The organism is Pseudomonas sp. AM14(2022), assembly GCF_036346455.1.
Classification (GTDB): domain Bacteria; phylum Pseudomonadota; class Gammaproteobacteria; order Pseudomonadales; family Pseudomonadaceae; genus Aquipseudomonas; species Aquipseudomonas putida_A.
The window spans coordinates 57,099-172,441 of sequence record NZ_JAOTNY010000002.1; the positions used below are offsets into that span (position 1 = coordinate 57,099).

The window sequence follows — 115,343 nt, forward strand, 5'->3', positions numbered from 1 at the left end:
TCGCGCTGCGCAGGCTGTCCTGGGTCACGTGCGCAATGTTCTGGCCGTCGATACGAATCTCGCCGCTGTCGACGTCATAGAAACGCAGCAGCAAGTTGATCAGCGTCGATTTGCCCGCACCGGAGCGGCCCACCAGACCGATTTTTTCACCGGGACGAATGCTCAGGCTCAGGCCATCGAGCACCTGACGCTCGCCACCGTAGTTGAACTTGACCTTGTCGAACGTCACCTCGCCGCCAGAAGTGACCAGCACGCCGGCATCCGGCGCGTCTTGCACTTTGGTGCCTTGGGTCAGCGTCGCCATGCCATCCTGGACGGTACCGATGCTTTCGAACAGCGAGGTCATTTGCCACATGATCCAGTTCGACATGCCATTGATCCGCAACGCCATGGCGGTAATCGCCGCCACCGCACCGGCGCCGACGTCGCCCTGGTGCCACAGCCACAGGGCGTAGCCCCCGGCAGACATGATCAACGCCACCACCAAGGCCTGATTGACGATCTCGAACAGGCTGACCAGACGCATCTGGCGAAAGCCAGTCTGCTTGAAATCTTCCATCGCCGCCCGCGCAAAATGTGCTTCGCGGTTGGAGTGGGAGAACAACTTCACCGTGGTGATGTTGGTGTACGCGTCGGCGATACGCCCGGTCATCATCGACCGCGCGTTGGCCTGTTCCTGGCCGACCTTGCCCAGGCGCGGCACGAAGTACCACATGGCCAGACCGAACAGCACGACCCAAGCAAGAAACGGCAGCATCAGCTTCAGCGCAAAACCGCCAGCCAGGGCAATGATCGCGATGAAGTACACGCCAATCCCCGGCAGGATCTCGATCATGGTGAACAGCACGTCGCGCACGGCAAGCGCCGTCTGCATGACCTTGGTCGTGACCCGGCCGGAGAACTCGTCGGAGAAAAACGAAAGGCTCTGCCGCAGCATCAGCCGATGGAAATCCCAGCGCAGGCGCAGCGGCAGGTTAATCGCCAGAATCTGGTGCTGGACCATGGTGCGCAACGCCACCAGACCGACACTCAAGACCATGACAATGCCCATGCCCCACAACACGCGGCTCTCCTGCACCGCCGCTTCGCCGCCGGCCTGCCACGTCGAGAGCAGATCGACGACCTGGCCGAGGAAGGAAAACAGCCAGGCTTCATAGACCGATACGGCGGCGCTGAGCAACGCCAGTGCCAGAATGTAGCCGCGAGCGCCGCGAGTGCAGGCCCAGAGAAATTTAGCCAGACCGTTGGGTGGCGGTGGCACCTCGTCAGGCGGGAAAGGGTCGAGTCTTCGTTCAAACACACGAAGCATGATGTTCTCCTGAACGTTCAAGTCAGGGAGATTCTGCCACCGATTGGATCCCGGGAGGTCTTTGTGAAAAAGTGTGTGCTCCCGACCTGACGAGTGCCTGCCGTCTCTACCAGACTGCGATATGCGAATCCGCCCGCGGCTCAGTCCCGCCACACAGTACGCCCGTCACTGGATCACGCAGAATAATCTGCCCGCGTCCGTAATCCGTCAGGTCACTGGCGATTTGCACCTCGTGCCCGCGACGCGCCAACGCATTGGCCAGATCCCGTGAAGCGCCCTGTTCGATGCCGACCTTCATGCCGCCGAGCCATTGCCAGCGCGGCGCGTCCAGTGCCGACTGCGGGTTCAGGCCGAAATCCACCAGGTTCATCACCATCTGCACATGACCTTGCGGCTGCATGTAGCCGCCCATCACCCCGAACGGGCCCAGCGCCTGACCGTTCTTGGTGAGGAATCCAGGAATGATCGTGTGAAAGGTCTTTTTCCCCGGCGCCAACGCGTTGGCATGCTCGGGATCCAGGCTGAATTCCTGCCCACGGTTCTGCAGGGCGATGCCGCTGTCCGGCAGCACCACGCCTGAGCCGAAGCCGTGGTAATTGCTCTGGATGAACGAAACCATATTGCCTTGCCCATCCGCCGTGGCCAGATACACCGTGCCGCTGGCGTGAGGATCACCCGGCTTCGGCGGCTGCGCCTGTTCGCCGATCTGAGCGCGGCGGCGGGCGCTGTATTCGTCGCTCAACAGATCGGCCACGGCCACGCGCATGTGCAGCGGATCGGTGATGTAGTGCAGGCCATCGCTGTAGGCCAGTTTCATCGCCTCCAGTTGCCGGTGCCAGGTCTGCTGGCTGTCACGGTGATCGAAGTCGAACCCTTCAAGAATCTTCAGCGCCATCAGCGCCACCAGCCCCTGCCCGCTCGGCGGGATTTCCCAGACATCCACGCCACGGTAATTGACGTGAATCGGCTCGACCCATTGCGCGCGGTAATGCTCAAGATCCGTGGCGCGCAGATAGCCGCCCGTTGCCCGCGAATGCGCATCCAGGCGTTGTGCCAGTGCGCCGCGATACAAACTCTCGCAACGAGTGCTGGCCAACTCCTCAAGGGTTCGCGCCTGCGCCGGGTTCCGGAACAGCTCCCCGGCCTGGGGCGCGCGACCGTCAATCAGGAACGTATCGAACCAGGCCTGCAGCACTTCATTGCGATGGGGACTGAACTCATCCAGTGTGATCTGCCATTGATGGGCAACCACCGGCGACAGCGGAAAACCGTCTCTGGCCAGACCGATCGCCGGTTGCAGTAAATCGGCGAACGGCAACACGCCAAAGCGTTGCGACAGCTCGGCCCAGGCCGATGGGCAACCGGGCACCGTCACTGGCGTCCAGCCATACAGCGGCATCTGTTCATGGCCGGTCGCCTTGACCGCTTCGATACTTAGCGACGCCGGGGCATGGCCGTTGGCATTGAGGCCATGCAACTGATCCTTGAACCAGACCAGCGCAAACGCATCACCGCCCAGGCCGCAGCCCGTAGGTTCGACCACGGTCAGCGCCGCCGCCGTGGCGATGGCGGCGTCGATGGCATTGCCGCCCTTTTGCAGCATCTCGATACCGGCCTGCGCGGCCAAAGGCTGAGACGCTGCGACCATGCCACGACGGGCGAACACGCTTTGGCGTTGCGATGGATAGGGATATTCGTGAGCAGAGAATTTCAACATGGCAAAGGCTCTTCTAATCAGCAATTCATTGGCCGGACTTGATCCGGTTCCATTCACGGGTGATCAGGCGCTGGATGTTTTCCGACGGTCTTCTCGAAGATCTGCAACGTGTCGGGGCTGCGGCGCCGCGAACAAGCTCGATAAACGCATCGTCAATATCCTTGTGAAATTCACAGCACGCGGCTGAGAAAGGCCTGGGTACGGGGATGGGTGGGACGACTGAAAATCTGCTCCGGCGGGCCTTGTTCGATCAGCTCACCTTGATCGAGCACCACCACCCGGTCAGCCACTTCGCGGGCAAAACCCATTTCATGGGTGACCACGACCATGGTCATGCCCTCCTCGGCCAGCTCCTTCATGACCTGCAGAACCTCGCCGACGGTTTCCGGGTCGAGGGCGCTGGTGGGTTCGTCGAACAGCATCGCCTGGGGCTTCATCGCCAGTGCTCGGGCGATTGCCACCCGTTGCTGCTGACCGCCGGAAAGCATCGACGGGTAATGCCCGGCCTTGTCAGCCAGCCCGACTCGCTTGAGCAACGCGTGCGCCTGCTCCAGCGCAGCCTGGCGCGGCACGCCCAACACCTGAATCGGTGCTTCGATGATGTTTTCCAGCGCGGTCATGTGCGGGAACAGGTTGAAGCGCTGGAACACCATGCCAATGTCCCGGCGTTGGCGAGCGATGTTGCGTTCCGAATCGCGCACCAGACTGCCGTCCGCCCGGGTGCGATAACCCATGGGCCGGCCGTTGACCCGGATCTCTCCGCCCTGAATGTCTTCGAGCAGATTGATGCAGCGGATAAACGTGGTTTTGCCCGAACCCGAGGCGCCAATCAGCACCACCACTTCGCCACGGCGTACTTGCAGCGAGATGCCCTTGAGAATCTGCAGATCACCGAAGGCCTTGTGAATGTTCAGCGCCTCGATGATCAACTCGTCACTTTGCTGCGCCATGATTAACGCCCCCTCAGCAGTTTCAAAGTGCTGCGACCGAACATCCGGCTGGAGGCCGGCGGTGGCGCAGAAGGTCGGTCGGACTGGCCGAAACGGTTCTCCAGCCAGCGCTGAAAGAAGCCCCACAGCGTGGTGAGCAACAGGAAATAAATCGCCACCACCAGGTACAACTCGAACACCCGAAAAGTCGCCGAGGTGACCATCTGCGTGCTGAGCAACAACTCCTGCACGCCGATCACGCTGACCAGCGTGGTGTTTTTCAGCATCACGTTGAACTCGTTGCCCAGCGGCGGCACGATCACCCGGAACGCTTGCGGCAGCACGATGCGACGCATCAGTTTGGCAAAGGTCATGCCCAGCGAGCGCCCGGCCTCGTACTGGCCCTTGTCCACGGCGCCGATTCCGGCACGGATGATCTCGGCCATGTACGCGCCTTCGTTGAGGCCCAGAGCAATGATCGCCGCCTGAATGTTGCCGGGGATCACCAGCCCGAACAGCTCAATGTCTTCGAAGCGAAAAATCCCGCCCGCCGCCAGCGCGGTGTAGAGGAAAACGATCTGCACCAGCAACGGTGTGCCGCGCATCAGCCACACATAAAAACGCACCGGCAGATGCAGCAGAGGGTTCTTCGACAAGCGCAACAATGCGGCGGCCAGCCCCAGCACACAGCCCAGCAACATCGCCAGCACACTGATCAGGCACGTCAGCCACAGCCCGGTGAGGTATACGCCGCTTGGCTGCAACAGGTACTGCCAGAACACATCCCAATTGAAGTTCATCAACGCTTACCTCAATCGAGTGTGTCGCTGGAGACGTGCCACTTGTTCAAGAGCTGGTTGTAGCTGCCGTCGCTGCGCATGTCGGTGATGATCTGCTGCACGGCGGTGCTCAGTTGCGCATCATCCTTGCGAATGCCTAGCCCGGTCAGGATCCGGCTGAAGGCTGGCACACCTTCCTCGAACAGGTCTGGGGCCATCGCCGCGTAATAGCCGGCGGTTTCTACGGTGGTGCCGTAAGCGTCGACCTGATTGATGCGCAGGGCCTGGAAGGCATCGGTATCGGTGTTGTAGACCACCAGTTTCATCGGCGGCTTGCCGGCCTTGGTCAGGCTTTCATTTTCGGTGTCGAGCAAGGTCTTGATGGTCGAACCGTTGAGCACCGCGATCTTGTGCCCGCTGAGATCCGCAAGGGTTTTCAGCGCCTTCGGATTGCCCTTGGGCACCACCACCGCCTGGCTGGAATACATGTAGTTGACGATGTCGATCACCTCACGGCGCTCGGGCTTGTCGAACAACTGGTCGACGATCATGTCGCACTGTTTGGCGAGCAAGGCCGGGAGCAATCCGGAGAATGGAATCACCCGCCAATCGACCTTCTTGTCGTCTAGACGTTTGGCGATTTCCAGGCCGAGGTCGACGGTCAGCCCTTTGGGCTTTTGCGCTTCATCAAAAGACACCAGCGGCGGTGAATCCATGCCCGAGCAATAGGTGAGTTTGTCGACCTTGAACAGACGCTCCGGCACCGTGGGGGCGGCAAGCGCCCACTGCGAACAGAGGCCCAGGGAAATTGCAGCCAGTAACAGGCGAGACGTATGCATGACCAGACACTCCAGTTCGGTTAGTAACGGGGCAGTACTCAAAGTCAAAACATCGGCGGACTCGTGTTCCGCTCTGTGGTTATTTTTCCGATTGCAAAAATTTGATCAGTTCGGGGACGGTGCCTTCGATGTGCTCGCGCACCACGGCTTCGGCCTTGCTGGCGTCACCGGCGCGAATCGCATCGAGGATCATCTGGTGTTCCTGGCGCGCACTCAGGGGCTTTTCGATGTGCTGCAGCCACAGGCGCATCGGCGCTTCGATCAGCGAATAGAGGGCGCTTATCTGCTTCAGCAGTCGTGGGCGATCGCTGAGGCTGCACAGGTATTCATGGAACTTGCGATGGCGGCTGACCCACGCCGCACTCTCCTCGCGGTAGTCGTCCATTTCATCGAGCAGCCGCTCCAGCGCGGTCAACTGACGCTCGCTGATCTTGGGTACGGCGATGCGAATCGCCAGCCCTTCCAGGGCGCTGCGCATCTCGAACACTTCATGCATTTGCTCGACATCCAGACCGCTGACCACCGCGCCGCGATTGGGCCGCAGCGTCACCAGGCCCTGCGCATCGAGACGGCGAAAAGCTTCGCGCACCGGCATGCGGCTCATGCCGATTTCACTGGCGATGTCCTCGGCGATCAGCCGGTCGCCCTTGCGGTAACGACCACCGCAAATGCCTTCCAACAGAAAGTTGTAGGCCTCTTCCTCGGCGGTCATCGGTTGACGCTGATCGTAGGCGGGAGCGAATTGCATGGCAGCACCTTTTGTCTTTTTGTATCCAATTATCCACGGATACAAAAAAGCACGATGCATGCCAGATTTCACATGTGCAGCCCAAGCTTTTGATTTACATGATTTAAGCGGCAAAACGGCGATAAGACCCTGCCGTGCAAGACTCGAGCGGTGCTACCCGATCGCCCATGGCGAGCACCGCAAAGGTGCAGATTGGTAGCTGAGTAACACTCAACTGAATGGCAGCGCCGCTCCAGGAGCGACGCTTTTTTGTGGGCTGAAGGACAACTTCCCTTACAGGCCTGCCTATAGAAATAGGCAATCCTCCCAGACAAACCGGCATACCCTTGCCACGCCGCGCTGCCTACCATGTCGTTTCACCTATCCGTCGGAGCTTGCCATGCACAGCAGCAAAACCTTATTCATCACCGGGGTCAGCAGCGGCTTTGGCAGCGCGCTCGCGCAAGAAGCGATCAACGCCGGTCACCGGGTGATCGGTACCGTGCGCAACGAGGCCGATCTGAAGTCGTTCGAGGCCTTGTCAGCGGATCGGGCACACGGGGTGTTGCTCGACGTCACCGATTTCGAACGCATCGACGAGGTGATCGCCGACGTCGACGCCACACTGGGTCCGGTCGATGTGCTGGTGAACAACGCCGGTTACGGACATGAGGGCATTTTCGAGGAGTCACCGCTGGCGCAGATGCGGCGTCAGTTCGACGTCAACGTGTTTGGCGCGGCAGCGATGATCAAGGCGTTCGTGCCGTATTTCCGTCAACGGCGCGCCGGACACATTCTGAATATCACCTCGATGGGCGGCACCATCACCATGCCCGGGATTGCCTATTACTGCTCGAGCAAGTTTGCCCTCGAAGGGCTCTCCGGTACGCTGAGCAAGGAATTGCAGCCGTTCAACATTTTTGTCACGGCGGTAGCCCCCGGTTCGTTTCGCACCGATTGGGCCGGGCGTTCGATGCAGCGCACGGCGCGCAGCATTGCCGACTATGACGCCAGCTTCGACCCCGTGCGCAAGGCCCGCGAAGAGAAAAGCGGCAAGCAGTTGGGCGATCCGCGCAAGGCTGCACAGGCCATGTTGCAACTGATCGCCAGCGCCGCACCGCCCGCACACTTGCTATTGGGCAGCGATGCGCTGAATCTGGTGCGCGATAAACTGCAACGCAGCCTAAGCGAAATCGAGCAATGGGAAACCCTGACCCGCTCCACCGATGGCTGAGTCCCGGCACAGAGATCAATGCCCATGAGTCCATCCGATCCGTATACCGCGCGCATGGTGCAGTTGCTTGAACAGCTCGCGCCGCTGGAGGGTTACAACCTCAGTGCGCTGGAGGACGTGCGTTTTCTGCGCTCGAATCGGCCGCTGAGCAACACCCCGGTGCTGTATGACCCGGGCATCGTGATTATCTGTCAGGGGCGCAAGCGCGGCTTTCTGGGCGATGACGTCTACGTCTATGACGCACAGCATTATCTGGTGGTGTCGGTGCCGGTGCCGTTCACCATGGAAACCGAGGCCAGTGCGGCTGAGCCGATGCTGGCGGTGTATATGCGCCTCGACCTGCAGTTGGCCAGCGAATTGATGCTGCAGGTCGACGAGGTGTTCGGCCCCAGCGACGCTCCGCCCAAGGGCATGTACGCCTCGCCGATGGATGATCCATTGCGCGCCTCGACCCTGCGTTTTCTCGAAGCGATGAGCGATCCGGGCGACGCGCAGATCCTCGGGCCGGCGCTGGTCCGGGAGATCTACTACCGGATTCTGACCGGCGCCCAGGGCGGGTCGATGCGTGCGGCGCTCCAGCAGCAAGGGCATTTCGGCAAGGTCAGCCGGGCGATCCGGCGGATTCACAGCAGCTATGAACAGCGTCTGGACGTCGAGTCCCTCGCCGAGGAAGCCGGGATGAGCGTACCGAGCTTCCATGTGCATTTTCGCAACGTCACCGACTCATCGCCGATGCAATACCTCAAAGCCACGCGCCTGCATCAGGCGCGTTTGCTGATGCTGCGTGGCGCCATACCGGCCGCGACGGCAGCGTTCAACGTCGGTTATGAAAGCGCCTCGCAGTTCAGCCGCGAGTTCAAGCGTTTCTTCGGGCGCACGCCGCTGGCTGAGGTCGCGTGGATGAAAGCCACGTATGCCCTGCCCCAGTCCGCCACGCCCTCCCCGTATGTTTCTTCGCACTGAGCACCGTTCCCGGCCATCGCATGCCCGTCTCAAGGCAAAATCCCCGCGCATTCACTACGCTTGAGAAATCCGCCTCGGTGCAAGCCCGACAAACACATTGAACATTGCACGCAGGCCGCTGTTCCAGATGATTCAGACAGAGAATCAAGGACGAACATATGGATATCTTCGCTCCCGCTGCGCCGGTTCCGCCTCAGCAAAGCACAATCACCCGCCGCCTGGCGTTTGCGGTCGGCACGCTGTTTATCGTCGGGGTGATTGCCGCTATCGGCACCCTGCTCGGCATTGCCGCTCGCCTGGATCGCGAGGATGTCGAGCAGAACCGTTTCTACATGGCCCGCGCTCTGGAAAACCGCATCAGCACCTCAAAGAGCTACATCACCAGTTACGCCGACTGGACCACGGCTTACGAGCACTTGCACAACCAAGTCGATACCGACTGGGCCTACACCCAGCAGAACATTGGCAAGACGCTGTTCACCACTGACGGTTATGACGGCGTGTTCGTGCTGGATCGGCAGCGCACCAAATACGCCGTGGTGCAGGGGCAGCAGGAAGACGCGGACATCGCGCACTGGCTCGCGGTGCCTGCCGCGTCGTTGATTGATCAGGTGCAAAACCAGTCCGAGCTGACTGTACCTGTCAGCACCTACTCGCTGTTCGACGGCTGGCCGGCTCTGATCACGGCGGCGGCCATTCTGCCCAACGATGAGCGTCCGGTGGGCGATCCGCAACAGACCTCGGTGCTGGTATTCGTCGACAAGCTGACACCGGCCAAACTGCAGGCGCTTGGCGTGGCCTATGGCCTGAACAACTTGACGCTGATTCCGGATGAACAGCTCAGCGGGGAGCAACCACGCGTGCCGCTGGACAGTACCGGTTTCAGCTTGACGGCAGATCTGAAGCGCCCCGGGCAGCAATTGTTGTGGTCATTGCTGCCAACGCTTGGCGGCGTGCTGGCCGTGCTGATGCTGTTGACCGCCTATTTCCTGCGTCACGCCGTGCGATCGTCGACCTACGTCGATCAGAGTTTCAGCACGTTGAAGACCTCGAATCAGGCGCTGGAGGCGGCCAACCACGCACTGGAAGCCAGTGAAGAACGCTTTCGTGCCGTGGCCGAAGCCGCATCGGACTGGATCTGGGAAGTCGACAATCAGCTGCGCCTGACCTATCTCTCGGCGCGCTTCAGCGAGGTGACCGGTTACCCGCAAACCGAGTGGCTGGGGCAAGGCATCGGGCAACTGGTGTCCTGCGATACCACGCCGCTGGAGCTGTGGCTGAAAAAACTCACCGAAGACAGCAATGCCAGCGACCTGCGCTGCACCTACCGCGATCACGCCGGGCAGCAACGCCACTGTCGGCTCTCAGCGCGGCCGATCATCGAGAAACAAAGCGTGGTCGGCTATCGCGGCACCGCCAGTGACATCACCGACGAAGTCGCCGCCCATGCGCAGATCCAGCACCTGTCGATGCACGACGCCTTGACCGGCCTGCCCAATCGCAATCAGTTGTCGCGTTATCTGGATGACGCGCTGCTGCTCAAAGAGCATGCCCCGCCACTGTCGTTGCTGGTGATCGATCTGGACAACTTCAAGCCGATCAACGATTCCCTCGGCCATCCGGCCGGTGATGCGGTGTTGCAGGAAGTCGCCAGTCGCCTGCGCGAATGCACCCGTGAGCTCGACATCGTCGCGCGCCTGGGCGGTGACGAATTCGTCGTGGTGCTCAATGGCATGGACACTCGGCAGGAGGTCGACCGCTTTTGTACCCGGCTGGTCGAGAGCCTGCATCAGCCGATGGTCTTCGAACATCACCCGCTACACGTCGGCGCCAGCATCGGCATCGCCCTGAGCCGCCGTCAGGGCTTCGTACCCAGCGAGTTGATCCGTTGCGCCGACATCGCGCTGTATCAGGCCAAGTCCGAGGGCAAGAACACCTGGTGCTATTTCGAAGCGCACATGAACGACCAGATCCAGACCCGCCGGCAAATGGAAAGCGATTTGCGTGGCGCATTGAAGAACGACGAGTTCATCCTGCATTACCAGCCGCGCTACACCGTCGACGGCAAGCACATCGTTTCGGTCGAAGCGCTGGTACGCTGGCAACACCCAACCAAGGGCCTACTGGGGCCGAACGTGTTCATCGGCCTGGCGGAACAGACCGACCTGATCGTGGCGCTGGGGCGCTGGGTACTGCGCGAAGCCTGTGAAACCGCACTGAGCTGGCCGTCAGACATTCTGCTCTCGGTCAATCTGTCGCCGGCGCAGTTTGCCCTCAGCGATGTCGTCGAAGACGTGCGCGAAGCGCTGATCCAGACCCGTTTCCCGGCCAGTCGCCTGGAACTGGAAATCACCGAAAACGTGATGCTCGTCGACACCGACGGCGCGCTGGCCACGATGAATGCGCTGAAGCAACTCGGGGTGCGGCTGAACATGGATGACTTCGGCACCGGCTACTCGTCCCTCGGCTACCTGCGCGCCTACCCGTTTGACGGGATCAAGATCGACAAGCGCTTCATCGCCTCGATCAGCAACGGCGCCAACGATCGCGCCGTGGTTCAGGCGATCATCGGCCTGGGCAAAGCCATGGGCCTGACCGTCACCGCCGAAGGCGTGGAAACCGAGGAGCAACTGGAGATTCTCGGCAAGGATCAATGCAACGAGGTGCAGGGTTATTTCATGAGTCGACCGATCGACAAGAGCGCGTTTGCGCAGTTGTTGAAAAGCGCCAGGGCTGAACCGGCCGAGCATCCGTCGCCGAAGAAAGGGCGCGTCATTTAGCCGGCCTTGTATCACTGCCATTCAATCATTGAAATGCACAAAGCCCGTTTCGACACGCGTTGTTAATACGTTTTCCTGTTGACTTCAATTGGTTTTGTTCAGGGTGTGTTTAGGGCCGTCATGCTTGAATATTCCTCACCGCGGATCAGGCTCAACGTCAATCTCGCGCTACACACAAGTTCAATGCAGGCATCACCGGACTGTCAGGACTGCGGTCAAAAGAACAACGTCACCAAAGGGTTAACGATGGATCGATATGATGCCCCGCTTGTTGTAGGGCGCACTTCGCGGGCTGGAATGTTGACGGGGTTGATTACGAGAAATCCATGCCTGAGCATTTTTTTCATGACACTGGCCGTGTTCATGGCATTGCAGTACAAACCCGCTGTCCTGAACTACACAACACGTTTTGTCGACTTTGCCGAGTACATGTTGCTGCACGGCATCACACTGTTCCCGATTGCCGACGACCTCAAGCCTTATCCCGACTACACGGTCCTTAATACCTTGTTGGTCTATCTGGTTTCCCTGCCATTCGGCCGGATTTCCATTCTTTCCATGGGTATTCCGTCCTGCGTGGCCGCGTCGCTGATGCTGGTATTCATTTATCGGCTGGGCGCGCTGCACAGCAAAAAATGGGGCGCGTATGGCGTTCTTTTCAGCCTGCTCACCTGGGCTTTTCTTGACGGCGTCAACTCGCTGGCACTGGATGTCTATCCGGCGTTGATAACGGTGATGTGCTTCTACTTTGCCTATGCGGCCGATATAAAAAAGGACCCGCGTCGCCTTGCATTGCTGTACCTCGGGTTGGCACTGGGTTTCGCCTTTCGTGGGCCTATTGGCTTGATCGGGCCGGCGAGTGTCATTGGCGCTTATTACTTGCTGAGCCGGCAGTGGCGCATGTTGCTGCTGTTTTCATTGCTCTCGGGCGTAATTCTGACTGTTGGGGTTGCGCTGCTGGCATGGGCCGCCTACTTGCAAGGGGGGCAAGCGTTCCTTGAGGAAGTGCTGAACATGCAGGGCATCGGACGCTTCGGTTCCGACCACGCGCCACGCTATTACTTCTACTTCTCCGCAGGCTTGTTGACCTACGGCATCACGGTGTTTTACGCCATTAATGTAATTCTCAAGAAGTACAAACTGTTCTTCCGCTCGACCCGCGATAAAGACATCGACCTGCTGCTGTATCTGACCGGGTGGCTGTTGGTGCTGCTGGTGCTGTTCACTGTTCCCAGCTCGAAGAAAGCGCGCTACATCCTGGCAATCACCCCGGCCATTTCGCTGCTGGCCGCCTACCTTTTCGTCAGCAAGGAAGCCGCCTTGATCCGCGCCAAAGACGGCCTGCTGAACTTCTGCCTGAAGTTGCCCATGCTGGGGGTGGTGATGCTGGTGGCGGTGCTGGTCTACAACAACTTCGCCGATGTTCCGTTACAGCCCAACTACCTGGGCGTAGCCTTGGGATTGTCTGCGCTGCTGAGCTTCTACCATGGCAAACACCAGTACTTCGCCGAGCATCCCTATCGGGAGTTCATGACGCTGTCGATTGGCGTAGCGGCATTTCTGATACTGGATATGTTTTTCTTCAACCCGATCACCTACCACCTGGAACTCATGATCGAACCCACGCCGAAGTTTTTGCCGTATTGGTTTTGGTGAAGCTTCTTCCTGATTCATGAGTAAGCGACACGACTGTCCAGCATCCACATGTTGGTATCTGACAGGGTCATGACGCATTCAGGGTACTGAATCGGCGGCAGGGCCTGCACAAAAGCAGTCGTTTGCAGCAGGAAAAAAATAAAGGTGGCGCCCGCTTTCGCGAGCGACACCTTCATCCACTGCCCGCTAATCAAGCCTGCTTGTTCGCCTCTTCCAGCGCTTTTTCAGCGTTGAACCCGTCGAAGTTCTCGAATACGCCCAGAAAGCCCGGCACGGTCACTTCCCGCGCCCAGTCGCGCTGTAGTTCGCAGTACATTTGCACCCGACTGATGAGCTTCGCGCCCGCCTGTTCCATTCTGCGCAACGCCGCCTCGTGCGCGGCGAGCGATGTGCCGCCGACCGCATCGACAGGCACATAAACGTCATAACCTTCCTGGATCGCGTCGAGCACCGGGAATGTCAGGCACGCTTCGGTCCAGAGTGCAGTCATGATCAGCTTCTTGCGCCCGAGCGCCTTGACTGCCTGCTTGAATTGCGTGTCCTCCCAACTGTTTATCGATGTGCGGTCATAGGTCGGCAGATGGCCGAGCACCTTTTGCAGCTCCTGAATCGGCGGCTTGTTGCGGCCGGTCGCGACATTGACTGTAGAGTGGATGATCGGAAGGTTGTAGTTGACCGCCGCCTTCGCGACGCTGGTTATGTTGAAGACGAGTTCATCACGCGGCATCGAGCGGATCGAAGAAACCTGAACAGGTTGATAATCGATGATGATCAACGCCGAGTTTTCCGGGGTCAGTAGCTGATCGGTATGGGGGTTGCGGAGAGTCTCGCTTGCCATTGGTAAATCCTTTTCATGGGTGACGCACGTTTGTGAATCAGGCCGGAGCCTGTGCGGGTGATGGGTTCCGAGACACGTGCGAATGACGCCATGCCCGGAAAATCCATTGTGCTGTTCCCATGTTTGACGCAGTAGTAGCATTGCGCGACGTGCTGTGTCGCGAAAAGAGGAACGCAAGCGTGGATATCGAAGAACTGCAGACCTTCGTGGAAGTGGCTGATGCCGGGGGCATTTCGCAGGCAGCCCTGCGGCTTGGCGTGTCGAAATCGATCGTCAGCCGCCGCCTGGCTCGGCTTGAAACCGAATTGGGTGTGCAACTGCTGGCACGCTCCACGCGCGGGGCGGCGCTTACCGAGGCCGGTGCGACGTTCCGGGACTACGCCGCCAGGGTTTGCACCGAGATCGACATCGCCAAGGAAACGATCCTGCCCGCCGGCGCCCTCCGCGGCCGCTTGCGCGTGGCCGTGCCGCTGTCGTTCGGCCAGAGTCACTTCGCCCCGATGCTGGCGGAAATGGCGCGTCGGCATCCGCAGCTGCACATCCAGACCTGTTACAGCGATCGCTTCGTTGACCTCATTGCCGAGGGGTACGATTGCGCCATCCGGGTTGGCTATATGCAGGACTCCAATCTGATCGCCAGACGGATTGGCCCGGTCTACGGCAAGCTCGTCGCGAGCCCCGCCTACATCAACGCGCACGGCGCGCCCGAGACTCCGGATGAACTGCTTGCCCATCAGGCGCTCATGCAGGGCACCGAAGCCTGGCAATTCATGGATGGCGACAACGTCATCACGGTTCGTCCGCAAGGCCGCTTCAAGGCCGACAACGGCATCGCCCTGGTCGCCGCCGCGACCGCAGGCCTGGGTGTCGCCTACCTGCCCGACTGCCTCACCCATGAACACGTGGCATCCGGCGCACTGGTGCCGATCATGACAAACCATCCTCCCCCTCCGGCCGGTGCCTACATCATCCGCCCGCCGGGTCCGCACCCTGCACGCAAAATTCGTGTGCTCACTGAACTGCTGATCGAGTTCTTCGGCGAAACGCCACACCTGGCGGTGCAGCCGCTGTCACATCAGGATGATGCGCTGGTGTGAGGTTGGGCTAAACGAAAGAGACAGACATTCATCTTTATCCGCCGTTCGCGTCGGGCAGCGTCCGGTCAACGCGACTCGATAATTCCCAACCGAGCGTGCATCATCGCCAGGATCCCGTCGTGGTATCGAAGCCATCAGTGCAGAACCTGCCCGTCCGCAAAACGAGCCATTTGAAACGGAAGTCATCTCATGTTCGAACGTAACAAACTGTTCCGGAGTTAATGGTCACCAACCTGGATAGCAGCCTGGCATTCTGGGTTTTCGTCTGGGGTTCAAAGTCGCTTATCAACGCCCGGAAGATGGATTTGCATATCTTGATTTGAATGGTGCTCAAGTAATGCTTGAGCAGATTGATTCCGACGCGGGTCAATGGCTCACTGCGCCGTTGGCCAAGCCGTTTGGAAGAGGCATCAACTTACAGATTGACGTTGAGGCTGTCGCACCCATCATCCAGAAACTTGATGAGTCTGGATGTCCACTCTATCGAGAATGCAAAGACACTTGGTATCGGGCTGACAATGTAGAAATAGGCCAGCGTGAATTCATCGTCCAGGATCCCGACGGTTATCTCGTAAGGTTGGTAGAGCGGTTGGGTGAGAAACCGGCTTGCCCGTTCTGAAACCGAGCCAAGCCGTCCGTCAGCTTCGGGCCGGTGCAGCCCTTCACGACAGGCAGCAATCGGCCAGAAGCGGGCATCGGCAAGCGACCGCTGTTGCCTAATAGCGGCCGTTGTGGAATGCCAGGAAACGACCGATAACTGCCTTCGATACGCGACTTTCGCCCGACAGCGGCTCGATTGTAAGAATATGGCGGAGAGCTGCAAAACCGCCTACGCTTATAGAATGATTCCTCGAACACCTTGTCCATCTGGTGGTATAGAGCCGAGAGATCTGACTTCCTTTGACCGTCCACTTAACACCCACCCGGACCGACCCGCGCCTATAGCCAGCAACTGTCCCCTGAATCCGGTCCACACGACCAGCAGTACGGCGCAACGGGTAAAAGCCAGACCCAGTCCCCCCACCTGTCGTTCAAAAGCGACCGATGCCGCAGCACCTCTGGAAACGGGGGCGCTGTTCACGTTCTGCCATGAGGTCAATCCGTATGTATCGGCCGAGCACGATTCCTTACCAGCAGCATCTAGGGTTTAGCCGAACCTTCACTCAGGGGCATTTGAGCCTTGGATTATTCTTTCCCATGGAGGCGTTCGACGGGGACACTCCGAGCATGCTCAACCAGGTCACACTGGCTAAACAAGCCGAGGCGCTGGGCTTCTGCGCGCTCTGGTTTCGCGACGTGCCGCTTCGCGACCCTGGCTTCGGCGATGTCGGCCAAGTCTTCGACCCCTGGGTGTACCTGGGCTATATGGCTGCCCATACCTCGGAGATTGCGCTTGGCACCGCTTCCATTGCCATCCCTTTGCACCATCCCCTGCACACGGCCAAGGCGTCAGCCAGCGTCGATCAGTTGAGCACAGGTCGCTTGATTCTGGGGGTGGCTTCGGGAGATCGGCCGGTGGAGTTTTCGGCTTTTGGTGTCGATCCCGAAAGGCGTGGAGAAATCTTTCGAGAACACTACGAAGTGATTCGGCAAGCCCACAGCACCAGCTTTGAGCCCATCCACTGGAGCACTGGCGAAATGCACGGCGCAGACCTTATTCCGAAACCCACCACCCAATTCATTCCAATGCTCGTGACCGGCAACAGTCGCCAGTCACTGGATTGGATCGCGCGTGAGAGCAACGGATGGATCAACTATCCACGCATTCCGAACATGCAGCGGCTGGTCGTGGAAGATTGGCGGCTGGAGGTCACCAGGCAATGTGGCTCTGTGTACAAGCCCTTTACTCAGTCGCTGTACATCGATCTCGATGAGAATCCGTCCACGCCACCCACACGTATCCATTTGGGGTTCAAACTTGGACGTTACCATCTACGGTTTTTGCTGGAGTCGCTTGAGGAAATCGGCGTGGACCACGTCATTCTCAATCTCAAATATGGCCAGCGTCCTGCGGCGGAGGTTATTGAGGAATTGGGTACGCACATCGTTGCGCAGTTCGGAGTGCAGCCGCGTCCGGCAGCGCATTGAATATCGGTCACTGCTACGCCGACGGATGCTCACTTGACGAAGCCATCGTGAGCCTCCCCGAACTGAATGGAACTTCCTGTTGGATTTGCTTAACCGGGCAGCTTGGCCGCAAGGACGTCAACCTTCTCGATTGATGGCGGTTCGGCAAACAGCTCGGCAGCGTTTGCCATAAGCGCCGCCGCGACCTTGCCCGAAAGATGAGCCTGCCGGCCCGCTTCATCCGGGAATGCGTCAAAGATGCCAAAGGTGGACGGCCCCAAGCGGATTCCAAACCAGGCTGTAGTGGCTGGCTCGTCCTCCACTAAAGGAAGGCCGCTCAAGAGAAAGCGCTCCACCTCATTCTCTTTCCCAGGTTTTGCTTCCAGACGAACGAACAACGCTACTTTGACCATGACGTGGCTCCTGTTGTTACGGTGCGGCTGGTGCTATCTGGTCGCAATAGCTAAAAGGGGCATCCGGCAATTAACTATGGTCGACGACACCAGGATTACAAACCCAAAGAGACCAAGGGTAGCGTCGCATGTCGCTCGGACACTGAGAATGACGTAGTGGGCAACGTGCAAGCCGCAGACCAGCCGCTTGATCACTTTTCCCGAGCTGTGGCCTGATAATAAAGACTCAACGATATCTGAAATTCAGGAGAACATAACAGATCATGGTTACTGTCAGGCCGACCAATATGTACTCGACACGCGGTAGAAATATAACTAACCCACCTAAAGAAAGCACGATCAAGGTGTTTTGCAGTATGTATTTCCTTATTCGACTCACGGCTATGAAATAGCCATATTGCTTCCCCAGGAAAAACAATGCCATGCCGATGATCGACATGATCTGGAAATCGCGCATCGCAATGTCATTCAGGATCGCATGCCTGATCAAATTTGCCAGGAGTGCCAGCCCCATAAAAAGAAAAAGGTGCGAGTAGATCAAGGCGTGCCCACTCATACTGCTGTGATTTTTGCTCAGCAGGTAAAAGCTATCAAAATAGATCCACCAGATACTGCAAATCATGATGAATCCGGTGATGGCCGCCATCACATTGTAATAACCCCATTGAATGTTAGATAAGCCTCCGGAAAGGCTAATAATTGACTCCCCCAATAAGATTAGGGTGAGTAGGCCTATGCGCTCAACCAAGTGTTCTGTGTGTGCTGGCAACGGCTTTAGTTTAGTCCAGAAAAATACAGGAAACAGAATATCAAGAACAATCCCAATATAAGCAACTAGGTAACGCAAGGGCGGGTCAAAAATAACCGATGAGAGACTAATGACTGCGCTAATTAACAGGGCGAAGCCGAGCCTAGAGGAGAGCTCGCCGCGAGAATCGAATTTACTTATGGACGAAATGTACATGATGCTGATGATGGCACGTATGCCAAAATAGCAGACAATAATAAGCGGGTAGTTTACTTCCAGATCTTCCCCGATCCGTGCTGATAGCACAATGAGCAGGAGCATTATGAATAATGTTGCCAAACGGTGAAGATTGCTGTCTGTATCAAACCTGTTGGAGTAAATCGTGTGACTGGACCAGATCCACCACAACGGTACAAAAAGCAGCAAGAATATCCATAATTGCTTATGTTCAAAGTGGCCTTCATGAACATGTCCGAGAGTATGCGTAACCTGGCCTATCGTCACAACGAAAGTCAGGTCGAAAAACAACTCCAACCATGTGGCGTGTCGATTTTTTTCATAATACTTCAAAGATTTCATTAGCTGTCGGCTCCGTGTACACCTCTTTAATGTAGAAGGAAGCTAACGCTGGTTTGCCCTCGGCTCTGGTGTGGGTGATGCCAGGCCGATGTCGCAATCTAGCGATTTCGTCCGCGCACTAACAGAAGCTCAATCATCTGACTCATCTCGTTGAACTCTGGGACCCCGTCATAGCGAAGCCCGTCAAAGTAAAACGCCGGAGTACCGTTCACGCCGCTGCGTACACCGCCATTGAAGTCGGATTGTATTTTGGGGATGTAAGTGTCCTCTCGCATGGCAACGTCGAGTTCCTCGCTGGAAAGGCCGTGTTTTAGAACAATGGCGCGATACAGCGGCAGGCCCAATCGATCCTGATTTTCGTACAATTCGTCGTGGGCCTCCCAGAAGAACCCTCGACTACCGGCATGCTCCGCGGTGACCGCTGCACCCAGCGCATGCGGGTGAGCGGTGGTCAGAGGAAAGTTACGGAACACGAACAGCAAATCATCGCGAAAATGCTGTTGCAGATTCTTGACCATCCAATACGCTTCACCGCAATAGGGACATTCATAGTCACCAAATTCCACCAAGGTGACCTTGGCATGCGCACTTCCCTGGCGATGGTCGTTGGCACTTACCGGGACTTTGAGAGTGGCCATGTAATCACCTGTTAATTTTTGGTTGGCGTGCTTTGTGGTGAATTCGCCAGAGCATCCAGCGCATCCAGAATGCCGTCCGCCCCAGGGTTGATTGCCATTGGTGAGATGTAGCTCCAGGCGACCACCCCCTCCTTGTCAATCACGAACAGTGCCCTCTTACAAACTCCGAGCTGGGACTCGTACGCTCCATACTGTCGTGCCACCGCGCCTTTGGGCTCGAAATCGGCCAGCAGGCTGAAGTGGAAATTTCGATCTTTGGCAAAGGCCTGATGACACCAGGCGCTGTCAACCGAGATACCCAATAGCACCGCACCGTATTCTCTGAAGGTGGGTAACAACTGGTTGTACAAGGTCAGTTGGTCACCACACACCGAAGTCCAGTCAGCGGGATAAAACGCCAATATCACGGGATTTCCCTTTAGCTCACGCAGCGACAACTGTTGATCAGGGGTCGCGTGAAGAGTGAAGTCGGGAGCGACAGTGCCGGCCGGCAGCGGACCCTGAACCAGGTCGCCATTGGTTTTTTGTGCATCATCGAACTCTAAAGTATTCATTGCTTGAACCTTGATAGATGGGTGGTTGGGACGTGCTCAGTGGGATGCGACGTGCCCGGCGGGATAACTCCATCCACCATCAAGGGGTTCAAAAAAGACAACGCTGCCTCGAACTCAGCCTGAGCCTGAGTGATTTCGGCAGCGAAACGTTGACGTTCCGCATTAAGGAACACGAGAAGATCCGCCGTGTAATCGCGGAATTGGATTAGGCCATGTTGGCAGGGGAATGGTCGGATTCGCTCTGGCTCACCAATGACTATAGTCGTTGATGACGCTTACCGTAGTCGCTGAACGAATTTTCGATACCCTCACGTGCCAACAACACTCACGCGCTTATCTTGTTGCCATTTCAGGCGGCGTTTTAACACGATGATTTTGGCAGCTTTTTCGCCACTTCAGACAAATCTACATCTGCTTTCTGGACGACAACTGCTGCCCGTTACGACAAGCAGAAATCGACCAGAGGCAGACAATGAACCGCCTCCAGGTCGACAGAATGAAGGTTGATATGGGAAATGCTCTGGGCAAACGAGTCGTTGTCATTAGTGCCGGCATCGTGGGCGCTTCGCTGGCGTATCACTTGGCTGATAAAGGCGCAGATATCACCTTGGTTGAGGCTGAAGGTATCGCGTCGGGAGTGATTGGAGGTTGATCGATTCGTGCTGTTTTCTGCATCGACGGCAAGTGAGGAAGTGGTTGAGCATATCTACTGGGTCGAAGGCGATTGGTTCGATAACGGCCAAGCGGTGGATGCCGAGACTTACGTTCGACATTGTCCGGTGACTCGTCACCTTTTGAATGCTCGGCAATCCTTCTTTTGGCAGAAAGAGCAGGTTAAGGGAGAAGAGCGTTACCGGATGATTCGTTCTCCAGGTGGACCAGGAATTCAGGGGTTGCAGGTGCCAGTTTTTGGTCCACAGGGGCTTGAGGGCGCAATGAGCTTGGGGGGGGAGCCGGTGGATGGGAGCGCGCGGGTGCGCTTGGGACTCAGCCTGGTTGCGACGGCCGCTTTTTTCGCGGCTCGGCGGTTGCTTGAGGCGCCATTGGACGAAGCGTTAAGAACCCTTTCCCCGCGAGAGCGCGAAGTCATGGAATGGACGGCTGCCGGAAGACGGCAAGCGGATATTGCAGCGACTCTCGGTTTGTCGGAGCGTACAGTTGAAAATCACCTGCGCTCAGCACGCCGACGTCTGGGCGTGACAACGACAGCACAAGCCATCAGGATGGCCATTCGTAACGGCGAGATCGATGGGTAAGGACGCGGCAAGACGAGTGCTAGACGGTTTGGACTTCCGAGTAATTTCCTCATCAACTGATCTGAGTGTCCACTGTTGGCCGCAAGAAGCCACTCCCGACCGCCTGCTTCTGGCCGATAGCTGCCAGCCAAAGTCAACTATTTCCAACTCAGCGCAGACATTTCAAGGGATGGCGTTGGATTATCTCCAGACGTCATTCGAAGCCGTTCTTCCGCCATCCTCACGCCCGGTGTTCAAAATACCTCGTGGCTCGATCATCAATTTTGATGAGCGATGGAGTTCACCGGTACTGAATTCCATCCGGTCATCGCGGCCGCTGCACCTGACTCAAGTGTGGCGCTGAACCAGTGATCACAAATACCAGCGATACTCCCGCGCACTGATCTCCTGCATGAATGCCAGGTGATCCTGACGCTTGTTCTCGCAATACACGTCGACAAACTCGGCCCCCAATCCCGCACGCAGTTGTGGCTGATGCTGCAAGGCGCGCACCGCGTCGAGGATTTCCGTCGGGAAAGCGATGCCGCTGTTGCGATCGTCGTTAAGGGGCGGGATCGGCTCCTTGCCGGTTTCCAGACCATGTTCCAGGCCCACCAGAATCGCCGCCAGCACCAGATACGGGTTGGCGTCGGCGCCGGCCAGTCGGTATTCGATGCGCAGGTTTTTCGTGTCCGATTCGGGAATGCGCAGGCAGGCGTCGCGATCCTCGTAACCCCAGCTCGCCTGGGTCGCAGTGTTCACCGTGCCACTCAGGCGGCGCATGGCGTTCTGGTTCGGGGCGAAGATCGGCATGCTGTGCGGCAGCAGATCCAGGCAACCGGCCACCGCATGGCGCAGTGCTTGCTGGTGATTGGCGGCCAGCAGGTTATTGCCAGCGGCGTCATACAGGCTGACATGCACGTGCATGCCGCTGCCCGGATGCTCCACGTACGGCTTGGCCATGAAACTGGCGCGGTAGCCGTGCTTGAGCGCCACCCCGCGGGTGCTACGACAGAACAGCGCCGCCCAGTCCGCAGCGCGCAAGCCGTCGTCCAGATGGCCGAAATTGATTTCGAACTGCCCCGGTCCCAGTTCGGCGGTGATCACCGTGGCGTCGATGCCCTGAGCTCGCGTTGCTTCCACCATTTCGTCGAGCACTGGGGCGAAGCGCGACAGACGCTCGATGTGCATGTTCGGCTGATCATCGGCGTCGTCGGTCAGCTCGTCGCGAGGGAATTGTGGCAGGCCGTCGCGCAGTTTTTTGTCGAACAGATAGAACTCCAGTTCGAAGGCCACCACCGGGTGAATGCCTTTGCCCGCCAATCGATCCAGTACCTTCGCCAGCACTTCGCGGGGTTCGAATTCGATCGGTTTGGCGGTGCCGTCGGAGGTAATCAGCATCTGCCCCAGCGGTTGTGCTTCCCAAGTCACGGGCTTGAGTGTGCCGGGCACCAAGCGGCGCACGGCGTCCGGGTCGCCGTCGTTGAAACAGTAATCGCCAATCTTGAACAGACCGCCCTGCACGCCCAGCAACACGCAGTTCTGCGGCAGCTTCAGTGCGCTGCCCGCCGCGACTTTTTCGAGCATGTCCACCGGATAACGCTTGCCGTAAAAATGCCCCGGAATGTCCAGGGAAATCAGGTCGACATAACGCACCTCGGGGTAACGTTGGCGAAACGCCCGCACTTCGGCGAGCAGATCAGAGCAGACAGCGTCCATCGTGTTCATCCTTTGTTGTTATCAGGTGTAGACCCACAGCACGCGGGTGAGCTGCCCGGTGAGATTGCCGTAACGGCAATGGGTGTGACTGTCGAATTGAAAGCTGTCTCCGGCCCTCAAGGTGACCGGCTCGTCGTCGTTGCCCAGCCACAAGGTCAGTTCGCCTTCGAGCACATAACCGCCCTGCTCCGAGCTGTCGCTCATGTGGCGGTCGCCACTGCTTGCGCCGGGTTCCAGATGACTTTCGAGCATCGAGAACGAGGCGCGCATCTGCGGTGACACCAGAATGTCGGTGATGCCGTTGGCGTAATACAGCGTGCGTCGTTCGTCCGGACGGGTGACCCACGGCACTTGTTTGGCTTTGGGCAGGCTGTAGAAATAGGTGGTCGGCACGCCGAGGGTTTCGCTGATCGCGGTGAGGTCGGCCACGGTCGGGCGCGACAGCCCACGTTCGACCTGCGAGAGAAAACCCACCGAACGGCCGATCTTGTCGGCCAGCTCTTTGAGGGTGTATTTCTTGTGCTTGCGCAGGTCGTGGATCAGGATCGCCAGCGCGGCGATTTCTTCTTGCTTGTTCATGATCAAAATCTCATCAAATGCTGTCGCGCAGCCGATACCAGGCCTTGCCGATGGCCTCCAGCGGTGCGGCGAAGTGCTTGCCGCCGGGGAAACGGCCATTGCTCAGGCCCTGGTACAACGCCAACTCATCGTCCTTCCCGAGAATCGCATCGGACACCGCACGGGCGGCGGCCAGCGTCGGCAACACGCCGTGCCCCGAATAACCCTGAAGCCAATAACGATTGCCCTCGCCGCCGACATCCGGCGTACGGTTCATGGTCAGATCGATATGCCCGCCCCAAGCGAATTCCACCTCTACACCTTTAAGCTGCGGAAACACGCGTTCGAGAAACGGCCGAGTCGCCGCCGCAATGTCCTTGGGCATGCCGCCCAGATAGGTGCAGCCACCGCCGAACAACAAGCGGTTGTCCGGCGTGCGACGGAAGTAATCGAGAACAAACTGGTTGTCGGTCACGCAGACGTTACTCGGCAGCAGCGCGGTGGCTTGCTCCGGTGTCAGCGGCGCGGTGGCGACTTGATAAGTGCCGACCGGCAGGATGCAGCTGGAGAGTTGCGGGTCGAGCTCATCGAGATAGGCGTTGCAGGCCAACACCAGCACGTCGGCCTTCACCGCACCGCGCTCGGTATTGACCCGGAAACCGCTGCCCTCCTGCTGATAACTCAACGCTTTGCTTTGCTCATGAATACGCCCGCCGGCCCGCTCGATGGCGGCGGCCAGCCCGAGGGCGAGTTTCAGCGGATTGAGGTGTGCGCCTTCGGCGTCAAAGAGCCCCGCCTGATAACGATCGCTGGCGACCCACCGCGGCAAGTCTTCACGAGGAATGAACTGCAGACCGTCGTGGCCCCACTTGTGACTGGCTTCGTGTTGCCACTCAGTCAGCAGGCTGACCCGACGCGGCATCACCGACGTCCACAAATGGCCCGGGCGATAGTCGCAATCGAAACCATGCCGCCCGGGCAATTCACGCAGCTCCTGCGCAGCCCAACGCATGCCATCCCACAGACGCCTGGCGCGCTCATATCCAAGCGCAGCCTCCAGTGGCGGCATGTCGCACGACCAGCCCAAAATCGCCTGCCCGCCATTGCGTCCCGACGCGGCCCACGCCACGCGACTGGCTTCGAGTACGGTGACGCGCTTGCCGGCCAAGGCCAGACGCAACGCGGTGTGCAGCCCACTGAAACCGGCCCCGATGATCACCACCTCGGTGTCGTGCGCACCTTCCAGTGCCGGTCGTGTGCTGAGAATATCGGCGCAACTGTGGGCGTAATAACTGGCGACATGCTGCTGGGATTGCTGAAACATTCGGCGCCTCATGAAATTTATTTCTTATAATTTCATGAAAATCTACAGAACAAATTTCATATCGGCAACCGACAACTGTTTCACTCACACAGATCAATGCTCCAGCGCATAACGCCGGCAATGCTCCAGATAACCTTTCTCATGGCTGCCAACCAACTGCACAACACTGGACCACAGCCACGACGGTGCATCCAGCGTCTTCGAGCGACACGCCTGCAGTTCACGCATCCATGAAGCCCGGGTGCTCATGTCCATCTGCCGGGCATGGGCCAGCCCCACGACGCGGGCCAGATAGCCGGCGGCGAGCATCGCGTCGGTCTGGCTCAACTGATCCAGCTCCAGTTTCATGTCTTGAGGCAGCAGTTCGCGGATGAAGAAGCCATGGTCGAGCACCCGTGTGGCGATCATCCGATTGCCCAGGCCCGGCGAGAGAAAACGCGCGCCTTCAACCACACGTTTGCCGTTGTCGCGCGGCATCGCGGCTCGCGCCACCCGAGGTGCGGCGGCGGCAATCGCTTCCTTGATATCCAGCAGGCAATATTCCTGATCATCGCCCTCGCCCACACCGAGTAGCACCGCATAACGCTTGAGTCCCAGCGAGCTGCAGCCTTTGACCCAATAGGCCGAGTCGAGCATTTTCACCCGGTCGTCCTTGTTGCGGCCCTTCAATGAGGTCACCAGCGTGTGCAGGTCTGGCGTGGCGCAAAGGGTCTTCAGCGCACTGCGTTCTTCCCGTGACAGCGACCAGAAATGCTTGCCCAGCGGAATAGTTGGTTTGGTGCTCTCGATGCGCTCCTGGGCCAGATGCTTCCAGGTGCGCTGCACCGCGCTGCGCATGCCGGCCTTGACTTGCGCAGGTCTTGGCGGCTCTTTGTCGACGTCGTCTTCGAATGCTTGTTCATAGCCGCGCATCATCTCTTCAAGCATGCGGGCGGTGGCGACGCCGGGCAGGTCCGAACCTCGGGCGGCGGTGGCCAAGGACAGCGCCAGGCGTACCAGATCATGCGCGGGGTTGCCGATAACGGTTTGGTCGAGGTCGCGGATGTGGATGTCGATGCGCCCCTTCAGATCGCCGGTCGGCCCGAGATTGCCGGCATGACAATCGCCACAGATCCACACCGGCGGCCCTTTCGGCAGGCTGCGCCCGGGCTGGCTGTGCAGCCACTCATAAAACTGCACCGTACTGCCACGGACATAGGCGTGGGCGGAGCGGGCCATTTTCAGATTGCGCAGTTGCGACAGCGGTTCAAGACGTGCGGAGGGCCGTGGGGTTTTCATGGACGCTTCTTGCAGAGAATGTGTCCTGTTGACCGCCGGTCGCTCGCAAATGTTTCAAAGTATTACAAAGGCAACTCAACCCGCGCCAGCAAACCACCGCTGCTGCGATTGCTCAATGTCAGTTCCCCGCCCTGCTCGCGCACGATGGCCCGCGCCGCCGACAGCCCGAGCCCGACACCACCGGTATCCCGGTTGCGCGAGGTTTCCAGGCGGAAAAACGGGTCGAACACCCGCTGCAACGACGCTTCGGGAATCCCCGGCCCGTTGTCACTGACGTCGATGCACACGCTGTAACCGTCGCTGCTCAGGGCGATTGCCGGCTGCTGCGCGTACTTTTCGGCGTTTTCCAGCAGATTGACGATCACCCGTTTGATCCCCAGCGGCCGGCCCTCGTAGACCAGATGCGCCGGGCCGTGGAAATCGATGGCAATGTTCTGGTCGCGGTAGTCGTCGATGATCGTCTGCAGCAATTCCGAGAGGTCGAACGCGGTGCTTTGCTCCGGCTGAGTGTCTTCCCGAAAGAACGCCAGTGCCGCGTTGATCATCGACTGCATTTCTTCGATGTCGCGGATCAGTTTGCCCTGATGATCAAAGTCTTCCATGAACTCGCTGCGCAGGCGCATCCGGGTCAGCGGTGCGCGCAAGTCGTGGGAAATCGACGCAAGCATGTGCGTGCGTTCGCTGATGTAGTGCTGAATCTGCGCCTGCATGGTGTTGAAGGCGATGATCGCCTGGCGGATCTCGTCGGGGCCTTCGACTTTGATCGGCGGCGCACGCAGATCACCGCCAAAACGCCGGGCGGCGCTGGCAAAGCGTTGCAGCGGTTTGGCCAGTTGCTGCGTGGCCAGCCAGGCCACCAGCACGGTGGCAATCAGGCCCAGAGCGATGATGATCGCGATGCGCGTGCCGATGTCCAGGCCCCAGGAGCGCTCGGGCGAAGAGAACAACAGCCAACTGGAATCCGGCAGTTGAATCAGCGCCGCATAGCGCGCCAACGGACTGCCGCTCGGCCAGTCAGCGGGATTGAACACCCGAATGTCTCGCTCATCGCCCAACAACTGATGCAACCCCGACGTCTTGTTGGCGATGAGCTGCGTACCACCCGCTGGCAATCCGAGTTCGTCGCGTTGCGCACTCCACGTCACCTCCTGCGTCGGGCCGGTTGCCGCGTGCGCCAGTTTCGGACGTAAAGGCGCTGGTGCGGCCTCGATCACTTTGACGGTCGCGGCAATCTGCTCCAGCAACCCGGTACGTTCAATCGGTGGCCGCGCCCAGGTCCCGGCCACCTCCACGAACAGGAAATTGAGTGCCAGCGACGCGAGCATGGCCGCGACGATGGTCAGCGCGATCCGCCGACTCAGCGGATCACGGCGCAGGAATCGATGGATCATGAACGAGTGACCTTGGCGGTGAACATATAACCGCCGTTGCGCACGGTGCGGATCAGGTCCGGGCGCTTACTGTCCGGCTCGATCTTGCGCCGCAAGCGGCTGACCTGCACGTCGATGCTGCGATCGAAGGCGTCGTGGCCCTGACCACGAGACAGGTCGATCAATTGTTCGCGGGTAAGAATGCGCTGCGGGTGTTCGAGAAACACCACCAGCAGATCGAACTCGCCACCGGACAGCGGAATCATCACGTTTTCCGGGGAGCGCAGCTCGCGACAGGTGATGTCCAGATGCCAACCGGCGAAGGCGATCACCGGCCGCGAAGGTTCACTCGCAGGGCTGACCTGCTCACCGGCGCGACGCTGCACGGCGCGCAGGCGGGCCAGCAGTTCACGTGGGGCGAACGGTTTGGTGACATAGTCGTCGGCGCCCAGTTCGAGGCCGACAATCCGGTCGCTCAATTCGCCCATGGCGGTCAGCATGATGATCGGAATGCCCATCTGCGCGCGCACTTTCTGGCACAGGCTCAGGCCACCCTCGCCGGGCAGCATCAGGTCGAGAATGATCGTGTCCGGGCGCTGCTGCGCAATTGCCGCCCACATCGCTGCGCCGTCGGCAGCGACATCGACCTCGTAGGCGTGCTGGACGAAGAACTTCTTCAGCAGGGCGAGAATTTCCACGTCATCGTCGACGATCAGCAGTCTGCTCACGGGCACAGGATCCTCAGGCCAAAAAAGAACGCATCTAAAACTATTCTGGCGGGCGGGTCATATATTTCAATCGAGCAACATTCCGTCGTCCCGGACATCAAGCGGACATTCTGCGGCAAAAACCCTCAGGCACCCTGCACGCCATCGACAACCGGGGGGCTTTCAATGAGCGCATTGCACAACCGTTATACCGCCGAGGGCCACGACGCCCGCTATCCGTTGATTCTCAGCCAGCGCACCAGCGCGCCCGAGCAGGATACGCCGCTGTTGTTCCAGGAGTTCTGCCTGGGCCTGTCAGATGATCAAAGCCGTATCGTCCTGCGCCGCTATTTCGAGCAGTACGGCCCCGGCGATTCGCAATGGGTCGAGTACGTGCATTCGATTCCGACCGCCGACCTGATCCAATGGATCATGAGCCACGGCCAGCTGCACATCGAATGCTCGGACAACACCCCGCCGCTCTCCTCCCCAATCACTGCCCGCGCTTGAACGACGCGGGGCAACAGCCCAAAACAAGGATTCGCATGATCAGAAGCCATTGCTTGATGTCGGTGCTGTGTACGGCGTCCCTGAGCCTGTCGGCCTGCAGCAACAAAACCGTCGAACCGCAGAAGTACACGGGATTCCTGCACGATTACAGCGTGCTCAGCGAGCGCCAGTCGCCATCTGGGCAGACGGTGCTGGGTTGGGTCAGCCCGGCGCTGGCGCGGGGGCGTTACACCCAGGCCTATCTGGCGCCCAGCCAGTTCTACCCCAGCGCCGCGCCGACCGAGCGGATCCCGCTGAGCACGCTGTCCGGCGTCAACGACTACTACGACGCCGCGCTCAGGCTGGAACTGGGCAAGGTCATGCGCCTGGTGCCGCAACCCGGGCCGAACACCCTGACCATCAGACCGGCGATCACCCGCGTCGCCGCCAGCACCCAGGGCCTGCGCTTTTATGAATGGCTCCCGGTGACCTTGGTTGCCGCCGGCGTGAGCACCGCCACCGGCATCCGCGACCAGGACAGTGAAATCACCACCGAAGTCTCGTTCGAAGACGGCTCAACCGGCGAAGTGGTCGCCGAAGTCGTGCGCAAGGGCATCGGGCTGCCGCTGGAAAACGACCAACAGGTGCTGACCGCCGATGACGTCAAAGGCGTGCTGGATGGTTGGGCGAGTGATCTGGGCAAGTCGTACGCGGCGATTCGCAGGTGACGCAGCGCAAGCAGCGGCGGGCGGTTGATTGACCAGGCCAATGAAGAGCCGGTGCCTAGACAAAGCAAGTCATGAGGCCTCAAGGCCAGTGACCCCGGCTCACCCCTCCAGCATGCCGTGACACAACAGCTGCAACACCCCGCGCATGTGCGAGGCATGCGCAGTCCGATCCGGTACTTCCTGGGTGGCCAGCCGAATAAACGCCATATTCGCGTACTGGTTGAACAACGTCGCCGCCACGTCCAGATCTACCGTCGCCCGCACCTTGCCCTGCGCTTGAAAATGCCCGAGCAGCGCCTTGGTCTCTTCGATCACCGCCGCATTCCACGGGCTCAACGCCAGCGCCAACTCACCGGTCAGTAGAAACGGTGCCAATTCACGCCACAGCGAGGCCGGCATGGCTTGCAGTTGGTAGTCGGTCATCAAGCCTTCGAACTCGCACAACGCCTCCAGCGGATCGCTGTCGTCATCCAGATTGGCCCGCGCCTCGCGCATCGCCTGCTCGTCCGGCTGCTTGAGCAAGGCCAGCAGAATCTCCTGTTTGCCGCCGAAATAATTGACCACCGTCGGCGCCGAGACCCCGGCCTGATTGGCGATCTGCTCCAGCGTGGTCGCGCCGAAGCCGTTGCTGATGAACAGTTCCAGCGCTGCCTGCGCGATGACTTCCCTGCGCTGTTCCTTTTGCCGTTCTCTGAGCCCGCTCATGGTGCTGATGTCCTGTCTTGCTGATCGGCGTCAGCCTACGGATTTATTTTTTCATCGACAAATATTTTCTTTACAAAAATATTTTTAAGTGACAAATATTAGCCGTGCACCGCTGGAATGAACGCGCACCCACTTGCCCCATTGCTCTGGAGAACCGCCATGCCCGCCGAATTCGATCCGACCCGCAGCACCCGCGATTACCAGGCCGCCGACGCCGCCCACCACATTCACGCGTTCGTCGATCAAAAGGCTCTCAACGAGGAAGGCCCACGCGTGATGGTCAGCGGTGATCGCCTGGCGCTGTGGGACAACGACGGCAATCGGTATCTGGACGGCATGTCCGGCCTGTGGTGCACCAACCTCGGTTACGGGCGCAAGGACCTGGCCGCTGCCGCCACGGCGCAGCTGCAACAACTGCCCTACTACAACATGTTCTTCCACACCACACACCCGCAGGTGATCGAGCTCTCCGAGCTGTTGTTCAGCCTGCTGCCCCAGCACTACAGCCACGCGATCTACACCAACTCCGGCTCCGAAGCCAACGAGGTGTTGATCCGCACGGTGCGCAAGTTCTGGCAGGTGATGGGCCAGCCCGAGAAGAAAATCATGATTGGCCGGTGGAACGGCTACCACGGCTCGACCCTGGCTGCGACGGCGCTGGGCGGCATGAAATTCATGCACGAAATGGGCGGCACCATCCCTGACGTGGCGCACATCGACGAGCCGTACTGGTTCGCCCACGAAGGCAACCTCAGCCCGGAAGAATTCGGCCTGCGCGCCGCACGGCAACTGGAAGACAAGATCCTCGAACTGGGCGCCGACAAGGTTGCCGCGTTCGTTGCCGAACCGTTTCAGGGTGCCGGCGGCATGATCATTCCGCCCGCCACCTATTGGCCGGAAATCCAGCGCATCTGCCGCAAATACGATGTGCTGCTGTGCGCCGACGAAGTCATCGGCGGTTTCGGCCGCACCGGCGAATGGTTCGCGCACCAGGCCTTCGGTTTTGAACCGGACACCCTGTCGATCGCCAAAGGCCTGACCTCCGGCTACATCCCCATGGGCGGGCTGATCCTGTCGCGACGTATGGCCGAGGCGCTGGTGGAAAAAGGCGGCGTGTTCGCTCACGGCCTGACCTATTCCGGGCACCCGGTGGCGGCTGCGGTGGCGATTGCCAACCTCAAGGCGTTGCGCGATGAAGGCGTGGTCACTCAAGTGAAAACCGACACCGGCCCGTACCTGCAGAACTGCCTGCACGAAGTGTTCGGCAACCACCCGCTGGTGGGTGAGGTTCAGGGCGTCGGACTGGTGGCGGCATTGCAGTTCGCCGAAGACAAAGCCACCCGCAAGCGTTTCGCCAACGAGAACGACATCGCCTGGCGCTGCCGCACCATTGGTTTTGAGGAAGGCCTGATCATTCGCTCGACGCTGGGCCGGATGATCATGGCCCCGGCGCTGATCGCCACGCGGGCGGAGCTGGATGAATTGGTCGACAAAACACGAATCGCCGTGGATCGCACGGCTCGCGAATACGGCGTGCTGTAACGCATACCCCTTGTAGGAGTGAGCCTGCTCGCGATAGCGGTGTGTCATTAACATCGATCTAAACTGATCGACCGCTATCGCGAGCAGGCGAAGGCCTACAAGGAAATCAGGTATGCCTTGAACTCAGCACATCGGCTCAATCCAGCCCGGTTGATCCTGCCCATCATCAGCAGACCTTCCCTGATTGTCGGTCCCTCACGATGGCTCCCTCAACACCACGCTTTGCATTGTTTGCACTGCTTTGCGCAGCGAGCGACAGTGCTTTGGCCAATGACTTCTTCGACGACGCCAGAACCGAAGTGCTCAGCCGCAACTTCTTCCTGAGCAACGACTACCGCTCGCCCTCTCCCTCCGGCAAAAACTATAAACAGGAATGGGCCCAGGGCTTTATCGGCACGTTCACCTCTGGCTACACGCCGGGCACTGTCGGGTTCGGCATCGATGCCCACGCCTTTCTCGGCCTGAAACTCGATGGCGGCAAAGGACATTCCGGCACGGGTCTGTTGCCGGTCGACAGCAATGGTCGTAGTGAACCGAACTATTCCAGCGCTGGCGGCGCGTTCAAACTGAAAGCTTCGCGCACCACCCTCGCGTTCGGCGAGATGACCGTGGAAACGCCGGTGTTCGACACCTCAGACAAACGCCTGCAACCGGAATACGCCACAGGCTTGCTAGTGAACAGTCGTGAAATCGACAACGTTAACTTCACGGCCGGACACTTCACCGCATTCAAGAATCAGGACAGTTCCTCAGGGCGCGGCGACTTTTCCGGTTACGGCGCCACTACCGAGGCTGGCGGAATCAGTTTTCTCGGCGCCGATCTGTTCGGTGACAGTCCGGTGGGTGGATCGCTTTACGCCTCGGATCTGACTGACACCTGGCATCAGTACTACGCCAATCTGCACTTCAAACAGTCCGGCCTGCTGCTTGACGCCAACCTCTACCACACCCGCGATACCGGTCGGGCGCTGGCCGGCGCGATCGACAACACCGCGTTCAGCCTGTCCGGCAAGTACAGTTTCGGTCCGCACGCGGTCATGCTCGGCTGGCAACGCATCAATGGCGACACACCGTTCGATTTCGTGGGCGGTGACTCGATCTACCTCGCCAACTCGATCAAATACGCCGACTTCAACGGCGCCGGCGAACGCTCCTGGCAAGCACGCTACGACCTTGACCTCGGCGCCTTCGGCATCCCTGGCCTGACCTTCATGACCCGCTACGTCTCCGGCAGCCACATCGATGGCACCCACGCGCCCAAGGGCGGCGCGTTCAACCCGTTCGATGCCCAGACTGGCGACTATCAACCGCAGCAAGGCGCTGGCGGCAAGCATTGGGAACGGGATATCGATCTGAAATACATCGTGCAATCGGGTGCGGCGAAGGACCTGTCGGTGCAGCTTTCACATGTATCGCACCGGGCCAACGAGGCGCAGGCCGGGGATGATATCGACCGGATTTACGTGGTGATTCAGTACCCGCTGGTTTTTTGATAGCTCGTGATTAAACCCAGCCTCAGGCCCGATGTCGCCCTACGAATCCATCGACTGGAAAACCAATCCCCTGTGGGAGCGAGCCTGCTCACGAAAGCGGCGGATCAGTCGACATAGACGTTGAATGACTTACCGCATTCGCGAGCAAGCCCGCTCCCACAGGGGGGATTGGGTGAGGTTTGGAATACTGCGTAATTGGCGGAAGGCAGCCGGAGTCGAACCTGCCCGGGAACGGATGCCGTCCCCAACCGGGTTTGAAGCCCGGCCGCGCCACCGGGCGCGATTGCCTTCCTTTGAACTCAGGGTGCGTCGGCACTGGCCAGCGCGTTGTCATGGCGGATCGCCCGGGATTCGCCGATGCGTCGGGTCAGGCCGAGGCGGTCGAAGTATTCCAGGTACTGAATACAGCGTTTGCGTCCCAAGCCTAGCGCATCACGGAAGGTTGTCACCTGGATCGACGGATTTTCCTGCTCCAGTTGCAACAGAATGTTGGCCATGCGCCGCAGTTGCCCGTCAGACAGAAACAGGTCGCGCACCACTTGGTGCATCAATCCCAAGCGCGCCAGTTTGCGCAACAGCAGGCGCACCACGGCATCATCCACGCCCAACACGTTGGCGACATCACGTACCCACGGCGGATCAAACCCGGCCTGCTCGAACAGCGGCTGCATGCGCTGCCACAGGGTTTCGTCTTCAGCACTCAAACGCACCTGATGATCCGGCAGATGCAACCACGGCCCGCTGGCGTTGATCGACCCAGCAGCGCGCAGTTCTTCCAGCAGACTGACAAAGGTTGAGCGCTCCAGTGCCAGACCACTGAAACGTCGCAGGCGATCGCGATCCGGTCCCATCTGGTCCGGTTCCAGCTCGTGCAATTTCGCCAACAGTTCCAACAAGGTGAACTTCAACTGGCCCCAACGCTGCACGTTGAACAGCACCGGGCCTTGGCGGGTGTCGATCAGGCGCACGTTGGCCGGGAGTGCCCAGTCTTCACGCGGGCGATTGAACTGGCGCTCCAGCCGTTGCGGATCGAGGCCGCCAGCGCTGTGGTCGAGCAACAGCGGCAGCGCTTGTTCAAGACTATCGCTGCCCACCAGCGCTTGCAGTTGTGCCAGCCGCTCCGGGCTGCGGCGTTGACGGGCCGGGGCGAACGGGTCGAGTACCTGACCGCCACCGAGGGTGCGTTGCGCGCTGTGGTCACGCAGGATCAGGCGATCGCCCTTCACCGCGTGCACCGGGGCGTTGATCAGCAATTGCGCGAACATGCGCTGACCGGGACTCAAGCGCGGGCCTTCGAGCAACGCCACGCGGGCGATGACGTCTTGCGTACTGAGGTGCACATGCACCGGGTGAAAGTGTTCGAAGGTGCGCTCACCGGGCAACAACTGAAACTCGATATCGACCCGTTGCGTCGGTGCGTGCAGCCATTCGGCCAACAGCCATTGGCCGCGATGGATCTGCTCCAGGGTCAATCGATCGCCACTGATGTTCAGCGCCACCCGTTGCCCGGCGAAGGCCTGCTCGGCGGCCTGATTTTGCGCGTGCAGTCCTCGCACCCGCACCGATTTCCCGGACGGCCCGAGGGCCAGTTTTTCCCCGACTGACACCGTTCCCGACAACGCCGTGCCGGTCACCACAATTCCGGCGCCCGCCACACTGAATGCGCGGTCGATGGCCAGGCGAAAAGCACCTTTGCGGCTGCGCTCATGCACTTCGCTCTGGATCTGCAGCAAGCTCTGGCGCAGTTCATCGACGCCCTGCCCGGTCACGCTCGACACCGCCAGCGTCGGTGCATCGGCGAATGGCCCAGCTTCGAGCAGATCGAGAACCTGGCGCTGCACCTCCTCCACCCTGCCCGCTTCAACCCGGTCGCATTTGGTGATCGCCACCAGCGCTCGGGGAATGCCCAGCAATTGGACAATCGCCAGATGCTCGCGGGTCTGCGGCATCACCCCGTCATCCGCCGCCACCACCAGCAACACCAGATCGATGCCCTGCGCGCCGGCGAGCATGTTGTGGGTGAATTTCTCGTGGCCCGGCACGTCGATGAACCCGGTCAGCCCAGCACCGGCTTCCAGTTCCGCGTAGAGATAACCGAGGTCGATGGTCATCCCACGCTCGCGTTCCTGCGGGCGGCGGTCGCCGGTTTGCCCGGTCAGGGCTTGCAGCAGCGAGGTCTTGCCGTGGTCGATGTGCCCGGCGGTGCCGACGATCACGACTCGACCTGCAACTGCGGCAACTGCGCCAGCCACGCCGGCTCGTCATCGAGTTGGCGTAGATCGAGCCATAGCGCGTCGTCGTCAATTCGACCCAGCACCGGAATCGGCAAATTACGCAACGCAGCTTCCAGATTCAGCAGACAACGCCCGCGCAAACGCTTGGACACTTGCGGGCGCAAGCACAGCGCCGCACTCGGCAACCGCGCCACCGGTTGGCTGCCGCTGCCGATCATGCCCAACGCCTGCACGGCGCTGACCTGCCACGGTTCGCCCAAGACTTCAGCCATCGCCGGTTGCAAACGAGAGGCCTGGGCGAGAATGTCGGCTTGCGGGCGAGTCAACAGCCGCAGGCTCGGCAGACGTTCAGCGAGGCGATCCGGATCGCGATACAGGCCAAGCACCGCTTCCAGCGCCGCCAGGGTCAACTTGTCGACCCGCAAAGCACGCTTCAACGGATTTTTCTTGATCTTCGCGATCAGGTCTTTGCGCCCGACAATCAACCCGGCCTGCGGCCCGCCGAGCAATTTGTCGCCGCTGAAGGTGACGATGTCCGCACCGTCGAGCAGCGCTTGCCTTACCGTCGGTTCCGCCGGCAGACCCCAACGGGTCAAGTCCAGCAGACTGCCGCTGCCCAGATCCTCCAGCAGCGGCAAGCCGTGCCGATGCGCCAGCTCGGCCAGTTCGGCGGTGGGCACCCGGGCGGTAAAGCCTTCGATGCTGTAGTTGCTCGCATGCACGCGCATGATCAAGCCGCTGCGTGGGCTGATCGCTGCTTCGTAGTCGCGGGCGTGGGTGCGGTTGGTGGTACCGACTTCATGCAGGCGCACGCCGGCGCGGGCCATGATGTCGGGGATGCGGAACGCGCCACCGATTTCGATCAGTTCGCCGCGCGAGATGATGCCTTCCTTGCGCGCGCCGAGGCTGTTCAGCGTCAGCAACACCGCAGCGGCATTATTGTTGACCACGGTGACGGCTTCGGCGCCGGTCAGTTCGCGGATCAGGCCTTCGATCAGGTCGTCGCGATCACCGCGCTTGCCGGTCGCCAGATCGAATTCCAGATTGAGCGGATAACGTGCGGCCATCTGCACCGCGTCGATGGCTTCATCCGGTAACAACGCCCGGCCAAGATTGGTGTGCAGCACCGTGCCGGTGAGGTTGAACACCCGCCGCACGTTGCTGCGCTGCTGCTGGGCCAGACGCTCACCAACCCGCCCGGCGAGCACGTCAGGGCTGATTTCGACGGCTGACAATTGGCCGTTCAACACGCTGGATCGCAACTCATCGAGCAACTGGCGCAAGCTGGCCAGCAACGACTCGCGACCATAACGCTCGGCCAACGGCACACAGGCCGGGTGACGCAACAAACCATCAATGGAAGGCAACCGCAGGGCAACGCTCGAAGACATCAGCCACTCCCGAAAAAACAAGACTGTCCGGCGAGTGTAGACGCTCTGGTCATTCGTCTCCCGGCGCCAGCAACAGATTCGGCGCCCGACGCTGAAAACCGTCCTGCGCCAGACGCATGTCGAGCAGCAGGCTGCTGAGATCGGCGGACAACGCTTCGCCTTCGGCATCGTTCTCCAGATAAACCAGTTTCAGGTAGCTGTTGCAGCTGGGGCACACTTCCGCGCGAATCGGCGCCTGATTGGCGGCGTGGCGATCGTCCTCCAGGCTCAGGTAATCCAGGCCTTTGCTCGACTCGCAATACACGCACTTGACCCGCACCACGTGCCATTCGCAGGCGCACAACGAACACACCAGATAACGCAGGCCGTTGTGTTTGCCGCGATGGCGGATCACCCCGGCCATCGCCGGTGAACCGCACCCCGGGCACTGGCTGAGGCTGTCGCCGGGTTTCAGTTGCAGGTTCGGTGCGCTGAGCAGCCAGTGGCTCCACGCCGCTTGCAACCCGGCGCCGAGAAACGGCACCAACTGCGCCGGCACCATCGAATATTGACCGCTGACCAACGCCACCGCCCACGCACGCAACTGGCCGGCACTGGCGCTGCGCAGTGTGGCGAGCGCGTCGACTACGGCGGGTTGATCGGGCGGCACATAGCGTTGCAACAGAGCATCCAGATAAACCTGCCAGCCCTCCTCGCGCACCAATGTGTCGGCAGCAAACGGCGGCAAACCATGCAACTGACAGGCTTCAATTCTTTGTTGATCAAACGGTACCGTCAGCGGTGGATCGTCGAAAACCTCCTGCTGAGCCCGGCACAATCCGGCGATCAGTCGCAGGTAATCGGCCAGCGGATGCCCGTGAGCCAATTGCTCCAGGCGCTGGGCGCGCAAAGTGAACAGATTGTGCGGCGGCAGGTGCAGAAACGGCGGCGAACTGGCCGCCGCTTCGATTTCCCCGGGTTCAAGAATGGTTGCCAAAAGTCAGCCCTTTTTGGTGATCGGTCGCTCCGGCACGTCCGGATTGCGTTCATCGCGGGTGATGTCGCGATACCACAGTTCATGGTGCTTCTTCGCCCAGGCGCGGCTGACCCAACCATGCAGCATCGCGTCCACCGAACCCTTGATCCACAGCCCGGCGTAGATGTGCACGATAATGCTGAGGATCAGCACAAACCCGGCCAGCGCATGCAGGAGCATGGCCCAGCGGATCACGGTGATGCCGAAGTACGCACTGAAATACGCGCGCCAGATCACCAGCCCGGTGAACAGCAACCCGAGCATGCACAGCAGTAAAGTCCAGAACAGCATCTTCTGCCCGGCGTTGTACTTGCCCACCGGCGGCGCGCTTTCTTCATCGTTGACCAGCACCCGATCAATGCGGCGCATCCACTTCCAGTCGTTGTCGATAAAGAAGTTCGCGCGCCAGAAGCGGAACACCAGGCCGAGGAACAACACGAACATCAGCACGCCCATGAACGGGTGCAGAATTCGCGTCCACGGCCCGCCGCCGAACAGGTTCGTCAGCCAGAACATCGACGGATGAAACAACGCCAGCCCGGACAGCCCGGCCATGAAGAACAGAATCGCCACCAGCCAGTGATTGGTGCGCTGGTTGGCGGTGTAGCGCAGGATCGTCTTGTTGCTCATGGCCGGTCCTCCCCGCGTGGATCGAAGGTGTGCACCGCCGGATCGACGACATGCACCGAGGTATCGGGCGGCGTCGGATGATCATCCTCCTCGGTGCGGTTCGGCCCGATACGCACATAGTGGAAGAACCCGGCCAGCACCGCCGCACCCATCGCCAGCAGGCCCAACGGTTTGCTGATGCCTTTCCACAAGCCCACCAGCGGGCTGATGGCCGGCGCCTCTGGCAACCCGGCGTAGATCTTCGGCGTGTCGGCGTGGTGCAACACATACATCACGTGAGTGCCGCCGACGCCTTCCGGGTCATACAGCCCGGCGTTGTCGAAGCCACGGCTTTTTAAATCGACGATGCGTTCGGCGGCGTGTTCCTTCATGTCTTCCTTGGTGCCGAAGACGATGGCGCCGGTAGGACAGGTTTTCACGCAGGCCGGCTCCAGCCCTACCGCGACGCGGTCGGAACACAAGGTGCATTTGTAGGCCTTGTGATCCTTCTGCGAGATGCGCGGAATGTTGAACGGGCAACCGGTGATGCAGTAACCGCAGCCGATGCAGTGATCCTGATCGAAATCGACGATGCCGTTGGCATGCTTGATGATCGCCCCGGGACTCGGACATGCCGCCAGGCAACCCGGCTCGGCGCAATGCATGCAGCCGTCCTTGCGGATCAGCCACTCGAGGTTGCCGGCGTCGGTTTCGTGTTCGGTGAAGCGCATCAAGGTCCAGGTTTCTGCGCTCAGATCCTGCGGGTTGTCGTAGGTGCCGTGGTTGTGGCCGACCTCGTCGCGCAGCTCGTTCCATTCCGAGCAGGCGACCTGGCAGGCTTTGCAGCCAATGCATTTGGTGGTGTCGATCAGCTTGGCGACTTCCTGCTGATTCCTCACCGAGGGCGGCACCGTGGTGGTGGCCGAGCGGGCAATGATGTCTTGGCTGGCCATTTACAGTTTCTCCACGTTGACCAGGAATGACTTGGATTCCGGGGTCTGTGTGTTGCCATCGCCGAGGAACGGCACCAGGGTGTTGGTCAGGTAACCGTGACGCGTCTGACCGGTGAATCCCCAGTGCAGCGGGATGCCGATCTGATGCACCACCTGGCCGTTGACCTGCAGCGGCCGGATGCGTTTGGTCACCACCGCCACCGCCTCGATGAACCCGCGCTTGCAGCTGACCCGCACCCGATCCCCGGCCGCGATGCCCTTCTCCTTCGCCAGCACTTCGCCGATTTCGACGAACTGCTCGGGCTGGGCAATCGCATTCAACTTGCAATGCTTGCTCCAGAAGTGGAAGTGCTCGGTCAACCGGTAACTGGTGCCGGCGTACGGGAAGTCCTTGGCTTCGCCGAGGCTTTCCCAGACCGAATCGAAGATCCGCGCCGCCGGATTGCTGATGGCTTTCTTGTTTTGCGGGTGCAGCGGGTTGATGCCGATCGGCGTTTCGAACGGCTCGTAGTGCTCGGGGAATGGCCCTTCGTTCATCTTGTCGACGGCGAAGAACCGCGCCACGCCTTCCGGGTTCATGATGAACGGGTTCATCCCGGCTTCCGGCGGCACATCGGCCTTGTAGTCCGGCACATCGGTGCCGCCCCAGGCCTTGCCGTTCCACCATACGAGGCGTTTTTTCGGATCCCACGGTTTGCCCGCGACGTCCGCCGAAGCGCGGTTGTAGAGAATCCGCCGATTGGCCGGCCACGCCCAGGCCCAGCCCTGATGCTGATGCATGCCATACGGGTCGGCATTGTCACGCCGGGCCATCTGGTTACCGGCTTCGGTCCAGCTGCCGGCGAAGATCCAGCAACCGGACGCGGTGCTGCCGTCGTCCTTGAGCAACCCGAACCCGGCCAGTTGCGAACCGGCCTTGACCGCCACGCCGCTGGCATCGGTGAAGTCGGCCATGGCGCTGCCGTTGATCTCTTTGGCCAGCTCCTCCGGCGATGGCTCGTCGGGGATCTTGTACGGCCACGACAGGTTCAGCAGCGGATCGGGGAACTTGCCGCCCTCGGCCTGATAACGTTTGCGCAGACGCAGGAACAGTTCGCTCATGATGCGGATGTCGGTTTGCGCTTCACCGGGGCCGTCGGCGCCTTTCCAGTGCCATTGCAGCCAGCGACTGCTATTAACCAGCGAGCCGTCCTCCTCGGCAAAGCAGGTGGTCGGCAGGCGAATCACTTCGGTCTGGATCTCGGCGCTTTTCACATCGTTGTATGGCCCGACGTTCTGCCAGAACTCCGAGGTTTCGGTGGCCAGCGGATCCATCACTACCAGCCATTTGAGTTTGGCCAGCGCAGCCATCACCCGGTTCTTGTCCGGCAACGCAGCGATCGGGTTGAAGCCCTGGCACATGTAGCCGTTGACCTTGCCCTGGCTCATCAGGTCGAACATCTTCAGGACGTCGTAGTTCGGGATATCCAGTTTCGGCAGGTAGTCGTAATTCCAGTTGTTCTCCAGCGTGGCGTTGGCGCCGTACCAGGACTTCATCAGGCTGACGTGGAATTTGCTGTAGTTCTGCCAGTAGGACAACTGCCCCGGACGCAACGGCATTTGCGTACGTTTTTTGATAAAGGCGTTGTAGTCCTGCTCGGCATCGCCACCCAGGGTCAGATAGCCCGGCAGCGAGTTGGACAGCAACCCGAGGTCGGTCAGGCCCTGAATGTTCGAGTGCCCACGCAAGGCATTGACTCCGCCGCCCGGCATGCCGACGTTGCCCAGCAGCAGTTGCACCATCGCCGCACTGCGGATGATCTGCGCGCCGATCGAGTGCTGCGTCCAGCCGAGGGCATAGAGAATGGTCATGGTTTTGCCCGGTGTGGAGCACGTGGCAATCTCATCCCAGATTTTCTGCATCGCATCGACCGGCATTCCACAGATCTGGCTCGCCAGCTCAATGTTGTAGCGGCTGTAATGCTGCTTCATCAATTGATAGACGCAGCGCGGATCCTGCAGGGTCGGGTCGACCTTGACGAAGCCGTCCTCGCCCAACTCGTAACCCCAGCCGGATTTGTCGGTGTAGCTGCGTTTGGCCGCGTCGTAGCCGCTGAAGATGCCGTCTTCAAAGCCATAGCCGGCTTTGACGATGAACGAGACGTCGGTGTAGTTGCGCACGTATTCGTGCTGGATCTTGTCCTGAGTCAGCAGGTAATTGATCAGCCCGCCCATGAAGGCGATGTCGGTACCGGTACGGATCGGCGCGTAATAGTCGGCCACCGAAGCGGTCCGGGTAAAACGCGGGTCGACCACGATCAGCCGGGCGGCGTTATGCGCCTTGGCTTCGGTCACCCATTTGAAGCCGCATGGATGCGCTTCTGCTGCATTGCCACCCATCACCAGGATCAGATTCGCGTTGGCGATATCGGTCCAGGTGTTGGTCATGGCTCCACGGCCGTACGTCGGGGCAAGACTTGCCACCGTCGGGCCGTGTCAGACACGCGCCTGGTTATCGAACCCCAGCATGCCAAGACTGCGAATCACCTTCTGGGTGATGTAACCGGCTTCGTTGGACGCTGCCGACGCGGCGAGAAACCCGGTGGTCAGCCAGCGATTCACCGTTTGCCCGGTGGAATTTTTCTCGATGAAGTTGGCGTCGCGGTCGGCCTTCATCAGGTCGGCGATGCGATCCAGCGCTTCATCCCAGCTGATCCGGGTCCATTCGCTGCTGCCGGGCTTGCGCATCTGCGGGTACTGCAGACGGCCCGGGCTGTGAATGAAGTCCAGCAGGCCCGCGCCTTTTGGACACAGGGTGCCGCGGTTGACCGGGTGGTCGGCGTCGCCCTCGATGTGAATGATATTTTGCGCGACGTTCTTCGCGGCATCGCCCTGGCTGTACATGATCAACCCGCAACCGACCGAGCAATACGGGCAGGTGTTGCGGGTTTCATGGGTGTGGGCAAGCTTGAAGTGACGCACCTGCTCGGCGAAGGCCAGCGTCGGGGCCATGCCCAACGCGCCCAGGCTAGAGCCTGCAAGGCCGATACCGGCGACCTTGAAGAATTGACGACGGCTGAGATCCATCGTGCACTCCTGATCAGGTGGAACCCGGTACTTGAGCCGGGCTTTTTCTGGACAAACACGGTTACGGCAGAATGCCTGCCGGCTTTTTCATTGTAGACAATGACCACACACTCTGTGTGAAAACCGACCGTCGGCGACAATCGGTCATGCCCTGGAAAACCTGTGGGAGCGAGCCTGCTCGCGAAGAGGCCCTGTCAGTTGAGACAAATATTGACTGACACACCGCCTTCGCGAGCAGGCTCGCTCCCACAGGTTTTGTGTATCCCCAAAGTGTCATGGGTTTATCATGGCACCCATGAACAACCCGCCTTCACGAGACCGCGCATGACTTTCGATTTTGATCAGCTATTCGACCGCCACAACACCGGCAGCACCAAGTGGAGCCGCTACCCGGCCGATGTGTTGCCGATGTGGGTCGCTGATATGGATTTCGCCGCGCCACCGGTGATCATCGAGGCATTGCAGCAGCGCCTGTTGCACCCACTGGTGGGTTACAGCGTGGCGCAGGACAACTTGCGTGAGGCGATCGTCGCCGACCTGTGGGACAAGTTCGCCTGGAAGGTCAAACCGCAGGAGCTGATCTTCCTGCCGGGCGTTGAATCCGGTTTCAACATGGCTTTGAAAGCGCTGGTGCAGCCGCAGCAAAACGTCGTGGTGCAGGTGCCGAACTACCCGCCGCTGCGGCATGCGCCGGGGCATTGGGGGCTGAACAAGGTCGAGCTGGAATTCATCCCTCAGGCCGATGGCACCTACGCCACCCCGCTGGAGACCTTGCGCGAATCGCTGAACGGCGGCGGCGCCCTGCTCCTGAGCAACCCGCACAACCCGATCGGCAAGGTGTTTGGCCGTGAGGAGCTGCAAGCCGTAGCGGATATCTGTGCGGCACAGGACGCCTGGATCATCTCCGACGAGATCCACGCCGAGCTGTGCTTCGACGGCCGCGTGCACATTCCGACCGCGTCCCTCAGCCCGGAAATCGCCAAGCGCACGATCACCCTGATGTCGGCGAGCAAGGCCTACAACATCGCCGGCCTCAAGACCTCGTTCATGATCATCCAGGACGCCGCCCTGCGCGAGCGCGTCAACCACGCCCGTTGCGGCATGGTCGACAGCGTCAACCCGCTGGGCATGGAAGCCACCCGCGTCGCCTACAGCGAAGGTGCGCCGTGGCTGGCCGAACTGAAAACCTATCTGCAGGCCAACCGCGACTGGTTGGTGGATGCGGTGCGCAACCGCTTGCCGGGGGTGACGATCAATGTGCCGCAAGGGACGTATCTGGCGTGGCTCGATTGCTCGGCGCTGGACCTGGACAATCCGCAACAGTTCTTCCTCGAACAGGCCAAAGTCGGCCTGAGCCCCGGTCTGGATTTCGGCGATCAGCACCAACAATTCGTGCGCCTGAACTTCGGCTGCCCGCGCTCGTTGCTAGAAGAAGGCATCAACCGCATGGAGCGCGCCCTGACAAACCGCAATATCTGAAAACACCACCAATCTGTAGGAGTGAGCCTGCTCGCGATAGCTGACTGACATTCCACATTAATGTCGGCTGATACACCGCCATCGCGAGCAGGCTCACTCCTACAATGGTTTTGTGGTCATCCAAAATCCGATCGAACTCACGGCAAACCGTCCGGGTCAACCACCCATACCTGCCCTGAGAACCTCGGAGATCTGTGATGACCGACTATCCAAAACCACCCTTCCCCGCACAAGCCCAAGCCGTCCCCGGTGCGCAAAGCAAAATGCAGCCGTATCCCGACTGCGGCGAGCAAAGCTACGTTGGCTCCGGGCGGCTGGCTGGCAAGATTGCGCTGATTACTGGTGCCGACAGCGGCATTGGCCGCGCGGTGGCGATTGCCTTTGCCCGTGAAGGTGCAGACGTGGTCGTGGCTTATCTGAATGAACATGAAGATGCCAAAGAGACCGCACGCTGGGTTGAACAGGCAGGCCGCCAATGCCTGTTGTTGTCCGGCGACCTCGCGCACAAGGCCCATTGCCAGGAACTGGTGGACAAGACCGTCGAACGCTTCGGGCGCATCGACATTCTGGTCAACAACGCTGCGTTCCAGATGACCCACGAAACCTTCGAAGAAATCCCCGACGAAGAATGGGTGATGACCTTCGACGTCAACATCACGGCGATTTTCCGGTTGTGCCAGGCAGCGATCAAACACATGCGCCCCGGCGCGTCGATCATCAACACCAGCTCGGTCAACTCGGACATGCCCAAACCGACCCTGCTCGCCTACGCCACCACCAAGGGCGCGATCGCCAACTTCACTGGCGGTCTGGCGCAGATCCTCGGGCCGAAAGAGATCCGCGTGAACTGCGTGGCCCCCGGACCAATCTGGACGCCGCTGATCGTCTCGACCATGCCCGATGAGGAAGTGCAGAACTTCGGCGGCAACACCCCGCTCGGCCGCCCGGGGCAACCGGTGGAAGTGGCGCCGATTTACGTGCTGCTGGCCTCCGATGAAGCCAGTTACATCACCGGGCAGCGCTATGGCGTTACCGGCGGCAAGCCGATGCTCTGAGCGGCGCGAGAAAAACTGAACCTGGCGGCATGACGTCCCTCCATACCTTTAAGAGCCCCAACCGGTCCGCAGGATCAGGAGGTCGTCATGTCCGCCCCGCTCATCAAACTCTTCACCCAGCCCAACTTCGTCTGGACTGACATCCGCCGCGAGGAAGAAGCCCATCCCCGCCACTATCTGGCGCATCTGCTGCTATTGGCGCTGATTCCCGCCGTGTGTCTGTTCCTCGGTACCACTTATGTCGGCTGGAGTCTGGCAGCCGGCGAGACCGTACGCTTGAGCACGGCCAGTGCACTGCAACTGAGCATTCTGCTGTATGTGGCGATTGTCGCCGGGGTCGCGATCATCGGCGGGTTCATCCGCTGGATGTCACGGACGTTCGACGCACGCCCCACGCTTAACCAGTGCATCGGTTTCGCTGCCTATACCGTGACGCCGTTCTTCGTCGCCGGGATCGCTGGCCTCTATCCGAGCCGCTGGCTGGCGATTCTGGTACTGGGTGCCGCGTCGGTGTATTCGACGTTCCTGCTATTCGTCGGCCTGCCGACGTTCATGCATGAACGCAAGGAACAGGGCCTGCTGTATTCGGCTTGCGTCTGGGGCGTCGGCCTGCTGGTGATGGTGACCATTCTGGTGTCGATGATTCTGCTGTGGTTCAACGTGCTCGCGCCCGAGTACTTGCGAACTACCGTTGGTTAACCCGGTGCCAACGCTGTCGTCGATGGACGGCCGAACATGAGCTTTGTCATCTGGGTCGCGGTGCTTGGCGCGGTGTTGCTGACCCTCGCGCTGACCTCGTCGTACCTGCGCTGGATGCCGGTCACCACTTCGGCCGTGTGCCTGCTGCTGGGGATCGGCATCGGCCCCAGCGGTCTGGATTTGCTGAAACTGTCACTGGAAAACGCTTCCGTATGGATGGAGCACCTCACGGAAGTGGCGGTACTGTTTTCGCTGTTTGTCTGCGGGCTGAAGTTGCGTCTGCCGCTGCGCGACAAGCGTTGGCGGATTGCGTTCGGACTGGCGGGCCCGGTGATGGTCGTGACCATCGCCGGGGTCAGCGTGTTGCTGCACTGGGGCCTGCAACTGTCGTGGGGGCCGTCGCTGTTGATCGGGGCGATGCTGGCGCCGACCGACCCGGTGCTGGCCGCGCTGGTGCAGGTCAACGACGCACGGGATGTCGACAGCGTGCGCTTCGGCCTTTCCGGAGAAGCCGGGCTCAATGACGGCATCGCGTTCCCGTTCGTGATTCTCGGATTGCTGCTGTTGCAGGCCGACGCGCAACCCGGCGCCTTGACCGATTGGGTGCTGCACGGCTTGCTCTGGGCGGTGCCGGTCGGTTTGCTCACCGGTTACTGGATGGGGCGCGGCATCGGTCGGTTGACGCTGTCGTTGCGCATCCGCAACGACGACAGCACCCTGAGCCCGAATGATTATCTGGCGCTGTCGCTGATTGCCCTGGCTTACGTCGGCGCAGATGCGATTGGCGGTTATGGTTTTCTGTCGGTATTCGCCGCGGGCCTCGGCTTGCGTCAGGAAGAAGTCAAATCCACCGGCGCCAGCCAGCCGCCCGCCGAACATCTGGTGCAACCGGTGGTCGGCCACCAGAACATCGAACCGCAGCACGCGGTGCACGGCGATACCGAACGACTGGAGAGCAGTCAGGTCGCCGCCGGCATCATGATGGGCGACATGCTCTCATTCGGCAGTCTGGTGGAACGGGCCATGGAAGTGTTTCTGGTGACCCTGCTCGGTGTGGTGCTGGTGCCGCATTGGGACTGGCGGGCACTGGTCATTGGCGCGGTGCTGTTCTGCGTGGTGCGTCCGGCCTGCGTCGCGTTGATGCCTTGGGGCACTTTGCTCGACGGTGGTCAGCGGCTGTTGATCGGTTGGTTCGGCATTCGCGGGATCGGCAGTCTGTTCTATCTGTTTTATGCCTTGAACCATGGCCTCAGTCCTTCAGTCGCGACGTTGTGCACCAACATCACCCTGTCCGTGGTAGCGCTGAGCATTTTACTGCATGGCATCAGCACCCAGCCGCTGCTGGCGCGCTACGAACAACGGCAAAAACGAAAAAACTGATTTTTCCGGCGGCAATATGTCGGGAAATCCATCGAAGTTTTTTCTGAAAATAAATGGATCCCTCGGCCAAAACCGACAGTCACAACCATAACCCCTCGCTGGATGCACTCGGCGAGGTCCGGCAGGTTCGGTTCCCCTGCGGCTTGCAGCCCATGAAGAGGAATCTTTGGATAACAAGGTCACGGTCATGAAAGAATGCTCGACTCCGGCACAAATCAAGGCTTGCAGGGCTTTGGCCCTGGAACGCAATCGTCAACTGTTCGAAGATGCCCACGCCCTCAACCGAGCGGCTTACGAGCTGCTGGAAGCGGACAATCTGGACCTCGAACAGTTTGAGCACTATCGAGCACTGCGCCGCAAAGCCGATGCGAAGTTCGAGGAAGCCATCGATCACTTGTGCGTCCTCAACGAAGACTTCCCGCCGATTCCAATGTCACCGCATCACTCGCAGGAATTGCGTCGGCAACTTGAAACCGTCGAATAAAGCACACAAGAAAAAGCCCGGCAGCGATGTCCGGGCTTTTTCTTTGGGCGGCGTTCAGCCCCCGGGGTTGGTCACCTGAATGAACACCGCGTAAGCCCCGAGCAGGATCCAGAACGTGGCGAAAATCCAGGGCGTGCGCACCGAAAACAACAGCGACTTGCGATAGCCCTTGTGGCTCGACTCCATTTCACTGAACAGCGGCGACTCGTCGTAAGCCATGCCCATGATCGGCTCGCTGCGCAACAACTCGCTCTGCTTGTAGTGCCAGTGATCGATGATGTCGTACGCCGCACGAATCCCCGGCCAGGCGTTGAGCGAACTGAGCAGCCCGAGCAGTGCGAGAAACGGCGGCACCACCAGCGTGAACAGCTTGCCCCACTCGGGGTTGAGGTTGGCCATGCACGAAGCGAAGGCAATCACCAGAAACGACTGCGCCGCCAGATAGGCATCGGTGCGATTGGCGAGGATGCTGGTTTCGTACTGGATTTCCTTGCGATAGAAGTCCAGCCGTTCCTTGGGTGAGCCGAACATCTTGGCGTCGTGTTCAGTCAGGTGCTCTTCAGCGCTGGGCTCAGTCAGTATGCGAGGCAAGGGACGCGCACTCCGTGGCGGGGAAACCTTTTAGAAGGCCCTCGCCACGGACAAGTTCAGGCGGATTCACTTCATCGACTGCGCGATGATTTCCGCCAGGTTGAGCTGGGTGAATGGCTTGGGCAGACGCGGCAATTGCGCGGCAAAGCCTTCCAGACGTTCGGCGTAACCGGTGGCCAGAATGATCGGCAGATCCGGCTTGAGCAAACGCACCGCATGCGCCAGTTGCGCGCCGCTCATCTGCGGCATGGCCATGTCGGTGATCATCAGGTCGATGACTTCGCCCTGCTCGAACAACGCCAGCGCCTTGGCACCGGACGTGGCGCTGATCACGCGATGGCCAAGGTCTTCGAGCAGCAGCGTGGTGCTGGTCATCACCAGCGAATCGTCGTCCACCACCAGAACGCTGAGGCGCGGCACCAACACCGGTTTGACCGCCGGGTAGAGGTTTTTTGCCGTCTCCCCGGCCAGCGCCACCGGTATCCACATTTCAGCGCGGGTGCCATGGCCTTTTTCGCTCTTGAGAATGAAACGGCCGCCCAGTTGCTCGATAAAACCATGCACCATCGACAGGCCCAGCCCGGTGCCCTTGCCCACGCCCTTGGTGGTGAAAAACGGATCCCTGGCCGAACCCAGCGTGGCTTCGTCCATGCCCTCGCCCGTGTCGATCACGCTCAGGCACACATAGTGCCCGGCCGCCATTGATGAATGGCTTTGCTCAAGCACGACTTCAGGCTGCGCGGTAATGCACAGGCTGCCACCGTCGACCATGGCGTCGCGGGCGTTGGTCGCCAGATTGAGCAAGGCCAGTTCCAGTTGGTTGCTGTCGGCCAGCACCGGTTGCAGATCCTCGGGAAAGCGTGTCTCGATGCGAATCCCGGGGCCTATCGAGCTGCGCAACAGTCCGGTGATGCCTTGCACCAGTTGCGGGATATCGACCGGCTCGGTCTTGAGTTCCTGACGGCGGGCGAAGGCCAGCATGCGTTGGGTCAGCGATACGCCACGCAACGCACCCTGCGTGGCGTTTTCCAGCAGACGGCTGTTTTTCGGATCGTCACCGATGCGCTTTTGCAGAATCTCCAGATTGCCCAGAATCACCGTCAGCAGATTGTTGAAGTCATGGGCGATGCCGCCGCTGAGCTGACCGATGGCTTGCATCTTCTGCGCCTGAAACAGCGCTTCGCGGGTCTTTTCCAGCGCCACTTGCGACTCATGGGCTTCGGTGACATCGCGGGTGATCTTGGCAAACCCGAGCAGCGTGCCGGTTTCGCCGCGAATGGCATCGACCACCACGTGGGCCAGAAACCGCGTGCCATCCTTGCGCATGCGCCAGCTCTTGTTCTCGAAACGGCCCTCGCGGGTGGCAATCTCCAGTGCCCGTTGCGGTTCGCCGGCCACGCGGTCTTCCGGGGTGTAGAAAATCGAAAAATGCTGGCCGATGATTTCTTCCGGCTGGTACCCCTTGATCCGCTGGGCGCCCTGATTCCAGTTGCTCACACGACCTTCGGGGCTGAGCATGTAGATCGCATAATCGGTGACACCCTGCACCAGCAGGCGAAACTGCTGTTCGCTTTGCTTGAGGGTTTCCTCGGCCATTTTGCGGTCGGTCAGGTCACGGGTGATCTTGGCATAGCCGAGCACTTTGCCGTTGGGATCAATGATCGGATCGATGACCACATGGCACCAGAAGCTGGTGCCATCCTTGCGCACCCGCCAGCCCTCGCCTTCGAAGCGTCCTTCGCGCAGAGCCGTGTCGAGCGCGCGTTGCGGCAGGCCCGCCACACGATCATCGGCGGTATAGAAGCGCGAGAAATGCTCGCCGAGAATCTCCGCCTCTTCGTAGCCCTTGAAGCGTTTCGCGCCGGAGTTCCAGCTGGTGATGATGCCGTCTGGATCGATCATGTAAATCGCATAATCGACCACCGCATCGATCAGCAGACGAAAACGCATCTCCTCGATCGCGGCAGTTTTGCTCGGGTTGTCACTCATCAGGTTCACCGCTGGTTTTCATTAGCGCAAGTATGCGGCAATCCGGCGCCATGGGAAGGTGCAAACGCGCTTCTATTCACGGCGTGATCAATGGGTTGATTGAGGACGAGTCGGTGCCGAGCGACCACCAGCGTGGCAGCAGTTGCTGAATGCGCGGTTCGGCGAAGCGGTCATCGATCAGCATCACCACGCCACGATCTTCACGGGTGCGGATCACCCGCCCGGCGGCCTGCACCACTTTCTGCACGCCCGGATACAGATAGGTGTAGTCGTAACCGGCGCCGAAAATCGCCGCCATGCGCTGTTTCAACTGTTCGTTGACCGGGTTGAGCTGGGCCAGCCCCAGGGTCGCAATGAACGCGCCGATCAGCCGTGCCCCGGGCAGGTCGATGCCCTCGCCGAACGCTCCGCCCAACACGGCGAAGCCGATGCCCTGGCTGTCGGCGGTGAACTGATCGAGAAAGGCCTGCCGCTGCCCTTCGGCCATGCCCCGGGACTGCTGCCACAGATTGATCTGCGGATGGCGTTCGGCGAGCAGCGTCAGCACTTGTTGCAGGTAATCGAAGCTGCTGAAGAACGCCAGGTAATTGCCCGGGCGCTCGCTGAACTGGCGGGCGATCAGCTCGACGATCGGTTCCAGCGACGCCTGGCGATGATTGAAGCGCGTGGAGATACGGCTGACGATCTGCACTTGCAGCTGTTCGGCGCTGAAGGGTGATTCGACGTCTATGCATACCGTGTCGGCGGGCGTGCCGAGCAGATCGGCGTAATAGCGTCGCGGGCTCAGCGTCGCCGAGAACAACACGCTGCTGCGCGCCGCTTTCAGCCGCGGGCCGATGAACGCCGCCGGCACCACGTTGCGCAGGCACAACTGCGACAGCGGCCGCTTGCGCTCAAGGTCGCGCTTACTGATGTCGAACAGGTAATGCTCGTCGAACAGCTCCGCCACCCGGCCGAACTGCAGCATGTCGAAATAGAAAGTTTGCAGCGCGCTGTCGAGTCCCTGCGGATGATCATTGAGGTAGTCGCCGATGGCCGCGCTGCACAGGGACACCGCTTGCAGCAGTTTCTCCGGGGCCTTGTCGTAGGCTTGATACGGCGCCAGTTGCGGCTGATGCAGCGCGTTCCACTCGCGGTTGACCCGTTGCAGGGATTTTTTCAGCACCTCGGGGGCCGTCTTGCGCACACTGGCCAGCGCGGCCTGATCGAGACTGGCGCTGTACATCGAACGCCCACGTTCGACCAGGTTGTGCGCTTCATCCGCCAGCACCGCAACCTTCCACTGATTGAGCTGGGCCAGACCGAACAGCAGCGCGCTGAAATCGAAGTAATAGTTGTAGTCCGCCACCACCACGTCGGCCCAGCGGGCCATTTCCTGGCTCAGGTAATACGGGCACACCGTGTGCTCACGGGCCACTTCACGCATCGCCGCCTGATCGAGCAGATTGATCCGGCTGGCCGCTTGGCGGGCGGCGGGCAGCCGATCATAAAAGCCCTGGGCCAACGGGCAGGACTCACCGTGACAGGCTTTGTCCGGGTGTTCGCAAGCCTTGTCGCGGGCGACCATCTCCAGCACCCGCAGCGGCAAGCGTTCAGACTGATCGAACAACACCTGACTGGCATCCAGCGCCAGTTTGCGCCCCGGGGTCTTGGCGGTCAGAAAGAACACCTTGTCCAGTTGCTGCGGCGCCAGTGCCTTGAGCATGGGGAACAGCGTGCCGAGGGTTTTACCGATCCCGGTGGGCGCCTGGGCCATCAGGCAGCGGCCGGTGCTGACCGCTTTGAACACCGATTCGGCCAGATGCCGCTGGCCGGGGCGAAAGTCGGCGTGGGGAAAGCTCAATTGCTGCGCGGCCAGATTGCGCGCCTCGCGATGGGCCATTTCCTGCTCGGCCCAGTCCAGAAACAACCGGCATTGTTGCTCGAAAAAGGCTTGCAAGTCGGGTGCATTGAAGGACTCGACCAGACAGGTTTCCTTTTCGCTGACGATGTCGAAATACACCAGTGCCAGATTGATCTGCTCAAGTTCAAGCTTGCGGCACATCAGCCAGCCGTAGATTTTCGCCTGCGCCCAATGCAACTGCCGATGGTTGGCCGGTTGCTTGCTCAGGTCACCGCGATAGGTTTTGACTTCTTCCAGACAGTTCTGCGCCGGGTCATAGCCGTCCGCCCTGCCCCTGACCTTCAACCGCAGAAACTCGCCTTCCAGTGCCACTTCGCTTTGGTATTTGTCGTTGCGCCGCGAGGCCACGGTGCGGTGCCCGAGCATGCCTTCGAGGGCTGTCGGCGAAGGGGTAAAACGCAGGTCGAGGTCGCCGGTCTTGGCGGTGAACTCGCATAGGGCACGGACGGCAATGCTGTAGCTCAAGCGCTCTGCTCCGCCCATTGCACGTAGCACACGGCGACCGGCATCTGGTGTTGGTGGCAAAATTCCAGCCAGCGCAGTTGGTTGTCCTGCAAGCGGTCACCGGGGCCTTTGACTTCGATCATCCGGTAGGTCTTGTGCTGCGGCCAGAACTGGATCAGATCCGGCATGCCGGCGCGATTGGCCTTGATGTCGAGCAGCAGGCGATTGAACCAGTGCTTGAGGTGTTCCGCCGGCAAACACGCCAGCGCCTGCTCCAGCAGTTGCTCATTCAACGCGCCCCAGAACACGAACGGCGACTGCACGCCCCATTTGGCGGCGAAGCGCTCACGAATGGTCGCCGCATAACGGCCGTCGTCGAGTTGGTCGAGGCAAGCCTGAAACAGTTCGGCGCGGCGTTGCTGAAAGTCTTCGTTGAGCAGATCCACCGGCCCGCGCTGGAACGGATGAAAGAACGCCCCCGGCAGCGGCGCAAAAATCGCCGGCCAGCACAACAGGCCGAACAGCGAGTTGATCAGGCTGTTCTCGACGTAGTGCACCGGGCCGCTGTCTTCGTGCAAATGCGCCTGCACGTAAAACTCCACAGACAATCCCGGATCAGTGCGCGGCAGTTGCAGATCGAGGCGCTCGACCGGGCGTGGCGTTGCCCGTTTGAGCGGCGGCCCGCCGAGTTTGCGACGCAGCCGTGGCAGCATCCGTTGCAGGCTCTGCTGTTCGGCGGCGCTTTCCGGCGCCTGTTCGGCGAGAGTGGCAAGCTCCAGCGCCAGTGCGTATTCGCCGCAGCGCTCCAGCACGCGGATCATTCGCTGACGGGCGCCGGGGTAGGTGCAATCGCGGTAAATGCTCAACGCCAGGGCGAACTCGGCGACGCGCTCGCAATACTGGCCGATCTGGAACAGCACCTTGCCGCGCCGCCGTTGCAGCCACGGGTTGTCGAACTGCAACGCGCTGACCTGCTCGACGATGATCTCCAACTGCTCACCGGCCTCGAAGCGTTGCTGGCACTGATGCAGGAACAGACAGGCGTCAACGTCTTCACGGCTGCGCAGGCCGCGGGAGTCAGCGCAGAACTCGACTTTTTCGTAGGTAAAGATCCCGAGGTCGGCGAGGACGAATTCCGACCAGTCCTGATACAGGTTGCCGAAGAACATCAGACGCAGGCGGTCGCACAGGTCCATGATGGTCAGGCTGAGCAAGCAGTCGCCGAGCGTCGGCGCCCAATCACAGAGGCTGCGCGACTCGCTGAATTGCTCGGCGAGCACCGGCAGCCAGTCGTCCTTGCGGCCCTTGGGTTGCTCGATAAAGCTGCCGAACGCCTGCAGCAGTTCAGCCTTGAGCAACACGTCGAACACTTCGGCCACGCTCAACAGAGCCTGATCGTCGAGCCAGCCGTGACGCAACAACGGCTGCGCGGCGTTGCTGATGTCCCCAATTTCCGGGTAGTTGAGTTTGCCGAGGCGGAAATGCACGCCCTTGCGCATTATCATGCGCACCAGCAAACCCTGCGAAGCGCGTGGCAAGGCCTTGAAGTCGCGAATAAAGCCGTGCTCGGATTCGCTCATCACATCGGCATAGCGAAGTTCAAGCCAATCAAGCACTTGCCAGAAGTTGTTGAGGTAATAGAACGGATCGTCGAGCGGGTTGGCAGTCACGGGAATTCAGGGCCATGGCGAGCGAATACTGGTTATGCGTACAGATACCAGCTCTGCCCTGTCTCCTGCAAACGGAAAAAGATCAGTGGCAGCGGCAATCGGGATTTTTTCAGGGTGCCATCGAACTTTTCCCGGTTCGACGGCACCAACCGCGTTAGAGACCGGATACGGTCAATTGATATGGAATGAGGTATTTGAGGTGGGTATGAACATCAAGACTCTGGGTCTTTCCCTGGCGGTAGCAGCCTTCCTGGCATTGGGCGGCTGCTCGACACCGACCGTGGTGACCTTGCAGAACGGCACTCAGTATTTGACCAAGGACATGCCGAAAACCAAGAACAAGGACGGGTTCTATGAGTTCGAGGATATTTCCGGGACCAAGGTGAAGGTCCGCTCCGATGAGGTCGCGACCGTACGCAAGGAAGACTGACACCCCGTTTTACCTGTAGGAGCTGCCGCAGGCTGCGATCTTTTGATTTTGATTTTAAAAACAAGATCAAAAGATCGCAGCCTGCGGCAGCTCCTACAGGGGAAGTGTTATCCGCCTGGGTTATTCGAAAGCAGGCAAACCCATAATGCTGTGATCACAGCTGAAATACTGCTCACCGCGCCGCGCCAGCTCGGCTTGCAGACGCCGGCAGCGTTCCAGATCCTGTTGGGTCATGCGGTCAATGCTCAGATTGCCAGTGGCTTGCGCCTGTTTGTCATCACCGCGCCGAAACGTCACGAACGGCTGTTCGGGCTGGATCTGAAACAGGCTTTTCTCTTCGACCGGCTCGGCTGCTTCGGTCTTCGCCGGTTTCGGCAATTGGTCACTGCTGATGCCGTAGCGGCTCAGAATCGAGGTTTGAGGCAGATCGGCCCAGGCATTGGCCGATAACAGCGCCAGTCCGACAATCCCGACATACCCCTTGAACCTTTTCACGTGTGCATCTCCTGTACTCAATGGCGGCTGGCTATAGAACGTGCGTGCACGTGCTGGCTTTAGGCCGCTTCTGCTGTTTGCACAGCTTTTGAGTCAGGGTGTGGCTGTTGAGTCACTTTTGATGCCAAGTTGTGGCGAGGGAGCTTGCTCCCGCTTGAGCGCGTAGCGCTCACAAAATCTTCAGGGCCGCTTCGCGACCCAGCGGGAGCAAGCTCCCTCGCCACAGGTTACGGATGCATCAGGCGATCACAATTCCATCGGCACTGAGGCTATTCAGCGCCACCCCAACCAATGTCACCGAATCCCCACCAAACTTCAGCACCGTGTCCTGCCCCACCGCCGTCGCATGCGCGCGGAAGTCATCATTGGGCAACACACCCTGCACGCCAAGGAACACCAGTTTGTCGTTGGCCGTAAAGCCAACCACCCGATCCTGACCGAACGCGCCGTTGAACAGGAACGTATCCGCCCCGCCCCCCGATTCCATCAGGTCATTGCCGGCGCCACCGACAAACACATCGTTGCCGACGCCGCCAATCAAATGATCGTTGCCATCCAGACCAAACAACCAGTCACCGCTGGCATTTGCCTTGAGCGTGTCGGCGCCGCTGGTGCCTTTGACGCTGGACTCATACTGAGTGACGTTGCTGCCAACCTTCAGACCGCTAGCCGTGACGCTGTGGGTCACGTCGTCCTTGAACAGGCCCCAGAGAAAACCCGGCTCCCTGGTGACGATGCTGCCGATGTCGCGGGTGATGCTGATCCCGCCGTTGGCGTCGCGCACGTACAGGTTGCCGGCGCCGTCGTTGGCGAAATCGAAGGTGTTCACCGATTTCTGCAAATCGAGGGTGTTGTTGCCGGCGCCACCGAGGATGACGTTGTAGCCGCCAGCGTCGCGGAAGGTGTCATTGCCGGCGCGACCTTCGAGGTAGTCGTTGCCGCTGCCGCCCTGGATCAGGTCGTTGCTGTCGCTGCCGATGATGAACGTGCTGCCCTTGTGGGTTTCGGCGTTGCGGTTGAGGTCCTGCACCCAGGTGTTGGCCCGCGCCGGGTCCGACAGGTTGGCGACGATGATCGTCGAGTCCTTGCTGGTCAGGTCGTAGAACTTCGACTCGATGATGCGGTTCATGCCATCGCCGTAAGCGGTCGGCAGGTGCGAGATCCAGGTCGGGATATTGAGAATCGAGAACGGCAGCAGATTCCACGCGGTCGAGGCGTAGTGATCGTTGAAGCTGACGATGTTGTCGGTGGCCGATTCCTTGGGCGCGTCGTGCACGCCGACCGAGGCGCCGGTGAAGGTCGAGCCGTCGAGGGCGCGGAACACCGGATCGTTTTCGTAACCGACGTTGAGCACCTTGTCGGTGCTGCTCTGGGTCGGCGAGGCGTAGGCGATGTAGTTGGAATCGGCGAAGAATCCGCCCCACTTGCCACCGCTCAGATCGACCATGCTGTTGACCGCCAGCCCACCGAGACTGTGGCCGCTGACCAGCACGTCCTTGCCGGTCAGGCCGTTGGCCTTGGCAAACGCCACCACGTCATTGAGCAGATTGCCGAACGCTTCGCCGACGTAATTCTTGGCGTAGTCCTTGGGACCGAACGCTGCCAGCAGGTCGTTGATCACGTCGCCGATGGAATCGAGGATCAGGTTTTCCCGCGGGCCACTGGTGCCGCGAAAGGCGATGCCGATTTCCGTGAGATGGCCCTGGGCGTCGTACTTGCCGAGGATTTCCACCTGGGCGGTGGTGTAACCGGCCTTCTCACCGAAGAAGGTTCCGCGGGCGTCGGTCTTGCCGTCGTAGCCCAGTTGCGAGGCGGTGATCGGTGTCCAGCCAGCTTTTTTCACCGCGTCGAGGGCGAGTTTTTCCGAGTCGGGGTTCCACGGAATACCGGGGATCACCCCTTGCGAATCGGTGCCGCCGAGCAGCGCGGTCACCAACGTGGCGGGCAGGCCGAGGCCGAAGCCGTTGTGCTGATAACCGGCGGCAAAGCCGTTATCGAGGTTGTGGTAGGAATACAGCGTGATCGCCATGGCATCGCTGAACAGCGCCTTGGAATCGGCTGTGCCGAAGTTCTTGTAGTCATACACACCCATTGCTATTGCCTCTCTTTTGTTGGAATTGTCAGAGATAGCTCACAGCCAGGGCGCCCCTCGCGGGCACGCCCCGGAGCATTTCAGTACTACTTGCATTGCTTTTAACTGTAGGAGTGAGCCTGCTCGCGATGAGACCGTGTCAGGCAACATGGATGGAGACTGACTTACCGCGATCGCGAGCAGGCTCACTCCTACAGGGTTTGTCTTAACAGGGAGCTAGGCGAAAACGAACGCCGAGTCCGACAGGTTAGCCACTCCCACCCCGACCAGGGTCACGGCATAGTCGCCAATCTTCAGCACGGTATCGGCCCCCGACTGCACAGCATGCTGCTTGTAGTCGTAGCCCTGCCCCGCGCCTTCGACGCCCATGAACACCAGTTTGTCGCTGCCCTGGTAACCATTGATCGCATCAAAACCGAACGCGCCGCTGAACAGGAAGGTATTGTTGCCACCCACCGCCGTCATCACGTCATTGCCGGCGCCGCCGACGAAGGTCACGTGGCCCTTGTCGCTGATCAGCTTGTCATCGCCACCCAGACCGAACAGCCAGTCACCGTCGGCGGTGGCGTGCAGTGCATTGCCGTACGCATCGCCGTTGAGCGAATGGGTGTACTGGGTCAGTTCGCTGCCATTGGTCAACCCCTTGGCCGTGACGCCCCAGGTGATTTCCTTGCTACCCCACCACGACCCCGATTCCTTGCTCACCAGCGCGCCGATGTCGCGGGTCATGCTGATGCCGCCGTAAGCGTCACGCACGTACAGCGTGCCGTCACCGTCGTTGGCGAAGCTGAAGTTCTGCAGCGGTTTCTGCAGCTCGAAGGTGTTGTGGCCCTGACCACCGAGGAGGATGTTGAAACCACCGTCATCGCGAAAGCGGTCATCGCCGCCCAGGCCTTCGAGGAAGTCGTTACCCGCCCCGCCCTTGAGCCAGTCGTTGCTGTTGGTGCCGATGATGAAGGTGCTGCCGGTGTGCGGCTCGCCGCTACGCCCCAGATCCTCGACCCAGGTCTTGCCCCGGGAAGATTCCTCAAGGTTGGAGACGATGAGGGTCGAGTCCTTGTGCGTGAGATTGTAGAACTTCGAATCGATCACCCGGTTCAAGCCATCGGCATACCCAAGCGAGCTGTGGGCCGACCAGTTCAGCGGATTGACGATGCTGAACGGCACCAGGTTCTGCGCGGTGGACGCATAGTTGTCGGTGAAGTTGACGAGGTTGTCGGTGGTCGACTCATGCGGTCCGTCGTGCTTGCCCAGCGACCCGCTGCTGAATGTGGTGCCGTCCAGCGCGCGGAACACCGGATCGTTTTCGTAACCGATGTTCAGCACGTTGTTGCCGGTGCTGCTCTGGGTCGGCGAGGCGAACGCGATGTAGTTGGCATCCTTGAAGAAACCGCCCCAGTTGCTGGCACTCAACTCGGCCACGCTGTTGACCCCGAGGCCACCGAGGCTGTGGCCGCTGAACAGCACGTCCTTGGCAGCGATGCCGTTAGCCATGGCAAACGCGGCAACGGACTTGAGCAGGTTGTCGAAGGCATTTTTCGCGTAGTTGCTCGCGTAATCCGATGGCCCAATGGCGGCCAGCAGGTTGTTTTTCATGTCGCCGAAGGTGTCGCTGTAACCCAGCCCGCCAGTGCCGCGAAAGGCCACGCCGAGGCCGATCAGCTTGCCGCCGGCGTCGTACTTGCCGAGCACTTCGGCCTCGGCGCTGGTGAAGCCGTCCTTCTCGCCGAAGAACGTGCCTTGCGCGCCGACCTTGCCCTGATAACTCAGCGCCGTGGCGCTGAGCGGTTTCCAGGCGGTGGCCGGCAACGGCTGGCCGGTTGGCGTGTAGGCATACAGCGTCAGTGCGATGGCATCGCTGTACAACGCTTTGCCGTCGGCATTTTTATAATCGAACAATCCCATGTTGTGCTCTCTCTTCCTTCAAAACCGGCAGCCCCCAAGAGACTGCCGGCACGCCTTTAGAACTGCCAGTCGAGGGTCAGACCCACACCGTGGTCTTTCTCGTTGTTACCGATCAGTCCGTTGTAGTCCAGGTTGACCCGGACATCGCGATTGAGCGCCAGCCCGGCGCGTACGCCGACCACCGCCGCGTCACGATCCATCGACACACTCTGCACGGTGAACGCGCTGTTGCCATTGGCGAAGGCCAGGTGGCTGTCAGCATCGACACTGCTCAGGTTGTGCTGCCAGCCGAGGGTCGCGCCCAGTTCCAGCTGATGTTTGTCCGACAGCGCGAAGCTGCGTTTGGCGCGTACGCCAAGGGTCGACAGCACCACGTCGCGGTTGTCTTCGCCGCTCTTGAGCGCCGCAGCATCACCCTTCTCGGTGAAGCTGTCGGTGTTCAAGTGCACGTACGACAGGTTGGCGAAAGGCTCCAGATTCATCGGTTGCAGACGCAGATCGTAAGCCGCTTCGGTGAACACCTGAGTGGTCGCCGCATCGTGCTTGGTTTTCTCTTTGCCATTGACACCCGCGAACTGCAGATCACGCTTCACGTCCACGCGGTGCCAGCTGTAAGCGGCACCGGCAGTCAGACGCAGCGCATCAATCTGATGCCCCAGGTACGCACCCAGATGGTAGCTGTCGACCGAGGCCGACGAATGCGTGTCGCCGCCCATGTTCAACGAGCTGTCGCTATAACCGGTAACGAAACCCAGACGCGTATCTTCAGCAATCAAACCGTCGACACCGGCCAGCAGCCCGCCAATGGAGCTGTTGGAGTCGGCGTTTTCATGGCCGCCATCGCTCTTGCCCCACGAACCCAGTACCTTGACCCAGGCGTTGCTGCGGTCGTCGGTCGGTGCGTCGGCATTGAACAGATCACGCTCACGCAGACGCTCGCCCACCGCTTCACGCAGGTAGCGGCTGTCGTTGATCAGCATCGTACCGATGGCCGGGTGAATTTCGCCGGACAGTTGCTGGAAGGCTTGTTGCGCCGACGCCGCGTTCGGCGACAGCAGCAGGGTTTCGAACAGCGCATTGCCCGCGCCCAGACCCTCGGCAGCCGCGCCAACCGCACGCTGGTTCGGCGTCAGGCCGACACTGGCGAACGACGCGCCGTTGCGCCCGACGTCCAGTTGCACGCCGTTTGCCGAGTACGCCAGGGTGCCGCCGAGGAACGCGTAGTTCGGCAGCACTTGCCCGAACTGGCCTTGGATGCCACCGGCCGCTTGCAGGATGTTGAACTGCGAACCGAGCAAGCTCTTCGCTTCAGTCGTCGTCAGCAAGGTCGGGCTGTTTTCCAGCGACAGACTGACCGTGGCGCCATCGATCACGGCTTTGCCACCGGCAACGATCTTGTCGCTGCTGGTCGGCGAGACTTCCACCGCGTAGGTCGAACCGCGCTCGAAGGTCACGTCACCGGCGACGTTCAGCGTGCCAATCGAGTTGCCCGGCGCCACCGTACCGCCGCTTTTCGCAGTCAGTGCACCGATGCGGCCGTTACCGCCGAGGATGCCGCTGTCGTTGACTGTGACCGCCGAAGCCAGCGAGCCATTGATCGCCAGACGCCCCTGATTGACCAGAGTCGGGCCGCTGTAGGTGTTGTTGCCGGTCAGCACCAGCGTGCCGATGCCCTGCTTGGTCAGGCCGCCGTGACCGGAAATGTCGTTGCGCCAGGTATCGAGGCCGCAGGTGATGTCGTTGCAGACGCGCTCGGTCGGTTTGCCCTTGTCGAGGATCGCGCCGATGCCCGGCAGGTCCGCGACGAACTGCCCGGAACCGTAGGCTCCCTGGATGCGGAACTCTTCCGGGATGTCCTGCTCGGTGACGAACATCGCCGGGCCATCAATGCCCTTGCGCAGGTTGATCATGCCCCAGCCGTACAAGGCGTCGATGCCCGGTGCGCCGAGGTCGGTGGCGGTGGTACGCAGCACCGTGGCGACCTGATCGCCAGTCATGTACGGGAAGCGCTCCATCAACACCGCCATCGAGCCCGCCACATGCGGTGCGGCCATCGAGGTGCCGTTGTAGTTCTTGTAGCCGGTGGTCAGGTTGTCGGCGTTGGTGCCGCTGATGATCGAGCTGTAGATCTGCGTGCCCGGTGCCGAGACGCAGAAGCTCGCGGTGTAGCCGCAGCGCGAGGAGAACGTACTCATGATGTACGGATTGGCGCTGGCCTGGTCCGGGTTCCTCTGCAACGCGGCGACGGTGATCCAGTTCGGCGCGATGTCCGGCACAAAGTAACCGAGGCCGGCGATAGCGTCCGGGTTGTTCAGGTTGTAATCGTTACCGGCGGCGAAGATCGTCACGATGCCGCTGCGGGCGGCGGCGATGGCGCCGTCGTAGGCGCCGCCGGGCTTGGTGCCGAGCAGTGTGCGGATTTCGTTGAACTGCAATTGCGCGTCGTTGACGGTGAAGTGCGGATACGCCGGGTCGCGGCCGCCGAGGTCGAAACGGTCAGTGATGCCGATGCCCCAGCTGTTGTTGATGATCCGCGCGCCACTGGCGATCAGCGCATCCCAACCGGCCTTGTACACCGCGCCGTCGTTGCCACGGACGATGCCGTCTTCCGGACCCGGGTCACCGTTATCCGCGCTGATGATCTGCGCACCGAACGCCACGCCGTGCATCGGCCCGCCGTCACGGCTGCCGGCAGCGATGCCACCGACGTGGGTGCCGTGGGCACCGAGCTTGCCGTCGGAACCGACCGAGGGCGAACCGTCATAACGGAACGCATCGCCGGCTTTGACCGGGATGTACGGGTCGGTGTATTCGCGGATCCCGCTGGTGACCAGGGTGATGACTTTATTGGCACCGGAAAACTCCGGGTGCGCGGCATACACCGGCTGGTCGAAGATGCCCAGCTTCACACCTTTGCCGGTGTAACCGGCGGCGTAAGCGTGATCCGCGCCAATGGCGCCCAGGCCCCATTCCGCCTGGAACTCGGCGCTGCGCCAACTGGCGGGATCGCCGCTGCGGCCGCTTTCCACGTAAGGCGCCGCGTGCGCGGTGCCCCAGGTGGCCAGTGCGCAGAGCATGGCGCAATTGAGGGTTTTCATGGCGAAGCGACCGCCCGTTTGCGCGGGGGTATTGTTGTTATTCATCCAGCGACCTTCCTTAGTGTTGTTGCGAAAAATCCGTGTACTTCAATCTCATGAATGCTGCTTTGTGTGGCGAGGGAGCTTGCTCCCGCTGGGGCGCGAAGCGGCCCTGTGCATTCTTCCAGTCGAACCCGGCTCATCGGATTTACGACTGCTGCGCAGCCGAGCGGGAGCAAGCTCCCTCGCCACAGGTATGTGCCCACAGCGCCTACAGGGGGACGCGTACGCCCTCCGTCAGAACTGCCAGTTCAGGCTCAGCCCCACGCCGTGGCTCTTCTCGCGGTTGGCCAGTTGTCCGTTGTAATCGAGGTTGACCCGCACGTCCTTGCTCAACGCCAGGCTGGCTTGCACGCCAACCAGCGCCGCGTCACGCACCAGTGCCGAACTCTCGACCGCGTACGGTGTGCTACCGCTGGCGAAACGCAGATGCTGTTCGGCGTCGATGTCGCTGAGGCTGTGCTGCCAGCCGAGGTGGCCGCTGACGTCCAGTGCCTGTTGCGTCGACAGATTGAAGCGCTTGACCGCGCGCACACCGAGCGTACTCAGCACCGCATCACGCTGCTCGCCCGAGCTTTTCAGCGCCGCCGCATCGCCCTTTTCGGTGAAGCCTTCGGTATCCAGATGCACGTAAGCGAGGTTGGCGAACGGCTCCAGTGCCAGCGGCTGCAGATTCAGCCGATAAGCCGCTTCACCGAAAACCTGCGTGGTCGCCGCATCGACCTTGGCTTTCTGTTTGGCGCTGACATCGCCGTATTGCAGATCGCGCTTCACATCGCCGCGATGCCAGCTGTAGGCCGCGCCGGTGCTCAGGCGCCAGGCGCCGATGTCATGACCGGCGTAAGCGCCGAGGTGATAGCTGTCGACCTTGGCCGACGAATGCGTGTCCGAGCCCATGTTCAGCGAGCTGTCGCTGTAACCAGTGACCAGACCGATGCGGGTCTGCTCGTCCAGCGCGCCGTCAACACCGGCGAGGAGACCACCGATTGAGGTGCTGTAGCGCGAGGTGTCGTTACCGGAGTTGGTCGAACCCCAGGCACCGAGGGCCTTGATCCAGCCATTGCTTTGCGTGGCGTTGGCATCGTGCAGACGTTCGCCGACCGCGTCGCGCAACTGGCGGCTGTCATTGATCAGCATCGAGCCGATTGCCGGGTAGATCTCCCCACTCAGTTGCTGGAAAGCTTGCTGCGCCGAGGCGGCAGACGCTGAGAGCAGCAGGCTTTCGTACACCGAATTGCCGGCGCCGAGGCCTTCGACGGCGGCCGCCACCGCACGCTGCTTCGGGGTCTGCCCGACGCTGGCGAACGAGGTGGCGTTGCGCTGAATGTCGAGCTGAATGGCGTTGGCCGTGTAGTCGAGGTTGCCGCCGATGAACAGGTAATCCGGCAGCACCGCGCCGAACTGGCCCTGAATACCACCGGCCGCTTGCAAAATGTCGTACGAATGGCCGAGCAGGCTGCGGGTTTCAGTGGTGCTGAGCAGGGTCGGGCTGTTTTCCAGCGACAGGCTGACCGTGGCACCGTTGATGCTCGCGCTGCCGCCGGCAACGATGCGGTCGCTGCTGATCGGCGACAGCTCGACCGCGTAGGTCGAGCCTGGGGCGAAGGTCACGTCACCGGCCACGCTCAAGGTGCCGATGGAGTTGCCCGGCGCCACGCGGCCGCCGCTGTTGGCGAGCAACGAGGCGATCCGCCCGGAACCGCCGAGGGTGCCGCTGTCGTTGACGGTCACCGCCGAGGCCAGCGAGCCGTTGACGCTCAACAACCCGCCATTGACCGTGGTCGGGCCACGAAAGGTGTTGTCGCCGGTCAGCAGCAAGCGCCCTGCCCCGGACTTGATCAGGCTGCCCTGATAGACCCGGGTCGCCGCTGCGGCATCGCGCGCCATACCGACGGCGTAGTCGGTCTGATCCTGCTGACTGGCGCCGGCCGGGACGCCGTTCTGCCAGCCCTTGTCCTGCAGAGTCTGCTGCCAGGCACTGTGTTCGGCGAGGTCTTCGCGCTGGCGCTGAATCAGTGCCTTGTCGGAGATGTCATTGCTCCACACATCGCTTTGCCCGGCCGCCAGGTTGGCATCGAATGCACCGAGCAATTGCCCCGGCCCGCGCATCGCCCGATTGAGGTTGGCCACGCCCCAGCCGACCCGCTCGGTCGGCGCATCGGTAACCGAGCCGTCGAGTTGCGTGGCGGTGGTCAGCAGCACTTCCAGCGCCTGCTGATTATTCATGTACGGGTAGCGTTCCATCACCAGCGCCAGTGCCCCGGTAGCGTGCGGCGCGGCCATCGAGGTGCCGGACTTGATTGCGTAATCGCCACCCGGAATGGTGCTGTCGATCTTCGCCCCCGGCGTGGTGATGCACCAGTATTTGGCGATGCCGCACTGGTTGTACTTTTGCTGATTGCTTTGGTCCAGCCCGGAAACTGCCAGCCAGTGGCCTTCGAGATCCGGCTGAAAGTACGGCAGCGCCGAGCGCACGCTGGCGTTCGGATAGCCGCTGTTGCCGGCGCTGAACACGTTGATCACGCCACGGCGCGAGACGTCCGCCGCTGCATCGAGCCAGGTGCCCTGATTCCAGTGCTGGGCGTAAGCGGCATGCAGATCGGCCAGGGTGCGATAGCTGACATCCGGCGGCTGACTGCCCCAACTGTTGTTGATTGCGCGCACGCCGGCAGCGGCCAGGGCGTCATACGCGGCCTTGAAATAACGCGGGTCGGGTTTCGGGCCGAACAGAAAACTGTCGTTGTTGTTGGTGTTGCCGACGTAGATCTGCGCGTTGTACGCCACGCCGTGCATGCCGTTGCCGTCACGGCTCGCGCCCATGGTGCCGACCACGTGGGTGCCGTGGGAATCGTTGTTGGAATTGAGGGTGCCGTTGACGTTGAACAGCGAGCCGTCGACGTAACTGCCGGAGGCCAGCACCGGGTGATAGCGGTCGCTGGCGAACTCGGGGTGGCCGGCATCGAAGCCGGAATCGAGGGCGCCGATCTTCACGCCTTTACCGGTGATGCCGGCGGCGTAGGCTTGATCTGCCTGCATCCGTGCAAGGCCCCAGTCGCGCTGGAATTCGGCGCTGCGCCAACTGGCCGGATCGCCGGGCTTGCCGGTTTCAAGGTACTGCGCGTTGGCTTGCGCAATGGAAACTGCGAGCAACAGGCTGCCGACCGCTGCCGGCTTGATGCGTACTTCCATGTTCACCACTCACTTTTATTGTTTTATGCAGATTCTTCTGCGGTGTAAAACCCTCACCCCAGCCCTCTCCCAGAGGGAGAGGGAGCCAATCCGGGTGTCTTGAGCCATGCTCGACCTGAGAAACCGAGTCGATTATGGATTCAGCACCGCTCACTCATATCGGTGCCCATCTGGAACATCCCCCATTCAGTCCCCTCTCCCTCTGGGAGAGGGTTAGGGTGAGGGCCACTCCCAAGCCATGCACATTAGCGATGAGCAACACCGAACGCCTCATCCACCCGCGCCAGATCCTGTTCGTTCAACGTCCCCGCGTAGTAATGCAGCTTGGTCCAGGCCATCAAGTAGTCGTAGCGCGCCTGCGCCAGATCGCGGCGGGTGGTAAACAGTTGCTGTTCGGCGTTCAGCGCATCGAGGTTAGTCCGTTCACCACCGAGAATGCTTTGCTTGGTCGATACCACCAGCGCTTCAGCCGAGGCCAGGGCCTTCTGGTAGGCGCGCAGTTTGTTGACGCCCGACAGGCAGGCGCTGAACTGGCGGCGCAGTTCGATCAGCGTCTCGCGGGTCTTGCCGTCGAGTTCGTATTCCGCCTGCTCCATGGTGCGGCTGGCCTGACGGGTCGAGGCCGACACCCCGCCACCAGCGTACAGCGGCACGTTGACTTCAAAGCCGATGGTGTTGGTGTCGTAGCGCTGGTTATAGGTGTTGCCGCTGTCCGATTCAGTCTTGCGGATCGACGCGTAGGCACTGACTTTCGGCAGGTGCCCGGCGCGGTTGCGCTCAACTTCATACTTGGCCACTTCCACCGCCTGACGCTGCGACGCCAGATTGGGGTTGTTGCTGATCGCCAGTTCGTGCCAGGTGTCGTAGTTGGCCGGCATCAGGGCAAAGGTCTGAAAATTCTGATCCAGTGGCGCCAGCTCGCTGATGTCCACCGTCTGCACGCCGACCAGCGCCCCCAGTTCACGCAGCGCCGCGTCCTGCTCATTGCGCGCCTCGATCTCTTCGGCGGTCGCCAGTTCATAGCGCGACTCGGCTTCCAGAATGTCGGTGCGCGTGCCCTCGCCCTGTTTGAACATGTGCTCGTTCTGTTGGAACTGCTGCTCGTAAGCCTTCTTCTTGGCCTGGGCGATGTCGATCTGATCCTGAGCGAACAAGGCTTTGGTGTAGTTGTCCAGCACCCGCACCAGCAGCTCCTGACTCTTGCCGCGAAACGCCTCGTCGGCGAACAGCGACTGCGCCACGCCTTTGCGATACGCCGCGTAGGCTTCGTAGTCGAGCAACGGTTGCTGCAAGGTCAGCGTCGAGCCATAGCTGTTGTAGTTGCGGTCTTCGGTGAGGTTGCCGCGAGCGGTCAGTTGCGTGGCCTTCGAGGTGTTGTGACCCCGGTTGTAGTTGTAACCCAGTCTCGGCAACAGCCCGGCACGGCCGATGGTGCGGTTTTCCAGGCCCGCGTCGCGCTCCTTGATCGCGCCGAGGAACACCGGATCGTTGCGCAATGCCTGTTCGTAGACCTCGAATGGCCCCATGGCCGCCAGCGCGCTGTTTCCTGCGAGCAGCGCGAACGCTGCTCCCAACATCGAAAGCTTATTCATACAGCCGAACATCCTTATTCTTCAGTCAACGCAGAGCCAGCGCGATCGAGCAGTGGTTTGAACAGGTAGTTGAGCAGTGACCGTTCGCCCGTGCGCACGAACATTTCCGCCGGCATACCGGGCTTGATCACCAGGCCATGGAGTTTTTCCATCGCCTGATCACTGACGCTGCTGCGCAACACGTAGTACGGCACGCCGGTTTTCTCATCGACCATCTGGTCGGCGGAAATCAGGCTGACCTCACCCGGTACACGCGGGGTCTTGCTCTGGTTGAACGCGGTGAACAGGATATCGACCGGCAGATGCGTGCCGACCTTGTCGATCAGGTTGATCGGCAAGTGCCCTTCGACTTCCAGGGTGGTGCCTTGCGGGACGATCTCCAGCAGGGTTTCGCCCTGACGCACCACGGCGCCTTCGGTGTGCACGCCGAGGTTGACCGCCACGCCGTCGGCGGTGGCGAGGATCTCGCTGTGTTGCAGGTCGAAACCGGCCGAAGTCAGTTGCTCCGACAGGGTCACGCTTTTGAGCTGAGCGTCGGCCAGTTGCGTGCGTACTTCCTTTTGATATTCCTCGCCATGCTGTTGCAGCTTCAGGCGCGATTCGAGGATGCCCTGCTCCACCCGGCCGCTTTCACCGGTGTTTTCCGCCAGTTGCTGCTGCACTTGCGACAGCTGCCGCTGGTACTCCATCAAGCGGTTGCGCGGGATGTAGCCGTTGTCCGCCAGTGGCTGCAGGTTGCTCAGTTGCTGTTGCAGCGAATCGGCCTGGGCATTGAGGTCGGTGCGGGCGCGGCGCATGCCCGCCAGCTGCGCGGTGGCGCCTTCGATGCTGGCGCGCAGACCGGCCTGCTCGCGGTAGAACGCTTCGCGACGGCTGCTGAACAGTTGACGCTGGCCTTCAAGAACCAGCGCCAGACGCGGATCCGGGTCGTTACTCAGTTCGGCAGGAAAGGTAATCTCTTTGCGGTTGTCGCGCTCGGCCTGCCAGCGTGCGAGGCTGGCCCAGGCCATGCGGTACTGGGCTTGCAGCGACTGCACGTCGGCGGCCACCTGGGTCTGATCGAGGCGAAACAACGGTTGACCCTGCTTCACGATCTCGCCTTCGCGCACCAGAATCCGGCTGACCACGCCGCTGCTCATCGACTGCACAGCTTTGCGCTTGCCCGAGACCACCACGGTGCCTTGCACCGGAATCCCCTGATCCAGCGGCGCCAGTGCGGCCCAAGTGAAGAAACTGCCAGCGCCGACGATGGCCAGAATCCAGCCCATGCGGGCGAAGAATTTCGCATCGCGCTCCGGGCGCTCGGTGACGTACGCGTGTTCCATGGAGGCTTCGTTTTCAGTGTTCATGCTGGCGCTGCTCATACACCCGAATTCCTTGTCGAGGGCTGGTACTGCCGGCTCATGCTGAGCCCGCCCGGTGCCTGCGCGGATTTTTCCCGTTGTTGTTCCTGAGCGCCGGACAGCGCCTTGAGCACTTCCTGACTGGCGCCGAACGCCTGCAAGCGGCCATCGTTGAGCACCAGCAGTTTGTCCGCCTGAGCCAGTACCGAAGAGCGATGCGTCACCAGCACCACGGTGGTGCCCTTGGCCTTGAGCTGGGCGATGGCGCTGGCCAGCGCGGCTTCACCGACAGTGTCGAGGTTGGAGTTCGGCTCATCGAGCACCACCAGGCTCGGATCGCCATACATCGCACGGGCCAGGGCCACACGCTGCTTCTGACCGCCGGACAGGCCACTGCCGTCCTCGCCCAGTTGCGTGTCGTAGCCTTGCGGCAGGCGCAGAATCATCTCGTGGACGCCGGCCTGTTGCGCGGCGGCCACGACCTTCTCCGGGTTGGCTTCGCTGAAACGGGCAATGTTTTCGGCGATGCTGCCGCTGAACAGTTCGATGTCTTGTGGCAGGTAGCCGATGTACGGGCCGAGCTCGTCGCGGTTCCAGCGATGGATGTCGGCACTGTCCAGGCGCACGGTGCCGCCGAGGGTTGGCCACACGCCGACGAGCACCCGGGCCAGAGTCGACTTGCCGGAACCGGAAGCACCGAGCACGCCGAGCACTTCGCCAGCGCCCAGATTGAAATTGATCATCTGCAGGGTTGCCGCGCGCTGCCCGGGAGGGCCGGCACTGACTTGCTCGAAGGTGATCTGGCCTTTTGGCGCCGGCAGCGCCATGGCGTCATCACTCGGCGGGAACGCCTGCAGCAAAGAGTCCAGACGACGATAGGCCAGCTTCGCCCCGCTCCACTGTTTCCACACGGCGATCAACTGGTCGATCGGGCTCAGCACGCGGCCCATCAGGATCGAACCGGCGATCATCATCCCGGCGGTCATGTCGCCCTTGATCACCAGTAACGCACCGAGGCCCAGCACCAGCGATTGCAGGCACAGGCGCAGGGTCTTGCTGATCGAGCTGATCACCGCGCCGGTGTCGCTGGCCTGATTCTGCAGGCCGAGGAAACGCGAGTGCACACCGAACCAGCGCTTGCGCAACGCGCCAAGCATGCCCATGGCCTGGATGGTTTCGGCGTTGTGCAGGTGACTGGTGGCCAGTTGACTGGACTTCTGCGAGTAACCGGCGGCTTCGCCCAGCGGCTTCCTGGTCATGTATTCGTTGAGGCAGGCCAGCGCAATCAGCAGCAGCGCGCCGGCCGTGGCGAGCACGCCCAGCCAGACGTTGAACAGGTAGATGACAAACAGATAGACCGGGAACCACGGCGCGTCGAAAAACGCGAACAGGGCCGGGCCGGTGACGAATTGGCGAATGTGGGTCAGGTCGCCCAGCGATTGCCCGGCGTTTCCCTCGCCCTTGAACAGATTGCGTTCGAACGCCGCCTGATACACCCGCAGGTTGAAGCGGCGCTCCAGTTGGCTGCCGATGCGGATCACGATGAAGCTGCGGATCACCTCCAGCATGCCGATGAAGGCAAAGAAGCCAACCACCATCAATGACAGCATCGCCAACGTCGTTTCGTTCTGCGAAGACAGTACGCGGTCGTAGACCTGCAGCATATAAATGGAGGGCACCAGCATCAGCACGTTAATCAGTGCGGTAAAGCACCCGACGCTGATCAGAATGCTTTTATAGTCACCCAAAGCCTTGAACAAGGGAGCGGTGGCTGGGGCCTTCGCCATCTTCATTGATTATTCCTGCAATAATTTCCCCGCCATTCTTTGGCGAGACGCTTCCAATAATTATCCGTGCGCAGACCGGACGGGTTCTTGCAACTTGCATTTACATTTCAATAACAACTTCCGTTGCTCAACGGCTATTCGACGTATCGGGCTGCCACTTATAACTGCAACGTGAAACCTTATATTCAACTGTGCAACCGATTTCGCTGTTCACTGCGTTGGAGTATTCCGTTTCAGCGTAATCTCCAGTCCCGACTTCAAAGTGCTCAGATAAAGCCCATCACGTTGTCGGCTGAAGAACTGGATTCTTGAACCTTCCTTGCCGGTAATCGACAAGCCGTCCGGTTCAGGAAACCAGCCGATTGGCGCTTGCTCAAGCCATGCCCCCAGGCATTCGGCGCCCTTGCCCAGCGTCTGGTTCGGTTCAAGATCGATCAGGCAGGTGTTCGACGGTTTGTCCTGCAATGCCTGCGCCTGTGGTGCGTCGTCGGGCGCAGTCAATACAGCCTGCCATTGCCCGGCAAACACCGATGGATCTTCAAGTCTGAGGCTGTTTGCCATGGTTGTTTCTCCAGAAATCATGATGAACGCCGCCGAAAGCCACGCCATTGCCCTGTAAGTAAAAGCTTTATAGATCATCAGAAAATTCGCTCCGGCACGTAGCCTTGCCCAGCGGCCAGGACGATGCAAGTAAAGAAAGCGGCGCATCAAGCGCCGCTTTCCCGTTTTACATCACGCCACGATGTCGCTGGTCGCTGCCTGGCCGACGGTGCTGACCTGGAAGTCCGCCACGCCGTGCCCGGAGAAGTCCACCGACAACAGGCTGTTGCCGCCCGACGAGGTCAGGATCGCGTCGCCGGCCGAACCGGTGAAGCTGCTGACGAAGTGCAGGCCGGAACCGTTGGTGATGGCGCTCAGGTCGATTTTGTCCAGACCGCTGACGAAATCGAGGATCTGATCGATTGCACCCGGCTTGGAGTCGGAGCTGGAGGCGAACACGAAAGTGTCCGAACCCGCACCGCCCCACAGTTTGTCCGCACCACCAGCGCCGTAGATGATGTCGTTGCCGGCACCGCCCTTCAGCTCGTTGGACGCACTGTTACCGATCAGCAGGTCGTTGCCCGAACCACCAATGGCGTTCTCGATGGTCACGCCCTTGGCGATGGACACGTTACCGATCATGCCGCCAACGTCGGAGAACGAGGCTTCGTTGAGATTGATCTTCTGGTTCTGGGTGAAACCCGAGAAGTCGAAGGTGTCCTTGCCGCCCGCGTCCCACACCGAGAACACCAGCTTGTCGCTCGACGACGAGGCGCTGAGGAAATCGCGACCGGCGTTGGAGTTGAAGCCGTAGGTGGTGTCACCGGTACGGGTGGTCAGATTGGCGCCGTACAGCTTCTGGATCGCTGCAATGTCGTCCATCAGCGGGCCGGAGGCATAGGCTTCCACACCACCCTTACTGAAGTTCTGAGCGGTGTTGCTTTCGCTCCAGTAACTCATGAGGCTGTAACCGCGGGTGTCCTGCCCGTAGGAAGCATCCTTGTAAGTCGGATTGCCTTCGCCGGCGTTGTAGTCGCCAGGGTGAGACAGGCCCAGGGTGTGGCCGATTTCGTGGGTCAGGGTCTGACGCCCGTAATTGTTCAGGCCCGGGGTTTTGTTGACGTCGTAGCCACTGCCGGTCAGGTACCAGGATTGACCGTCATAGCCTGGCTCGGTGCCTGGCAGGAACGCAAACGCCGCCGCGCCTTCCTGACCGCCACTGTAGTTACCGAAGGTCATGTGACCGTCGCCACCACGGGCCGATTCGGTGAACGTCACGTTGGCGACATCCGCCCACGACTGCATGGCGAGCACGGCCTGGGCTTTCTGCAGGGAGCTGAACTGACTGAAACCGGTGACGCCCAGGCCGCTGAAGTTAGCGGTTTTGGCGGTCAGAAAGGTGTAGGTCAGTTCGATCTTGCCGCTGTTGTCGAGGTCGTGCCAGGAGGCACCGTCGCGCAACAATTGAGTGGCGGCTTGATCCACCGAGAAGGACGGTTTGCCATTGACCGTGAGGTTGCCGCCACGATCGTATTGATGGCTGAAGCTGTTGATCTGGTTCCAGGCAGAGCTGGTCGCAGCCAGAGATTGCGCTGCGCCGACAGGCACGAATGTGTCTGCGGTGATATCAACAGCATTAGCTTTTACTTTCGACATAAACACACTTCCTTGTTTAGCAATGGAACAGTTTTTGTCAGATAGCGACAATCCCTGGCGAGATCGTCCTATCACTCGCCCAATGAAGGCGTAAGAAACCTGACACAATTTGAAATCTGTCGTCTAGCGTTTTTTTGAGATCAAATTGAACTGTTGCGTAAAACTGCCGAAAACAAAGCCTGCGGGGTCGAAAGATTGTTTTACCGGGCATCACCACGCCCAATTGTCTGACGATTTTCTATTTAAATATTAAATATTAGTAAGTTGTTTTTTGTTAGACGCGTCTCACTTTCCTGCACTCTACTAGTGCAATGCCAGTGTATTGATATCAAATAAAATGCTGCGCTGAAAACACATTGTGGGAGCGGGCTTGCTCGCGAATGCGGCTTATCAATCAACATAATTGCTGACTGAACGGACGCATTCGCGAGCAAGCCCGCTCCCACAGGAATGAAGTGAATCAACTACCCGTTCGAATCTTGTTCCACACCCGTGTGCGGATCCGGTCAATGTTCAGCGGCATTGCCTCCAGCGCAAACAGCTTGCCCATCATCTCCGGGCTCGGATACACCTTGGTGTCACCCTTGATTGCCGGATCGATCAGGCTGTCGGCCTGCTGGTTGCCATTGGCGTAGTGCACGTAATTGCTGATGCCGGCCATCACATCCGGACGCAGCAAATAGTTCATGAACGCGTAACCGGCCTTCTCGTCCGGCGCATCGGCGGGCATGGCGACCATGTCGAACCAGATGGCGGCGCCTTCCTTGGGAATCGCGTAACCGATGTCGATGCCGTTCTTCGCTTCCTTGGCGCGGTTTTCCGCCTGCAAGATGTCACCGGAGAAACCGACCGCCACGCAGATATCGCCATTGGCCAGGTCGCTGGTGTACTTCGAGGAATGGAAGTAGCTGACATACGGCCGCACTTTCATCAGCAATGCTTCGGCTTTCTTGTAGTCCTCGGGGTTCTTGCTGTGGGGCGGCAAGCCCAGGTAATTGAGGGCTGCCGGCAGCAATTCCGGGCCGTTATCGAGGATCGCCACGCCGCACTTCTGCAGTTTTTCCATGTATTCGGGCTTGAAGATCAGATCCCAGGAATCCACTGGCGCGTTATCACCCAGCACCGCCTTGACCTTGGCGACGTTGTAGCCGATGCCGGTGCTGCCCCACAGATACGGAAAGCCGTGCTCGTTGTTCGGGTCGTTGACCTGCAAGGCCTTGAGCAACACCGGGTTGAGGTTTTTCCAGTTCGGCAACTGGCTCTTGTCGAGCTTCTTCAGCGCCCCGCCCTGGATCTGCCGCGCCATGAAGTGGTTGGACGGGAACACCACGTCATAACCGGATTTGCCGGTCATCAACTTGCCGTCGAGGGTTTCGTTGCTGTCGTAGACGTCATAGGTGACGCCGATGCCGGTATCTTTCTGGAAATTTTTCGTGGTGTCCGGCGCGATGTAGTCCGACCAGTTGTAAATCTTCACCGTTTCGGCGGCATGACTAATGGAGGCGGCCAGCAGCAGCGGCGCCAGAGCGAGGGTTTTCTGGATCATGGGGTCGATTCCTGTAGTGGCTATTTTTGTTGGCAGGCAATCAAAGGATCAAACAATCAGAAAATAAGGACGTAGCTCTTGCGCACGGTCTCCTGGATATCCCAGATGCCGAGCGTATTGGCCGGCAACATCAGTGCGTCGCCACCTTGTATGTGCAGGGTTTCGCCGCCGTCGTCCGGGGTGAACGTGCAACGGCCGGAGATGAAGTGGCAGAACTCCTGTGCGGTGATCTGCCGGCGCCAGCGCCCCGGGGTGCATTCCCAGACGCCGGTTTCAACGCCGTCATCGCGCTCGACGCTGGTGGTCGAGGCAATGGCGACCGGCTCGCCGAGTGGCACGGCCACCGGGCTGGATTCGTCCAGTTGCAGGCTGGCGGTGTTCTTGAACTGCGTAATGCTCATGGTGAGACCTGTCTTGTGAAGAAAACGGCGGTTAGTGCATGAAACCTTCCATGAAGCCCGCGACCTGACTGGCCAGCTTGCGCCGCCACGGGGCGCTGGCCGGGTTGGCCAGGGTCTGGTCTTCGTGGACGAAACTTTTGATGATCGCGTTGTAGCCAAGCCAGCGGCACGGCTCCGGCTCCCAGGCGCGTAGCGCATGAATCCCGCCGTCCGGCAGCACCCACGGCTGATGCACCAGTTCGGTATCGCGCTCAAGAATCAGATCGGCCAGGGTGCGGCCGCCGAGATTGCTGGCACCCACACCCTCCCCGCCATAACCGCCGGACAGCGCAATGCCATTGGCGCGATCGCAGAGCATGTGCGGCTTGAAATGCCGGGACATGCCGAGGTTGCCGCCCCAGGCGTGGGTGATCTGCACGTTTTTCAACTGCGGAAACAGCTCGCCGAACAGATAGCGCCGCAGCTCGACTTCATCACGGGTCAGATCGAAGTTATGGCGCAGTTTGCCGGCGAACTGATAACCGCCGCGGGCGCCGAAGATCAGGCGGTTATCGGCGCTGCGCTGGCCATAAGTGACCTGACGGCTGAACTCACTGAAAGCCTGGCCACGGTTGAGGCCGATTTCATCCCAGGTCGCTGCCGACAACGGCTCGGTGGCAACAATCAGACTCTGCACCGGCAACTGATAGCGACCCAGCGGTGGGAGCGTGACCGAATAGCCTTCGACCGCCGGCACAATCCAGCGACTGCGCACACTGGCCCTGGCCGTGCGCAAGCTGCCGGACTGCCAGTGCGTGACCGGGCTGTTTTCGTAGATCTTCACGCCCATGCTCTGCACGGTACGCGCCAGACCGCGCACCAGTTTCGCCGGGTGAATGGTCGCCACGTGCGGCGCATAAATGCCGCCGTAGGGTTTCGCCACACGAATCTGTTGCGCCAGTTGCTCGGGGTTCAGCCAGCGGTAATCGTTGTCGGTCAGGCCTTGGGCGTGCAGTTTGTCGAGGTATTCGCGCAGACTGGCTTCCTGCTCCGGGTAACGAGCGGCGCAGTACAGCACCCCGCCTTTACGGTAATCGCAGTGGATGCCCTCACGTTCGAGGACAACTTCCACTTCATCCGGAATGCTGTGCAGCAGATCAAACGATGCGCGACGTTGTTCTGGAGAGAGACCGGCGAGCAGTCGATCCTCGCCCAGCAGGTTACCCATCAGCCAGCCGCCATTGCGCCCGGACGCGCCGAAACCGGCGGTTTGCGCCTCGACGATGGCGATATCGAGACCGGGGGCGAGCTTTTTCAGGTAGTACGCGGTCCACAACCCGGTATAACCGGCGCCGATGATCGCCACGTCGACATCCAGATTCTGTTCCAGCGCCGGCCGCGCAATCAACGGCTCGTCGAGTTGATCCATCCACAAACTGATAGTGCGCCACGCCGGCATGCAAGACTCCGTCACTGAAAACCTTCGATGGCGTCGATCCTAGTGCGTGACTTCAATCACTGTCTTGCGCGCGTGCCCGCAAAGAAATTTGTTTGGCGTAGGCCTTCGGCGACTGGCCGGTGTGCTGGCGAAAACAACTGTAAAACGCTGACAGCGAGTTGAAACCGGCAGCAAACGCCAGCTCATCGATACGCAGCGGCGGCGTGGCCTGATCCAGTGACTTGAGCAAGTGCTGCAAGCGTGCCTGATTGACGTAGCGGTAAAAGCTTTGGCCGAGCACCTGATTGAGCAGGTAGGAAATCTGGTTGCGGCTGTAGCCGCACTCCTTCGCCACCCGTTGCAGATCCAGTTCCGGATCCAGATACGGTTGCTGGCGTTCGAAATATTGCTGCAGATCCTCGGCCATGAAACTGATCTGGCGCGGCGACAGCCCCAAGCGACTGACCGCCGGGCGCTGACTGGGTGCGACAGCGCCGTTGGTTTGCGTGCGGACCAGCGAGGCGTATTCGTTGACCCGCCAGATCAAGCCGTCCTTGACCGTGAGCGCTTCACTGGAACGGAACGACACCAGCCCGTCACCGCCGCGCAGGGTCACTTCGTACTGAATGAACGCGGTGTTGCCATCCACGCGGATCCGGTCGCAATGTTCGAGCGCTTCGTCGGATTCTCGCGGCATGCTCACGCGCACGTACTCGCGCAACTCGTCGAGACCGAGGACCCGGTTCTGGAAAAAATCGTTGTATTGGACGTCCGGGTGATACAGCGCCATGACGCTGTCCAGATCGCGGTGCTTCCAGCTCAGGTGGTAACGCATGACCGTGGCGGCCGTGGCCGGGGTCTGTTCTGGGCCGTCATCGTCGGCGTGCATAAAGGGCTCGGCGCAAAAGAATTTAGCTTGCCCAAGTTCGACAAAACGATCAACGAGCAAACCGTAGTGGCCATTTGGCGATGACTGATCCCGACGTGACTTACATCAAAAAACGCGCAGCAATCGCAAAATGAACTGAAAAATCTCACGGAAAATTCACATACGGGTGCTACTTTTAACGTCACTGACCGGTTGAGCCAATGAAGGCTCTTCCCACCTAACATGAGCAAAAGGAAGCGCTCGATGAAGAAGGCGGGCAACACATGAATAAAGGCTCCAGTAAAGTCACGTTTCCCAATGCGTGCCAACTGATGCGTTGGCACTTTCATCCCATGGGTTTTGAGGCAACGATGGATGCGCCGGGCAGCATGATTGCCCGTCTGTTTGATCGTGCCAGCGGTGAAACCATGATCGCCATCGCCGGTATTCCTTGTGCGACGGTGATGAACGCGGCCGATGTCGAGCGCATCATTGAGGCTGTGGAAGACGAACTGGAGGCTTTCATTCCTCCGGAGTCTCTCAAGAGTTACGCATAAACTATTGTTTTATATAAAAAAGCCCGCCAATTCAGGCGGGCTTTTTTTGTGCTTGCGTGCTACGCGTTTTGCGGCTGTTTCCGGTGATCGACGAAGAATGCCTTGCCTTGGGCAACCCGATCGGACGCCCTTGGCATGTTCACCGCCTGGGTATCCTGCGGCTCGACGTACCAGTAGCAATGGCTGACCGCCCGGGTGATACCAACGTAGGCCAGACGCAGGATCTCGTCCTTCTGCGCCGTGTCATAAGGCTCACTGTCGCCAGCCTTGCCCAAGCCGGCCATGCGATACACCTGGTTCTTGTAGGGCGAACTGGTCAGGTGCTGGCAGTCACCGAGCAGGAACACCGCATCAGCCTGCAGCCCCTTGGCGCTGTGGTAAGTCAGCTGTTTCAGCCGTCGCGCTTCGTACGGCAAGCTCGAATCAACATTAACTACAGGCTGAATATGCTGCTCTATCAATAACTTATCGCTGCTTTTTCGATAGAGCATCAAGATCGAATCGCCACGATTGTAATGTTCGGCCAAGCGCTGCCCCATGGCCTGGTCATCACGCTCTAGCACGTTGACCGGCTGCGCAGGCTTGGGCGCACCGCTGGCCTTGGCCTTCTTGCCGGGGATTGCCGGCGCGGCACGAACGATGTGTTCGGCAGCATCGATGATGTGCTGATGGCTGCGATAGTTGTCGCTGAGCATCACCCGCGTGGTGCTCGGTGACGGGAATTCCTTGTTGAACTCCATGAAGTAACTGGGCGAACTGCCGCGCCAACCGTAGATCGACTGCCAGTCATCGCCTACGCAGAGCAACGAAGAACGCTGCGCACCCCGCCCGACATGCATGGCCGGGCCGCGACTGCGGATTTCCGCGAGGCTGGCACGGATCCACGAGACGACCTGCGGCGATACGTCCTGAAATTCGTCGATCATCAAGTGCGACATGGGCCGCAGCAGCTCATCGCTGAGCAGCTTGAGGTTCTCTGGGGAATGCTCGCTGAACAGCGCAAACATTCGGTTGTAGGTCATCACCGGAGGCTTCTGATCGAGCAGATGATCTTCCAGGGCGCGCCAGAACAGGCTCAGCGCCTCGAAGAAGAATCGATCCGGGTCGTCCTTGGCAAAGCTCATGCGGCCGACGGCATCCGGCACATCCAGCCCAAGGTTTTCGATAAAGCCGGCCGCCGCAACAAAACAGTCCAGTAACGGCGCCGAAACCAGTTCACCTTTGACCTTGTAATCGAACCCCGGACCCGCGCTCGCATCGCCAGCCAACGTCGACAGAACCCGCTTTGACATTTCATAGCTATCCAGCCAAATCAATGGTTTATGACAGAAAGCTTGAAACAGGGTGCGCTTCACAGCCCATTCAGCACGCACGCTAAGCTTGGCGTTGGGGCGGCAGATTTGCGGGTTTTCCCGGGGATCGAAGCCGAGCACTACCCAGGCATCGAGGCTGGGAATGTAGCCGTGGCAGTGAAAGGTCGAACCGTTGATCTCGAACGTCTGCCGGCTGGGCTCAATGCCCTTGATCGGCCAGGCACCGGCGCGAAACCACAGGTCTTCGATGGCATCGCACAGTTCTTCGTCGCGTTTGGCCGCCAGCTCGGTCACCGCCATGCGCTTTTGCACGTCCGGGTGATCGCGCTCAAGCTCCTTGAGCTGCAAGGCAGCCTTGGCCAGTGGTTGAATCAACTGGCGGAAACGTTGGTCCTGATTGAATAACCGGTGGTAGCAGGCGTTGAGCTGCTGGCGCTGGGCATCATTGATTCGCAGATCGAACGGGTTGCTGTCGACCTCCTCGTCAGCGCCTTGCGCGCGATTGCTGAGATTTTCAAAAGCCTGTAAGCGCTCGAACCCCGGCAAGCTGCGAACCATTGGCAGAATGCGTGAGTGAAAGGTGCGCACCAGCTCCCGTGCCTGTTTCAGGCTTAACGACTGGCCCCAGAGCGCGAATATCTCGATCAGCTTATTGATGAAATCCTTGCGCGACTCACGGGTGAAGGTCACCACGGTCATCGAATCCAGCTCAAAGCCCAGATAATGCGTAAGCAACAGGATCCGCAGCACCAGCGTAGTCGACTTGCCTGCCCCGGCCCCGGCGATCACCGAGGTCGAAGGAGTGTCACTGAAAATCATCTTCCATTGAGCGAGGCTTGGCTGGGCATGCGCGGGCAGCAGGCGCGCCACATCGGCTTTCATGCGCTTCTTCAGCTCGGCGCTGAGCGGCAGACGCCAGTCGTCGAACAGATGATTATCGACGCTCGGCGGACGATGCTCGGTGCTGCGACTGTCACGAATCAACAGCACCTGCCGGCCTTCTTCCAGGCCTTCGAGTTTCCCCTCCTTGAAGCCGTACTCCACGCCAGCGGTGTGTCCGCTGCGAAAACCGTCCGCCTGGCCGTGCAGCCACGACGCACGGTGTTGAGCGCGCAAGCGTGTCAGGCCATGGCCGAAGAAACGTGCGGCCAGACGCTTGAACCATGGCATCTCGGCCAGTGGGCGAAGTTCGGGAGGAAGATCGGGAGTGTGTTGCGCCACGCTGAGGGGCTCCAGTGTGTGAGGCTGTTGGGGGCTATGGTGGCTTTATTTGCTCATGAGTTCTAGCGAAATGCTTACAGCTCATTGGTTTAGGCGATGAACTGAAAGTTGGATGAGATCGTTTCGAGCCAGATTCTCATCAACGGATTCGATGAGAATACCGCACTTTTTACGCTTTTTCTCGATGGTTGCCTCATGGATGATGCCCGTCATAACCGACGGTCTCGCTTCGTGGCTTTGGCGTTACGCCCCATGACGAACCTTTTGAGGAGACGATCATGCTTGAACTCAGACCTTTCAATACACTGGGCGGCGCTCACCACGGCTGGTTGGATGCCCATCACCACTTTTCGTTCGCCGAATACTACGACCCGCAACGCATGAACTGGGGCAATCTGCGGGTGTGGAACGATGACGTGATCGCCGCCGGCACCGGATTTCCACTGCACCCGCACCGCGACATGGAAATCATCACTTACGTGCGTGAAGGCGCGATTACCCACCAGGACAACCTTGGCAACAAGGGCCGTACTGAAGCAGGCGACGTGCAGGTCATGAGTGCCGGTACCGGCATCGCACACAGCGAGTACAACCTTGAAGACAAGGAGACCCGAATCTTCCAGATCTGGATTCTGCCGACGGAAACTGGCGCGCCGCCATCGTGGGGTGCCAAACCGTTCCCCAAAGGCCAGCGAGAAGGCTTCGTGACCCTGGCCAGCGGCAAGGATGGCGACGACCAGAGCCTGCGAATTCGCGCCGATGCGCGCTTGGTCGCGGCCAACCTCAAGGCTGGCGAAACTGCTGAATATCAGCTGGAGGCGGGACGTCGAGCCTACCTGGTGCCCGCCACCGGCGTGATTGAAGTCAATGGCTTGCGCGCGAAAGCTCGGGACGGTGTTGCCGTCGAGCATGAGTCGGTGCTCACGGTAACGGCGCTGGAAGACAGCGAAATCGTGTTGGTGGATCTGGCTTAGATTGCGGGTATGAAAAAGGGTGACCAATTGGGTCACCCTTTTTACACAGGATTTAACGGCTGCCAACCTTGTGGCGAGGGAGCTTGCTCCCGCCGGGGCGCGAAGCGGCCCTGTTTTGCGACTGCTTTGCAGCCGAGCGGGAGCAAGCTCCCTCGCCACAGTTTTTTTGGTATTTACTACTATTTCGTAGAAATAGCACCATCCACCAGGGTTTGCGCTTCGGCCACCAGTTGCTTGAGGTGGTCGTCGCCAATGAAGCTTTCGGCGTAGATCTTGTAGATGTCTTCGGTGCCCGAAGGACGCGCGGCGAACCAGCCGTTTTCGGTCATCACCTTCAGACCACCAATGGCCTGATCGTTGCCCGGCGCATGGCTGAGAATGCTCTGAATCTTCTCGCCTGCCAGTTCGGTCGACGTTACTTGCTCCGGCGACAGTTTGCTCAACAACGCTTTCTGCTCAGGGTTGGCCTTGGCGTCTACGCGCACCGAGAACGGCTCGCCCAGCTCATCGGTCAGTGCGCGATAAGCCTGGCTTGGATCACGCCCGGTACGAGCAGTCATTTCCGCCGCCAACAACGCCGGAATCAGACCGTCCTTGTCGGTGCTCCAGACGCCGCCATCCTTGCGCAGGAACGAAGCGCCAGCACTCTCCTCGCCACCAAAACCCAGCAAACCATCGAACAGGCCATCGGCAAACCATTTGAAACCGACCGGCACTTCGTACAGACGACGTCCCAGACGCTTGGCCACACGATCGATCAGGCCACTGCTGACCACGGTTTTACCTACGGCGGCGTCGGCGCGCCATTGCGGACGGTTCTGAAACAGGTAATCGATGGACACCGCCAGATAGTTGTTCGGTGCCAGCAGACCACCCGACGGGGTGACGATGCCATGGCGATCGTGATCTGGGTCGCAGGCGAAGGCCACGTCGTAACGCTCCTTGAGACCGATCAAACCTTGCATGGCATGGCTGGACGACGGGTCCATACGGATCTGTCCATCCCAGTCGACCGTCATGAAGCGGAAAGTCGGATCAACCTGCTTGTTCACCACATCCAGATCAAGACGGTAACGCTCGGCAATCGCCGACCAGTAGCGCACCCCTGCTCCGCCCAATGGGTCTACACCCAGACGCAGCTTGGCGTCACGGATGGCATCGAAGTCGATCACATTGATCAGGTCTGCGACGTAAGTGTTCAGAAAGTCATGACGGTGGGTGGTGCTGGCCTTGAGCGCCTGCTCGTAGCTGATGCGTTTGACGCCTGCCAGCTTGTTGGCCAGCAGTTCGTTGGCCTTGGCTTCGATCCACTTGGTGATGTGGGTATCGGCCGGGCCGCCGTTGGTAGGGTTGTATTTGTAACCCCCGCTTTGTGGCGGGTTGTGCGACGGCGTAATCACAATGCCATCGGCCAGGCCCGAGGTGCGGCCACGGTTGTAGCAGAGAATTGCATGCGAAACCGCAGGTGTCGGCGTGTATTCGTCACCTTCGGCGATCATCACGGTCACGCCGTTGGCCGCCAGCACTTCCAGCGCACTGGCCCCGGCCGGGGTCGACAGCGCGTGAGTGTCGATACCGACGAACAACGGGCCGTCGATGCCCTGGGCTTCGCGGTACAGGCAGATCGCCTGGCTGATCGCCAGAACGTGCCACTCATTGAAACTCAGGTCGAAGGAGCTGCCGCGGTGCCCGGAAGTACCGAATGCAACACGCTGGGTGGCAATCGAAGCGTCCGGTTGGCCGGTGTAATAAGCCGTTACCAGTCGCGGGATGTCGACCAACAATTCTGCTGGTGCCGGTTTGCCCGCAAAAGGACTGATAGTCATGCAAAACCTCTGAAATAGAGTGGTTCAGGAAATACAGCGCAGTTTACTGACAGTTCGACCGCAGCGCGACGGGATCTATCCGACAGATTTCAACGTTCATTCCAGCGGCGCCAAGCGCAACGCCTCTCCCAACCTCTCGAGCGCTCCGCCCAAGCCGCTCTCTCCGTGATCCATCAGGTTCAGGCGCAGATGCCGACGGTGCAATCCCTGCAAGCTGAACAGTTCGCCCGGCGCAATCAACACCTGTTGCCTGAGCAGGCGCTGAAACACATCGCGCATATCCACCGGCCGCCGTGCCCGCACCCAGACCGTCGCCCCACCTTGTGGCTCGACAACCTGCAGCGCTTCGCCCAGACGTTCGCGCAACAAGTCGATCATCGGCGTACGACGTTCCTTTAGGCGCCGGCGAAGTACGTACAGATGCTGGTCGACCCGACCGTTTCCATACAGCCGGGCAATGGCTTTCTGGCGAACGGGCGACAACCGGAACGAGCGCATCAGAAAATGCCGCTGCATTTCGTGCTTCCATTGGCGCGTCAACACGTACCCGTATGGCGCTTCGATACCGATGAATTTCTCGAACGTGGAGAAGACCAGCAGTCGGTCAGGATCCAGCTGATCACGCAGACGCTCGACGCCCGTTACCTCGCCCAGTTCACCGTAGCAGTCGTTTTCCAGCACCCAGGTACCGTGCTCGCCAAGCAGGCCGGCGATCGCGTTGCGGTTATCCGCTGGAACCTGTGTACCGCGCGGCATGCACAGGCCTGAGGACAGCAGAATCAGCCGCACGTCTTCGGTCTTGAGCAGTGTTTCCAGCCGCTGCAGCTCCAGCCCGCCACAAGCCTGCAACGGCAGTTCGATTACACGCACCTCAGCCGCCTGCAGCAACCGCAGTATCACCCAGTCACAGGGCGACTCGACCAGAATGGTTGTGTGCCTGAGCTGCAGAACGGCCACCAGGATCTCCAGCACCCCGCGCATATCCGCGCCGATGTAAACATCCTCGGCGTGCCAGCACTGCTTTGGCGAGGTGGTATAGCGGGCCGCCAGGACGGCGCGTAATTCCAGTTCACCACAAGGCTGGTCGAGCAACGGCGGCTGGCGGGGATACTGGCGCAGCAGCTCACGCTCCAACAACAGCAATGGACTGTCCAGTGATTGCAGCGAAACCGGATCATCAGCATTCAACAAACGCATACCCGGGTGCCGCGCGTTGACATAGAGCGTTTCGAGCAGATCATTGCTCATGGCAGGTGGCGTCCCCCCCGAAACCGCCCTGGCGTAATACCCGGACTTGGCCACCGAATAGATCCGCCCTTCCTTTTCGAGCAACGAGTAAGCGTATTGAATGGTCGAGATCGACACGTTCAAGCGATCTGCCAACTGACGTAGCGATGGCAGCCTTGAATTGCCATCGCCAGCCGACTCGGCCATCAAGCGCATCAGGTATCGATAGACTGCCTGGTAGGCGAAACCGGATTCCCGTGCAGCCTTCATGAGGCGGACACCATAACCGTTGGTGCGCCCAAGGATCGCTCGCTCACTTCATCGTTCCACTGACCGGTCACCCACGCCGGCGCCATCGAGGCCTGCTGCGTCGAGTGCGGTCTCCAGTGTTTGCCGGGCCGCACCGTGCGCAGGCAAGGGTTCCATGGCGTAGAGGTGGCCGATGAGCCGAACCGGTAAACCGCTGACGTCCATCATCCACTGCATTACCTGCTCCGGGCCGTGCAGCCCCTGCATGGCCCGATGCAAATCAGGCAGCGCCACCAACATGCCGGGATGACAGCTGCGCAGGAACCGCTCGAGCCCGGCTCCACGCTCGATGAACGGCGTGAACAGCAGGCAGACCCATTGTGCTTCGTTCAGACCGTAAGTCTGGTGCAGCCAGCTCGCCGCGGCTTCGCGCAGTTCTTCCGTGGTCTGCCGTTGCCCCAATCTTGCGATCATCTGCTCGCAGACCGGTTCCGGCACCCGCTGCAGCTGCATGTTCGCCAGCATGCGCTGGACATGTTCAGAGAACCCCGCTTCATAGCTGCGATCGCTGAGGAACTCGGCTTCCAGGCCGCGTAAATGGGCCTCGATCAAAGGGTCGGCGTATTCGCCCTCACCCTGGTGAAACACCCATCCCTCTGCCTCGAACCCCAGAAACTCGCTCAGTAGCGGCCAGCGTTCTTCAAGATTGCCGACCGCCATGTCATGAATGTCGACAAATGTCGTGCGACGACATGACTCGAAGCCACCCTCGGGACGCCAGCATTGCCGCTCCGATTCGGAGTAAAAACCGCGATACAAATCCCCTCCCAATCCGTCCAGCAAAGCGAACAGCTCATCGAACGTCCCGGAATTCGGCTTCAGCGCCCCGATACCGGCCTTCTGCACGGCCCGGTCCAGGTCTTCGACAAACTGCTTCTGACGACGCGGCGATTCGCTGGCCAGCCAGGCATCCACGCCGTTACTCCAGCGAGCAATCTGGCCGTAAAATTCGGCCCAGGCCAGGCAGGCGTCGTCCCGCCACTCAAGCTTCTCGCCCCTGGCACGTCGATGCCCCATCATCAGCAGATTGGTGCGATGGGCGTCCGCGCTGTCCATTCCGAGTGGCGCCAGATGGTTGAACGGCAACACTTGTCGATGTTCCACCATGAGCAACTCGACACGGGGGTCGTCATACAGAAACAAGGCAGCGAAGCTGCGGTGCATGTTGTTCAGCGCCGCCGTCCCCGATTCGCTGCGGCGCAAGGTGGCCACACGTAACTGGAACGTGGCGGGGGCGCGGCCGGCAATACTCAACTGGGCGGCGCGCAGCAGCGCCAGCATGTAGCAACTGTCACGGGTACCGGATGGCGTCACCATGACCTTGTATTCACCCATGCGCTCCATTCCGCCGGCGGCGACCACCAGACGCTGGATCAGCAACTGCAGCGCTGTGCGCTCGGCTCTGGAAAAGAAACTCAGCAGGCGTTGCAATACTTGCTGGTAGACATAGTTCATTGCCTGATCATGGATCGTGCTCATCAGTACTTTACCCGGCATAAAAAATTCATATCGCGCATCAGCGATGACGCTGGCGCAATAAATTCATCAATAAGTAATAGACGATCAAATACTAACACTTATGATTTTGAAGTTATTTGAAACACTTGACGCAAGGAAGTCAGCAATCCCACCGCCTCAGACAACGTAAACCCCCGTCAGCATTGAGTTTTTTCTGATCAGAAAATATCTGAGGAAACTTCTTACAGCGTCCCACGAACATTGAGCACAACAAAAGCAGAACAACAATAGGAAATGCCCTACAGTCATTAAACAAAAACCGCTATATCGCCCACGAGGGGAAACGTTAAACGCGAAATGAAAAACAGAATGCACAGACATGGCTCATTCCTTGAGATGAAAGTAATCATTCAATTATCAGGGCTTATATGGCGAATAGAAGATACAGATGGCAGACAAAAACCGGTTCAGATGCACAACCGGCCACGCACCATGCTTGGTCTGTCTGATTATTTGCGAGAGGTAAAAACGCAAGAGTCCGTGGGGCCACGGACTCTGTTCGGAGGGAGTTAAGCGGGTTCGACCTGCAGGGCGACCCGTTCGCGGCATGGGCATTCGTCCATGTAGCGATGTGCTTCGACGAACTCGTTGAACGGGAAGACCCGGGTCTTGAGCGGCAGCAGCACACGGTCGGCCGTCAACTGATTGATATCACGCAGGGCACGTTGCAAGGCGACTTGATCCTGAACAATGCCCAACTCGGGTTTACCGGTGAAATTACCGATGCAGTGCACAAAGAACTGGATGTTTTTCTGGAACGCCGCACAGGCCGGAAATGGTGTCTGGTTGCCACCCTGCAGACCATACAGGACCAGGCTGCCACGCGGTGCGAGGACATCGCCGAGCAATGACATCTGCGGGCCGCCCAGACCGTCGAACACCACATCGACACCACGGTTGTCGGTGATCTTGTTGATTCGCATCAACAAGTCTTCTTCCTCGGTGACGATGACTTTCTCGGCACCCAGCGACAGCAGGTACTCACGCTCATCAGCGGTTTTCGTCGCGGCAATCACCCGCACGCCCATGGCCTTGCCCAACTGGACAAAGGACGGACCGGCGCAATGGCTGGCATCAGTGACCAAGGCAAACTGCCCTGGTTTGACCCGCGCCAGATCGGCGTAGGCGAAGTAAGCGATCAACAACGGCGTGTAATGCACGCTGGCCTCAACCGGGCTGAGCACATCCGGATAACGGGTCAGCGCGGTACGTGGCAGCACGATCTGCTCGCCATACACCGGGTAATCGTTCGGGCTTTCGGCCGGGAAACTGGCTACCTTGTCGCCGACCGACAGATCGTCCACACCGTCACCGACGGCGGTGACCACACCGGCCATTTCATGGCCGAGACCGGACGGCAGGCGTGCCTGGGACGAGGCCAGATTCTGACGCCAGAGAATGTCGTACCAGCTGATGCCGATCGCCTCGACACGCACCTGCACTTCGCCAGGACCTGGCTGAGCGGCCGCATGCTCTTCGCATTTGAGCACCTCGGCCGGACCAAACTTGTGAAAACGGATCGTGCGGGACATCGCAAACCTCGTCAAAGTAACCTCTAATGCCCTGAACTCTATCTGGGCTTTTGACCCAAGACTATCAGTGGCTATTAATAGTCGACATGCCTGCCATTGATTCCGCAGTATGAACGGCATTGGCAAAATTGATGAAAAAATGCCGCCACCGGCCCGGTAAAGCTGAATTTAGCGGTGCAGAGTACCAGCCTTTCCCCGTAATATTCATGCCGGCCATTGTTCTCATATGGTCGCTCTCGTCAAGCTTGATGACTCTGCCAGGACTCCAGATGAATCGTAATGACCTGCGTCGTGTCGACCTGAACCTGTTGATCGTATTCGAAACATTGATGCACGAACGCAGCGTGACCCGCGCCGCCGAGAAGCTGTTTCTAGGCCAGCCGGCGATCAGTGCGGCGCTCTCGCGCCTGCGCAGCCTGTTCGATGACCCGTTGTTCGTGCGCACCGGACGCAGCATGGAACCGTCCGCCCGCGCGGTGGAAATCTTCGCCCTGCTCTCCCCGGCGCTCGACTCGATTTCAACGGCTGTCAGCCGCGCGGCGGAATTCGACCCCGCCACCAGCACTTCGGTATTTCGCATTGGCCTGTCCGACGACGTCGAATTCGCCCTGCTGCCGATGCTGCTCAAACGCCTGCGCGCCGAAGCACCGGGCATCGTCCTCGTCGTGCGCCGAGTCAACTACATATTGATGCCGGGCATGCTGGCCTCCGGCGAAATCTCCATCGGCGTCAGCTACACCACCGACCTGCCGGCCAACGCCAAGCGCAAGGTGCTGCGCCGCAGCCAGCCGAAACTGCTGCGCGCCGACACCGTGCCGGGGCCGCTAAGCCTGGATGATTACTGCGCACGCCCGCACGCTCTCGTGTCGTTCGCCGGCGACCTCAGTGGCTTTATTGATGAAGAGCTGGAGAAACTCGGGCGCAAGCGCCACGTGGTGCTGGCCGTGCCGCAGTTCAATGGCTTGAGTACGTTGCTTGCCGGCACTGACATTGTTGCGACCGTGCCGGACTACACCGCGGATGCGCTGACGGCTGCCGGCGGTGTGCGGGCGGAGGATCCACCGTTGCCGACGCGCACGTTCGAACTGCATATGGCGTGGCGTGGGTCGCAGGATAACGATCCGGGGGAGCGTTGGTTGCGGTCGCGGATTCAAATGTTCTTTGGCGATCCGGACAGTCTCGAGCTGCCTGCACATTAAGCAGGCAGCCAAACATTCAAATCCCGGCCCGGCTGTTGCGATAAATCGACAGGCAGTAAAACGACAGCGCTGCCGCCGCCAGCATCCCCCCCACCACCCCGATGTAAGCAAAACCAAACTGGCTGCCGACCCAGCTCCCCACCAGTGCCCCGCCGCCGATACCGATGTTGTAGATCCCGGAAAACAACGCCATCGCCACGTCGGTGGCGTCCGGAGCCAGCACCAGGACTTTCGACTGTAACGCCAGCCCGAAGCCCATGATCGCCATACCCCAGAACACGCTCAGCACGCCGAGGTAGGAGACGTTGCCGCTCAACGGCAACAGCAACGTCAGGCACAAGGCGAGCACCGATACGCAGATGATCAGAAAGCGCTGCGGGTTATAGCTGTGCAGGTAGCTGAACAGCAGCGAGCCGAAAATGCCAGCGCCACCGAATAACAACAGCAGCAGCGTCACCACATCACCGCTCATGTTGGCCACGGTCAGTACGAACGGCTCGATGTAGCTGTAGGCGGTGAACTGTGCCGTCACCACCAGCGCCGTCAGGACATAGACGGCCACCAGCGCCGGTCGCTTGAGCAATATCGGCAGACTCTTGAGCGAGCCCGAGTTCTGGCTGGGCAACAGCGGCAGCACCTTCGCCAGACAGAACACCAGCGCTGCCGCAAAGCCTGCGATCACGAGAAAGGTCGTGCGCCAGCCCATGGCCTCGCCCAGCAAGCGGCCAAGGGGAATGCCCAGCACCATTGCCAGCGACGTACCGGTTGCGAGCAGACCGAGGGCTTGAACCTGTTTGCCCGGGGGTGCCAGGCGCACGGCCAAAGACGCGGTAATCGACCAGAACAATGCATGCGACAACGCCACACCGATCCGGCTCACCAGCAGCACCCCGAAGCTGGTCGCCAGACTCGACAGAATGTGACTGGCGATAAACATCCCGAACAGCACAATCAGCAATTTCCGCCGCTCGACGTTGCGCGTCAGCAGCATGATCGGCAGCGACGTCAAAGACACCACCCACGCATAAATGGTCAACATCAAACCAACCTGTGCGGTCGACATGTCGAAGCTGCTGCCGATCGAACTCAACAGGCCGACCGGGACAAATTCGGTGGTGTTGAACACAAAAGCCGCCAGTGCCAGGGCAATCACTGCGTACCAGTTGCCGTTGTTTGTCGCCGTAGAATCACTCATTAAAAGTCGTTTTACTCTTTGATGATCGTGCGTGTTTGTGCGCAAGCGATCTGTGCCCATTTGTCGGCTTCTTGTCCACCGATTGCCGAATGTGTCGACGTTCAGGGGGACGCTGGATCAGATGGACAAGCCACATGAACCGTTCTGTGCGGCCATTTATCGGCATGGTGAGTCCATTTTCCACTCCCGCTGATTCGGCGCTTGCGGATTCTTGCCCGCTCCGCAACAAACATTTGTCATCAAACCAATTGATAGCACCCTAACGAAAGGTGCATGCTAGAGGGCTCGAATCGGTCTTATATCATTCCGAATGATAGTTACCTTTGCTTCATTCGATTCGTGCCATCACAGCCTGCCGAGCATCATCCGCCCATCTTCAATACATTGGCGGATGATTCCATGGAACAGTCACTCAAACATTTGCGCTTTCCCTTGGCCATGTTGGCCGTGCTGGTGATGAGCGCTTGCGGCAAGACTCCGGAGACTGCCGCCACTATGCCCGCTGCTAAAGTCAGCGTGGCCAAGGTGCTGGAACAACCGGTCAACGAGTGGGACGAATTCACCGGGCGCCTCGAAGCGCCGGAAACCGTTGAAATCCGTCCGCGAGTCTCCGGCCAGATCGACGACGTCGCCTTCACCGAAGGCGCACTGGTCAAGAAAGGTGACCTGCTGTTCCAGATCGATCCGCGTCCTTTCCAGGCTGAGGTTCGCCGCCTCGAAGCCCTGGTAGCCCAGGCCCGTGCCAACGCCACCCGCAGTGAAAACGAAGCCGGTCGTGGCGAACGTCTGCGTGCGAGCAACGCGATTTCCGCTGAGCTGGCCGACTCGCGCACCAGCGCCGCCCAGGAAGCCCGCGCCGCCGTCGGCGCCCTGCAGGCGCAACTGGACCTGGCCAAGCTGAACCTGAGCTTCACCCGCGTCACCGCGCCCATCAGCGGTCGCGTCAGCCGTGCCGAGATCACCGCCGGTAACCTGGTGACTGCCGACACCACCCCGCTGACTAGCGTGGTCTCCACCGACAAGGTCTACGCCTACTTCGACGCCGACGAGCGTGTGTTCCTCAAATACACCCAACTCGCCCGTAACGGCCAACGTGGCGCCACCACCCCGGTGTACATGGGCCTGTCCAACGAGGACGGCAATCCGCACCTCGGTCAGATGAACTTCGTCGACAACCAGGTCAACCCGAAAACCGGCACCATCCGTGGTCGTGCGGTGTTCGACAACAGCGACGGCACCTACACCCCTGGCCTGTATGCACGTCTGAAACTGGTCGGCAGCGGCACCTACAACGCCATGCTGATCAACGACGAAGCGGTCGGTACCGATCTGGGCAAGAAGTTCGTTCTGGTGATGGATGCGGACAACAAGACCGCTTACCGCGCTGTCGAACTGGGGCCGAAAATCGAAGGCCTGCGCATTGTGCGCACAGGTCTGAACAAGGACGACACGATCATCGTCAAGGGTCTGCAACGGGTGCGTCCGGGTTCGCCGGTGACGCCTGAAGTGATCCCGATGGCCAGCGAGCAGACCATTGCCGCTCTGGCTCAACAACGTCAAGCGCTGGAAGCCAGCAACCTGCCCAAGGTCGCACCCGCCAAAGGTGCACAGGGTACGGCTGTGAAGCTGGCCGCTACGACCCCACGCGGTTAAGGGACGACAACTCCGATGAATTTTTCCCAATTCTTCATTTCACGGCCGATCTTCGCAGCGGTGCTCTCGCTGTTGATCCTGATCGCCGGTGCGATCTCGCTGTTCCAGCTGCCGATCAGCGAATACCCGGAAGTCGTGCCACCGACCGTGGTGGTGCGTGCCAACTTCCCGGGCGCCAACCCCAAAGTCATCGGTGAAACCGTGGCCGCTCCGCTGGAGCAAGCCATCACCGGCGTCGAGAACATGCTGTACATGTCCTCGCAGTCCACCGCCGACGGCAAGATCACCCTGACCATCACCTTCGCTCTGGGCACCGACCTGGACAACGCGCAGGTGCAGGTGCAGAACCGGGTGACCCGGACCGAGCCGAAACTTCCCGAAGAAGTGACGCGCATCGGTATCACCGTCGACAAGGCCTCGCCCGACCTGACCATGGTTGTGCACTTGACCTCGCCGGACAAACGTTACGACATGCTCTACCTGTCCAACTACGCGATCCTCAACATCAAGGATGAGCTGGCGCGTCTGGGCGGCGTCGGTGACGTGCAGCTGTTCGGTATGGGCGACTACTCGCTGCGGGTCTGGCTCGATCCGAACAAGACCGCCTCGCGCAATCTGACCGCCACTGACGTGGTGACGGCGATTCGTGAGCAGAACCGTCAAGTCGCTGCCGGTCAACTCGGTGCGCCCCCTGCCCCGAATGCCCAGAGCTTCCAGCTGTCGGTCAACACTCAGGGCCGTCTGGTCACTGAAGAAGAGTTCGAGAACATCATCATTCGCGCAGGCGATAACGGTGAAATCACTCGTCTGAAGGACATCGCGCGCGTCGAGCTGGGTTCCAGCCAGTACGCCCTGCGTTCGCTGCTGAACAACCAGCCCGCTGTAGCGATCCCGATCTTCCAGCGTCCAGGCTCCAACGCCATCGATATCTCGAACGAAGTTCGCGGCAAGATGGAAGAGCTGAAGAAAGGCTTCCCGCAAGGCATGGACTACAGCATCGTCTATGACCCGACGATCTTCGTACGCGGCTCGATCGAGGCGGTGGTTCACACCCTCTTCGAAGCATTGATCCTCGTGGTGCTGGTGGTGATCCTGTTCCTGCAGACCTGGCGCGCCTCGATCATTCCATTGGTGGCGGTGCCGGTATCGTTGATCGGTACGTTTGCAGTCATGCACCTGTTCGGCTTCTCGCTCAACGCCCTGTCGCTGTTCGGCCTGGTACTGGCGATCGGTATCGTGGTCGACGACGCCATCGTGGTGGTGGAGAACGTCGAGCGTAATATTGAACTGGGGCTCAACCCGTTCGATGCGACCAAAAAGGCCATGGGTGAAGTGACCGGCCCGATCATCGCGACGGCACTGGTGCTGTGTGCGGTGTTCGTTCCGGCGGCGTTCATCTCCGGCCTCACCGGGCAGTTCTACAAGCAGTTTGCGTTGACCATTGCGATCTCCACAGTGATCTCCGCGTTCAACTCGCTGACCCTGTCGCCAGCGCTGGCCGCTGTGTTGCTGAAAAGTCATGACGCGCCGAAAGACCGCTTCTCCAAAGTGCTCGACAAGATCTTTGGTGGCTGGTTGTTCCGTCCGTTCAACCGCTTCTTTGAAAAGGCCAGTCACGGTTACGTCGGTACAGTGCGCCGGGTCATCCGTGGCAGCGGCATCGCCCTGCTGTTGTATGCAGGCCTGATGGTGCTGACGTTCTTCGGTTTCTCCAGCACACCGACCGGTTTCGTACCTGGCCAGGACAAGCAATACCTGGTGGCCTTCGCGCAACTGCCGGACGCCGCGAGCCTGGATCGCACCGAAGACGTGATCAAGCGCATGTCCGACCTGGCACTGAAGCAACCGGGCGTGGAAAGCGCCGTAGCGTTCCCGGGCCTGTCGATCAACGGCTTCACCAACAGCCCGAACGCCGGCATCGTGTTCGTGACCCTGAAACCATTCGACGAACGTAAGGACCCGAGCATGTCCGCCGGTGCAATCGCCGGAGCCTTGAACGGTCAGTACGCGAACATTCAGGAAGCGTACATGGCGATCTTCCCGCCGCCGCCGGTACAAGGTCTGGGCACCATTGGCGGTTTCCGTCTGCAAATCGAAGACCGGGGCAACCTGGGCTACGACGAGCTGTACAAAGAGACGATGAACATCATCACCAAGAGCCACAGCGTGCCTGAGCTTGCGGGGCTGTTCACCAGCTACACCGTGAACGTACCCCAGGTCGATGCCGCCATCGACCGCGAAAAAGCCAAGACCCACGGCGTGGCCGTCAGCGACATCTTCGACACCCTGCAGATTTACCTGGGTTCACTGTATGCCAACGACTTCAACCGTTTCGGACGCACCTATCAGGTCAACGTTCAGGCTGAGCAACAGTTCCGCCTCGAATCCGACCAGATCGGTCAACTGAAAGTGCGCAACAACAAGGGCGAAATGATCCCGCTGGCGACCTTCATCAAGGTCAGCGACACCTCGGGTCCGGATCGCGTGATGCACTACAACGGCTTCATCACTGCGGAAATCAACGGTGCGGCAGCCCCCGGCTACAGCTCCGGCCAGGCCGAAAAAGCCATCGAGAAACTGCTCAAGGATGAATTGCCGAACGGCATGACCTACGAGTGGACCGACCTGACCTACCAGCAGATTCTGTCCGGTAACACCGCGCTGTTCGTGTTCCCGCTCTGCGTATTGCTGGCGTTCCTGGTGCTCGCGGCGCAGTACGAAAGCTGGAGCCTGCCACTGGCGGTGATCCTGATCGTACCGATGACCCTGCTGTCGGCCATCACCGGGGTGATTGTCTCCGGCGGCGACAACAACATCTTCACCCAGATCGGCCTGATCGTACTGGTGGGCCTGGCGTGCAAGAACGCGATTCTGATCGTCGAATTCGCCAAGGATAAACAGCTGGAAGGCCTCGACCCGCTGGCCGCAGTACTGGAAGCCTGCCGTCTGCGTCTGCGGCCGATCCTGATGACCTCCTTCGCGTTCATCATGGGTGTGGTGCCACTGGTGTTCTCCAGCGGTGCCGGTGCCGAGATGCGTCACGCGATGGGTGTGGCGGTGTTCTCCGGGATGCTCGGGGTAACCTTCTTCGGTCTGTTGCTGACGCCAGTGTTCTACGTGTTGATCCGTAATTTCGTCGAGCGTGGCGAAGCCCGCAAAGCGGCCAAGGCGCAAGCTCTTCAAAAGCCACTGGAGGCGCAATAATGAGTCTGAAAGTCTTCCTGCCGAGTCTGCTGGTGCTGGCATTGAGCGCCTGCGCCGTCGGCCCTGACTACAAGACCCCGGCGACGGAGGCGGCCAACATCACGACCGCCACCGACGGCGCTGCCGGTCAGAAGAACTTTGACCGTTCAAAATTCGAAGGCATCTGGTGGCAGCAATTCGACGACCCGACCCTCAACCAGTTGGTGACGCAATCGCTGCAAGGCAACCGTGAACTGCGCGTGGCGTTCGCCCGTTGGAAAGCCGCCCGGGCGATCCGCGACGACGTCAGCAACGATGCGATGCCGACCATCACCAGCCGTGCGAGCAGTGATCTGGCCAAGGGGCAAATCCCCGGCCAGACCACCAAACGGGTCAACAGCGAACGCTACGATCTGGGCCTGGACATGGCCTGGGAACTCGATCTGTTCGGCCGGATCCAGCGCAATCTGGAAGCCAGCGACGCAGACCAGCAGGCGGCCGAAGCCGATCTGTACCAACTGCAAGTCACCATGATTGCCGAACTGGTGGACGCCTACGGTCAACTGCGCGGTGCGCAATTGCGCGAGAAGATCGCCGTGGCCAACCTGGAAAACCAGCAGGAGTCGCGCAAGATCACCATCAGCCTGCGTGACGCCGGCGTGGGCGATCAACTCGACGTCGAACGTGCCGATGCGCGTCTGGCCTCGGTCGAAGCCAGCGTGCCGCAATTGCAGGCGGAACAGGTTCGGCAGAAAAACCGCATCGCGACCCTGCTGGGTGAACGTCCCGACAAACTGACCGTGGATCTGAGCCCGAAAGACTTGCCGGCGATTGCCAAGGCCCTGCCGATCGGCGATCCGGGTGAACTGCTGCAACGCCGGCCGGACATCCTCAGCGCCGAACGCAAACTGGCCTCGGCCACCGCGCGAATCGGTGTGGCGAAGGCTGATCTGTTTCCACGGGTCAGCCTCAGCGGGTTCCTCGGCTGGACGGCCGGGCGTGGTTCGCAGATCGGCTCCTCGGCGGCCAACGCCTGGGCACTCGGCCCGAGCATCACCTGGGCGGCGTTCGATCTGGGCAGCGTGCGCGCGCGTCTGCGCGGCGCCGATGCCGATGCCGAAGGCGCACTCGCCACCTACGAGCAACAGGTGTTGCTGGCGCTGGAAGAATCGGAAAACGCCTTCAGCGATTACGGCAAGCGTCAGCAACGGCTGATCTCGCTGATCCGTCAGAGTGAATCGAGCCGCAAGGCTGCCGATCTGGCGGAAATCCGCTACCGCGAAGGCACCACCGACTTCCTCGTGCTGCTCGATGCTCAGCGCGAACGCCTGAATGCCGAAGACAGCCAGGCACAGGCCGAAGTTGATCTGTATCGCGGCATCGTCGCGATCTACAAGGCCTTGGGTGGTGGCTGGCAGCCGGAAACCGTCGCCAGTAAGTAATAGTTGTTAAAGAGCTCCTTTGGTTGGCCGCAACCAACCAATTTTTTTGCCCCGCGTATCATTCGGTCGCGGGGCTTTTTTTGGCCTGATGGTTTTGCGCTTCCAGAACAGTGACAGTGGCTGTCGTACCGGCCCTTAATCGATTCTTGCCGGCATAGTCACCATCAATGCCGATGCGCACCGGCACCCGCTGCGCCAGCTTCACCCAGGTGTAACTCGGATTGATATTGGCCAGCAGTCGGCCACCCGTGGCGTTTTCCCGGTCGGCGATGGCAAAGGCGATGCTCTGGACCGTGCCACCAAAGGTTTCTCCGCTCATCAACTGCACGCGCACGCGGTCCCCCTCCTCGATTCGCGGCAATTTGGTCTCTTCAAAGTAACCGCTGACGTAGAACGAATCGCTGTCGACCAGTGCCAGCAGTGCACCACCCGCAACCGCGTAATCACCCTGTCGGGTCAGCAGATTAGTGACGTAACCGCTGACCGGCGATTCGACACGAGTACGCTGCAAGTCCAGTTCCGCCTGAGTCAGTGCAGCAATCGCCAATTGCACATTGGCCTCGGCCAGCCCGAGATTGGCCTGATTGCGCAACAGATCAGCCTGAGCCACCGCCACATCGGTATTGGACTTCTCCCATTCTTCCCCGGAAATTGCAAAACCCTGCTTGAGCGTACGCCGGCGCCGCTCTTCGCTCTGGCGTTGTTTGAGCAGCGCTTCACTGGCGACGATGGATGCCTGTGATTGCCCCAGCGTCGCCTTCGCCACCTCGACCGAACGCCGCGCATGCTCGACTGCCAGGCTATAGCGCGCCGGATCGATCTCCATGAGCAATTGCCCCTTGTCGACATGCTGGTTGTCCTGCACCACGAGGCTGACGATACGCCCGGAAACATCGGCTGATAGCGTCACCACATCCGCCCTCACCCGCGCATCCCGCGTCCAGGGCGCACGGGTGTAATGCTCCCAGGCAAACCAGCCAAGCACGATGGCCAGCAACACCACCGCTAATGTCGTTGTTCGAGCGAGTAACACTTTCAAGGCATCAGGCTCCCATCAGCAAAATCAGCGCGGCACAAACGCATGCATACAAGGCGCCCTCAAACAGCGCCTCGTGCCAGACCAGTCGCAACACACCCAGACGTCGCAAACACCAGTCCAGGAGCATAAATATCGGTATCGCCAGCAATAGGGCCTGGGCAATGGGTGGCAGATAAACGCCACCCATTTCGAAATCAATGGGCAAGGGCCGGTTCTCCTTCCGAGACGTTACGTTGCAGGTATTCGCCGTGGCGTTTCAGGAAAGACACGACGATCAACAGCGCCACGCGCATGCGAAACACCGACCACAAATGTTCGTGGCTGGCGACGTGCAACTCGTCCAGCTCATCACCCAATAGCTGGAGCGAGGTCAACAACGCTTGCAATTGCACGTCCTGGCGCCCGGCCACAAAACGGCCGGTCTTGCGCAGCGCCGAAGCCAATTGCTGGCTGAACGCGTCCGTCAGCAGTGCATTGTTCTGTGCCTGCTGCCGGAGTTGATGCATTGCTACGCCCAATGCGACGCACGCCAGACTGATTTCATAGAGCTGCTGCATGGCGCGCTCGCTCACGGCCGGCAGCAAGCCAAGCATGCTGGTCAGTCGGTCGACCATACGGCTTTCGAAAGCGAATTGCTGTTCATCGGTGGCCGGTTTTTTGGTCAGTTCATAAACCTGCTCACGCGCCTCGTTATAAAAGCGGCGGAGACGCAATGCCGGACGGAACGGGAAAATCCATGCGTAGACCATCAAAGCGAGCATCGCCGCGCTGACATAGGCGCCGGCGAATTCGAACCATTGAATTGCAGTGTTCTGCCCGGTGCCGACATTCTGTGGGCCGAGCAGGAGGAAACTCGACAACCCCAGGCCCATACCAATGCCCGCGGTCGTCGGGCTCGCCAAACCGACAGCGATCACGTACAGCAGCGGTGCCAGCATCAACGCCAATGGCTCGAAATCACTGATGGTCGGCACCAGCATGAATTGATAGAACGCCGAGACCACCAGTGCCAGTCCCAACCCACGCGCGTAATTCTGCGCGGCCATCAGCGGCCGCGGGAATGTCGCCATCAGCGAACAGAGAATCCCCACCAGAATCATCCCGCCCCGCGCCCCATCCCAGGCGGTTTCGATCCAGATCAACCCGGCTACCAGTAATGCGGTAAAGGCGCGGATGGCGTTCATTGAAGCCAGTGTGAAATCAAGATGCAGCGGGCTGGCCTGACCGCGATACAGACAACTGGCTTCGCGCCCTTCCTGAATGGCATCACTCAACTCCAGAATCTGCTCCAGTTGCTGCAACAGCCGCGCCTGCTCCCAGCGTAACGCCCACGCCAGCGAGCGCAGGATAGCGCTCATGTCTTCGGTCAGTTGTTCGGCCTCATACGCCAAGGCTTCAAACTGCTGCTGCAGCGTGATGAATTGATGCCGCCGCTCGGCGGGCAGCGCTCGGCCCAACTGCGCCAACTGGTCGAGAAGTGCGAGCTCTTCTGCACGCAAGCGCTGTACGTCCAGAGGAAGATCGCCCTCCCAACGTTCGGTGAGCAATTCGCGCTGATGACGTAATGCAGTCAAACGCGAGGTCAGCAACATCAGTTGATTACCCAACAGCAGCACCAGATTGTCGGCACCGCGCAACCGTGGGGCATCGAAATACAGATGGCGGCGCAACCCTTCGAGCGCGCTGATTTCACCGAGCAACTGCATCTGACGGCGCTGAAAGTCGGCTTCACTTTCTTCTGTTCGAATCACCGCAGCGGAGTGACTGGCAGCCAGTTTGATCACCTGATCGACCTTGGCGAAGTAACCTTTGGCAACTGCTTCCGGACGCGCAGTGAGCAGGCTGACCACGCAGACGCACGCTACGGCCAGCAAGGTTTCGGTAACGCGGGTGACAGCCAGCAGAAAGGTGTCATCCTGGTCGGGAATGGCCAGCAATGCCACCACCACGGCGGTATAACCACTGAGCACAAACGCCTGAGAACTGGTATAGCGCAGCAACGTGCCGCCCGCGGTGCAGAGCGCCAGCCACAGTGCCAGCGTTGTGATGAACGGAAGCGGCGCCTGCGGGAATATCGCCATGATCAACACCGCCACCGCAGCACCCAGCGTGGTGCCAATCACTTGACCGAAACTACGCGCCAGCGCCATGCCGGCCAACGGCTGGCTGACAATCACGACGGCCATGATCGACCACTTGGGTTGGTCGAGATCGAACAAAAACGCCAGATACAGCGTCAACAGCCCGGCGGCAATGGTGCGCAGGGCAAACAGCAGGACAGCCTGACCGGGATGGATCACGACCTGGAAATAATTGCGCAGGGCTTGCATGGGGGCTCTCATCGAAGCGACTCCTGCAAGCGTAGACTCTGCATCGAATGCCTGATGGGTAACTGAATCGACAGATGTTGTAGGGCGATTCGCATGCACGGGGTTTGACTCACGGCCCCTCGCTGGTCGAAGCTTGCCGTTCTGCTATAGAACGCCAGTTCACGGAAATCTGCATGCCTCAGTCGCGCCGCTACCTGCTTATCAGCCTTGGCCTTGTGCTGCTCGTCGTCATCGCCTGGTTATCCCTGCGCTCCACCGCCCCGGTGGTGCCGGAAGCGATCAAGCGCGGCTACAGCGAAGCTCTGACGGCCGCCCGTTCCGGTCAGCCGGGAGCCGCGCGGCAGTTGTATCAGCAATTGGGTCGCCCGGACCTGTCGGTCAAACGCAGTGTCTGGCTGCTGGCCGAGCTGCCCAACTATCCGAGCCCGCAAGCGCTGAAACTGGCCGACGCCCATCTGCAGAACGAAGCCCCCGAAGTACGGCTGGCAGCGATTCAAAGTGTGGTCGGACTGGTGCCCGGCGGGCAACGCAGTCTGCTGCTCGGGCCGATGCTCGACGATGAGGACCAAAACGTACGGTTCGCCGCGATCAACGCCCTGCTCGGTCTGACGCCGGATGAACTGGGGCTGTATTTCGCCCCGCTGCAGCAGGCGATCGATGGCTGGGAACAAGCGCTCAAGGGACAGCCGGAAAGCGCCGCCACCTATGCGCAACTGGCACGCCTGTATCTGCACAACGCCGAACTTAAACAGGCCCAACAAGCGCTGGACAACACCCTGCGGCTGGAACCGGGCAACCTGCCGGCACTGGTGATGCAGATCGATGTCCTCGACCGCCAGGGTCAGAGCGACGCCGCCCGCCAGTTGCTCGCCAAACAGTTGCAGGCGCAACCGGATTCCGCCTACCTGCAACACGCGCTCGGACTGTGGCTGTTGCACCACGGCCAGCGTGAATTCGCCCTGCTCGGCTTGTCCAAAGCGGTGGAGCTGGAGCCTGACAACAAGGATTACCGCTACGACCTCGCCACCACCCTGCACGCTGCCGAAGAGCTGGAAGCGGCGCAAAAGCAGTTGCAGGAAGTCGTCCAGCGTCACCCAGCCGACCGCAAGGCGCGAGTGCTGCTGATCAATTACTGGAAGGAAAGCGGCCAGTTGCAGAACGTGCAGATTCTGCTCGCGCAACTGGAGCAGATGAACCCTGATGACCCGGCGTTACAGCAGGGACTCTGAGCCTTTACCCGCTGATTCAATGACATTTTGATATCGAAACATCGGAACCGTCATGACTGGCAGCGGTCAAGTAATCAGGTAGAGCACAACGGCTGATACAGCCTGCTGCCTCGATTCCCCTAGTCATGAGAGGGCATTCTTTGTCTACGTCCAACGAGTTGATCAGTGCAAAAGCCGCCACCGGCATCATTGGCCTGGATGACATCCTCGCCGGTGGTCTGTCCCGAGGGCATGTGTTTTTGCTCGAAGGTGAACCCGGTACAGGCAAAACCACCGTCGCATTGCATTTCCTGATGGCGGGCGCCCGTGCCGGCGAACGCTGTCTGTACATCACGCTGTCGGAAACCGAGCGTGAATTGCGTCAAGGCGCGGCCTCCCACGGCTGGGAGCTGAACGAGAACATTGAAATCTTCGAGCTGACGCCACCCGAAAGCCTGCTCAACGCCGAGCATCAGCAAAGCCTGCTGTACTCCTCCGACCTTGAGCTGGGCGAAGCCACCAAGCAGATTTTCGAAGTGGTCGAGCGCTTCAAGCCCACCCGCGTGGTGCTCGACAGCCTGTCGGAGATCCGCCTGCTGGCGCAGAGTTCGCTGCGCTACCGCCGGCAGATTCTGGCGATCAAACATTACTTCGTGCGTTACGACGCCACCGTCCTGCTGCTTGACGACCTGACCACCGAGTCTCTCGACAAGACCGTGCACAGCGTCGCCCACGGGGTGATCCGCCTCGAAGAACTGACGCCCAATTACGGTGCCGAGCGCCGCCGCGTGCGCATCGTCAAATATCGCGGCCAGAAATACCGTGGCGGTTACCACGACTTCACCATCATGGGCGACGGCGTCCATGTGTTCCCACGACTGGTCGCCGCCGAACACCGCAGCGACTACCCGCGCCTGCAATTGAGCAGCGGCATCAAGGAAATGGACGCCCTGCTCGGCGGCGGCATCGAGACCGGTTCCAGCACGCTGATTCTCGGCCCGGCCGGTACCGGCAAATCGCTGATTTCGATGATCTTCGCCGCCGCTGCCGTAGCACGCGGCGAAAAAGCGGCGCTGTTCATCTTTGATGAAGAACTGGGCTTGCTGTTCGAACGCATGAAAAACATCGGCATCGACCTCAAGGCCTTGCAAGCCACCGGCAGCCTGCTGATCGATCAAGTGGATGCCGCCGAGCTGTCCCCCGGCGAGTTCTCGCATCGGGTGCGTCGCTGCGTAGACGAAGGCAATATCAAGACCGTGGTAATCGACAGCATCAACGGCTATCAGGCCGCGATGCCGGAAGAAAACGCGCTGGTGCTGCACATGCATGAGCTGCTGCTGTATCTGAACCGAAAAGGTGCGGCGACTTTCATGACGGTTGCCCAGCATGGCCTGGTCGGCGACATGCAGGCGCCGGTCGACATCACTTACCTGGCCGACACGGTGATCCTGCTGCGCTACTTCGAAGCCATCGGCAAGGTTCGCCGAGCCATTTCCATCATCAAGAAACGCACCGGCAGCCACGAATCTACCATCCGTGAATACCGCATTTCCGGCCAGGGCATGACCATCGGCGAACCGCTGGAAGCGTTCCAGGGCGTGCTGCGTGGCGTGCCGACTTACCTCGGCGCGAGCAATCCGCTGTTGCGGGAAGAAACCTTGTGACAGCCTCCGTATCACTGCCGGAACGGGCGCTGATTCTGGCGCCCATGGGTCGGGACAGCCAAGTGGCGCTGATGATCCTCAATGAGGCCGGTTATGGCGGCGTCATCACCCCGGATCTGGGTGCACTGTGCGCAGAACTGGAGCCTGGCGCCGGACTCTTGTTGATCGCCACCGAAGCCCTGCGCGGCCCCGAGCTGGAAACGCTCCTGCACTTTCTGGAACAGCAACCGGCCTGGTCGGATCTGCCGATCGTCTTGCTGACCCACCATGGCGGCCCGGAACCGGGCCCCTCCTCGCGCCTGAGCAAATTGCTGGGCAACGTCACGTTCCTTGAGCGCCCGTTTCATCCGGCGACCCTGGTCAGTCTGGTCTCCACCGCCCTGCGCGGGCGACGACGACAGTACGAAGCCCGCGACCGCCTGATCGATTTGAGTGAAAGCGAACGCCGACTGCAATCGACCCTGGAAACCCTTGAGCAACAGGTCGAGGAACGCACCGCGCAACTGCGCCACAACGAAGAAGCCCTGCGCCAGTCACAGAAAATGGAAGCGGTCGGTCAGTTGACCGGCGGCATCGCTCACGACTTCAACAACATGCTCACCGGGATTATCGGCAGCCTTGAACTGCTGCGCCGGCGGCTGGCTCGCGGACGCCTTGATGACCTCGACAGCCTGATCGATCTCGGTGTCACTTCAGCCAACCGCGCAGCCGGCCTGACCCACCGTTTGCTGGCGTTTTCCCGCCGGCAATCGCTGGACTCCAAAGCCGTGCAGATGAACACACTGGTGCTGTCGATGGGCGAGCTGCTGCAGCGCAGCCTCAACGAAAGTATCCAGCTGGAGATGCGCCTCAACGACCAGTTGTGGATCGCCGAAGCGGATCCCAATCAACTGGAAAGCGCCCTGCTCAACCTGGTACTCAACGCCCGCGATGCAATGCCCGAGGGCGGCAAACTGGTGGTCGAAACCAGCAATCAGGTGCTTAAGCCGGAATTCACCGAGGCCTACCCGAATCTCGAACCCGGCGACTACGTGATGCTCAGCGTCACCGATAACGGCAGTGGCATGGCGCAGAGCGTGGTCAGCCGCGCGTTCGATCCGTTCTTCACCACCAAGCCGATCGGCCAGGGCACCGGGCTGGGTCTGTCGATGATTTACGGCTTCAGCAAGCAGTCCCGTGGTCACGTCTCGATCGACAGCGAAATCGATCAGGGCACCACGGTCAAACTGTACCTGCCGCGCTTTCGCGGCGAAGAGCTGGAGCATCCGGTGTCCGATGTTCAGCAGGCCCCGGAAGCAATGGATGGCGAAACCGTGTTGATCGTCGAGGACGACCCTGCCGTACGCGTACTGGTCAGCGCGGTGCTCAGTGAGTTGGGTTATGCGTTTGTCGAAGCCGGCGATGCCGACGGTGCCGTGCCGATCCTCAACTCGACGCAGCGCATCGACCTGCTGATCAGTGACGTCGGCCTGCCAGGCATGAACGGCCGGCAACTGGCGGAAATCGGCCGGCAGTATCGGCCGGGGCTGAAGGTGTTATTCATCACTGGGTATGCCGAGCACGCGGCAGTGCGCGGTGGTTTCCTCGACCCGGGCATGCAGATGATCACCAAACCGTTCACTTTCGATCTGCTGACCGCCAAAGTCCGCGAGATGATCAAGAACTGATCCCCCAAAACGACTGTAGGAGCTGCCGCAGGCAGCTCCTACATGGGGAGCATCAGCCGCTACGGATCAGGCCAGCAATTCCTGAATCTTTTCCTGCAATACATCCAGATCGAAGGGTTTTTCCAGGATCGGCGCCTTACGCGTGATCGGGCTGCCGGTCTCGCGGATTTCCTGCGGATAACCGCTGATGAAGATCACCTTCAGATCCGGGCGCAGTTTTACTGCAGGCTCCGCGATCTGCACGCCGGAGATCCCGCCCGGCAGGCGGAAGTCAGTGATCAGCATGTCCAGATGCGGCTTGCTCGCGAGGATCTCGAACGCCTGCTCGCCGTTTTCGGCCTGCAACACGCGGTACCCCTGCCCCGACAGGTAATCTGTCAGCACCATCAAGATAACCGGTTCGTCCTCGACGACGAGTACTACATCTTGTGCATCTACGCTCATGGGAAGCCTTTGTTCGGTCAATAGCTGCTGATACGACCGTGCGGTCACTCAGAGGTTGCGTCGGATATGCCGTTTTCCTGGATTGGCAGACAAACGCGAAACAGGGCGCCTTCGTTGATTTGACTCTCGACGACGATGGAACCGCCATGGGCGGCGACGATCTGCTCGGAAATGAACAGACCCAGCCCGAGACCAGCCACTACCGTCTTGGCGGAAACCCGTTCGAACTGTTGGAAAATGCGCTTCTGGTTCTCTTCGCTGATGCCGATGCCACGGTCCTGAACCTCGACCCGCGCCTCGTCGCCTTCACGGTACACGCGCACCTGAATCGGGCTGCGGCCACCGTAGCGCAAGGCATTGGTCAGCAGGTTGGAGACCACCTGCTCGATGCGGAATTCGTCCCAGTAACCTTCCACCGGCTGCGGCGCGGTGAACGACACTTCGGTCTCGGCGGCCTCGATCTGCTGGGCGAAATTCTGCAGCAGGTTGCTCACCAGTTGCGTCAGGTCGAAACGATTCGGCCGGATCGACAGCTTGCCCGTGCGGATACGCGAAACGTCGAGCATGTCTTCGATCAGCCGGATCAGGCTTTTGATCTGGCGTTCGTCGCGATCAACCATCGCGTGCATCTTGTCGAGGGTGAACGCCGCGGCGTTGTCCCGCGCCAGGTGCATCTTGCGCAACTGGGTTTCGAGTATCAGGCCATTGAGCGGCGTGCGCACTTCGTGAGCGACGATTGACATGAAGTCATCGCGCATGCGCACCGCCTGCTCCAGCTCCAGTTGCGTGCTTTGCAGTTGTTGCAGCAGCGCTTCCTGCTCGCGACGCGCCTGCTCCAGGGCTTCGACCTGTTGTTTCATGGCCTTGCTCTGGCGGTACAGGTCGACGAATACGTTGACCTTGCTCTTCACCGCGTGGATATCCAGCGGCTTGTGCAGGAAGTCCACCGCCCCGCTCTCGTAGCCCTTGAACGCGTAGTTCAGTTCACGGCCGGCGGCGCTGACGAAAATGATCGGAATGTTCTTGGTTTTCTCGGTGCCGCGCATCAACTCGGCGAGCTCGAAGCCGTTCATCCCCGGCATCTGCACGTCGAGGATGGCCATGGCGAACTCGTGTTGCAGCAGCAGCGAAAGTGCCTCGTCCGCCGACAGCGCCTTGTACACCGTGCGGTCCTCGCGCTTGATCAGCGCTTCGAGGGCCAGCAGGTTCTCCGGCAGATCGTCGACGATCAGCAATTTGGCCTGGATATTACTCAGCATGCGATTCGTTCCAGCTCGACAAGCAGACGGCCGATGCCGTGAATGGGTAGGACATGGTCAGGCTGCTGAATTTTCAGCGCAGCCAGAGGCATGGTGGCGACCTGCGCGTCCTGCGGGTCTTGAACGATGGTCAGTCCGCCACGCTGCTTGACTTGTGCCAGGCCGCGAGCGCCATCGTGATTGGCGCCGGTCAGCAACACGGCAGCCAGGGTTTCGCCGTAAACATCAGCGGCGGATTCAAACAAGTAATCAATGGCCGGACGGGAATGGTGCACGCGGTCTTCAAGACTCAGCGACAGACTGCGATCCTGTTCCACCGACAGGTGATACCCGGGCGTGGCGAAATAAACCGTGCCGGGCATGATGTCCTGCTTGTCGGTCGCCTCTGCCACCGGCAGCATCAGGCGCCGGGAGAACACTTCGGCCAACTGACTGCGCCGCTCCTCCGGCAGGTGCAACACAACAATGATCGGCAACACGTAACCCTGGCGCAACGGCGCGAGCAGGGTCAGCAGGGCCTCGACCCCACCAGCCGAAGCGCCGACCACGATGGCCTCGACACGAGGCAAATCCAAGGCATCGTTCATAATTTGCGGTAGATCCGTTCTTGTTTGACCAGCGGCTCGAACTGATTCGAGTAGCCGGAAAAATCCAGCGTTTCCTTGCTGCCCAGCACCAGAAAGCCTCGGTGGCACAGCGATTCATGAAACAGACCGAAGGCACGGTCCTGAAGTTTCTTGTTGAAGTAAATCAGTACGTTGCGGCAGGAAATCAATTGAGTTTCGGAGAACACACTGTCGGTCGCCAGGCTGTGATCGGCAAAGGTCACGTTCTCGCACAGGCTCTTGTCGAAAATCGCGTAGCCGTAGGCGGCAGTGTAGTAATCGGCGAAGGAGCGCTGGCCGCCGGCCTGCTGATAATTGGCGGTGTAGGCGCGCACGTTCTCCATCGAGAAAATCCCCTGCTTGGCCTTGTCCAGCGAGCGCGGGTTGATATCGGTGGCGTAGATGATCGTACGGTCGAGCAGGCCTTCTTCGCGCAGCAGAATCGCCATCGAGTAAACCTCCTCGCCAGTGCTGCACCCGGCGATCCAGATCTTCAGCGACGGATAGGTGCGCAGCAGCGGCACCACTTCCTTGCGGATCGCCAGAAAGTGCGACGGATCGCGGAACATCTCGCTGACCGGAATCGTCAGCAACTGCAGCAACTGCATGAACGCCGTGGGATCGTGCAGGACTTTCTCCTGCAACGCCGAGATCGTCGCGCATTCGAACTGACTCAAGGCGTGCTGCACCCGGCGCTTGATCGAAGCGCCCGAGTAATCGCGAAAATCGTAGCTGTACTTGAGGTAGATCGCCTCGATCAGCAAGCGTAATTCAATTTCGCTGTTGCGCTCCGCGGAGTGACTGCTATCCACTAAATGCGTTCCATCTTCGGTAACCACACGCGAATCAACGAGAACAGGCGATCCAGATCGATCGGCTTGGCCAGATAATCGTTGGCGCCCGCCTGCAGGCAGCGCTCCTGATCGTCTTTCATGGCCTTGGCCGTCACTGCGATGATCGGCAGTTTGCGCCAGCGCGGATCCTTGCGGATTTCAATGGTGGCTTCAAAACCATCCATCTCCGGCATCATCACGTCCATCAGCACCAGGTCGATGTCCTCGATTTCATTCAACTTATCAATCGCTTCGCGACCATTACGGCCGATCACCACGACTGCGCCCTTTTGCTCCAGCGCACTGGTCAGGGCGAAGATGTTGCGCACATCGTCGTCCACCAGCAGCACCTTGCGGCCTTCGAAGACCTTGTCGCGGCTGCGGGCGGTCTTGAGCATCTTCTGCCGTTCATGGGACAACTGCGATTCGACTTTGTGCAGAAAGAGTGTCACCTCATCCAGCAGGCGCTCCGGCGAGCGCGCGCCTTTGATGATGATCGAGCGTGAATACTTGCGCAGCTCGGCCTCTTCATCGCGGGTCAGGTTGCGTCCGGTGTAGACGATCACCGGCGGGAACGAGCAGATGTCCTCGGTCGACATGCGCTTGAGCAGATCGTTGCCGAGCATGTCCGGCAATTTCAGGTCGATCACCATGCAGTCGTAGATCGTCGTGCGCAGCTTCTCCAGCGCGTCTTGCGCCAGACCGACCGCGGTGATCTCGATGTCCTCATCACCGATCAGGCGGGCAATGCTTTCGCGTTGCAGATCGTCATCTTCGACCAGCAGCACGCGCTTGACCTTCTGAGTCAGCTTGGCTTCGAGACGGGCAAACACGTCCTTGAGCTCTTCGCGGGTGGTCGGTTTGACTGCGTAACCGATCGCCCCCATGTGCATCGCCGCTTCGACACGGTCTTCGACCGAGATCACGTGCACCGGAATGTGGCGGGTTTCGGCGTGTTCCTTCAGGCGTTGCAGCACGGTCAGACCGGAATGGTCCGGCAGACGCATGTCGAGCAGGATCGCGTCCGGCACGAACTCGCGGGCCAGGTCATAGCCTTCGTCGGCACCGTGGGCCACCAGGCACTGGTAACCCAGTTCGTGGGCCAGGTCGTAAAGGATGTGGGCGAAATTCGGCTCGTCTTCCACCACCAGAATGCAGCGCGTGGCGAACGGCGCCTTGCCACGGTCGTCGGCAAAACGCGGGATGTGCACCGGCGCCAGCGGCGACACCGCGATCGATGGCGGCGGCACCACCGGGGCCGGGGCCGATACCGGCGGTGTGAAGGTCAGCGGGATCGCAGGGCTGTCACCCGGCTCGCTGTATTGCTGCGGCAGCACCAGGGTGAACACGCTGCCCTGCCCCGGTGCGCTGCTGACGCTGATCGAGCCGCCGAGCAAGGCTGCCAGATCACGCGAGATCGACAGGCCCAGACCGGTGCCACCGTATTTGCGGTTGGTGGTGCCGTCTGCCTGGCGGAACGCTTCGAAGATGCTTTCCTGCTGATCTGCGGCGATACCGATCCCCGAATCGCGCACGATGAACGCAATGCGCTCGTTCGGCTGGCCGGCGATGGTCAGGCTGACCGCGCCGTGTTCGGTGAACTTCACGGCGTTGGACAGCAGGTTCTTGATCACCTGCTCCAGACGCTGGCGATCGGTGTACAGCATGATCGGCGCATCCGGCTGTAACTCGACGCTGAACGTCAGTTGCTTGTCCGCCGCCAGCGGTTCGAACACGCTGCGCAGGCCGTCGGCCAGACGCGCGACGCTGGTGTTTTCCGGGATCACTTCCAGCTTGCCGGCCTCGACCTTGGAAATGTCGAGAATGTCGTTGATCAGGTTCAGCAGATCGTTGCCCGCCGAATAGATCGACTCGGCGAACTTGACCTGCTCGGCTGTCAGATTGTCCTGCGGGTTCTCGGCCAGCAACTTGGCGAGGATCAGCGAACTGTTCAGCGGCGTACGCAGTTCGTGGGACATGTTGGCGAGGAATTCGGACTTGTACTTGCTCGAACGCTGCAGCTCTTCGGCGCGCTCCTCGAGCTGCACCTGTGCCTGATTGAGCTCGGTGTTCTTCTGATCCATGGCGTCGCGCTGCTCGGCCAGAGTCTGCGCCTGTTCGGCCAGCTGCTCGTTGGTCTGCTCCAGCTCGACTTGCTGGGTTTCCAGATGCGCCTGGGATTCCTTGAGAATCCGCGACTGTTCTTCCAACTCCTCGTTGGCGGTTTTCAGCTCTTCCTGCTGCACCTGCAACTCTTCGTTGAGCTGCTGGGTTTCGGCCAGCACTTCCTGCAGACGCTGGCGATAACGTGCCGCTTCGATCGAGGTGCCGATGTTGCCGGCAATCAGTTCCAGCAAATCGATATCGCGGTCGGTGAGCGGGCGCAGGAAGCCCAGTTCGATCACCCCGTTGACCCGGTCATCATCACTGGTCGGCACCACCAGCACACTGTGTGGCAGACCTGCGCCCAGGCCGGAGCTGACTTTGAAGTAGTCGGCCGGAACCGAATCCAGGCGAATCAGTTGTCCCTGCTGGGCAACCTGGCCGACGATGCCTTCGCCGCTGTAGATCTGCTGATCTTTTTCTTCCTGTTCGCGGGAGAACCCATAGGACGCCACGCGTTTGAGGCCGCCGTGTTCTTCGCGTACGTACAGCGCCGCCACCGCCGTGCCGAGGTATTGCGCGCAGAACTGCAGAATATTGCGCCCCAGCAGGTTGAGCGTCAGCTGCCCCAGCACCTGTTCCGCCAGTTCGGTCTGGCCGCTACGCATCCACGCCTGGCGCTCCAGACGCTCGGCGCTGGCTTGCTGCGCGGCGAGGTTGGCGCTGTAGCTGTCCGAAAGGCTGACCAGATCGCGCCGGCCGACATAGGCCAGCAAACCGCTGATCCCGGCTATAAACAGCAGATAAAGAGTGATGCTCCAGATCGTGGTACGGCGCACCTCTTCATTGCGCGTGGTGCGCAACTGCTGCTCCATGTCGATCACGTCTTCGAACTGCTTGCGGATCTCATCGGTCAGGCGCTTGCCGCGCCCGGCCTTGACCGCGCCCCGGTAGTCACCGCTGGAGCGCTGCAGATCGATCATCGATTGCGCGTAGTTGCTCCACTCAGTCTGCAAGGCCTGCAGACGCCGCAACCGGTCGGTCTGGATCGGATTGTCGGCAGTGAGTTCGAGCAAGGTATTGAGCGCCACGTTGATCCGCGGCTTGGCGGTCTCGTACGGGTCGAGGAAGTGCTCGTCGCCGCTGAGCAGGAAGCCGCGCATGCCGGTTTCCAGATCAACGGTGAGTTTCACCGCTTCGTTGGCGTTATTGATCACCCGATCGGTGTGTTCCACCCACTGGATCACCGAGAGCAAATAGGTGATCAGCGAAATGAAAAACACTGCACTGATCGCGCCGACGCCCAGGGGCAGACTGATGTTGCGCGTCAGGAGTTTACGGAACCGTGTTTCGTCAACTGTAGACCGAGTGGACATGGGGCAGCCTTGTCGAACTGTCGAAACCCGGGAGTTTGCCCCAAAACGGTACTATGGATCCATTTTTCTCACCGCCATGATGGCAATTTCCTACATTTGCTGCACTTCCCGATCAGGCAACGGGTATCCTTGCCGCCCCGATTTGCAGCTAATCTTTTTCGTATCCGCTCGGGAACTTGTGGCCATGCGCCACTTACTCATGCAAGAGCCCGGCATTTTCGACCGGTCGCCGTTCCGATTTCATTTCTTGAGAGCTATCCCTATGTCCACCCCAGCGTCCACCATCCTTGTAGTAGAAGACGACGACATCGTACGCATGCTCATCGTCGATGTGCTCGAGGAGCTGGAATTCAGTGTGTTGGAGGCCGATGACGGCGAGTCTGCGCTGGAGATTCTCGGGGATCAGAGCAAGGCTATCGACTTGATGATGACTGACTACGGCCTGCCGGGCATGACAGGCAGTGAACTGGCCGGCAAGGCACGTGAACTGCGCTCCACCCTGCCCGTTCTGTTCGCCAGCGGTTACGCCGAAAACATCGACGTGCCTGCGGGCATGCATGTGATCGGCAAACCGTTCTCCATCGATCAATTGCGTGACAAGGTCAAGGGCATTCTGACCAAGTGATTGGCCTTGATCCGGCAGCGGCTGCAGATGTGCTCTAATTGCGCGCCATTTTCAGCCGCCTGCCTGCAAGGATTACCCGTCAATGACTGCATCACCCGCCACCAAAGTTCTGGTCATCGGTTACGTCTGGCCCGAACCGCGCTCCTCGGCAGCCAGCGGGCATGTGATGCAGATCCTCGAGACGTTTTTGCAGCAAGGCTGGGACATCACTTTCAGCAGCCCGGCCGGCCTGGGCGAGCACAAGGCTGACCTGACCGCGCTGGGCATCCGCGAAGTGCCGATCGAACTGAACAACAGCAGCTTCGATAGTTTCATCAGTGAATTGGCACCGGATATCGTGCTGTTCGACCAGTTCATGATGGAAGAGCAGTTCGGCTGGCGCGTCGAGAAACATTGCCCGAATGCCTTGCGCGTACTGGAGACGTCCGACCTGCAGAGCCTGCGCCACGCCCGCCACCAACGGCTCAAGGAGCGCTTGAAAGACGACCCGGACAATCAGGACTTCAGCGCACTGTTCGCGCCGGCGCTGCGCGAAGAGTTCGAGTTGATGGCCGATACGGACCTGGCCAAACGGGAAATCGCCGCGTTGTATCGCTGCGATCTGAATCTGATGATTTCCGAAGTTGAAATTCAGTTGCTGGTCGAACAGTTTCAAGTCCCTGGCGAGCTGCTGCACTGGTGCCCGCTGATGCTCGAACCACCGCGCGATTCGTTCGTCCCCTTTGAAGAGCGGGCGCACTTTCTGAGTATTGGCAACTTCCGTCACGCGCCCAACTGGGACGCCGTGCTGTGGATGAAGACCGCCATCTGGCCGCTGATCCGCCAGCAATTGCCCGGCGCCCAACTGCATATCTACGGTGCCTATACGCCGCCCAAGGCCACAGCCCTGCACAACGCGGCGCAGGGGTTTCATGTGATGAACTGGGCAGAAGATGCGCTGCAAGTGATGTCGCAAGCCCGGGTTTGCCTGGCGCCTTTGCGTTTCGGCGCTGGGATCAAGGGCAAGATCGTCGATGCAATGCTCTGCGGCACGCCCAACGTCACGACGCCCATCGGCGCCGAAGGCATGGGCGGCGCATTGCCCTGGCCCGGTGCGGTGGCTCAGTCGGCCCAGGCCCTGGCCGACGCCGCTGTGGCGCTGCACGAAGACAGATTGCGCTGGACTGATGCACAGCAGGCCGGCGTCGCGTTGTTGAATGCGCGCTATCGGCAGAATGATCACGGCCCGGCGCTGATCGCTCGCCTGCAACATTGCCGCGACAACTTGTCAGCATTACGTCGCGCCAACTTTACTGGCAGCATGTTGCGTCACCACTTGCATAAAAGCACCCAATACATGGCGCAGTGGATCGAAGCAAAGAACCAGAAAAGTTGATAATTAAAGTGCAAAATCACATTGCCAATACTTTGCAAAGAGTGCTGGCTTGTACTTTTTCCGTTTGCACCAAAGAATAACTTCCGAACTGACCAAACAAGTTGACTGGTCGGAAATTAAACTTTATCTGCAACGGAATGCACCATGAGTAATTACCCTTTCAAAAACTGGATGGCGGCTACACCGGATATGGACCGACTGACCCTTGGCGAAGTGGTCTGGCCCGGCGCGCATAATTCCGGGCTGGATTTTGATTTTCCGTACCCGGCTTATCTCCAACCCGCCCAGAACTGGTTTGTCTGTCAGGACGGTCCGTTCATTCAGCAACTTAATGAAGGCGTGCGCGCCTTCGACTTGCGTCTGCATGCCGATGAACACTGGCTGGGCATCAGGAAGTTTCATACCTTTCATGGCGTGAAACTGCTCCAGGGACGCTCCTTGAGCGAGTTGGTAAAAAGTCTCAATTTTTTCCTCAATGAAAATCCGAACGAATTCATCGTATTGGACTTACATGAACTCAAGGGCACCAACGATCAGCCATTCGATTACAAAGGTTTCCATGAAGTCATCACTACGGAACTGGCTTCGCGGCTTATCCCCCGAAACAACAGTCATCTGACCCTTGAACAACTTAAAAGGGCCAGTTCGCTACAACGCGTGGTGTTGGCAAGCGACTCGCACCCGGATTTCAATTCGCCCCTGTACTGGCCGAAAATCCGCCATGAATGGAGCGGGTCGGACATCACCTCGCCAGAGCAACTCAAGCAACACATCACCCGAACCCTGGCCAACCCGCCGGCATACGGCAGCCTCTGGTCGTTGTCGGCCACCAGCTACGGCGAACTGGCCGGAGTCAAGCGGATCACCAACGAACTCGATCATTGGTTCGCCCCAGACTCGGAATGGGCGCCGAAGTGCAGCATTATCAATGCCGACTTCATCGGTGGCACTCCATTGATCAGCCATTGCCAGCAGGTCAACCAGTCCAAGGGTCTACGCAAGGCCCGGGGCTGAGGCGCTGGAACTGTCCGTGACGCGCGTGCATGATGGGCACCTGAACACCACAACAAGACGCATCGGACATGACTCGGGCAACCAGAATCACTGATCCCTCCTACGAACTGATGGACGACCATAACGGGTTGTCCATCATCTACCGTCAGCATGGTTTTCCGTGCCCGTTAGTGCGCTGGCATTTTCACAAGGAATACGAACTGCACCTGATCGTTGCCAGTTCCGGCAAGGTCTTCATCGGCGACTATATCGGCAACTTTTATCCGCAAACATTGTTCCTCACCGGGCCCAATCTGCCGCACAACTGGATCAGCCAGGTGGCCGACGACGAGGTGGTGGAAAAGCGCGACATGCTGGTGAACTTCACCGATGAGTTGTTCGACAGCGGGCACCAGGTGTTCGCCGAACTCAAGACTTTGGCGCCGCTACTGGAGCGTGCGCAATATGGCATCGAATTTCGCGACAAGGATACGATCCGTCAGGCCATGACGTTGATGCAGCGAATTGCCGACACGCGCGGCGTTACCCGTCTCGGACACTTTTTCATTTTGATGGAGCTGCTGGCGGCGACTGACGATTATCAATTGCTGTCCGGCGCCACTAACACGCAACTGGCCGACGAGCACAACATCGACCGCACCAACCGAGCGGTCGACTTCATCTTCGACCACTACGCCCGCGAATTGACTCTGGAAGAAGTCGCCGAGCATCTGGGGATGAAGCCGACCTATTTCAGCCGCGTGTTCAAACAGGCCACCGGGCGCAACTTCATCGAGTTCGTCAATCGCCTGCGTATCAGCAAATCCTGCGAACTGCTGGCCGACGGCGACAAACCGGTGACCGAGGTGTGTTTCGAGTCGGGGTTCAATAACATTTCCAATTTCAATCGACGCTTCCAGCAACTCAAGGGCATGACGCCGTCGCACTATCGACGCCTCGCTGTACAGCGTCTGACCGAACAAAACCTCGGCTGATATTACCGCCCCTTGTAGGAGTGAGCCTGCTCGCGAAAGCGGGGTATCAGTCAACTGATCTGCAAATTGACACAGCGCTTTCGCGAGCAAGCCCGCTCCCACAAAAAGCATCTTATGCGATGAAACCTGTACTGATTCAATAGCCCCTCCCCACTGAAAAGCCCTTCCCTGCGTCTACCGCAACAAACACCAGTGCAAAAAAGTATTGATTTGAGTGCGACGGATGATTTGTCAGTCCGTCGATTGAGGGCTGTAATCAGCGCACATTCTTCCTGCACCGGAAGACACAAAAACAATAACTGTCCTTCTGCCTCCCAACGGACGCAGAAAAGGAGTGCACGATGCAACCCACTGCAAAAGCTCTGCTAGCCCTCACCTGCATGACCCTCAGCAGCGTCAGCCTTGGCGCCCAGACCCTGACCATCGCCACCGTCAACAACAGCGACATGATCCGCATGCAAAAGCTCTCGAAAACTTTCGAGTCCGAGCATCCGGAGATCAAGCTCAACTGGGTGGTGCTGGAAGAAAACGTCCTGCGTCAGCGCCTGACTACCGACATTGCCACTCAGGGTGGCCAGTTCGATGTGTTGACCATCGGCATGTACGAAGCGGCACTCTGGGGCGCCAAGGGCTGGCTCGAACCGATGAAGGATCTGCCGGCTTCTTACGCCCTCGACGACGTGTTCCCGTCGGTGCGCGAAGGGTTGTCGGTCAAGGGTTCGCTGTATGCCCTGCCGTTCTACGCCGAAAGCTCGATCACCTATTACCGCACCGACCTGTTCAAGGACGCCGGCCTGAGCATGCCCGAGCGCCCGACCTGGGAACAGATCGCCGGGTTCGCAGAAAAACTCACTAATAAAGACAAAGAACAGTACGGCATCTGCCTGCGCGGCAAGGCTGGCTGGGGCGAAAATATGGCGTTGATCACCACCGTCGCCAACGCTTACGGCGCACGCTGGTTCGATGAGCAGTGGAAACCTGAGTTCAGCGGGCCGGAATGGAAAAACGCGCTGAATTTCTACGTCGACACCATGAAGAAATCCGGCCCGCCGGGCGCGTCCAGCAACGGTTTCAACGAAAACCTCGCGCTGTTCAACAGCGGCAAGTGCGCGATCTGGGTTGACGCCAGCGTCGCCGGCTCGTTCGTCACCGACAAGACCCAGAGCAAGGTCGCCGATCACGTCGGTTTCACCTTCGCCCCGCATCAGGTCACTGACAAAGGTTCGGCATGGCTGTATTCGTGGGCACTGGCGATTCCGACCAGTTCCAAGGCCAAGGACGCCGCCAAGGCATTCAGCGCCTG

The 115,343-nt window shown here is 60.1% G+C and carries 88 protein-coding genes, 1 tRNA gene and 2 pseudogenes (2 of these 91 cut by a window edge); 33 read left to right on the forward strand and 58 right to left on the reverse strand.

What is annotated here, in order from left to right:
- The 6 genes from V3W27_RS03945 to V3W27_RS03970 form a co-directional block, all read right to left on the reverse strand.
- Positions 1-1,309: the 5' portion of an ABC transporter ATP-binding protein gene (locus V3W27_RS03945; protein ID WP_330205968.1), read on the reverse strand. It extends 551 nt beyond the left edge of the window; only the first 1,309 of its 1,860 coding nucleotides appear in the window; the start codon lies at positions 1,307-1,309; its stop codon lies beyond the left edge, outside the window.
- A 106-nt stretch (positions 1,310-1,415) separates the two neighbouring features.
- Positions 1,416-3,026: a gamma-glutamyltransferase family protein gene (locus V3W27_RS03950; protein WP_330205969.1), complete on the reverse strand. Its 1,611-nt coding sequence runs from the start codon at positions 3,024-3,026 to the stop codon at positions 1,416-1,418.
- Between the two features lie 170 nt (positions 3,027-3,196).
- Positions 3,197-3,976, reverse strand: a complete 780-nt coding sequence (locus V3W27_RS03955; protein ID WP_330205970.1) for an amino acid ABC transporter ATP-binding protein — start codon at positions 3,974-3,976, stop codon at positions 3,197-3,199.
- 2 nt (positions 3,977-3,978) lie between these two features.
- On the reverse strand, positions 3,979-4,755 hold the full coding sequence (locus tag V3W27_RS03960; protein WP_225134959.1) for an amino acid ABC transporter permease: 777 nt from the start codon (positions 4,753-4,755) through the stop codon (positions 3,979-3,981).
- 11 nt (positions 4,756-4,766) lie between these two features.
- The gene (locus V3W27_RS03965; RefSeq protein ID WP_330205971.1) at positions 4,767-5,573 is read right to left on the reverse strand and encodes an ABC transporter substrate-binding protein; all 807 of its coding nucleotides are present in this window, start codon (positions 5,571-5,573) and stop codon (positions 4,767-4,769) included.
- Positions 5,574-5,652: 79 nt separating this feature from the next.
- A complete protein-coding gene (locus V3W27_RS03970) occupies positions 5,653-6,321 on the reverse strand; it encodes a GntR family transcriptional regulator (RefSeq protein WP_098964038.1) in 669 nt (222 codons plus the stop codon).
- Between the two features lie 379 nt (positions 6,322-6,700).
- On the opposite strand from V3W27_RS03970, the gene V3W27_RS03975 reads away from it, so the two are divergent.
- The 4 genes from V3W27_RS03975 (at position 6,701) to V3W27_RS03990 (ending at position 12,933) form a co-directional block, all read left to right on the forward strand.
- Positions 6,701-7,534: an oxidoreductase gene (locus V3W27_RS03975; RefSeq protein ID WP_330205972.1), complete on the forward strand. Its 834-nt coding sequence runs from the start codon at positions 6,701-6,703 to the stop codon at positions 7,532-7,534.
- A gap of 24 nt (positions 7,535-7,558) precedes the next feature.
- Positions 7,559-8,497, forward strand: a complete 939-nt coding sequence (locus V3W27_RS03980; protein WP_330205973.1) for an AraC family transcriptional regulator — start codon at positions 7,559-7,561, stop codon at positions 8,495-8,497.
- A gap of 158 nt (positions 8,498-8,655) precedes the next feature.
- Positions 8,656-11,277 (forward strand): bifunctional diguanylate cyclase/phosphodiesterase, encoded by a 2,622-nt coding sequence (locus V3W27_RS03985; protein ID WP_330205974.1) that lies wholly within the window; start codon positions 8,656-8,658, stop codon positions 11,275-11,277.
- A 345-nt stretch (positions 11,278-11,622) separates the two neighbouring features.
- Positions 11,623-12,933, forward strand: coding sequence for an ArnT family glycosyltransferase (locus tag V3W27_RS03990; protein WP_330206254.1), 1,311 nt, complete (start codon positions 11,623-11,625; stop codon positions 12,931-12,933).
- A gap of 14 nt (positions 12,934-12,947) precedes the next feature.
- On the opposite strand, the gene V3W27_RS03995 is transcribed toward V3W27_RS03990, so the two are convergent.
- Positions 12,948-13,109 carry a hypothetical protein gene (locus tag V3W27_RS03995; RefSeq protein ID WP_247267466.1) on the reverse strand — a complete coding sequence of 54 codons (162 nt, stop codon included), beginning with the start codon at positions 13,107-13,109 and terminating at the stop codon, positions 12,948-12,950.
- A gap of 14 nt (positions 13,110-13,123) precedes the next feature.
- Entirely contained in the window at positions 13,124-13,771 is a 648-nt protein-coding gene (locus V3W27_RS04000; RefSeq protein ID WP_247267465.1) for a hydrolase, read from the reverse strand.
- 179 nt (positions 13,772-13,950) lie between these two features.
- Between V3W27_RS04000 and V3W27_RS04005 the strand changes: the two genes are divergently transcribed.
- From V3W27_RS04005 to V3W27_RS04015, 3 genes and pseudogenes are all read left to right on the forward strand, one after another.
- The gene (locus V3W27_RS04005) at positions 13,951-14,868 is read left to right on the forward strand and encodes a LysR family transcriptional regulator (protein ID WP_330205975.1); all 918 of its coding nucleotides are present in this window, start codon (positions 13,951-13,953) and stop codon (positions 14,866-14,868) included.
- A 189-nt stretch (positions 14,869-15,057) separates the two neighbouring features.
- Positions 15,058-15,487, forward strand: a pseudogene (locus V3W27_RS04010) (bleomycin resistance protein).
- Positions 15,488-15,972: 485 nt separating this feature from the next.
- Entirely contained in the window at positions 15,973-16,956 is a 984-nt protein-coding gene (locus tag V3W27_RS04015; protein WP_330205976.1) for an LLM class oxidoreductase, read from the forward strand.
- An 89-nt stretch (positions 16,957-17,045) separates the two neighbouring features.
- On the opposite strand, the gene V3W27_RS04020 is transcribed toward V3W27_RS04015, so the two are convergent.
- From V3W27_RS04020 to V3W27_RS04035, 4 genes are all read right to left on the reverse strand, one after another.
- Positions 17,046-17,348 (reverse strand): putative quinol monooxygenase, encoded by a 303-nt coding sequence (locus V3W27_RS04020; RefSeq protein ID WP_330205977.1) that lies wholly within the window; start codon positions 17,346-17,348, stop codon positions 17,046-17,048.
- A 226-nt stretch (positions 17,349-17,574) separates the two neighbouring features.
- Positions 17,575-18,675 carry a low temperature requirement protein A gene (locus V3W27_RS04025; RefSeq protein ID WP_330205978.1) on the reverse strand — a complete coding sequence of 367 codons (1,101 nt, stop codon included), beginning with the start codon at positions 18,673-18,675 and terminating at the stop codon, positions 17,575-17,577.
- A gap of 98 nt (positions 18,676-18,773) precedes the next feature.
- On the reverse strand, positions 18,774-19,313 hold the full coding sequence (locus tag V3W27_RS04030; protein ID WP_007967054.1) for a DsbA family protein: 540 nt from the start codon (positions 19,311-19,313) through the stop codon (positions 18,774-18,776).
- 11 nt (positions 19,314-19,324) lie between these two features.
- Positions 19,325-19,867, reverse strand: a complete 543-nt coding sequence (locus V3W27_RS04035) for a redoxin domain-containing protein (protein WP_007967055.1) — start codon at positions 19,865-19,867, stop codon at positions 19,325-19,327.
- Between the two features lie 508 nt (positions 19,868-20,375).
- Here V3W27_RS04035 and V3W27_RS04045 point away from each other — a divergent pair.
- A pseudogene (locus V3W27_RS04045) lies at positions 20,376-20,513 on the forward strand (FAD-dependent oxidoreductase); the annotation flags it as partial.
- Positions 20,509-21,123, forward strand: a complete 615-nt coding sequence (locus V3W27_RS04050; protein ID WP_330205979.1) for a PA1136 family autoinducer-binding transcriptional regulator — start codon at positions 20,509-20,511, stop codon at positions 21,121-21,123. The pseudogene V3W27_RS04045 and the gene V3W27_RS04050, both read left to right, overlap by 5 nt.
- A 351-nt stretch (positions 21,124-21,474) precedes the next feature.
- Here the strand turns inward: V3W27_RS04050 and V3W27_RS04055 are convergent, their stop codons facing one another.
- From V3W27_RS04055 to V3W27_RS04080, 6 genes are all read right to left on the reverse strand, one after another.
- Positions 21,475-22,821, reverse strand: coding sequence for a glutamine synthetase family protein (locus V3W27_RS04055; RefSeq protein WP_330205980.1), 1,347 nt, complete (start codon positions 22,819-22,821; stop codon positions 21,475-21,477).
- A 21-nt stretch (positions 22,822-22,842) separates the two neighbouring features.
- Positions 22,843-23,400, reverse strand: a complete 558-nt coding sequence (locus tag V3W27_RS04060) for a helix-turn-helix domain-containing protein (protein WP_027614278.1) — start codon at positions 23,398-23,400, stop codon at positions 22,843-22,845.
- A gap of 13 nt (positions 23,401-23,413) precedes the next feature.
- The gene (locus tag V3W27_RS04065; RefSeq protein WP_330205981.1) at positions 23,414-24,703 is read right to left on the reverse strand and encodes an NAD(P)/FAD-dependent oxidoreductase; all 1,290 of its coding nucleotides are present in this window, start codon (positions 24,701-24,703) and stop codon (positions 23,414-23,416) included.
- 93 nt (positions 24,704-24,796) lie between these two features.
- Positions 24,797-25,981, reverse strand: coding sequence for a DUF2252 family protein (locus tag V3W27_RS04070; protein WP_330205982.1), 1,185 nt, complete (start codon positions 25,979-25,981; stop codon positions 24,797-24,799).
- Positions 25,982-26,043: 62 nt separating this feature from the next.
- Positions 26,044-27,372: an ATP-binding protein gene (locus tag V3W27_RS04075; RefSeq protein ID WP_330205983.1), complete on the reverse strand. Its 1,329-nt coding sequence runs from the start codon at positions 27,370-27,372 to the stop codon at positions 26,044-26,046.
- Entirely contained in the window at positions 27,369-28,079 is a 711-nt protein-coding gene (locus V3W27_RS04080) for a response regulator (protein ID WP_027614282.1), read from the reverse strand. Before V3W27_RS04080 ends, V3W27_RS04075 begins: the two co-directional genes overlap by 4 nt.
- 165 nt (positions 28,080-28,244) lie before the next feature.
- On the opposite strand from V3W27_RS04080, the gene V3W27_RS04085 reads away from it, so the two are divergent.
- Both V3W27_RS04085 and V3W27_RS04090 read left to right on the forward strand, forming a co-directional pair.
- Entirely contained in the window at positions 28,245-28,568 is a 324-nt protein-coding gene (locus tag V3W27_RS04085) for a hypothetical protein (protein ID WP_097089845.1), read from the forward strand.
- 35 nt (positions 28,569-28,603) lie between these two features.
- Complete coding sequence (locus V3W27_RS04090) at positions 28,604-29,275, forward strand: DUF3313 domain-containing protein (protein WP_330205984.1); 672 nt, start codon at positions 28,604-28,606, stop codon at positions 29,273-29,275.
- Between the two features lie 99 nt (positions 29,276-29,374).
- Here the strand turns inward: V3W27_RS04090 and V3W27_RS04095 are convergent, their stop codons facing one another.
- Complete coding sequence (locus V3W27_RS04095) at positions 29,375-29,980, reverse strand: TetR/AcrR family transcriptional regulator (RefSeq protein WP_330205985.1); 606 nt, start codon at positions 29,978-29,980, stop codon at positions 29,375-29,377.
- Between the two features lie 159 nt (positions 29,981-30,139).
- On the opposite strand from V3W27_RS04095, the gene V3W27_RS04100 reads away from it, so the two are divergent.
- Together V3W27_RS04100 and V3W27_RS04105 are read left to right on the forward strand one after the other, a co-directional pair.
- On the forward strand, positions 30,140-31,522 hold the full coding sequence (locus tag V3W27_RS04100; protein WP_330205986.1) for an aspartate aminotransferase family protein: 1,383 nt from the start codon (positions 30,140-30,142) through the stop codon (positions 31,520-31,522).
- A gap of 200 nt (positions 31,523-31,722) precedes the next feature.
- The gene (locus V3W27_RS04105; RefSeq protein ID WP_330205987.1) at positions 31,723-33,015 is read left to right on the forward strand and encodes an OprD family porin; all 1,293 of its coding nucleotides are present in this window, start codon (positions 31,723-31,725) and stop codon (positions 33,013-33,015) included.
- A 196-nt stretch (positions 33,016-33,211) separates the two neighbouring features.
- On the opposite strand, the gene V3W27_RS04110 is transcribed toward V3W27_RS04105, so the two are convergent.
- From V3W27_RS04110 to fdnG, 7 genes are all read right to left on the reverse strand, one after another.
- Positions 33,212-33,307, reverse strand: a tRNA-Sec gene (locus V3W27_RS04110).
- Between the two features lie 7 nt (positions 33,308-33,314).
- Entirely contained in the window at positions 33,315-35,231 is a 1,917-nt protein-coding gene (gene selB, locus V3W27_RS04115; RefSeq protein WP_330206255.1) for a selenocysteine-specific translation elongation factor, read from the reverse strand.
- Entirely contained in the window at positions 35,228-36,640 is a 1,413-nt protein-coding gene (gene selA, locus V3W27_RS04120; protein ID WP_330205988.1) for an L-seryl-tRNA(Sec) selenium transferase, read from the reverse strand. The genes selB and selA overlap by 4 nt, the downstream gene beginning before the upstream one ends.
- Before the next feature lie 49 nt (positions 36,641-36,689).
- Entirely contained in the window at positions 36,690-37,616 is a 927-nt protein-coding gene (fdhE, locus tag V3W27_RS04125; RefSeq protein ID WP_330205989.1) for a formate dehydrogenase accessory protein FdhE, read from the reverse strand.
- A gap of 3 nt (positions 37,617-37,619) precedes the next feature.
- Positions 37,620-38,285 (reverse strand): formate dehydrogenase subunit gamma, encoded by a 666-nt coding sequence (locus V3W27_RS04130; protein ID WP_183779865.1) that lies wholly within the window; start codon positions 38,283-38,285, stop codon positions 37,620-37,622.
- Positions 38,282-39,217 carry a formate dehydrogenase subunit beta gene (gene fdxH, locus V3W27_RS04135; RefSeq protein ID WP_139053947.1) on the reverse strand — a complete coding sequence of 312 codons (936 nt, stop codon included), beginning with the start codon at positions 39,215-39,217 and terminating at the stop codon, positions 38,282-38,284. The genes V3W27_RS04130 and fdxH overlap by 4 nt, the downstream gene beginning before the upstream one ends.
- Positions 39,218-42,283, reverse strand: a complete 3,066-nt coding sequence (fdnG, locus tag V3W27_RS04140) for a formate dehydrogenase-N subunit alpha (protein ID WP_330205990.1) — start codon at positions 42,281-42,283, stop codon at positions 39,218-39,220.
- A gap of 324 nt (positions 42,284-42,607) precedes the next feature.
- Between fdnG and V3W27_RS04145 the strand changes: the two genes are divergently transcribed.
- The 5 genes from V3W27_RS04145 (at position 42,608) to V3W27_RS04165 (ending at position 47,380) form a co-directional block, all read left to right on the forward strand.
- Positions 42,608-43,762, forward strand: coding sequence for a MalY/PatB family protein (locus V3W27_RS04145; RefSeq protein ID WP_330205991.1), 1,155 nt, complete (start codon positions 42,608-42,610; stop codon positions 43,760-43,762).
- Between the two features lie 197 nt (positions 43,763-43,959).
- Complete coding sequence (locus tag V3W27_RS04150; protein WP_330205992.1) at positions 43,960-44,817, forward strand: glucose 1-dehydrogenase; 858 nt, start codon at positions 43,960-43,962, stop codon at positions 44,815-44,817.
- A gap of 87 nt (positions 44,818-44,904) precedes the next feature.
- Positions 44,905-45,516 carry a Yip1 family protein gene (locus tag V3W27_RS04155; protein WP_330205993.1) on the forward strand — a complete coding sequence of 204 codons (612 nt, stop codon included), beginning with the start codon at positions 44,905-44,907 and terminating at the stop codon, positions 45,514-45,516.
- Positions 45,517-45,552: 36 nt separating this feature from the next.
- Positions 45,553-46,896: a cation:proton antiporter gene (locus tag V3W27_RS04160; protein WP_210557182.1), complete on the forward strand. Its 1,344-nt coding sequence runs from the start codon at positions 45,553-45,555 to the stop codon at positions 46,894-46,896.
- A gap of 187 nt (positions 46,897-47,083) precedes the next feature.
- Positions 47,084-47,380 (forward strand): hypothetical protein, encoded by a 297-nt coding sequence (locus V3W27_RS04165; RefSeq protein WP_007967009.1) that lies wholly within the window; start codon positions 47,084-47,086, stop codon positions 47,378-47,380.
- A 54-nt stretch (positions 47,381-47,434) separates the two neighbouring features.
- Here V3W27_RS04165 and V3W27_RS04170 read toward each other — a convergent pair whose 3' ends face one another.
- The 4 genes from V3W27_RS04170 to V3W27_RS04185 all read right to left on the reverse strand — a co-directional run bounded on the left by V3W27_RS04170 (position 47,435) and on the right by V3W27_RS04185 (position 53,977).
- A complete protein-coding gene (locus V3W27_RS04170; protein ID WP_007967008.1) occupies positions 47,435-47,971 on the reverse strand; it encodes a hypothetical protein in 537 nt (178 codons plus the stop codon).
- A 66-nt stretch (positions 47,972-48,037) separates the two neighbouring features.
- The gene (locus V3W27_RS04175; RefSeq protein WP_330205994.1) at positions 48,038-49,960 is read right to left on the reverse strand and encodes a hybrid sensor histidine kinase/response regulator; all 1,923 of its coding nucleotides are present in this window, start codon (positions 49,958-49,960) and stop codon (positions 48,038-48,040) included.
- Positions 49,961-50,036: 76 nt separating this feature from the next.
- Complete coding sequence (locus V3W27_RS04180) at positions 50,037-52,328, reverse strand: ATP-dependent DNA helicase (protein WP_330205995.1); 2,292 nt, start codon at positions 52,326-52,328, stop codon at positions 50,037-50,039.
- Entirely contained in the window at positions 52,325-53,977 is a 1,653-nt protein-coding gene (locus V3W27_RS04185; RefSeq protein ID WP_330205996.1) for a VRR-NUC domain-containing protein, read from the reverse strand. Before V3W27_RS04185 ends, V3W27_RS04180 begins: the two co-directional genes overlap by 4 nt.
- A 205-nt stretch (positions 53,978-54,182) precedes the next feature.
- Between V3W27_RS04185 and V3W27_RS04190 the strand changes: the two genes are divergently transcribed.
- Entirely contained in the window at positions 54,183-54,407 is a 225-nt protein-coding gene (locus tag V3W27_RS04190) for a YgdI/YgdR family lipoprotein (protein ID WP_183779884.1), read from the forward strand.
- A 120-nt stretch (positions 54,408-54,527) separates the two neighbouring features.
- Here V3W27_RS04190 and V3W27_RS04195 read toward each other — a convergent pair whose 3' ends face one another.
- The 14 genes from V3W27_RS04195 to V3W27_RS04260 all read right to left on the reverse strand — a co-directional run bounded on the left by V3W27_RS04195 (position 54,528) and on the right by V3W27_RS04260 (position 76,396).
- Positions 54,528-54,902 carry a hypothetical protein gene (locus V3W27_RS04195; RefSeq protein WP_097087458.1) on the reverse strand — a complete coding sequence of 125 codons (375 nt, stop codon included), beginning with the start codon at positions 54,900-54,902 and terminating at the stop codon, positions 54,528-54,530.
- Positions 54,903-55,140: 238 nt separating this feature from the next.
- On the reverse strand, positions 55,141-56,994 hold the full coding sequence (locus V3W27_RS04200) for a polyurethane esterase (RefSeq protein WP_330205997.1): 1,854 nt from the start codon (positions 56,992-56,994) through the stop codon (positions 55,141-55,143).
- Positions 56,995-57,210: 216 nt separating this feature from the next.
- Positions 57,211-58,899 carry a polyurethane esterase gene (locus tag V3W27_RS04205; protein ID WP_330205998.1) on the reverse strand — a complete coding sequence of 563 codons (1,689 nt, stop codon included), beginning with the start codon at positions 58,897-58,899 and terminating at the stop codon, positions 57,211-57,213.
- Positions 58,900-58,955: 56 nt separating this feature from the next.
- Positions 58,956-62,042, reverse strand: coding sequence for an autotransporter domain-containing protein (locus tag V3W27_RS04210; RefSeq protein WP_442962641.1), 3,087 nt, complete (start codon positions 62,040-62,042; stop codon positions 58,956-58,958).
- A gap of 231 nt (positions 62,043-62,273) precedes the next feature.
- Positions 62,274-65,225 (reverse strand): autotransporter serine peptidase EprS, encoded by a 2,952-nt coding sequence (gene eprS / locus V3W27_RS04215; RefSeq protein WP_330205999.1) that lies wholly within the window; start codon positions 65,223-65,225, stop codon positions 62,274-62,276.
- Between the two features lie 245 nt (positions 65,226-65,470).
- Complete coding sequence (locus V3W27_RS04220) at positions 65,471-66,829, reverse strand: TolC family outer membrane protein (RefSeq protein WP_096796761.1); 1,359 nt, start codon at positions 66,827-66,829, stop codon at positions 65,471-65,473.
- 2 nt (positions 66,830-66,831) lie between these two features.
- Positions 66,832-68,181 carry an HlyD family type I secretion periplasmic adaptor subunit gene (locus tag V3W27_RS04225; RefSeq protein WP_049827896.1) on the reverse strand — a complete coding sequence of 450 codons (1,350 nt, stop codon included), beginning with the start codon at positions 68,179-68,181 and terminating at the stop codon, positions 66,832-66,834.
- On the reverse strand, positions 68,178-69,953 hold the full coding sequence (locus V3W27_RS04230) for a type I secretion system permease/ATPase (RefSeq protein WP_223007590.1): 1,776 nt from the start codon (positions 69,951-69,953) through the stop codon (positions 68,178-68,180). The genes V3W27_RS04225 and V3W27_RS04230 overlap by 4 nt, the downstream gene beginning before the upstream one ends.
- A gap of 204 nt (positions 69,954-70,157) precedes the next feature.
- On the reverse strand, positions 70,158-70,586 hold the full coding sequence (locus tag V3W27_RS04235) for an AprI/Inh family metalloprotease inhibitor (RefSeq protein ID WP_330206257.1): 429 nt from the start codon (positions 70,584-70,586) through the stop codon (positions 70,158-70,160).
- A 93-nt stretch (positions 70,587-70,679) separates the two neighbouring features.
- The gene (locus V3W27_RS04240; protein WP_330206000.1) at positions 70,680-72,143 is read right to left on the reverse strand and encodes a serralysin family metalloprotease; all 1,464 of its coding nucleotides are present in this window, start codon (positions 72,141-72,143) and stop codon (positions 70,680-70,682) included.
- 460 nt (positions 72,144-72,603) lie between these two features.
- The gene (locus tag V3W27_RS04245) at positions 72,604-73,689 is read right to left on the reverse strand and encodes a polyamine ABC transporter substrate-binding protein (protein WP_027612779.1); all 1,086 of its coding nucleotides are present in this window, start codon (positions 73,687-73,689) and stop codon (positions 72,604-72,606) included.
- 56 nt (positions 73,690-73,745) lie between these two features.
- The gene (locus V3W27_RS04250) at positions 73,746-74,090 is read right to left on the reverse strand and encodes a cupin domain-containing protein (RefSeq protein WP_115989730.1); all 345 of its coding nucleotides are present in this window, start codon (positions 74,088-74,090) and stop codon (positions 73,746-73,748) included.
- Positions 74,091-74,121: 31 nt separating this feature from the next.
- Entirely contained in the window at positions 74,122-75,528 is a 1,407-nt protein-coding gene (locus V3W27_RS04255) for an NAD(P)/FAD-dependent oxidoreductase (RefSeq protein ID WP_330206001.1), read from the reverse strand.
- Between the two features lie 52 nt (positions 75,529-75,580).
- Complete coding sequence (locus V3W27_RS04260) at positions 75,581-76,396, reverse strand: helix-turn-helix domain-containing protein (protein ID WP_330206002.1); 816 nt, start codon at positions 76,394-76,396, stop codon at positions 75,581-75,583.
- A gap of 263 nt (positions 76,397-76,659) precedes the next feature.
- Here V3W27_RS04260 and V3W27_RS04265 point away from each other — a divergent pair, with 263 nt between their 5' ends.
- Positions 76,660-76,932, forward strand: coding sequence for a DUF1652 domain-containing protein (locus V3W27_RS04265; RefSeq protein ID WP_025109621.1), 273 nt, complete (start codon positions 76,660-76,662; stop codon positions 76,930-76,932).
- 59 nt (positions 76,933-76,991) lie between these two features.
- On the opposite strand, the gene V3W27_RS04270 is transcribed toward V3W27_RS04265, so the two are convergent.
- Positions 76,992-79,466, reverse strand: coding sequence for a UvrD-helicase domain-containing protein (locus V3W27_RS04270; RefSeq protein ID WP_330206003.1), 2,475 nt, complete (start codon positions 79,464-79,466; stop codon positions 76,992-76,994).
- Positions 79,467-79,744: 278 nt separating this feature from the next.
- Here V3W27_RS04270 and V3W27_RS04275 point away from each other — a divergent pair, with 278 nt between their 5' ends.
- The gene (locus V3W27_RS04275; RefSeq protein ID WP_247267431.1) at positions 79,745-80,440 is read left to right on the forward strand and encodes a pirin family protein; all 696 of its coding nucleotides are present in this window, start codon (positions 79,745-79,747) and stop codon (positions 80,438-80,440) included.
- Positions 80,441-80,619: 179 nt separating this feature from the next.
- Here the strand turns inward: V3W27_RS04275 and pgm are convergent, their stop codons facing one another.
- From pgm to V3W27_RS04295, 4 genes are all read right to left on the reverse strand, one after another.
- Positions 80,620-82,266 carry a phosphoglucomutase (alpha-D-glucose-1,6-bisphosphate-dependent) gene (pgm, locus tag V3W27_RS04280; RefSeq protein ID WP_330206004.1) on the reverse strand — a complete coding sequence of 549 codons (1,647 nt, stop codon included), beginning with the start codon at positions 82,264-82,266 and terminating at the stop codon, positions 80,620-80,622.
- 96 nt (positions 82,267-82,362) lie between these two features.
- Positions 82,363-83,763 (reverse strand): aminotransferase-like domain-containing protein, encoded by a 1,401-nt coding sequence (locus tag V3W27_RS04285; protein WP_330206005.1) that lies wholly within the window; start codon positions 83,761-83,763, stop codon positions 82,363-82,365.
- Between the two features lie 48 nt (positions 83,764-83,811).
- The gene (locus V3W27_RS04290; RefSeq protein ID WP_330206258.1) at positions 83,812-85,281 is read right to left on the reverse strand and encodes a hypothetical protein; all 1,470 of its coding nucleotides are present in this window, start codon (positions 85,279-85,281) and stop codon (positions 83,812-83,814) included.
- Positions 85,282-85,829: 548 nt separating this feature from the next.
- Complete coding sequence (locus tag V3W27_RS04295) at positions 85,830-86,852, reverse strand: zinc-dependent alcohol dehydrogenase family protein (protein WP_027612770.1); 1,023 nt, start codon at positions 86,850-86,852, stop codon at positions 85,830-85,832.
- A gap of 269 nt (positions 86,853-87,121) precedes the next feature.
- On the opposite strand from V3W27_RS04295, the gene V3W27_RS04300 reads away from it, so the two are divergent.
- Positions 87,122-88,051, forward strand: a complete 930-nt coding sequence (locus V3W27_RS04300; RefSeq protein ID WP_330206006.1) for a LysR family transcriptional regulator — start codon at positions 87,122-87,124, stop codon at positions 88,049-88,051.
- Positions 88,052-88,067: 16 nt separating this feature from the next.
- On the opposite strand, the gene V3W27_RS04305 is transcribed toward V3W27_RS04300, so the two are convergent.
- A complete protein-coding gene (locus tag V3W27_RS04305) occupies positions 88,068-89,246 on the reverse strand; it encodes a sugar transporter (RefSeq protein WP_330206007.1) in 1,179 nt (392 codons plus the stop codon).
- A 399-nt stretch (positions 89,247-89,645) separates the two neighbouring features.
- Between V3W27_RS04305 and mexE the strand changes: the two genes are divergently transcribed.
- The 3 genes from mexE to V3W27_RS04320 are packed head-to-tail and all read left to right on the forward strand — an operon-like array spanning position 89,646 to position 95,524.
- Positions 89,646-90,899, forward strand: coding sequence for a multidrug efflux RND transporter periplasmic adaptor subunit MexE (gene mexE, locus V3W27_RS04310; RefSeq protein ID WP_330206008.1), 1,254 nt, complete (start codon positions 89,646-89,648; stop codon positions 90,897-90,899).
- A 15-nt stretch (positions 90,900-90,914) separates the two neighbouring features.
- A complete protein-coding gene (locus tag V3W27_RS04315; protein WP_096796769.1) occupies positions 90,915-94,103 on the forward strand; it encodes an efflux RND transporter permease subunit in 3,189 nt (1,062 codons plus the stop codon).
- On the forward strand, positions 94,103-95,524 hold the full coding sequence (locus V3W27_RS04320; RefSeq protein ID WP_027612754.1) for an efflux transporter outer membrane subunit: 1,422 nt from the start codon (positions 94,103-94,105) through the stop codon (positions 95,522-95,524). Before V3W27_RS04315 ends, V3W27_RS04320 begins: the two co-directional genes overlap by 1 nt.
- Positions 95,525-95,582: 58 nt before the next feature.
- On the opposite strand, the gene V3W27_RS04325 is transcribed toward V3W27_RS04320, so the two are convergent.
- Genes V3W27_RS04325 through V3W27_RS04335 form a run of 3 tightly spaced genes read right to left on the reverse strand, consistent with a single transcriptional unit; the run spans position 95,583 to position 98,905 of the window.
- Positions 95,583-96,563 (reverse strand): HlyD family efflux transporter periplasmic adaptor subunit, encoded by a 981-nt coding sequence (locus tag V3W27_RS04325; RefSeq protein ID WP_027612753.1) that lies wholly within the window; start codon positions 96,561-96,563, stop codon positions 95,583-95,585.
- A 4-nt stretch (positions 96,564-96,567) separates the two neighbouring features.
- Positions 96,568-96,768: a DUF1656 domain-containing protein gene (locus V3W27_RS04330; protein WP_096796771.1), complete on the reverse strand. Its 201-nt coding sequence runs from the start codon at positions 96,766-96,768 to the stop codon at positions 96,568-96,570.
- Complete coding sequence (locus tag V3W27_RS04335; RefSeq protein WP_330206009.1) at positions 96,758-98,905, reverse strand: FUSC family protein; 2,148 nt, start codon at positions 98,903-98,905, stop codon at positions 96,758-96,760. Before V3W27_RS04335 ends, V3W27_RS04330 begins: the two co-directional genes overlap by 11 nt.
- A gap of 161 nt (positions 98,906-99,066) precedes the next feature.
- On the opposite strand from V3W27_RS04335, the gene V3W27_RS04340 reads away from it, so the two are divergent.
- The 3 genes from V3W27_RS04340 to V3W27_RS04350 all read left to right on the forward strand — a co-directional run bounded on the left by V3W27_RS04340 (position 99,067) and on the right by V3W27_RS04350 (position 103,432).
- Positions 99,067-100,122 carry a tetratricopeptide repeat protein gene (locus V3W27_RS04340; protein WP_027612750.1) on the forward strand — a complete coding sequence of 352 codons (1,056 nt, stop codon included), beginning with the start codon at positions 99,067-99,069 and terminating at the stop codon, positions 100,120-100,122.
- A 140-nt stretch (positions 100,123-100,262) separates the two neighbouring features.
- Positions 100,263-101,765 (forward strand): ATPase domain-containing protein, encoded by a 1,503-nt coding sequence (locus V3W27_RS04345; RefSeq protein WP_247267422.1) that lies wholly within the window; start codon positions 100,263-100,265, stop codon positions 101,763-101,765.
- Positions 101,762-103,432: an ATP-binding protein gene (locus V3W27_RS04350; RefSeq protein ID WP_330206010.1), complete on the forward strand. Its 1,671-nt coding sequence runs from the start codon at positions 101,762-101,764 to the stop codon at positions 103,430-103,432. The genes V3W27_RS04345 and V3W27_RS04350 overlap by 4 nt, the downstream gene beginning before the upstream one ends.
- A gap of 66 nt (positions 103,433-103,498) precedes the next feature.
- Here the strand turns inward: V3W27_RS04350 and V3W27_RS04355 are convergent, their stop codons facing one another.
- The 5 genes from V3W27_RS04355 to V3W27_RS04375 are packed head-to-tail and all read right to left on the reverse strand — an operon-like array spanning position 103,499 to position 110,052.
- The gene (locus V3W27_RS04355; protein WP_003225116.1) at positions 103,499-103,876 is read right to left on the reverse strand and encodes a response regulator; all 378 of its coding nucleotides are present in this window, start codon (positions 103,874-103,876) and stop codon (positions 103,499-103,501) included.
- Positions 103,877-103,920: 44 nt separating this feature from the next.
- Positions 103,921-105,135, reverse strand: coding sequence for a hybrid sensor histidine kinase/response regulator (locus tag V3W27_RS04360; RefSeq protein ID WP_027612747.1), 1,215 nt, complete (start codon positions 105,133-105,135; stop codon positions 103,921-103,923).
- Positions 105,129-105,722: a chemotaxis protein CheB gene (locus V3W27_RS04365; protein WP_330206011.1), complete on the reverse strand. Its 594-nt coding sequence runs from the start codon at positions 105,720-105,722 to the stop codon at positions 105,129-105,131. The genes V3W27_RS04360 and V3W27_RS04365 overlap by 7 nt, the downstream gene beginning before the upstream one ends.
- On the reverse strand, positions 105,719-106,552 hold the full coding sequence (locus V3W27_RS04370; RefSeq protein WP_027612745.1) for a CheR family methyltransferase: 834 nt from the start codon (positions 106,550-106,552) through the stop codon (positions 105,719-105,721). Before V3W27_RS04370 ends, V3W27_RS04365 begins: the two co-directional genes overlap by 4 nt.
- Positions 106,552-110,052 (reverse strand): response regulator, encoded by a 3,501-nt coding sequence (locus tag V3W27_RS04375; protein WP_330206012.1) that lies wholly within the window; start codon positions 110,050-110,052, stop codon positions 106,552-106,554. The genes V3W27_RS04370 and V3W27_RS04375 overlap by 1 nt, the downstream gene beginning before the upstream one ends.
- A 262-nt stretch (positions 110,053-110,314) precedes the next feature.
- Between V3W27_RS04375 and V3W27_RS04380 the strand changes: the two genes are divergently transcribed.
- The 5 genes from V3W27_RS04380 to V3W27_RS04400 form a co-directional block, all read left to right on the forward strand.
- Positions 110,315-110,677: a response regulator gene (locus V3W27_RS04380; protein WP_330206013.1), complete on the forward strand. Its 363-nt coding sequence runs from the start codon at positions 110,315-110,317 to the stop codon at positions 110,675-110,677.
- Positions 110,678-110,759: 82 nt separating this feature from the next.
- Entirely contained in the window at positions 110,760-112,052 is a 1,293-nt protein-coding gene (locus V3W27_RS04385) for a glycosyltransferase (protein WP_330206014.1), read from the forward strand.
- Between the two features lie 144 nt (positions 112,053-112,196).
- Entirely contained in the window at positions 112,197-113,066 is an 870-nt protein-coding gene (locus V3W27_RS04390; protein WP_330206015.1) for a phosphatidylinositol-specific phospholipase C domain-containing protein, read from the forward strand.
- A gap of 68 nt (positions 113,067-113,134) precedes the next feature.
- The gene (locus V3W27_RS04395; protein ID WP_027612740.1) at positions 113,135-114,040 is read left to right on the forward strand and encodes an AraC family transcriptional regulator; all 906 of its coding nucleotides are present in this window, start codon (positions 113,135-113,137) and stop codon (positions 114,038-114,040) included.
- Between the two features lie 341 nt (positions 114,041-114,381).
- Positions 114,382-115,343: the 5' portion of an ABC transporter substrate-binding protein gene (locus V3W27_RS04400; protein WP_330206016.1), read on the forward strand. Its footprint extends 349 nt past the window's final position; only the first 962 of its 1,311 coding nucleotides appear in the window; the start codon lies at positions 114,382-114,384; its stop codon lies off the right edge, out of view.

Excerpts from the sequence above, each read along its gene's own strand:
- V3W27_RS03950 (WP_330205969.1), bottom strand. The coding sequence starts at position 3,026 with ATGTTGAAATTCTCTGCTCACGAATATCCCTATCCATCGCAACGCCAA.
- V3W27_RS03955 (WP_330205970.1), bottom strand. The coding sequence starts at position 3,976 with ATGGCGCAGCAAAGTGACGAGTTGATCATCGAGGCGCTGAACATTCAC.
- V3W27_RS03960 (WP_225134959.1), bottom strand. The coding sequence starts at position 4,755 with ATGAACTTCAATTGGGATGTGTTCTGGCAGTACCTGTTGCAGCCAAGC.
- V3W27_RS03965 (WP_330205971.1), bottom strand. The coding sequence starts at position 5,573 with ATGCATACGTCTCGCCTGTTACTGGCTGCAATTTCCCTGGGCCTCTGT.
- V3W27_RS03970 (WP_098964038.1), bottom strand. The coding sequence starts at position 6,321 with ATGCAATTCGCTCCCGCCTACGATCAGCGTCAACCGATGACCGCCGAG.
- V3W27_RS03975 (WP_330205972.1), top strand. The coding sequence starts at position 6,701 with ATGCACAGCAGCAAAACCTTATTCATCACCGGGGTCAGCAGCGGCTTT.
- V3W27_RS03980 (WP_330205973.1), top strand. The coding sequence starts at position 7,559 with ATGAGTCCATCCGATCCGTATACCGCGCGCATGGTGCAGTTGCTTGAA.
- V3W27_RS03985 (WP_330205974.1), top strand. The coding sequence starts at position 8,656 with ATGGATATCTTCGCTCCCGCTGCGCCGGTTCCGCCTCAGCAAAGCACA.
- V3W27_RS03990 (WP_330206254.1), top strand. The coding sequence starts at position 11,623 with ATGACACTGGCCGTGTTCATGGCATTGCAGTACAAACCCGCTGTCCTG.
- V3W27_RS03995 (WP_247267466.1), bottom strand. The coding sequence starts at position 13,109 with ATGAAGGTGTCGCTCGCGAAAGCGGGCGCCACCTTTATTTTTTTCCTG.
- V3W27_RS04000 (WP_247267465.1), bottom strand. The coding sequence starts at position 13,771 with ATGGCAAGCGAGACTCTCCGCAACCCCCATACCGATCAGCTACTGACC.
- V3W27_RS04015 (WP_330205976.1), top strand. The coding sequence starts at position 15,973 with ATGTATCGGCCGAGCACGATTCCTTACCAGCAGCATCTAGGGTTTAGC.
- V3W27_RS04020 (WP_330205977.1), bottom strand. The coding sequence starts at position 17,348 with ATGGTCAAAGTAGCGTTGTTCGTTCGTCTGGAAGCAAAACCTGGGAAA.
- V3W27_RS04025 (WP_330205978.1), bottom strand. The coding sequence starts at position 18,675 with ATGAAATCTTTGAAGTATTATGAAAAAAATCGACACGCCACATGGTTG.
- V3W27_RS04030 (WP_007967054.1), bottom strand. The coding sequence starts at position 19,313 with ATGGCCACTCTCAAAGTCCCGGTAAGTGCCAACGACCATCGCCAGGGA.
- V3W27_RS04035 (WP_007967055.1), bottom strand. The coding sequence starts at position 19,867 with ATGAATACTTTAGAGTTCGATGATGCACAAAAAACCAATGGCGACCTG.
- V3W27_RS04055 (WP_330205980.1), bottom strand. The coding sequence starts at position 22,821 with ATGGACGCTGTCTGCTCTGATCTGCTCGCCGAAGTGCGGGCGTTTCGC.
- V3W27_RS04060 (WP_027614278.1), bottom strand. The coding sequence starts at position 23,400 with ATGAACAAGCAAGAAGAAATCGCCGCGCTGGCGATCCTGATCCACGAC.
- V3W27_RS04065 (WP_330205981.1), bottom strand. The coding sequence starts at position 24,703 with ATGTTTCAGCAATCCCAGCAGCATGTCGCCAGTTATTACGCCCACAGT.
- V3W27_RS04070 (WP_330205982.1), bottom strand. The coding sequence starts at position 25,981 with ATGAAAACCCCACGGCCCTCCGCACGTCTTGAACCGCTGTCGCAACTG.
- V3W27_RS04075 (WP_330205983.1), bottom strand. The coding sequence starts at position 27,372 with ATGATCCATCGATTCCTGCGCCGTGATCCGCTGAGTCGGCGGATCGCG.
- V3W27_RS04085 (WP_097089845.1), top strand. The coding sequence starts at position 28,245 with ATGAGCGCATTGCACAACCGTTATACCGCCGAGGGCCACGACGCCCGC.
- V3W27_RS04090 (WP_330205984.1), top strand. The coding sequence starts at position 28,604 with ATGATCAGAAGCCATTGCTTGATGTCGGTGCTGTGTACGGCGTCCCTG.
- V3W27_RS04095 (WP_330205985.1), bottom strand. The coding sequence starts at position 29,980 with ATGAGCGGGCTCAGAGAACGGCAAAAGGAACAGCGCAGGGAAGTCATC.
- V3W27_RS04100 (WP_330205986.1), top strand. The coding sequence starts at position 30,140 with ATGCCCGCCGAATTCGATCCGACCCGCAGCACCCGCGATTACCAGGCC.
- V3W27_RS04105 (WP_330205987.1), top strand. The coding sequence starts at position 31,723 with ATGGCTCCCTCAACACCACGCTTTGCATTGTTTGCACTGCTTTGCGCA.
- selA (WP_330205988.1), bottom strand. The coding sequence starts at position 36,640 with ATGTCTTCGAGCGTTGCCCTGCGGTTGCCTTCCATTGATGGTTTGTTG.
- V3W27_RS04130 (WP_183779865.1), bottom strand. The coding sequence starts at position 38,285 with ATGAGCAACAAGACGATCCTGCGCTACACCGCCAACCAGCGCACCAAT.
- fdxH (WP_139053947.1), bottom strand. The coding sequence starts at position 39,217 with ATGGCCAGCCAAGACATCATTGCCCGCTCGGCCACCACCACGGTGCCG.
- V3W27_RS04145 (WP_330205991.1), top strand. The coding sequence starts at position 42,608 with ATGACTTTCGATTTTGATCAGCTATTCGACCGCCACAACACCGGCAGC.
- V3W27_RS04150 (WP_330205992.1), top strand. The coding sequence starts at position 43,960 with ATGACCGACTATCCAAAACCACCCTTCCCCGCACAAGCCCAAGCCGTC.
- V3W27_RS04155 (WP_330205993.1), top strand. The coding sequence starts at position 44,905 with ATGTCCGCCCCGCTCATCAAACTCTTCACCCAGCCCAACTTCGTCTGG.
- V3W27_RS04160 (WP_210557182.1), top strand. The coding sequence starts at position 45,553 with ATGAGCTTTGTCATCTGGGTCGCGGTGCTTGGCGCGGTGTTGCTGACC.
- V3W27_RS04165 (WP_007967009.1), top strand. The coding sequence starts at position 47,084 with ATGAAAGAATGCTCGACTCCGGCACAAATCAAGGCTTGCAGGGCTTTG.
- V3W27_RS04175 (WP_330205994.1), bottom strand. The coding sequence starts at position 49,960 with ATGAGTGACAACCCGAGCAAAACTGCCGCGATCGAGGAGATGCGTTTT.
- V3W27_RS04190 (WP_183779884.1), top strand. The coding sequence starts at position 54,183 with ATGAACATCAAGACTCTGGGTCTTTCCCTGGCGGTAGCAGCCTTCCTG.
- V3W27_RS04200 (WP_330205997.1), bottom strand. The coding sequence starts at position 56,994 with ATGGGTGTGTATGACTACAAGAACTTCGGCACAGCCGATTCCAAGGCG.
- V3W27_RS04205 (WP_330205998.1), bottom strand. The coding sequence starts at position 58,899 with ATGGGATTGTTCGATTATAAAAATGCCGACGGCAAAGCGTTGTACAGC.
- V3W27_RS04210 (WP_442962641.1), bottom strand. The coding sequence starts at position 62,042 with ATGAATAACAACAATACCCCCGCGCAAACGGGCGGTCGCTTCGCCATG.
- eprS (WP_330205999.1), bottom strand. The coding sequence starts at position 65,225 with ATGGAAGTACGCATCAAGCCGGCAGCGGTCGGCAGCCTGTTGCTCGCA.
- V3W27_RS04220 (WP_096796761.1), bottom strand. The coding sequence starts at position 66,829 with ATGTTCGGCTGTATGAATAAGCTTTCGATGTTGGGAGCAGCGTTCGCG.
- V3W27_RS04225 (WP_049827896.1), bottom strand. The coding sequence starts at position 68,181 with ATGAGCAGCGCCAGCATGAACACTGAAAACGAAGCCTCCATGGAACAC.
- V3W27_RS04230 (WP_223007590.1), bottom strand. The coding sequence starts at position 69,953 with ATGAAGATGGCGAAGGCCCCAGCCACCGCTCCCTTGTTCAAGGCTTTG.
- V3W27_RS04235 (WP_330206257.1), bottom strand. The coding sequence starts at position 70,586 with ATGATCTATAAAGCTTTTACTTACAGGGCAATGGCGTGGCTTTCGGCG.
- V3W27_RS04240 (WP_330206000.1), bottom strand. The coding sequence starts at position 72,143 with ATGTCGAAAGTAAAAGCTAATGCTGTTGATATCACCGCAGACACATTC.
- V3W27_RS04245 (WP_027612779.1), bottom strand. The coding sequence starts at position 73,689 with ATGATCCAGAAAACCCTCGCTCTGGCGCCGCTGCTGCTGGCCGCCTCC.
- V3W27_RS04250 (WP_115989730.1), bottom strand. The coding sequence starts at position 74,090 with ATGAGCATTACGCAGTTCAAGAACACCGCCAGCCTGCAACTGGACGAA.
- V3W27_RS04255 (WP_330206001.1), bottom strand. The coding sequence starts at position 75,528 with ATGCCGGCGTGGCGCACTATCAGTTTGTGGATGGATCAACTCGACGAG.
- V3W27_RS04260 (WP_330206002.1), bottom strand. The coding sequence starts at position 76,396 with ATGCACGCCGACGATGACGGCCCAGAACAGACCCCGGCCACGGCCGCC.
- V3W27_RS04265 (WP_025109621.1), top strand. The coding sequence starts at position 76,660 with ATGAATAAAGGCTCCAGTAAAGTCACGTTTCCCAATGCGTGCCAACTG.
- V3W27_RS04275 (WP_247267431.1), top strand. The coding sequence starts at position 79,745 with ATGCTTGAACTCAGACCTTTCAATACACTGGGCGGCGCTCACCACGGC.
- pgm (WP_330206004.1), bottom strand. The coding sequence starts at position 82,266 with ATGACTATCAGTCCTTTTGCGGGCAAACCGGCACCAGCAGAATTGTTG.
- V3W27_RS04285 (WP_330206005.1), bottom strand. The coding sequence starts at position 83,763 with ATGAAGGCTGCACGGGAATCCGGTTTCGCCTACCAGGCAGTCTATCGA.
- V3W27_RS04290 (WP_330206258.1), bottom strand. The coding sequence starts at position 85,281 with ATGAGCACGATCCATGATCAGGCAATGAACTATGTCTACCAGCAAGTA.
- V3W27_RS04295 (WP_027612770.1), bottom strand. The coding sequence starts at position 86,852 with ATGTCCCGCACGATCCGTTTTCACAAGTTTGGTCCGGCCGAGGTGCTC.
- V3W27_RS04300 (WP_330206006.1), top strand. The coding sequence starts at position 87,122 with ATGAATCGTAATGACCTGCGTCGTGTCGACCTGAACCTGTTGATCGTA.
- V3W27_RS04305 (WP_330206007.1), bottom strand. The coding sequence starts at position 89,246 with ATGAGTGATTCTACGGCGACAAACAACGGCAACTGGTACGCAGTGATT.
- mexE (WP_330206008.1), top strand. The coding sequence starts at position 89,646 with ATGGAACAGTCACTCAAACATTTGCGCTTTCCCTTGGCCATGTTGGCC.
- V3W27_RS04315 (WP_096796769.1), top strand. The coding sequence starts at position 90,915 with ATGAATTTTTCCCAATTCTTCATTTCACGGCCGATCTTCGCAGCGGTG.
- V3W27_RS04320 (WP_027612754.1), top strand. The coding sequence starts at position 94,103 with ATGAGTCTGAAAGTCTTCCTGCCGAGTCTGCTGGTGCTGGCATTGAGC.
- V3W27_RS04335 (WP_330206009.1), bottom strand. The coding sequence starts at position 98,905 with ATGAGAGCCCCCATGCAAGCCCTGCGCAATTATTTCCAGGTCGTGATC.
- V3W27_RS04340 (WP_027612750.1), top strand. The coding sequence starts at position 99,067 with ATGCCTCAGTCGCGCCGCTACCTGCTTATCAGCCTTGGCCTTGTGCTG.
- V3W27_RS04355 (WP_003225116.1), bottom strand. The coding sequence starts at position 103,876 with ATGAGCGTAGATGCACAAGATGTAGTACTCGTCGTCGAGGACGAACCG.
- V3W27_RS04360 (WP_027612747.1), bottom strand. The coding sequence starts at position 105,135 with ATGCTGAGTAATATCCAGGCCAAATTGCTGATCGTCGACGATCTGCCG.
- V3W27_RS04365 (WP_330206011.1), bottom strand. The coding sequence starts at position 105,722 with ATGAACGATGCCTTGGATTTGCCTCGTGTCGAGGCCATCGTGGTCGGC.
- V3W27_RS04375 (WP_330206012.1), bottom strand. The coding sequence starts at position 110,052 with ATGTCCACTCGGTCTACAGTTGACGAAACACGGTTCCGTAAACTCCTG.
- V3W27_RS04380 (WP_330206013.1), top strand. The coding sequence starts at position 110,315 with ATGTCCACCCCAGCGTCCACCATCCTTGTAGTAGAAGACGACGACATC.
- V3W27_RS04385 (WP_330206014.1), top strand. The coding sequence starts at position 110,760 with ATGACTGCATCACCCGCCACCAAAGTTCTGGTCATCGGTTACGTCTGG.
- V3W27_RS04390 (WP_330206015.1), top strand. The coding sequence starts at position 112,197 with ATGAGTAATTACCCTTTCAAAAACTGGATGGCGGCTACACCGGATATG.
- V3W27_RS04395 (WP_027612740.1), top strand. The coding sequence starts at position 113,135 with ATGACTCGGGCAACCAGAATCACTGATCCCTCCTACGAACTGATGGAC.